Here is a 104,655-nt window from a genome sequence, read left to right as displayed (position 1 = left end):
TCCCGAAGCGGGTCAGGAAGGTCGCTTCCTCCATGGCGGAGTCCCCGCCGCCGACGACGATGATGTCCTGGTCGCGGAAGAAGAATCCGTCGCAGGTGGCGCACCAGGAGACGCCGTGGCCGCTGAACTTCTTCTCCTCAGCCAGGCCCAGTTCCTTGTAGGCGGAACCGGTGGCGAGAATGACGGCGGGTGCCTCGTAAATGTCGCCGGCACCGGTGACCACGCGCTTGAGGTGACCGGTGAGCGTGACGTCAGTGACGTCGTCGAACACCACCTGCGCACCGAATCGTTCAGCCTGCTGCTGCAGGCCGTCCATGAGCTCGGGCCCCTGGATACCGCCGGGGAAGCCGGGGAAGTTTTCGACCTCGGTGGTGTTCATCAGCGCGCCGCCGGCAGTGACCGACCCGGCCAGGACCAGGGGCCTCAGTCCGGCGCGGGCGGCATAGATCGCCGCGGTGTAGCCTGCGGGGCCGGACCCGATGATGATCAGCTGCTCGGTGCTCATGGAAGGCTCCTATGGGTGGAAGTCAGTGGCGAACGGGCGAGGGCTGTCCATGGCAACCTTCTCATCGCTGTGCGGAGTGCCTCCACAGAGGGCGTCCGTCGCGGTAGTTCAGGCGTGCCGGACTGCCCTACAAGACAAGATTGGCCCACTGGAACTGCAGGCACAAGGGGCGCCTGCCGTTCGGCTGGCATGCGTGCAACACCGCCATTGGACCCTTGTACACCCCTCCGGGGCGGAATAACGTTGAGGCATAGGGAGAGGTGGTCCGCGGTGGAAATCTACATGTGGTGGCTTGATCTGGATCTGGACAGCAAGGAATGGCTGCGCGAGAACCTTCGCACGGAGGAATTGCCGTTGCCCGTGCTCCAGGGAATTGCCGAGGCTGGCGGCCCGCACCCCGACACCCCCTCACGAGTCCTCACGGACGCGGACTGGGACTTTATCGAGACGCAGTCCGAATTCGTGGACTGACCTCCAGGGACGCACTTTGCCGCGCCGAAACCATTGCGGCCCCCGGGCTGGAGTGGTTGCATGGGGTGCATGGCCAGCGAAGAGAGTTATGTCCTAGCGATCGGAACGAAAAAAGGGCTGTGGCTGGCGACCAGCCCGGACCGGCGCGAATGGTCCATGTCCGGCCCGCACTTCCTGATGAGCGAGGTCCCCAGCATTGCCATCGATACCCGCAACGGCCGGACCCGCATCATGGTGGGTGTCCGCTCCGAGCACTGGGGCCCCACCGTTGCGCATTCTGATGACCTGGGTGCGACCTGGACCGAACCGGAACAGGGTGCCATCAAGTTCCCGGAGGGCACCGACGCCGCCGTGGAACGCATCTGGCAGATCTATCCCGACGCCGAATCCCGCCCGGGTGTGGTCTGGGCCGGCGCTGAGCCCATCTCTGTGTGGAAATCCACCGACGGCGGCGAACACTTCGAGCTGAACCGCGGCCTCTGGGACCATCCGCACCGCAGCGAATGGGGTGCCGGCTACGGCGGGGCGGCCGCGCACTCAATCGTGGTGGATCCGACCGGAGACAAGGTGCACGTCGCCATGAGCACCGGCGGCGTGTACAGGTCGCTCGACGGCGGGACCTCCTGGGAGCCGCGGAACAAGGGGATATCGGCCTACTTCATGCCGGATCCCAACCCCGAATTCGGCCAGTGCGTCCACAAGATCGCGGCGGACGCCGCCGTCGACGGCCGCCTCTACGCGCAGAACCACCACGGCGTGTACCGCACGGACGACAACGGCGAGAACTGGGAGTCGATTGCCGAAGGCCTCCCGGCTGATTTTGGTTTTGTGATGCTGACGCATCCCCGGCGGGCGGGAACCGCCTGGGTGGTCCCGCTGAAGGCCGACGGCGAACGCATCCCGCCGGACGGCAAGCTGGCCGCGCACAGGACGGATGACGCCGGCAAGACCTGGAAGCGCCTTGACTCCGGGCTGCCGCAGAGTGAATACAATGCCGTGCTCCGTGACGCTGCCTCGGTGGATTCCGCGGAACCGGCCGGGGTGTACTTCGGAACACGCGGCGGCTCCGTCTACGCCAGCCCGGACGAGGGCGAGCACTTCACCGAAGTGGCCTCACATCTGCCGGACGTTTTGTGTATCCGCGCCGCTGTGGTGTCCGCGTCCCTGCTGCCTGGCGCTCCGGTACCCGCTTAAGGGTCCGTTATGGCTGACATCAGCGTGGTGCTGCCCAGTGTCCTCCAGCCGCTCGCCGGCGGGCAGTCCATCCTGACTGCGCCCGCCGACGGGGCGGTGACTGTGGGGTTCCTGCTGGACTCGCTGGCCGGTGACTACCCGGTGCTTGCGAGGCGGCTGAGGGATGAAACCGGTGCCCTCCGCCGCTACGTGAATATTTACGTGAACGGCGACGAGGTCCGGCGCTTGCGGGGGCTGGAAACTGAAGTGGCCGGCGGCCAGGAAGTGGTGATCATCCAGTCCGTGGCCGGGGGCTGAGGGGCTCAGGCTACTCGCCAAACGCTGCATTCGTCCGCATTGATCGCCTTGCGCATTCCGGTCTGGCGGTCCATGATCCAGACGACGCCGATTCCCGGCGCAGTATCCTGCACCCTGCCCCGGCGGATCACTACGTCGTCATAGCTGGGACCAACCGACAGGCGGGCTTCGATCTCGTCGCCGCGGTGCAACTGGTCCAGGGCGCGAACACGGGTTACATGGGCTTTGGCTTCCTTCAACATGGCGTGGCCTCCTGAGCTGGAGCTTGGGCTTCTGCCTGCAATTGCCGGCATATCCAGTGTCCTGCGCCATTGTTGCCGCCGCGTTTCATGCCGGTAATGGGCGCGTTAGTTTTCCGCGCCCCCACTGTTTCGCGCCATGTGCCGCACGTCACTAAATACTATTGACAAGGGTTAGAATAAGCAATAGCGTAAGCGCCGTTCGGGCTCGCCGCGACCGGCTGAACCCGCTCACATCTTCGGGTACACCGCGTCCGGCAATGAGCGCCGGCCAATGAAGGGAATGCAATGAAGCTTCTTGAAACCAATGTCTCGCGCCGCAGCCTGCTGGCCGGTTTCGGTGCGACGGCGGTCGGCATCATCACGCTCACGGCCTGCGGCTCCGGCTCGGGATCCGCCTCCTCCGGCGCCAAGGACTTTGTGATGACGGTCTGGGGCGGGGATCCGGACAAGGCCGCCTACCAGGCCCGGCTTGACCTGGCGAAGAGCAAGTTCCCGGACTACAACATCACGCTCCAGATCATTCCGAACAAGGACTACGCGCAGAAGGTCCAGACAATGATCTCGGGAGGCACGGGGCCGGACATCATGCAGGTGGCCGAGGACGCCAACGCCTACAGCTCAAAGAACCAGCTGTTGCCGCTGGATGACTACATCTCCAAGGCTTCCTTGGACCTCTCCGGGACCTTCGGGCCGGTGGCCGAAAACTGGAAGTACAAGGACAAAACCTACGCCGTACCCGACCGCGCAGGCGCCATGATCCTGTACTACAACACGGCCGAGTTCGAAAAGAAGGGCCTCAAGGCGCCCACCGCGGACTGGACCTGGGACGAGCTGCTGTCCACTGCCAAGGAACTGACCGGAAACGGTGTCTTCGGATTCGGCGGCACTGAATGGTGGCCCATCTGGATGTCCTTCGCCTACCAGAACGGCGGCCAGATCATCGACCCGTCCAGCGGCAAGCCCACGGTCAACACCCCTGAAGTCATCGAGGCCCTCCAGTTCTGCCAGGACCTGGTCTACAAGCACAAAGTGGCACCCTCCAAGGTGGACTACGCCAACATGGGTGCCGGAGTCGGCGGCGACGCGGCCTTTGCCTCGGGCAAGGTCATGATGAACAGCACCGGGTTCTGGAACATCGGGAACCTTGCCAAGCAGGAAAAGATCAGCTGGGACGTTGCTCCCATCTGGCGCGGCAAGGAAAAGGCCATTTCAGCCTTCGGCTCCGGCCTGGCCGTGTCCCGCAGCAGCAAGAACCCGGCCGATGCCTTCAAGATCATTGAGTTCATGACCTCGGCCGAGGGCCAGCAGCCCATCCTGAAGCTGGGCCAGGACGTTCCGGCGCGCCAGGACCTGCAAAAAAGCCAGGAGTTCCTCAAGCCGTCCTGGCTGAAGGGGGATGTGGACATGCAGGTGTTCCCGGACTCGACGCCGTCGATCTTCAAGCCGCCGTTCATCCCTGAATGGAACGAAATGCAGAAGGCCATCACGGACGCCATGGCAGACTTCTGGCTCAACAAGTCCGACGCGAAGACCACCGCCGCCGATCTTCAGAAGCGCCTCGACTCGATTGTCAAGGCCTAGGAAGCCCCGACCAATGACAACTGTTCAGCAGAAAGCCCCCGCTCCGGTCCCCGCTCCGGCCGCGGCGCCGGAACGGGGGGCCGCCCCGCCCCAACAAAAAGCACGCCCCAGCTCCATGCGGCGCAAGGAGGCCAGGTTCTTCTGGCTCTTCATTTCGCCGTGGGTCTTCGGCTTCGCGGTTTTCCTCCTCGGCCCCATGCTTGCGTCGGTGTACCTGTCCTTCACCGACTGGGACTCCTTCACGGACCCCAACTGGGTGGGCGTGGCCAACTATGCACGCCTCATCACCGAGGACACGGTGTTCCACAAGACACTCTGGAACACCTTCTACTTCGCGTTCTTCTCCGTCCCGCTGGGCATGGGGATCGCGCTGTGGCTGGCGGCGCTGCTGAACAAGAAAATGCGGGCCAGGAAGATCTTCCGCACCTTGGTGTACCTGCCGCACCTGGTGCCGATCGTGGCGGTGGCCCTGATTTTCCAGATGCTCCTGGCCCCCGACTCGGGCCCCATCAACAAGGTCCTGGCACTATTCGGCATCGACGGACCGGCCTGGCTATTCGACTCCGACTGGGTGAAGCCGGCCATCATCCTGCTCTCCCTGTGGCAGGCAGGCGGAGCAACTGTCCTTCTCCTCGCGGGCATGAAGGGCATTCCGCAGGAGTTCTACGAGGCCGCGGAAATCGACGGCGCGTCCTCGGTGCGGCAGTTCTGGAGCATCACGTTCCCGCAGCTGACCCCCATTATCTTCTTCAACCTGATCATGGGCATCATCGGCGCCTTCCAGGTCTTCGCTCAGGTGTACATCCTGACCCAGGGCGGTCCGGACAACGCCAGCCAGATGGTAGTTCCGCTGCTCTTCAACGAGGCCTTCCGGAACTACCACATGGGCTATGCCTCGGCGATTTCCTGGCTCCTGTTCCTGATCGTCATGGCGCTGACCGTCCTGGCTTTCGTCACATCACGCAAATGGGTCTTCTACGAAACAGAGGTCAAGAACTAATGGCCGCACTCAAGGTCTACAAGAGCACGGGCTTCACCTACGCGTGGCTCCTGATCGCCTCCGCAGTCTTCTTCGCACCCCTTGTTTTTGTGGTGTCCATCGCGCTGAGCAGCGACCAGACGGTCAGCACGGGTAGCTTCTCGCTGTTCCCCACGGAGTTCCGCTGGGACAATTTTGTGCGGATCTTCCAGACTCAGCAGCCCGTGGGAAACTTCGTCATGAACTCGGTGATCATATCCGTGTTCTCCACTGTGGGGCAGGTTTTTTCCTCCGCACTGGTGGGCTACGCGTTCGCCCGATTGCGCGCCAAGGGCAAGAACATCACCTTCATGGTTGTCCTGGCCACCATGATGATCCCCGCGCAGATCACCATGATTCCGCAGTTCATCCTGTTCAAGGAACTGGGCTGGATCAACACCTTTCTGCCGCTGATCATCCCCAACTTCTTTGGCAACGCCTACAACGTCTTCCTGATCCGGCAGTTCGTCACCCGTCTCCCGGTGGAAATGGACGAGGCCGCCATGGTTGACGGCCTGGGGTACTTCGGGATCTTCCGCAGGATCGTCCTGCCCATGATGACCCCTGTGCTGATCGCCATCGCCATCTTCACCCTGACCTATACGTGGGGCGACTTCATGGGTCCGCTGATCTACCTCAACGAGGACACCAAGATGCCGCTCGCCCTGGGCGTCCAGCTCCTGACAAGCACCAGCCAGGAACTGCAGACACCGCCCTGGAACCTGGTGATGGTGGGCACCCTGTTCCTCTCGCTGCCCATGATCATCATTTACTACTTCGGCCAGAAGTACATGTACGAGATGAACATCTCCACCGGAAGCGCGGGGGTTAAGTAGCCATGAACTCCTCTTCAGGCGGTCCTGTTTCGCTCGAGGGCGGCAGGCTGATGATCGACGGCGAACCGCAGCTCCTGCTGTGCTCCTCGCTGTTCTACTTCCGGCTGCCGCCGGAGCAATGGCAGGACCGCCTGAAGCTGGTCCGTGAATCGGGCTACCGCGCCGTGGACGTGTACATTCCGTGGAACTTCCATGAGACGGCGCCGGGCGTGTTCGACTTCTCCGGGGGCCGGGACGTTGCCCGGTTCCTGGACCTCGCAGCGGCTGAAGGCCTGTACGTTATGGCCCGCCCCGGCCCGTACATCTGCTCCGAAGTGGACGGCGGCGGGCTCCCGGCCTGGCTCGGCCTGGACCCGGAGCTGAAGGTCCGGCAAAACGAACCGAAGTTCCTCGCCCACGCCCTTGGGTGGTACCGGCGGGTGCTGCCGCTCCTCGCCGAACGCCAGCACGGACGGGACGGGAGCATCATCCTGCTGCAGGTCGAGAACGAACTCGACTTCTTCGACTGCCTGGACCGGCCGGGCTACATGCAGGCACTGAACGAGGCGGCCGTCGCGGCCGGCATCACCGTGCCGGTCATCGCCTGCGCCGGGCAGGGCGACCTGTCAGCGGCAACGGGCGGAGCGCCGGGCGTGGTGCCCGCGGCCAACTTCTATCCGGACGATTCGTCACCGGACATCGAGGCCGAGGTCCTGGCGTACCAGCGCGAGCTGGAGGCCCGCGGCCTGCCGCTGCTGGTGACCGAGACCAACCGGCTGCACCTCACGCTGCGGCGCGAACTGCTCGCCGGCGCCCGGCTTATTGCCCCCTATCTGCAAAGCTCCGGCTGGAACTTCGGGCTCAACCCCTCCGCAGGAAACTGGGGAAACCCCGGAAACTTCATGACCCACAGCTACGACTTCGGCGGCTCCGTGTCAGCCGACGGTGCCAGGCGTCCGGAATTCTTCGAAGGACAGAAACTCGCCGGCGTGATCGAAGCACTGGGCACCCGACTCGCAGCTTCCGTCCCGGTGCTGGATGCCCCTGTGGAACTGGTGCCGGACTTCCCAACGTCAAGCATCCGTCCGGCGTTGGCCCTGGCCGGCGGCGGCCACCTGGCAGGCCTGCCCAACCTCTCCGACTGCACCGGCACCCTCCAGATCAAAACCGACGCCGGCGCCTTCGCCTCCGTGGCGGTGCGGCCGGGACAGTGCCCGCTGCTGCCCGTGAACCTCCCGCTGGGGGAGTGGGGCGTGCCCGCAACCCTGGAACTGGCGACGGCGGAACTGGTCGCCGTCGAGCCGACCGCAAGCGGGCTCGAACTCACTTTCACCGCGACACCGGGCGCCGTGCTGCTGCTGGCGCCCGACGGCGGACTGGAAACCGAATCAGGGCAGGCCGAGATCCGCGACGGCCGCCTGGTAGCGGACCTGTCAGCCGGTTCCGGCTCGGTGGTGTTCGACGGCGGGCCCCGACTTGTGTGGAGGACGGCGGATGCCACCGTTGGGACCCCGGGGATGAATGACGAGCCAGCGAACCTGGCCGGCGTCGTGCTTTCCACGGCCGCCACAGCAACGGCGGAGCTCTTCGCGGACGTGCCGTCAGCCGGGCATTCCACCGCACCGCCGCTCGAGGCCCTCGGCGTCCACGCCGGCCGCGGCCGATACCGGGCCGCGGTGCCGGCCGGCTGCACGCAGCTTCTGGTCGACGGAGCCGCGGACATCCTGTCGCTGACCTTCGCTGCGGACGCCGCCTCGGCGCCCCAAGCACTGGGAAGTCTGACCCCGTTCGGTGCTGCCGCCGTCGTCGACCTTCCGTCCGGCAACGGCGGCGAGCTCACCGCCGACGTCGAAATCTGGGGTCATTCGAACTTCGATGACGCACGGCTGCCGGCGCTGGCCCTGGGCTCCCTGCGCGGGCCCGGAACGGTCATGGCTGTTTCCCGGCGTGCCGACGTTTCCGGCCTCTGGCACGTCCACGGCGGCGGCCAGTGGGCGGAACCCGGCCGGGCCCTTCGCCGCTTTGGCGGCTGGAGCAGCACGCGGCTTGGCGTGGGCATCGAGTACCGGAAGACCATCCCCGCGGGGCCGGAGGACCGGAACTACCTGCATTTCGCCGGCCTGCCGTGCCCCGTGTCGGTTTCGGTGGGGAGCCCGTTAAAGGTGACGGTGACGCCGGAGAATCCGTACCTTCTCCTGCCATCCGGCCTCCTGCCATCCGGCCTCCTGCCATCCGGTGCTGCCGGATGGGACGTGGCAGTCTCCTTCCCCCACGATCCTTCCCATGGCCCGGGCCCCGTCACCCTCCTGTCCGGTTCCAGACTGCAGGACTGGTCGGTCCAGCCCCTGCCGCAGGATGAGCTCGATGAGCTCGCTGACCGTGCCGTGCCGGGTTCGGCGCCGGGCCGAGCGGTACCGCTCGACGTTCCTGCCGGTGCGGCCCGATGGCTGTGGCCGGACCTGGCGGAACTGCCCGCCGACCGGGGGTATTTCCTGAAGGCTGCCGGCTCCGGGCTGATGCTCAGCGCCTGGCTGGACGGCACCCGGCTTGGCCGGCTCCTGCTGGATCCGCCGGGCACGGACGGAACGCCGCCAATGCGGGGCGGCGACCCCGGTGTGATCTGGCTCCCGGCGCCTATGATGAAACCGCAGGCCAGACTCACCCTTTTGCTGGAAAGCCGCGGCACCTCCGCGGGCCGGCTCGAATCCCTGCTGTGCCAACCGGCGCACAGCTGACAATCCGACCGAAGCGAACGTAGAAGCAGACCATGACGAAGAGAACGTCCAAGGACATCCGCAACGAAAGCCGCTTTGCCCTGCTGCGCGGGCTCTACTCCCTGCGCACCGCGACCCGGCAGGAACTTGCAGCTTCAACCGGACTGAGTTTTGCCACCATTTCCAACATTGTCGGCGAACTGATCGACGTCGGCGTGCTCGTGGAAGCCGGCCGGGAGGACTCCGGCGGCGGCCGGCCCGTGACGCGGCTGAAGATCTCGCCGGACCGCGGCGCCCTGGTCGGGGTGGACATCGCGGAGACCTACATCCACGTGGACATCTACGACCTCGCCCTCGGGGTGATCGGCCAGGCCGAAAGCGAGCTGGCCATCGAAGAAAACGAACCCGCCGCGCTGGTGCGCCGCGTGGCCGGCGTCATTGACGAGGCCATGGCCGACGCCGGCATCTCCCGGGACCGCCTGCTGCGTGCCGGCGTCAGCCTTCCCGGCCAGGTGGACCCGCAACGCGGGGTTTCCGTGTTCGCCCCCAACTGGGACTGGCACGAAGTGCGGATCCAGTCGATGCTGGCCGAGGCCATCGGGCTTCCCGTCGACGTCGACAACCCGCTGCGGGCCATCGCCATTTCGGAACTGTGGTTCGGCGCGGGGCGCCTGGTCAACAACGTGGCCACCATCAACCTGGGCACCGGCGTGGGCGCCGGCCTGGCCATTGACGGAGACCTTGTCCGCGGCACCAGCAACACCGCCGGTGAATGGGGACACACCACACTGGTCTTCGGCGGCCGCCTCTGCCGCTGCGGGCGTCATGGCTGCGTGGAAGCGTACCTCGGTGTCCCCGGGCTGCAGATGACCATGGCGGAGATCAACGCCGCCCATGACCTCCTGACCGGCGACCGCCAGCGCGAGTTCGTGTCCGACGTCGCCAAGGGACTGGCCGACGGCGATCCTGACTGCATCGAGCTGATTGAAGTCACGGGCCGCTACTTCGCCGCCGCCCTGGGCAACCTGATCAACTTCATCAACCCGGATCACGTCAGCATCCTGGGCTGGACGGCCGGGAGCATCGGCGCTGAACTCCTCCAGGTCACCGAAAAGTACCTGCCCAACGAAATGTTGCCCAGCGCCGGCGCTGCCGTCCGCGTGGGCCTGTCCACGGTGGCCGGCAATTCGGTGACCCTGGGCATGGCCACCTTTGCCCTCGAAGGATTCCTGGAGCAGGTGGGGCTGCCGAGCCGCGGTTCCGCCAACCGGACCGCGGTGCGCAAGGCCACATCGCCGGCAGCGGGCGCATGAACCGGCCCCGCCTGGACCTGCCGGAACCGGACTACACGCTCTCCCCCTACACGGGACTGACCCGCGGACACTGGACCGGCTACGCCGACCATCTGCTGCGTGCCGTCCATGTCTACGGCACCGAAAGCCACGCGAACATCCACCTGCCGGGTGCCGTGAGCGCCTACGGCCGCAGCAGCGACTCCCTCGAAGCCTTCGCCAGGACTTTCCTGCTGGCGTCCTTCCGCATAGCCGGCGATCCCGAAGGGACAGGCTGGCTGGCCGACTGGTACGCCAAAGGACTGGATGCGGGGACCGACCCGTACTCGGCGGAGAGGTGGCCCCGGCCCGACGAACTGGGACAGGCCAAGGTGGAAGCCGCGTCCTTGGCCGTCGGCCTGGCCCTGACCCGCGAACACCTGTGGGACCGGCTTCCGCAGCGCGTCCAGGAACAGCTCATCGCCTGGTTCGAGACAGTCATCGGGGAGGAATACCCGCCCATCAACTGGGTCTGGTTCCAGATTGTGGTGGAGCAGTTCCTCGCCTCAGTGGGCGGACGCTACTCCGACGCGGATATAGAAGCCGGCCTGGCTGTTCATGATTCCCTCTACCAGGGCGGCGGCTGGTTCGCCGACGGCCCGGAGCGTTCCTACGACCACTACGTCGGCTGGGCTTTCCAGGTCTATCCGCAGCTCTGGGCACTGATGGCTCCGCAGGATCCCAGGGTGCAGGCCCGGGCAGCCACGGACGGCGCTCGGCTGGCGGACTTCCTGGACGATGCCGCCCACCTGGTGGGTGCTAACGGCGCCCCGCTGGTCCAGGGCCGCAGCCTGATTTACCGTTTCGCCGCGGCGGCGCCGTTCTGGGCCGGCGAACTCGCCGGCCACACGCGGCTGTCGCCGGGCCTGAGCCGCCGCGCGGCCTCCGGGATGCTGAACTACTTCGCCGGCCACGGCGCCATGGGCCAGGACGGCCTGCTGTCCATCGGCTGGCACGGCGAATTCCCCGGCATGAAGCAGTCTTATTCGGGAGCCGGATCCCCCTATTGGGCCGCCAAGGGAATGATGGGGCTGGCCCTGCCGGCCGATCACCGGGTGTGGACTGCCGTGGAGGAACCGTTGCCGGTGGAGACCGGCGACACCACCCGGCTGATCGCGGCCCCCGGCTGGCAGGTCAGCGGCACGGCCCGGGACGGCGTGGTCCGCATCCACAATCACGGAACCGACCACGCCAACAAGGGGGACATCACCGCCGATTCGCCCCTGTACGCTCGCTTGGGATACTCGACGCACAGCTTCCCGGACCTGGAACCGGAGTCGCTGGACAACGCCGTGACCCTGGTTGACGGCACCGGCCGACACACGCACCGGACCGGCTTCGAAGTATTGGGCCAGGCGGATGCTGACGGTGTGCTCCTCGGTGCCTCGCGCTGGTCCGCGAACTGGATCGACGCGGACCCCGACGGCGGACCGGACCACGGCAGCGGTGCACGCGGGCAATCGACCGCCGGCCCCGAACTTACCGTGCTGTCCATCAGCTGCGGCAACGCGGAGGTGCGGATCGTGCGGTTGGCGGGCGCGGACAAGTTTCCTCCGGTCCGGCTCCTGATCGGAGGCTGGCCCGTTACTCCGGATTCCGGCATGCTTCACGGTTCCGGGCTCCACAGCTCCGTAGTGCCTCTGGCTGGCTTTGGTAGGGAGCTCGACGACGGCGGCCACCATGTTGACCAGCGCCCCTCGCCTGTCGGCACCGGGCACGACATCCCGTGGGCGGGAACGTCCGGACCGGCGGCCGACGGCATATATGCCGCAGTGGTTATATTCGGATCTGAGGCTGCGCCGTCTTTGACAGTCCGGTACGTGGAGGATGCGGCTGGCGCCAGGTTCGAATTCTGCGGCGCCGGGTTCACCGGCAGCGAGTCTGTTGGCGAGTCAGCCGGAGCGGCGGAGCAGGCGCGGTCGGTAGGGCTCGGTAGGCTGCGCGCAGAATTTCCGGCGCAGAATCTCTGACCGCCCGTGTGGTCCCGCGGGTGATCCCTCCACGGTTGGAGGCGGCGGTGGGTCTTCCCAACCGCAGTCCTGCGAGTTATTCTAATGGCTGAAATAAGAGTTGAATTATGTCGGCGCCTACGTGGCTCGACGTCGAAGGAGACACCAAGATGGGACCCTTTGCCATAGGTGAGGAAGACTTCCTGCTTCGGGGCGAGCCGTTCCGCGTGCTGTCCGGCGCCGTCCACTACTTCCGCGTCCACCCGGACCTGTGGCAGGACCGGATCCGCAAGGCCCGCCTGATGGGCCTCAACACCATCGAAACGTACGTCCCGTGGAACGAACACGTCCCCCACCCCGGCGCCTTCACCGCCGAGGGCCAGCTGGACCTGGGCCGCTTCCTTGACCTGGTTGCGGCCGAGGGGATGCAGGCCATCGTCCGGCCGGGGCCCTTCATCTGTGCCGAATGGGACAACGGCGGGCTGCCGGCCTGGCTTTTCAGCGACCCGACAGTGGGGATCCGCAGCAGCGAACCCGGCTACCTTGCCGCCGTCGACTCCTTCTTTGCAGCGATCCTGCCCACGGTAGCGGAGCGCCAGATCGGCCGCGGCGGGCCCGTGATCATGGTCCAGATCGAAAACGAGTACGGCGCCTACGGCAACGACAAGCATTACCTGCAGCACCTCGTGGACCTGGTCAAACGCGAGGGGATCGACGTTCCGCTCTTCACGTGCGACCAGCCATTCGGCACCATGATCGAGGACGGGTCCCTTCCGGAGCTGCACAAAACAGGCACTTTCGGTTCACGCGCCACTGAGCGGCTCGAGGTTTTGCGCCGCCACCAGCCGAGCGGGCCGCTCATGTGTGCCGAGTTCTGGAACGGCTGGTTCGACAACTGGGGAACGCATCACCACACCACCAACGCCGCCGCTTCCGCAGCCGAGCTCGATGCCCTGCTGGCTGCCGGGGCGTCCGTGAATGTGTACATGTTCCACGGGGGCACCAACTTCGGCTTCACCAACGGCGCCAACGACAAGGGCATTTATGAACCCACCATCACCTCCTACGATTACGACGCCCCGCTCACCGAGGACGGCTACCCCACGGAGAAGTACTTCGCCTTCCGCGAGGTGATCTCGAAGTACTTCCCGGTTCCGGACGAGCTGCCGGAACGCCGTCCGCAGGCCGTCGCCTCAACGGTAATGGTCCACGCTTCAGTCCCGGTCCTGGACGTCCTGCCGGCACTGGGTGCCGCCCTGGACGCGCCCGGTCCGGCGCCCACCACCGAAGACGCCGCCCACTACCGGGGCTTCACGCTCTACAGCACCGTGCTGGAGCGCGGCGGGGTTCTGACGGTCGGAGAAGTCCGCGACCGCGCCCAGTTCTTCCTGGCAGGCGTCCCTGTGGGCGTGCTCAGCCGCGACCTCGGTGAGCGTGCCATTGCGCTGCCGTCCGGGGGTCTGCTGCAGGTCCTGGTGGAAGATCAGGGACGGGTGAACTACGGGCAGCGGATCGGCGAGGTCAAGGGCCTGATTGCCCCGGTAAAGCTCGACGGCGAGGAACTCCTCGGGTGGGAAATCCGCCCGTTGGACTTCGCGGCACTTCAGGAGCTTCGCGGGGCCGCCGGCGCCCTCGGGCCCGGCGGTGGCGGGGTGGCCGGACCGTCCGTTTCGTTCGCCGATTTTGAAGCCGACGGCCCGGAAGACAGGTACCTCCGGCTGGACGGCTGGACCAAGGGCAACGCCTTCATCAACGGCTTCAACCTGGGGCGGTACTGGAGCCGCGGCCCCCAGCGCACCCTGTACATTCCGGCACCGCTGATCCGCGCCGGCCGGAATGAACTCGCCGTCCTGGAACTCCACGGCAGCGTCACGCGGGAGGTCCGCTTCGTGGACAGCCCGGACCTGGGCCCGGACGAGAAGTAGGCCGGCCGGGGCGTTAGTCCGCGGTGATGCCGCCGGCCAGCCAGGCGATGCCGCGCCGAAGCAGCTCCCGGTGCTCCGGGGACTCGAAAGAGGCCGCATCATGGCCCAGCGCGTCGTAGAACGTCCTGGCCTCGCCGCGGACGTGGGACCAGGCCACGGGATGCAGTGCGCCGTCGTGCCGGTGCCGGGCGTGAACCGACACGGACGGGTTGACGCGCAGCCAGCTGTAGCGTTCGTCGGAGAGTTCGAAGTCCGGAATTCCGGCTGTCACCGCGCCGGATCCGGGGTCCACCAGAATGTGCGCGGTGCCGTACTCGGGGTGCATGGATGTTCCGCGGACCCACCGGCCGCCCAGCGCGTCCTCCCAGGCCGGGGAGTCCACGAAACTCGTTGAGCTGACGTGGCTGGCCAGGATCGGCCGGCCGCCGGACACCCAGGCCTCCAGTCCCCGCGCCGCGGCCGCCGTGCCGGGGGATGTTCCGCCGTCGCGGGGCAGGCCGACATTGACGGCGAGCAGATCCGGCCAGGCCGCGTGGGTGCCCAGCCCCGCCAGGGCGGCATCGACGTCGTCCGCTGCCTCCACTTCGAAGCCCCCTTCCTGCAGCAGCGCCGCCAGTGCGGCGGACGTGTCGGCGAACGGATGCCACGGGTCCGCGTAGCGGCCGGTGCCGCTCAGGAGCAGGGCCCTGGCAGTCGTCAACTTGCCCGCCGTCACAGGGAATCCTGGAGGGCGTTTCCGGACTGCTGACGGGGCGCACCCAACGACGAGTCGCGCACAATCAGTTCCGGGTTGAGGTCGATGCGGTGCACGGGCCGCATCCGGCCCTCGGCCAGTCGTGCCGCCATGAGCTGCACGGCCACCTTGCCGACGTAGCGTTTGGGCGGCCTGACGGCGGAAATGGCCGGTTCCGCCAAGTAGGCCACCTCGTCGTCGTAGCCCACGATCGCCATGCTTCCCGGCACGTCCACCCCCCGGTCCACGCAGTGCTGGACGAACGCCACGGCCTGGGTGTCCGAATGCACCAGCATGGCGGTTGTTTCCGTCTCCCGGCAGCGCCGCAGGACGTGGTCGAAATGCTTGGCGCGGTGGTCGTTGTCCAGCTTGGCGGAGTCTTCGTGGACGGATTTTTCGACCGGGATTTTCAGGGCGGCCATCGCCTGCTGCCAGCCGCGGACCACGTGCGGGCTGGTGGGGCTCGTGGAGTCCGTGAGGCATCCGATCATGCGGTGGCCTTCCTGCCACAGATGGCGGACGGCCATGCCCGCCCCGAACGCGTGGTCGGTTGCCACCCATTCCAGCCGGTGTGCCGGGACCTCCGACGGCGACCGGCGTTCGGTAAGGACCACCGGAATGGGCAGGGCGTTGAGCCAGCGCAGCAGCTCCTGGCCGTGTTCGCCCGACATGTCCGGTGCCACGATCAGCCCGTCGATGTTCTGGGTGTCCAGAAGGGCCTGGACGTGCCGGCGGTTGTCGGCGGCGTCATAGGCGGAGCCGCGGACCAGGATCCGGAGGTTCTGCTCCTCGGCTTCCTCCCGCGCACCGCCGATGACCTGCGGCCAGTAGTAGTCCAGCGACGGCACCACCATGCCGATGGAGTAGCCGTGCGATGCGGGCTTCCCGGCAACCGCGGAACGGTCCAGCGGGCTCCGCAGTGTGGCGCCGCCGTGCACGCGGGACACCAATCCCTCATCGGCGAGGATGTTGACGTCGCGGCGGATGGTCAGTTCGCTGACGCCAAGCTTGGCGGCGATGTCGCGGACGGTGATGGCGCCGTGCGCGCGCAGCTCCTCCATGAGCCGCTCACGGCGCTGGAGGGAGAACAGCGACTTGCCGCCCGCTTCCGGGCTGGATTCAGAACTCATTCGTTGCCTCCACGGTCAGGGTGAATGCGCCGGAGGCGCGGGTTTCGGCGGGCATGCGGAACCGCAGGCGAGTCAGTTTTTGGCCCCAAACATCGCGCAGCAGCGGATCGTCGAGGTGCCATTCGTCCACGAGGACGACGGCGGTGGCCGGTTTCCAGCGCAGGCGCACGCCCTTGCCTCCGTCCACAGTCGGGATGCCGTCCGGCATGACGGTCGCCGTGGCGTCATTACCAATGCTCAAGGTGCCGGCGACGAGGAAGGTGATGTCGACGTCGTCCGTCCCGCCGGAAGCTATCCCCCCGGGCGGGGACGACGGCAGGTTCCATCGGTCATCGATCACCACAGTCCCGAGTTCCCGGTTCAGTAGCGCCGTGCGGATCCATTGCTCAGCGTGGCCGAGTCCGTAGGCGCCACCGAGTCCGAGCGCGAGCGTCGGTTCCTCCGGCGTCGGCTCCTGGATGACCGTGGCGGCGAACCCTTTACCGGTTCCCTGTTCCAAGCCGAAGGGCGCAGGAACGCTGTGCCAGGCGCTCTGCATGGCCCGGATGTCGTAGCGATCGGGTCCAAACGTCTTGGCGGTGTAGGTGGGTTGCCCGGCATCCACCAGCAGGGGCACGCCGTCCACGGCGACCACGACCGACCCGACGTCGCGGTGGTTGTGGTGCTCGCCGTTGTGCCCGCCCTTCGCAGCCAGGGTGAGGCCCTCCGTGGTGCCCGGGGTTTGCCGCGCCACCATGATCTGCACTGACGGGAGGTACGTTCCCCAACTGGGTAGCAATTGTTGTCGTTCTGAGCCCTCAAAACGACCACTATTGCTACCTAGTTGGGAGGGGGAGAGCAGAGAGTGAAGCACCCGGCCGAGTCCCGCCGTCGAATCCGTTTCCGCGCTGGCGAAGGCGGCGGCGTGCCGGGCGGCTTCCGCGTCACCCAGCCGGACGGCCCAGCGGTGCAGCATGTCCCACGGGAGCCCTTCGGCGGCGCGTGCCGGGCCGTCGGCCACGTTGAGGAACCACCGGTGGCCCAGGTGCATGCGGTGCGGGAAGGCGACCAGCGCGCGGATGGCCGGGAGGTCGGCGTCGAGCATCCCGCCGGTGGCTTGTTCCAGGACGGCGAGTCCTTCGAGTGCCCGGCCGGCGCCGTTCCACCAGTAGGCGAAGCCTTCATCGATGGCGCCGTCGGCCGGGATCGAGGCCAGAAAGCGGTCAAGGCCCTCGATGCAGCGGGCGATGGTGCGGGCCTGCAGACCGGGATCGTCCACCAGCAGCAGTGCGGCGGCGATGATGTTCGAGTGGATCCAGGGGTTCCAGTTGTGGACATCCCCGTCGAGTCCGAGCCAGTGCCAGTCGAGCCGGTCCAGGAAGGGCCGGATCACGCGGTGCTGTGTCTCGTCCCGCAGGCGCCTCCGCAGCCCGGGTGCCCGCTCGTCCAGCTGCTCGCCGAGGACCAGGTCCAGCCAGGCAAGCTGGGCTACGACCTCGCCGGCACCGAGATCCAGGTATGGCCGCGTGCGGTCCGGGACCACGTCGCCGGCACGGGTGAAGACGTCGTCGTGCGCGGCCCAACTCCAGGAGCTCTGCTCGCACAGGAGGTACGCGCCGTCGATCACTTCATCGAGCCAGGCGTCCGCCTCGCCGTCCGCCCCGTGCGGCAATGCAGCCATCACGACGGCGCGCGTCAGCCGCTGCTGCCGTGCCGCCACGAGTCCCTCGTACGCTGTGCGGTTTCCGTCGCGGAAGTACCGCGCGTAGTGGGACACCAGCGGCTGCGGCCAAGGGCTCCCCTTCTCCTCGGCAGCTTGGGCGATCAGCTGCCCCAGCGGGCTTGCAGCGGCGCGCTGCCACGCGCCGTCGGACGCTGGACGCACGGTGAGGCGGTCCCTGGAGCCCTGCAGGGCACTGGTCAGCGCGGGGCCGGAAGCGTTGCTGCCCCAACCGGCGCGAAGCGGATGCGCACGGGACTGAGGCGGCGCTTCCACGGCGGCGGTGACGGTGGGTTTTGCCATGCGGATTCTTCCCTCGTGTGTTCGAATCTGAATGTTTTAGATCGAGTTCGACTGAATTGAATGAACCGTCTTGTTTATGAGTATGTACCGATTATTAGATGTGATGCAACACATAAATAACCGGTCGAACACGCCGGTCGAGAACCCGAAGGGAGGATCCCCTCAATGTCGCTCAAGCCCCAGGCACTGCTGGTCATGAATAGCGGAACCTTTGCCGACCAGTTCGATTCCGCGCGACTGGAGCGGCTGGCAGGACTGGTCGACCTCGGTGGACAGCAATGGACGGATTCCCTGGACGCGCCGGAACTTGCCGGGTGCCTGGAAGAGGTGGAGATCCTGCTCACCAGTTGGGGAGTTCCCCGGCTCACTGCTGAGCGGTTGGAGCGCATGCCCAAGCTGCGGGCCGTCTTCCACTGTGCAGGAACAGTCCGGAGCTTCGTCAGCGACGAGCTGTGGGAGCGCGGCATCCTGGTGACGAACGGAGCGGACGCCAACGCGATCCCGGTGGCCGAATTCACCTTCGCCTCGATCGTCCTCGCAGGCAAGAAGGCCCACGTCCTGGCCAACGATGCCCGCACTTTCCGTACTGACTGGAGCTACACCACGGCCCGCGGCGAGCTTGGCAACATCGGCCGCACGGTGGGCGTCATCGGCTTCTCCCGCATCGGCCGCAGGGTGGTCCAGCTGGTCCGGCAACTCCAGGACGTGACCTGCCTGGTCAGCGATCCCCACGCGGATCCGTTTGAGGTGGCGGCAGCCGGCGGCACGCTGGTGACGCTTGAGCAACTCCTGCCGGTTTCCGACGTCGTCACCATTCACGCACCGGCACTGCCGGAAACCCGCCACATGATCAGCACACGGGAGCTTCGCGCCATGAAGGACCACGCGACGCTGATCAACACCGCCCGCGGCTCGCTGGTTGACACGAAAGCTCTCGAAGCCGAGTGCGCCACCGGACGCATCGTTGCGCTGCTGGACGTCACGGAGCCCGAGCCCCTGCCCGCGGACTCTGCGCTGTACAACCTCCCGAATGTGATTATCACGCCCCACATCGCCGGCTCCCTCGGAACCGAAACCCGGAGGATGTCCGATGCCGCCCTGGATGACCTCGAGCGGTACCTCGCCGGCAAGGACCTCCTGGCCCAGGTAGTACACGAGGACCTCGGACTCAGCGCCTAGGCCCCGCCCCACCCAGCCGCACGTGCGGCAGACCCAACCCCCTCAAAAGGAGAACGCAATGAAGCGCACAACCCTCGCCGCGATCGCCCTGGCGGTGACTGCAGGGCTTGGCCTTACCGGCTGCGCCGGTCCCGCCGAACCCCAGGCCGCCGAAGGCAAGACCCGGCTGACCGTCTCGGTCTGGAACTACGAGGGCACCCCGGAGTTCAAAGCCCTCTTCGACGGCTACGAAGCTGCCAACCCCAACATCGACATCGAACCGGTCGACATCCTGGCAGACGACTACCCGCAGAAGGTCACCACCATGCTTGCCGGCGGCGACACCACCGACGTGCTCACCATGAAAAACGTGATCGATTACTCCCGCTATGCCAGCAACGGCCAGCTGCAGGAGATCAACAGCGTGGTAGACACGGTGGGCAAGGACAAACTCGCGGGCCTGGACGCGTTCGACATCGACGGCAAGTACTTCGCCGCACCGTACCGGCAGGACTTCTGGCTGCTGTACTACAACAAGGACATGTTCAAGGCTGCCGGACTTGAGGACCCGAAGGACCTGACCTGGGAGAAGTACTCGGAGATCGCCAACAAGCTGACCACCACTGCTGACGGCAAGAAGGTGTATGGCACCTATCACCACATCTGGCGTTCGGTGGTCCAGGCCATCGCGGCAGCGCAGAACGGCGGGGACCAGGTCAGCGGAGACTACGGCTTCCTTGAGGAGCAGTACAACACTGCCCTGGACCTGCAGAATAGCGGCGCCACCCTGGACTTCGGTACGGCGAAGAGCCAGAAGACCAGCTACCGCACCATGTTCGAGACCGGGCAGGCTGCCATGATGCCCATGGGCACCTGGTACATCGCCGGCATCCTGCAGGCCAAGAAGGACGGCAAGACCAACGTCAACTGGGGCCTGGCGCCGCTGCCGCAGAAGGACTCCGACGGCAAGGTCACCACGTTCGGGTCTCCCACCGCGTTCGCAGTGAACAGGAACGCCGCACACACGGATGAGGCCAAGAAGTTCATCGAGTGGGCGGCCGGCGAGCAAGGCGCCAAGGCCATCTCCAAGATCGGCGTTGTGCCGGCCCTGCAGAACGAGTCCGTCACGGCGGAGTACTTCAAGCTGGACGGGCTGCCCACCGACGAGCTCTCCAAGAAAGCCTTCGCCCCGGACGAGACCGCCCTTGAAATGCCGGTCAGCGACAAGTCCGCTGCCACGGACAAGATCCTCAACCAGGAGCATGACCTGGTCATGGTGGGCGAACGCTCGGTTGCCGACGGCATCACTGAAATGGGCAAGCGCGTCAAGGACGAAGTCCTGAAGTAATCATGACTACAGAAACAATCACCCAGGCTCCTGCCCCCGTGCACAGCCGCGGCAACAGGAAGCAGGCCAGGCGCAACACGCTGATCGGCTGGACGTTCATCCTTCCGAACTTCCTGGGCTTCCTGGCCTTCACGCTCATCCCCGTCCTGGCCGCTTTCGCCCTCTCCTTCATGGAATGGACCTCGTTCAGTGCTCCCCGCTGGGTGGGCCTGGCCAACTTCCAACGCATGATCGCCAGCGACTCGTTCTGGGTGGCCCTGCGCAACACCGTGGTCTACGCCCTGGGCCACGTGCCGCTGACCATGGCGCTGGCACTTATCCTGGCCATGCTGCTGAACCGCAAGCTCAAGGGCATCGGCTTCTTCCGGGTGGCCATCTTCTTCCCGTACATCACCTCACTGGTAGCGGTCGCGGTGGTCTGGAACATGCTGTTCAGCCCGGACAGCGGCCCCATCAACCAGTTCCTGCACGGGATCGGCATCGCAGAGGCACCCGGCTGGACCTCCAGCTCCGACTGGGCCCTGCCCGCCGTCATCATCACCAGCGTGTGGCGCGACATGGGCTACTACATGGTCCTGTATCTGGCCGGCCTGCAAGCCATCCCCGCCGAGCTTTATGAGGCCGCCGAAGTTGACGGCGCCAGCGCCTGGCAGCGCTTCTGGAACGTCACCATTCCGTCGTTGCGGCCCACCACCTTCTTCGTGGTGGTCATGCTGACGGTGTCCAGCTTCAAGGTGTTCGACCTGATCGTGGTCATGACCAACGGCGGACCCGGACGTTCCACCACGGTGCTGTCACAGCTGATCTACCAGGAGGGCATCGGGGAAGGGAAATTCGGCTACTCATCGGCCATTTCGCTGGTCCTGTTCCTTATCGTCCTGACGGTCACCGTCCTGCAGTTCAAGATCCAACAGCGGAGGGAACGCTGATGACCCACATGGCCGAAGACCTCAAAGCCGATGAGCTCAGGGCCGGGGCGCCGTTCATCGGGCCCGGCCCGGCACAGACTCCGGAAGACCGCCGTCGTACCCAGCGCAAGCGCTCCACGCGCGAACAGAAGAAGCGGACCGCCAACGTCATCATCTACGGCGTCCTGGCGGTGCTGGTCCTGGCGCTCCTGGTGCCGTTCATCTGGATGCTCTCCTCCTCCCTGAAGGAGAACAACCAGGTCCTCACGGTCCCCATCCAGTGGATCCCGGCCGAGTTCGTCTGGAGCAACTACACGGATATCTGGACCCGCATACCGATGATGGGCTACCTGCAGAACTCGCTGTACCTCGCGGTGATCATCACCTGCCTGCAGGTCCTCACCGGGTCCCTCGCGGCCTACGGATTCTCCAAGGTCCGCTTCCCGGGCCGCGACGTGCTCTTCCTCTGCTACATCGGCACCATCGCCGTGCCGTGGCAGGCCTACATGGTGCCGCAGTACATCATGATGCAGCAGCTGGGACTGACCAACAGCTTCAACTCGCTCATCCTGCTGCAGGCGTTCGGCGCCTTCGGTGTGTTCCTGATGCGCCAGTACTACATGACCATTCCCGATGAACTATGCGAGGCCGCACGCATCGACGGACTCAGCGAATACGGCATCTGGGCCCGGGTGATCCTGCCCCTGTCCAAGCCGGCCCTCGCCAGCCTGGCGCTGCTGACCTTCGTCAACACGTGGAACGACTACATGGGTCCGTTCATCTACCTCACCAGCAACCGCCTCTGGACCGTCCAGCTGGGCCTGCGCTCCTTCGTGGGCCAGTTCGATGCCGAGTACGCCATGATCATGACCGGCTCCGTGATCTCCGTGATCCCGATCCTCATCATCTTCCTGATCGGCCAGCGCTACTTCATCCAGGGCATCGCCACGAGCGGGATGAAGGGGTGACCTCCTTGGCAGGGCAGAAGCCGCTCCGGCGGAGCCGGACCGGACGTTTTTCCGGGCCGGGATTCGAAACCTTCGGAAGCATCTTCGGGTTCATCTACACGTTCCTGGCCGGGAACGTCCTGCTGGCCATGGCCAACACACCGTTGGTGCTTTGCCTCGCCCTCGTGGCCGACCCCGCAGCCGCCTGGCCGTTCTTCCTGGCGCTCTCGGTCACGGTGGCGCCGTCGCTCGCCGGCATCTTCGCCGCCTTCCGTGCACTGAACGACGACGGCGGCGCGGTCAAGCCGGTTGCCGCCTTCCTCCGGGGATACCAGCGCAGTTTCCGGCGGGCCGCACCCCTTGGATTGGCAGCGCTGGGTGCCCTTGTTTTCCTCGGCGTGGACCTGGCGGTTGTCCAGGCCATGCCGGCCGCGGCGGTCCTCGTGCCTCTGATCGTCGTAGCGGCCGCCGTCACGGTCAGCCTTACCGTGACGGCGATCGCCGGCGTCGTACTCCTGCCGGAGGCGACGCTGAAAAGCATCCTCAAGGCATCCCTGTATCTGGCCGTCCAGCGCTGGTACCTGAGCCTGGCCATGCTGGTCCTGCTGGGCATCATCGTTTCAGCTGCTGTCCTCCAGCCCGTGATGGGCGTCGCGCTGGCACCGGCGCCGCTGCTCTTCGTGGTCTGGAGCAACGCCGCGTACGCCTACCACGCGGCCATCGGGAAGTAGGCTTCGCGGTCAGCCCGGCCTGCGGAAGGGAAGCGGAAGCCCAAGGGGCCGACGATCCCAATACACACGCATGTACTCGTTGTTGTGAAGGGCGTAACTTGTGAATCACAAGCGATGGCACCATCACGAGCGGAGGTCGTCAACAAGTGCGCACGCCGACGTCCTATGTAGCTTTCCTGGCTCTTGGATTTAGCCTGTGCAGCTGCTCGTATGAAAATCCTGCCCCGCATGAGACTTTACGGACCGGTGGATCATCATCCACTACGGCCGCTCCGACACCCACATCCTTCACAATGGACCCCGGATACGTTCCTGGCCTGTGGGGAGACCTGGATGGCGAAGGCGGAGTCAGGCTTCTGGAAGAACGGGGCCTAAAGTACCGTGTGCTGGAGTCCCTTGGCCCCGGTAGCGGTTATGGCAGCGGAAAAGAAGTGGACATCAGCGCGGGCCTTCAAGGGTGGAAGATCCAAGGGACCCTGCCTACCCCCGGAAAGAGCGTTGATGTGAAGGCTGGTGAACCGGTCCTAATCTACGTCGAGCGAACGACACCTTCGGCTTCCGTCTCTCCTTGAGGTTCAGCTGTGGTCGACCACCATCGAGAATTCGTCCTGCCGCGCCTCATGCCAGCCATGTTCGTAGTCGTCGGACGTCCGCCCGTCAGTCCTCCAGAAGGACTGACGGGCGGCCGCTCCTGGTTCAGTTCTTGACCACCATGATCCAGCTCAACTGGACGTCGTTGGCGGTGGTCGGCGCCAGATTGACGTTGAGCTTTCCCGCCGCGTCCGGGGACTGGCCGGCATAGGTCACCGTGGTGTCCGTTCCGCCGATCCGCTGGCTGGCGGACACCACCGTGCCGTTGATGCTGATCCTGGCCGCACGCGTCGGTGCCGACGAGGCCCACGGGTCAAAGAGGCCCACGTACACCGTGTACTGGCCGGGATCCAGCGCTCCGAACACGTAGGACAGGTCCTTTCGGGTGGCCGTCCTGGTGACGTAGCGCAGGGTGGAGAACATCGAATTTCCCGACGTCGTGGCGGTGCCGGGGTTGTCATAGCCCCACCACTTGCCCGTGGCCGGATCGGCGCCCAGCGGCTGGTCCTTCACCGAGTTGGACAGCGGGCCGAGGGCGGACACGGCGTCCCGCAGTTCGGCGTAGTCAGCGGTGTCGGCGCCGCCGGGATCGGCCAGGTAGACCGTGCCGGCCGGCACCACCAGGACACTGTAGTTGGTGCTCCTGCCGTTGGAGGCGAAGGTCGCCGTGACAGTGGCTGTGCCCGGCGTGCTGAACGCCGCGCCGCTCCAAGTGACTGCCGTCGTCGTCGTTGTTCCGTTCTGGGTGATGGCGGCGGTGGCGGGCAGCGCCGCGGGGCCGGCCCCGAGTGCCACCTGCCGCGGGACGTCCATCTGGACGCTGAATTTTCCGCGGTTCTCGAGGTCGGACAGCTTCCAGGTGTCGTGCCAGTCGAAGGTGAGTCCGCCGTTGGCGTCGAACGTCATGGGCAGCCACACCTGGGGTGCATTGGCAAGGTCCGACGGCGTCCAGCGGTCGCCCATGTAGATGAACTTTCCGGCGGCCGCGTCCACCGGGATGACGGCGGTGCTCTGCGAGGAGAACGTGGTGTTGGCGTTCGGACCCGCGGCCGGGTTGCCGTGCTGCGTCCAGGGCCCGATGGGGGACGCCGCCGTGGCGTAGCGGGCCGGATTGGCTGTCCAGCCCGTGGCTCCGGACGTGATCATGTAGTACGTGCCGTCGTACTTGAACATGGCAGGGGCCTCACGCTGCTGGCCCTGGAAGCTGCGGCTGAAGTCCACCCCGTTCACGGACCGCGACGGCGGCACATTCAGGTACATGTAGCTGGCGTTGAGCCGCGAAACGTACATGGTGCGGTTCTCCTCGCTTGAGTAGACGATGTACCCGGTCTGGGCTGCGTCGTCATCCTGGAAGAGGTTCATGTCCCGGGCCATGCCCAGCTGGGACGGGTGCTGGTTGTCCGGATCGTCCGCAGGGATCTGGTCCAGGCGGTAGCTGTCCACGTAGCGGAACGGCCCGAACGGAGAGTCGGACACCGCGACGCCGGCCTGGGCCTTGGCATACTGCGCGTTGGAGGTGGCGGATGGCCCGTCGGCGTGGACCCACAGGACCCACTTGCTGGTGGCCTTGTTGTAGATGACCTTGGGGCGTTCCAGGACCACTGCCCGGCCTTCGGAGTTGCCGGAGCCGTTGCTGTCCAGATCGCGGAACACGGCGTCCTTCTCGTGCTCCGTGTAGTCGGCGTACAGGGCCGTGAAGTACGGGTCATTGTCCAACTGCGCGCGGGAAGTCAGGGCCTTCAGGGCCAGCCCTTCGTCCTTCCAGTTGTAGAGGTCGTAGGAGGAGTAGGCGTGCACTCCGGGCATGGGCTGGTAGCCGTTGGACCGGTCTTCGCCGTACCAGTAGTAGACGGTCCTGCCGTTGGCGTCCTTGGTCGGGATGACGTGGCCGCCATGGGCCTGGATGGCCTTGGCGTTGTTGTCCAGCCAGGGCTGCCCCGGCCGGAAGGAATCGTAGTTGACCAGTTTGCGCAGGCCTTTGGTGGCGGCGTCGATCGCCTCGTAGGACGCCTTGACGGCGGCCGCATCCGTGGACGCAGCGTCCACCAGCGACTGCGCCGCAGCGGTCTTCTGCTTGAGTGCATCAACGCTGTCGGCCGCGTACAGGGACGCCTGTTCGGGGCTCAGGCTGGCCTGGCGGATCTTTTCGGCGAGCAGTTCCGTGGTGTAGTCCAGGGGTTTGCGGACCAGGACGAAGTTGAGGGCCGGGTCATGGAAGGTGTTGGTGCGGCCTGCCTGGCTGTGGGCCTGCAGGTTCAGGGTGCCGTCCGTAACCTGCACTGTGACCGTCTTTTCCAGCGCGGTGTTGCTTGCGGCGGCGGTTCCCACGATTGCGCCTTCGGCTATGAGGTCCATCGTTCGGCCGCCCCAGCCGCCGGGCAGCTTGAAGCCGAACGTGACGTCGTAGCTGCCGTTGGGCAGGTCGAAGTTGTACTTCACCGCGCGCTGGTCCAGCACGGAACCGGCAGGCGGGGCGTCGTACAGGATGGAGTCGTACTTTCCCGTGCTGCTGTTGGTATTGGCCTTCGGGTTGGAAAACGCGTCGGAGACGTAGCCCCAGCTGCCGCCGGTCTTCGCGTCAGTTCCCAGCGGCTGGTCTGAGCGGGACTGGAAGATGCCCTGCGTGTCCCCATCGGCCACGGTCTCCGTCACTGCTGCGCCGCTGTTGGCGAAATAGAGCACGCCGTTGGTGGCGACCAGCTGCGCGAGGGTCGGTTCCGGGAATCCCGCCGGAGCCTCTTCGGCCGCCACCGCGGGGGCTACCGGGAGCAGGAGGGAAGCGCCGACGGCGGCAGCCAGTGTTGCTCCTGCTGCGCGCCGGGCACCGGCCCGGCTCGGGATCCAGGCTGCTGTGCCGCGCAGGCGCGAGGAGCGGAAGGCGGCGAAGCCGGCTGCCCCGAGCAGTGCCACTCCGAGCAGTGCCACCCCGAGCAGTGCCAGCCCGAGGACTCCGGCGGCGGGCAGGGCTGCCCCGGAGGCAGCCGTTGACAGGAACGAAGCCGCGGTCAGCTGCGGCGGAAGGGCTGCTGCCGGGCCGGACATCGGAGCGGCGGCAGCGCCGCCGTCGTCGGGCCGGGTGAACAACACGCTGTGCGCCTCGCCGGCAGCCAGCGCCACCACCTTGGTGCCCAGGCCGGCGGGGAGCGTGCTTTGGCCCGCATTGTTCTCGCCCCAGGCGAAGACCTTGCCGGACGCCGTGGCCGCCAGGCTGTGGAAGCCGCCGGCCGCAATCGCCGTGACTTTCTCGGAACCGAGTTCCGCCGGCACGTTGAGCTGGCCGTACGTGTTGTCGCCCCAGGCCAGGACCTTGCCGTCGGCGCTGAGGGCGAGCGAATGCTTCACGCCTGCGGAGATCGCACCGATGGTGGCGGTTTTCACGGCCTCCGGAAGCTCGAGCTGCCCGAAATCGCTCCGGCCCCAGGCCGTGACTTTGCCGTCCGAGGTGAGGGCCAGGTTGAAACCGGCGCCGGTTGCGGTCTGTTTGACCTGCTTGCCCGCCAGTTCAGGGGGGACGTGGTTCTGGGCAAAGGCGTTGTCTCCCCACGCGACAAGGGTCCCGTCGGTTTTGCGGGCGAGGGAATTGCTGCCGCCGGCGGAGATTCCCTGGACGCCGGCCTGGGCGCCGGCGGGAACGGTTGCCTGTCCGGCGGAGTTGCCGCCCCAGGCGGCCACGCGGCCGTCGTCGGACAGGGCGAGGGAATGGGTGGCGCCGGCGGCAACGGCCTTGAATCGTGTCTTGCCGGTGTCCGGGAGCGTGGTCTGCCCGGCGGTGTTGGAGCCCCAGGCGAGGAGCCGGCCGGGCTGCGTCAGGGCAACTGTGTGGGCGTTGCCCGCCGCCAGCTGCACGACGGGGTCGTTCTTGTAAGCGGCGGGGAGGGTGGTTTGCCCTGCCGTGTTGGCGCCGAAGGCAAACAAGTACGTGGGTTCGGATGTGGGGGAAGGCGCTGGCGCCGGCATGTCGCCGGCAGTCGCGGCGCCGGCGCCTATGTGGCTCGTGGCAGCGATGACCAGGGCTGCCAGGGCAGCCTTGAGTCTCGGGCGAAGCATCATCGGTTCTCCAAGGGTGAGGTGAAGTTGGGTGTGATTCCACTAGCGTCCCGGGCTGGGGAACCGGGCTGGAATCCAAACTATTCGGACAACCCGCACTTTTCAATAGCTCTTATTAAATGGTTTGAAATAAGTGCGCGGAGGCTGCCCGGGGTTTGCAGCCGTCAAAGAAACCGCCGCTCAGCAGGCTGGCCAGAGCCGGCTGTCGGGTGTCAGATCCGGCGGTCCGTTGGCCGCTGGATCCGGAACCAGCGGTAACCGTAGCGTTCCAGCTCCAGCTCGAATCCGCCGTCGTCCGCCAACGCGATGTTTTCGCCGTCGAGCAGGTCCAGCAGGATGGCTGCGCCGAACGTCTCCTCCGGATCTTCCGGCGACGAAACCCGTGCGGTGACGGAGGCCGGCTGTGCGGCCATGTTGTGGGCCAGGACCAGAGTTGAACCGGCGCGGGTGCAGCTGTGCAGGAGCACGCCCGGATTGGGCTGCTTGATGAGTTCGAAGTCGCCCCAGCTGAGCTCGGGACTTTCCCGGTAGCTTCGGATGAGCGCGGCGATGAAATTCCACAGCGAGTCCGGGTCACGTTTGGCCCGGGCGGCGTTGATGTTCTTCGGCCCGAAGTAGCCGTCGACCACCTGGGCCACCAGCTGGTCCGCCGGCGCCGTGGAGAATCCGCCGGTTTCCGTGTCATTCCACTGCATCGGGGAGCGTACGGCGGAGCGGCCCTTGGCCCGCAGGTCCTCTCCCATCCCGATTTCCTCGCCGTAGAAAAGGACCGGGGTTCCGGGGAGGGAGAACATCAGCGAATACACCATGCGGATCCGGGCGGGATCGCCGTCGAGCATCGGGGGCAGGCGGCGCCGGAGCCCCCGTCCGTACATCTGCATGTCCGGGTCCGGGCCGAAGGCGGCAAAGACTTCCGCCCGTTCCTCGTCGCTGAGCTTGTCCAGCGTCAGCTCATCGTGGTTGCGGACGAACATGGCCCACTGGTTGTCCGGGTGGATGGCCGGCCTGCCGGCCAGGGTCTTGGCCAGCGGCCGCGCATCCTCCCTGGCCAGCGAGAGGTAGATGTTCTGCATTGAGAGGAAGTCGAACTGCATATTGAGTTCGTTTCCGTCCGGCCCGCCGAAGTACTTCAGCTGGTCCTTGTACGGCAGGTTGACCTCGCCCAGCAGGATGGCGCTGCCGTTCCGCCTGTTGATGAAGCTGCGCAGCGCTGCCAGATAGTCGTGCGGGTCGATCTTTCCCGCATCCTTCCTGGACACGCCCTGCAGCTCCAGGAAGAACGGCACGGCATCCAGCCGGAAGCCGTCCAGCCCCATCTGGAGCCAGAATCCCATGGACTTGGCGATCTCGTCCCGGACCTTCGGGTTGGCGACATTCAGGTCCGGCTGGTGCTTGGCGAACATGTGCAGGTACCACTCGCCGGTGGCCTTGTCCTGGGTCCAGATGGATGTTTCCTCACCGGGGAACACCACCTGTTCCGAGGTGTCCGGGGGAGTGTCCTTCCGCCAGACGTAGTAATCGCGGTAGGGGTTGTCCACCGACTTCCGGGATTCCTTGAACCAGGGGTGCCTGTCCGAGGTGTGGTTGATGACGAAGTCCGCGATGACGCGCATTCCCCGGTCCTTGGCCGTCCTGATGAACTCCACCACGTCGCCCAGGGTGCCGAGCCTGGGATCGACGCCGTACATGTCGGTCACGTCGTAGCCGTCGTCCCGGTCCGGTGACGGGTAGAACGGCATGAGCCAGATGCACGTGACACCCAGGGCCGCCAGGTAATCCACGCGCTGGATCAGGCCGCCGAAGTCCCCGGTGCCGTCGCCGTCGTCGTCGAAAAAGGTTTCCGGATCCAGGCAGTAGATCACAGCGTTCTTCCACCACAGGTCGGAGGTCTCCGCAATCCTCACGCTGTCACCTCGCGGGAAGACTTCTCCCGCAGCCGGGGGAGAACGTGTTCAGCGAACGCCCCGATGAAAGGCTTCTGCTCCTGCCCCACGAAGTGCAGGTACAGTTCGTCGAAGCCCAGCTCCGCGTATTCCTGGAGCCAGATGGCGTGCTGCTCGAAGCTGGACGAGATGTTGACTGCCTTGCGCACCTGGTCCTCGCCGACGTCGGTGCTGACGCCGTCAAAGTGGGCGGCGGTGGGCAGGTCCCAGGGGATGGGCGGGGCGAAGACGTTGGAGCGCCACTGGTCCATGGCAATGGAAATCGCATCCTGCTCCCGCGGCGCCCAGGACAGGTGGATCTGGAGCACTGCCTTGCCCCGGCCGCCGTTGTCCCGGTAGGCGGCGAGCATTTCCGTCAGCTTCGCGTGCGGCTGGTTTACCGTGACCAGCCCGTCTGCCCATGTCGCGGCGCGCCGGGCGGTCTCCACGCTGATCGCCGGTGCGATCAGCGGCGGCTTGGTCTCCGGAACGTCCCAGATGCGGGCCTGTTCAACGGTGACCAGGCCGTGGTGGGTCACCTCCTCGCCGTTGTGCAGGCGGCGGATGACGTCAACGCACTCCTCCAGGCGCTGCTGGCGGGTCTCCTTGGCCGGCCACGCGTCGCCCGTGATGTGCTCATTCATGTTCTCCCCGCTGCCCGGCGCCATCCAGAACCTGCCTGGAAACATGTCCGCCAGGGTGGCCGAGGCGTGCGCGATGATGGCCGGGTGGTAGCGCTGGCCGGGAGCCGTGACCACGCCGAAGCGGAGGGACGTAGTGGCCAGTGCCGCGCCCAGCCAGGACCAAGCGAAGCCGGAATGGCCCTGCCGGGCGGACCAGGGCTCGATGTGGTCCGAACACATGGCCGCGTCGAAGCCTGCCTGCTCCGCCAGTTGGACGTCGTGGAGCAGTTGGCCAGGGCTGATCTGTTCATGCGATGCGTGAAAACCGATAGTAGCCATCGTTAATGTCTACCGTCGGCGTGGGGGAGTGTCGAGGAAAACTGGGGGGCGGCTTGAAACTATCCACGCCCGGAACCGGCTTGTGCGGGGGATCGTGCCGCGGCACTCCGGCGGAGCCGGATCTTTCTGCATAGACTCTAGCCAGTACCGACTCGGGACAGCGATGGCCCGGGACAGCGATGACGCTGGAAAGGGAGTGGCGGGTGAAGTTAGGCATAGTGCGGGAACGCCGCGATGGCGAGCGGCGGGTGGCCGCGACGCCGGAGACGGTGCAGCAACTGATCGGCCTCGGGCTCGAGGTCCTGGTCGAATCCCGGGCCGGAACCGCGGCAGGCCACAGTGACGACTCGTACGTCCGGGCAGGCGCGCGGATCGTCCCCGAGCTGGATCCGGGATCACTCGACGCCCTCGCCCACGTGCGGCCGCTGGAACCGGCGACGGCGGCGGCTTTGCGCCGCGGGGCCATCACCGCCGGCCTTGCGTCGCCGTCGACCGAACTGCCCACCGTGCAGGCGCTGGCCGCCGCCGGGGTGACTTCTTTCGCGCTGGAACTGGTGCCGCGGATTTCCCGGGCACAGTCGATGGACGCCCTGTCCTCGCAGGCCCTCGTGGCGGGTTACCGCTGTGTGCTGGAAGCGGCCATGCGCCTGCCCCGGTTCTTCCCGCTGTTCATGACGGCCGCCGGGACCATCCCGCCGGCCCGCGTGCTGGTCCTCGGCGTCGGCGTGGCGGGCCTTCAGGCCATCGGCACGGCAAAACGGCTGGGCGCCCGGGTTTCCGCGAACGACATCCGGCCGGCCTCGGCGGACGAAGTCACCTCGATGGGGGGAACCTTCATCAAGCTCGACCTGGAGACGGCGGAAGCCTCGGGCGGTTACGCGCGGGAGCTCAGCGCGGACCGAGGTGCCCTGCAGCGCCGGCTCCTGGCGCCGCACGTGGCCCAGGCCGACGTACTGATCACGACGGCGGCCGTCCCCGGGCGGCGCGCCCCGCTGCTCGTCAGCCGTGAGATGGTGCAGGGCATGCGGCCCGGCTCGGTGGTGGTGGACCTGGCCGCGGAGTCCGGCGGAAACGTGGAGGGATCAGTTCCCGGCCAGGACATCCTGGTGGATACCGCCGACGGCCAGGGCACCGTCACCCTGGTGGGGATGAAGGACGCGGCCTCGGCCATGCCCGCGGACGCCTCCCGGCTCTACGCCAAGAACGTGGCCAACCTGCTCGCCCTGATGGTCCGGGACGGAACCCTGGCCCTGGACTTCAGCGACGAGGTGGTGGCCGGCACGTGCCTGACGCACGACGGCGAGGTGCGCCACGCGCCGACGGCGGAGGCCCTCGCGCTGTCCGATGAACCCGGGAACCGCGAGTCCGAAAACGAGGGGGTGGTCTGATGGACGGCATCAGCCTGGTCACGATTACCGTGCTGGCGGTCTTTGTGGGCTTTGAAGTGGTCTCGAAAGTGTCCAGCACCCTGCACACGCCGCTCATGTCCGGCGCCAACGCCATCCACGGCATCATCCTGGTGGGTGCCATCATCGTGGCCGGCCAGGCTGCGGACCCGTGGGTCCTCGCCGTGGCGCTGCTCGCCGTCGTGCTGGCCACCGCGAACCTGGTGGGCGGATTCGTGGTGACTGACCGCATGCTGGAGATGTTCCGCGGCCGCAGGGACCGGGAGGGTCCGCAATGAGCTTCCTTGATCCGACCTGGACGGGGCTGCTCTACCTCGTGGCCGCCGCGCTCTTCATCCTTGCCCTGATGGGCCTCAACTCGCCGCGCACCGCACGACGCGGCAACCTCGTTGGCGCCGCCGGCGCCGCGCTTGGCGTCGTCACGGTGTTCCTGTCGGCGCGACTGGACAACATTCCCTGGATCCTGGGCGCGATCGCCGTGGGTTCGGCCGTGGCCGCCCCCGTGGCCCGACGGGTCAAAATGACCCAGATGCCGCAGCTCGTGGCGGCTTTCAACGGCGTGGGCGGCGGTGCCGCCGCACTGGTAGCGCTGCTTGAACTGGCGCACACGGGGGACGCCTGGGTCCGCCTGGCGATTGCGTTCACGTTGCTCGTGGGCGCGGTGTCGTTCGCGGGCTCCGCCATCACGTTCGCAAAGCTGCAGGAACTCATGACCACCCGGCCGGTGGTTTTCCGCGGGCTGCCCGTGATCATGGCGGCGGTGCTGCTGGCCGCGGTGGGTGCCGCGGTCGCCGTTGTGCTGACCGGTTCGCTGCCGCTGGCCCTGGCGCTGCTGGTGCTGGGCCTCGCCGCCGGTGTCCTCCTGGTGCTTCCGGTGGGCGGCGCGGACGTGCCGATCGTCATTTCGCTGCTGAACGCCTTCACCGGCCTGGCGGTTGCGGCGTCAGGCCTGGTGCTGGGCAACGTGCTGCTGCTGGTGGCCGGCACCCTGGTGGGCGCCTCCGGTACCATCCTGACCCGTGCCATGGCTGCCGCCATGGGCCGCAGCGTGGCGGGAATCCTGTTCGGCGCCTTCAGGGGAGGTTCGACGGCGGGCTCCACCGCGGTCAGTGAGCGGCCGGTGCGCTCCTCCAGCGCGGAGGACGTCGCCGTGCTGCTGGGCTACGCACAGCGGGTGATCATCGTTCCCGGCTACGGCCTGGCCGTGGCACAGGGCCAGCACACCGCCGCGGAACTGGCCAAGGCCCTGCAGCTCCGCGGCATCCAGGTGGACTTCGCCATCCACCCCGTGGCCGGCCGCATGCCCGGGCACATGAACGTGCTCCTCGCGGAAGCCAACGTGCCGTACGAGGAACTCAAGGAAATGACCGAGATCAACTCGGAATTCAAGACCGCCGACGTCGCACTCGTGGTGGGCGCCAACGACGTGGTCAATCCCGCCGCGAAGACGTCCTCGGGGTCGCCCATCTTCGGGATGCCCATCCTGGAAGTGGCCGACGCCCGGCAGGTGGTGTTCCTGAAGCGCTCCATGCGGCCAGGCTTCGCAGGCATCGAGAACGAACTGCTCTACGAGCCGCAGACCACGCTGCTGTTCGGCGACGCCAAGGACTCGCTGACGAAGGTGCTCGGCGCGGTCAAGGCCCTGTAGGCGGGAGGCCAGCCGGGTTGGCTCAGCAGGGCCGTTCGGGGCCATTCCCTTCCGGGGGTGGTGCGAAGTTGACCGCCGGGCAAGAATGGGCGGTATGCAACTGCCGGTGATGCCCCCGATTGCGCCGATGCTCGCCAAAGCCGTCAGCGCCCTGCCCGACCCGCCGGACTCCGGCCCGAAGTGGAGCTTTGAACCCAAGTGGGACGGCTTCCGGTCCATCATCTTCCGGGACGGCGACGAGGTGGAGATCGGCAGCCGCAACGGCAAGCCCATGACCCGCTACTTCCCCGAGCTCGTGGAGTCCCTGAAGGCAAACCTGCCGCCGCGATGCGTGCTGGACGGCGAGATTGTCCTGGTGGGCGGTTCCGGTGACCGGCTGGACTTCGACGCGCTCCAGCAGCGGATCCACCCTGCGGCCAGCCGGGTGAAGCTGCTGGCAGCCCAGACACCCGCAAGCTTCGTGGCGTTCGACCTGCTGGCCCTCGACGACGAGGACCTCACCGGGCGGCCGTTCTCCGAGCGGCGGAGCATGCTGGAACGGGCCCTCGCCGGCAGCGCGGCGCCCATCCACCTGACCGCCACCACACGGGACAACGGCACCGCCGAGAAGTGGTTCCGCCAGTTCGAGGGAGCGGGCCTCGACGGGATCGTGGCCAAATCCCTGGACGGCACCTACCAGCCGGACAAACGCGTGATGCTCAAGTTCAAGCATGAACGCACGGCGGACTGCGTCCTGGCCGGTTACCGCGTGCACACCAGCGGACCGGACCGGGTCGGGTCCCTGCTGCTGGGGCTTTACGACGGCGACGGCGGGCTGGCCAGTGTGGGGGTGGTGGGCGCCTTCCCGATGCAGCGCCGCAAGGAACTGTTTGAAGAACTCCAGCCGCTGGTGACGGACTTCGACAACCACCCTTGGGCCTGGGCCAAGCAGGAGGAAGGCAAACGGACACCGCGGAATGCCGAGGGCAGCCGCTGGAGCGCGGGCAAGGACCTGTCCTTCACCCCGCTCCGCCCCGAGCGCGTGCTGGAAGTGAAGTACGACCACATGGAAGGCGACCGGTTCCGCCACACCGCCCAGTTCGTCCGCTGGCGGCCGGACCGGGACCCGGAATCCTGCACCTACGGGCAGCTGGAAGAGCCGGTCAGCTTCGACCTCGCCGAAGTGCTGGCCACAGGAAAACCTGCAACCTGACCCGCGTACTTAAACCCGGGCGGCCCGCCCCCAAGAGGGGACGGGCCGCCGTCGTACTTTTACCGGGCAGCGGCTACTTCAGGCCGAGCTCCCGGGTGGGGGTCTTGAAGGATTCCTTGGCAGTGAGGGCCGATACTGCGGCGACACCGCAGATGACGGCAGTGAAGATGCTGATCTGGACCCAGCCGCCGGGCTTGATGCCGCCCATCGCCGCCACGATCGCCGGGGCGAAGCCGGCCATCAGGAAGCCCAGCTGGGTGCCGATCGCCAGGCCGGAGAACCGGACCTTGGTGCTGAACATCTCGGCGTAGAAGGACGGCCAGACGGCGTTGGAGGCGGCGTAACCGAAGGAGAAGAACCCGATGGCCGCGAGGAACATCAGCGGAACACTGCCGGATTCGAGGCTCAGCAGGAACACCGGAGTCAGGACCGCGCTGGCCACTGCACCGTAGATGAAGACAGGTTTGCGGCCGATCCTGTCTGACAGCATGCCGAACAGGGGCTGGGTGCCGAGGGCCACGAAGTTGGCGCCGACCACCAGCCACAGGGTGGTGGTGCCGTCCACCCCTGCGACGGTCTTGGCGTAGCTGATGGCGAGGGTTCCGAACACTGTGGACACGGCGGCGATGAAGGCGCAGGCGACCACGCGGAGGACGTCGCGCCAGTGGTGCTTCAGCAGATCGGCCACCGGCAGCTTGGAGATTGCAGCGGACTTCTGGGCTTCGGCGAATGCCGGCGGCTCGTGCAGCGTGCGGCGGATGAAGAACGCCACCAGGACAACCACGGCGCTGAGCCAGAACGGGATGCGCCAGCCGATGCCGTACTTGACCTCGTCAGGGAGGGCGAGCACGGGGATAAAGACGAGGGCCGCGAGGATCTGGCCGCCCTGGGTGCCGGTGAGGGTCCAGGAGGTGAAGAAGGAGCGCCGGTTGTCCGGGGCGTGTTCCAGGGTCATGGAGGAGGCGCCGGCCTGCTCGCCCGCAGCGGAGAGGCCCTGGCAGAGGCGTGCCAGCACCAGCAGGGCGGGAGCCCACCAGCCCACCGTATTGAAGTCGGGGAGGCAGCCGATGACGAAGGTTGACGCGCCCATCAGCACCAGGGTGAACATGAGGACCTTCTGCCGGCCCACGCGGTCGCCGAAGTGGCCGAGGATGACGGCGCCGACCGGGCGTGCCACATAGGCGAAACCGAACGTGGCGAAGGACATGATGGCGGCGTTGGCATCAGCATTGGGGAAAAACACGTGCGGGAAGATCAGCGCGGCGGCGGAACCGAAGATGAAGAAGTCGTAGTACTCGACGGCGCTTCCCAGGAAGCTGGCGAGGGCCGCCTTCTTCGGGGTCCCGGCCGGTGCAACGGTGCCCGGCGTCGTGGACGGGAGTGTCTGGCTCATGGTGTTCCTTTGTGTGACGACATTGTCGCGGATGGATCAGGATGTTCGCAGCTGCCGCCCTTCATTTCTGGAGACCCAGCTGGAGGCCCAATGGAGGCTCAGCTGGCGGCGGCTGGAGGTCCTTGTGAAGACCCCGGGGTAGTAGCCACATGGTGGGAGCTGCTTTTGCGATACAGCAATGATGACTGTGAGGACTATCACCTGTCAAGAAAAATAATCACCATCTAGAAATAGCTCTCACGATGTGGCAATATCGGGTTATGAGTGTGAATCAAGACACAGAACCGGCCGCGGCTGAAGATGCAGTAGCCGCAACGAAGGCAACGAAGGCGCCCAAGGCTCCCAAGGAGGACTCCCGGACGGACATGGTGGGCAAGGCCCTGGGCCTGCTCGTGCTGCTGGGCGATGAGCCCCGGGGCGCCAGCGCGGCAGAGCTGTCGCGCCGCGCGGAACTGCCGTTCAGCACCACGTACAGGCTGCTGGGCTCGCTCACGCGGGACGGTTTTGTGGACTATGAACCCGACGGCCGCCGCTACCACCTGGGGCTCCGCGTCTTCCAGCTCGGCCAGCGCGTATCCAACCACCACGGCTTTGCCGGCACCGCCCTGCCCATCCTCCGGCGCGTCACCGAGAAGACCGGGGAGGCCACCATCCTCTCCGTGCGCGACGGGCACCACCACCTCACCGTCAACAAGGTGGACGGCCCCCAGACGTTCCGCGTCACCAGCGATCCGGGGCACCTCGGCGCCCTCCACACCACGTCCGTGGGCAAGGCGCTCGTGGCCTTTGCCGAGGATGCCGAACGCCAGCGCCTCGTGGAGGAGCTGGAGCTGGAGCCGCTCACGGAATTCTCGATCACAGACCGGGGGGCCTTCCGGGCCGAGATCGAGCAGGTCCGCCGCCAGGGCTATGCCGTCATGGATGAGGAAAACGAGCTGGGCATGCGCGCCGTTGCGGTGCCTGTCTTCAATGCCCAGGGCTTCGCGTTTGCTTCCCTGGCCACGGCGGTTCCGGTCTTCCGGCTCAGCCTGGAGAACCTGGTGGCGCTTGTCCCGGCACTCCAGGAGGCCGCCGCCGAACTCTCCGCCAGGCTGCCGCAGCGATGAGCCGTGCTGCCTCGGCCGCTGCCCGCCGTCGTCATTATTTGTTCGCAATAAGAACATCAGTGCAAGATGTGAACATTTCCTGTACTGTAAGCCATATCACCCGGCACGCAGCCGCCGGCGCCCAGGGCGCCCCGGCAAGCCGGATGCCGTTGTCAAAGGAGCTATACGGATGAGCAATCGAGCAGAGTCCTTTCTGGTGGGCCTCGTAGGTGATGGCGTCATGCCGTCGCTCACGCCCCACATGCACGAGCGCGAAGGCGACGTGCAGGGCCTGCGGTACCTCTACCGCCCCATCGACCTCCTGGAGCTGGGCCTGCCTGGCGCCTCCGTGGGAGAGCTCCTGCAGAGCGCGCACCGCCTCGGCTTCAACGGACTGAACATCACTCACCCGTGCAAGCAGCTGGTCCTGGACCACCTCGATGAAATCTCGCCGGACGCCCGCCGCCTCGGAGCCGTCAACACCGTCACCATCCGGGACGGCCGCTTCATCGGCCACAACACCGACTTCTCCGGCTTCGCGGCCGCCCTCGCCTCAGGCCTTCCCGGCGCAAAACTTGACCGAGTGGTCCAGCTGGGTGCCGGCGGCGCCGGCTCCGCCGTCGCCTACGCCCTGCTCACCGCGGGCGTCCGCCACCTGGACCTCGTGGACACGGACGCTGCCCGCTGCGCCGCGCGCGCCGCCGAACTGGCCGGGTTCTTCCCGGACAGCACCGTCACGGCCCGGACGACGGCGGAGCTGCCGCAGCTGATGCCCTTTGCCGACGGTCTGGTGCACTGCACCCCCGTGGGCATGGCCGCGCACCCCGGCGTCCCGCTGGACCTGTCCCTACTGGAATCCCGGCACTGGGTGGCGGACATTGTCTACCGCCCGATCGAAACCGAGCTGGTCCGCGAAGCCCGCGCCAGGGGCTGCGAGGTGCTGGACGGCGGCCGCATGGCCGTGGGCCAGGCGGCGGACGCCTTCAGGATCTTCACCGGCCTGGAAGCCGACGCGGACCGCATGCGCTCCCACTTCCTGGAACTCGTGGCCGCGGAAGAGGTGGCCGCCTGATGCGTACCGGGATCGCCACGGTGTGCCTGTCCGGGACGCTGAAGGAAAAAATGCAGGCGTGCGCCATCGCCGGCTTCGACGGCATTGAAATTTTCGAGCAGGACCTTGTGACGTCGTCCCTGAGCCCGGAGGACGTCCGGAAAATGGCCGCGGACCTGGGCCTGACCCTGGACCTCTACCAGCCGTTCCGCGACTTCGACAGCGTTCCCGAGGACCTCCTCGCCGCCAATCTCCGCCGGGCCGAGGCCAAGTTCAAGCTGATGTCCCGCCTGGGCATGGACACCATCCTGGTCTGCTCCAACGTGGGTACCGCCACCGTTGACGACGACTCCCTGCGCGCCGAGCAGCTGTCCCGGCTGGCCGGTCTCGCCGGTGACCACGGCGTCAAGGTGGCCTACGAGGCACTGGCCTGGGGCAAGTACGTCAACGACTACGAGCACGCCCACCGTTTGGTGGAAACCGTGGACCACCCGAACCTCGGCACCTGCCTCGACTCCTTCCATATCCTGTCCCGCGACTGGGACACCGCGCCCATCGAGTCCTTCAACGCGGACAAGATCTTCTTCGTCCAGGTGGCCGACGCCCCCAAGCTCTCCATGGATGTTCTGTCCTGGAGCCGGCACTACCGGGTCTTCCCGGGCGAGGGCCAGTTCGAGCTCGCCAAATTCATGGGCCACGTGGTCCGCGCCGGGTACGCCGGGCCGGTTTCGCTGGAGGTCTTCAACGACGTCTTCCGCCAGTCCGACGTCGAACGCACCGCCGTGGACGCCATGCGGTCGCTGATCTGGCTCGAGGAACAGAGCGCCAAATGGCTGGACGCCAACGCCCCTGCGGGTGCAGGTGGCGCGGGCGCTGTTGTTAGCGGGCCTGCGGCCCCTGCCCGCCGTCGTTATCCGATGGAACTGGCCACCCTCCCGCAGGTTGCCGAACCGGCAGGCTTCAACTTCGCCGAGGTGAAGGCCGCGGACACTGCAGGCCTGGAGAAGCTGCTGGGCCAGCTGGGATTCGAATTCAACGGCAGACACCGCACCAAGGACGTGCAACTGTGGACCATGGGCCACGCACGCGTGATCATCAACGAGCAGGATCCGGCCGGGCCGGACGCGGCAGCACTTGCCGGGGTGCCTGCCGGTTCCGCGCCCGCCATCGCCGCCCTCGGCTTCGACGTCGATTCGCCGGTGATTGCCGCAGCCCGCGCCCAGCAGCTCAAGGCACCCGCCGTGCCCCGCAAGAGCCAGGCCAATGAGGAAGTGTTCCAGGGCTTCGCCGCACCGGATTCCACCGAGATCTTCCTCTGCCAGGGCAGCCCGGACGGCACCGCCGCCTGGACCCACGAGTTCGGCGCAGGGCACGAAGTCCCTGCCGGCGCCCGCAGGGCCGTGATTGACCACGTGAACCTCGCGCAGCCGTGGCAGCACTTTGACGAAGCCGTGCTGTTCTACAGCAGCGCCCTTGCCCTGGAGCCGCAGCCGTTCGCGGAGGTGCCCAGCCCCAGCGGCCTGGTCCGCTCCCAGGTGATGCTTACCGCCGACCGCGCCGTGCGCCTGGTGCTGAACCTGGCTCCCGTCATCCAGCAGGACGGCGCGGACACCGGCACCGCCCACCGGAAGACGTACCAGGAGCACATCGCCTTTGCCGTGGACGACCTCGTGGCCACCGCCCGCGAGGCCCGCGACCGCGGCCTGGACTTCCTGCAGATCCCCGCGAACTACTACGAGGACCTGGAGGCCCGCTTCGACCTGGACCCTGCGTTCCTGGCCACCCTCCGGGAGCTGAACCTCCTGTACGACCGCGACGCCGACGGCGAATTCCTGCACTTCTACACCGCCACCGTTGGCAGCGTGTTCTTCGAAATGGTGGAACGCCGCGGCGGTTACGACGGCTATGGCGCCCCCAACGCCCCGGTGCGGCACGCCGTCCAGTACGACCACCTGCACCAGCTGAAACGCACCACCTGAACCTAAGTCCAACCCTCAACACCATCAACCGAAAGGAGGCTGCCGTGCCTGAAGAAATCAACCTTGAAACATTCAATGCCGATCCAATCACCGAAGACGTGTCGGACGTGGCACCCCAGGCTGCAACCGGAGCCGCAACCGGAGCCGCCCCGCAGGCCGGGTGGGAGGCCGCGCCCCAGAACCAGCCCAAGGCCGTGGAAACCCAGCAGGACCTCAGCGCGGAGATCAAGGCAATCGGGGACGCGTACGCCGCAGCCCTGAAAACCGGGAAGGCTCCGGAAATCCAGCCGCGGCTGGACTACGCGCCGTACCGCAGCAGCATTCTCCGCCACCCCACCAAGAGCCTGCACCACGCCGATCCGGAAACCATCGAGCTGTACTCGCCTGCCTTCGGCCACCAGGACGTGCACGCACTGGAATCGGACCTGACTATCCAGCACAGCGGTGAGCCCCAGGGCGAACGCATCATCGTCGCCGGCCGCGTGCTCGACGGTGACGGCCGGCCCGTCGCCGGCCAGCTGGTGGAGATCTGGCAGGCCAACTCCTCCGGCCGCTACATCCACAAGCGGGACCAGCACCCGGCACCGCTCGACCCCAACTTCACGGGCGTGGGCCGCTGCATCACCGGGGCCGACGGCTCCTACAGCTTCACCACCATCAAGCCCGGCGCCTACCCGTGGAAGAACCACCTCAACGCTTGGCGGCCGGCACACATCCACTTCTCCCTGTTCGGGCAGGAGTTCACCCAGCGCATCGTTACCCAGATGTACTTCCCCGGTGACCAGCTGTTCCCGCTCGACCCCATCTACCAGTCCATCGTGGACCAGGATGCCCGGAACCGCCTGGTGGCGAGCTACGACCACGATCTCACCCAGCCCGAATGGGCACTGGGCTACAAGTGGGACATTGTCCTGACGGGGTCCAAGCGGACCTGGACCGAAAACGAAGCATTCGGCGCAGAAGGAGACGAGGAATAGCGTGAGCTCAACCACCAAGCTGACCCCCACACCCGGCCAGACCGTAGGCCCCTTCTACGGCTACGCCCTGCCGTACGAGAAGGACCGCGAACTGCTGGCCCCGGGATCGCCCGGCTCCATCCGCCTGCAGGGCACCGTGTACGACGGCGCCGGCCACCCCATCCCGGACGCGATCCTGGAGATCTGGCAGCCGGATTCCGAAGGCAACATCGTGCACCGGACCGGCTCGCTGGTCCGCGACGGCTACACGTTCACCGGCTTCGGCCGGAGCTCCGTGGGCAACAGCGGCGTGTACACCTTCACCACGGTGAACCCCGGTGCCACCAAGCCCGGCGCGGCGGCGTTCATCTCCGTGGCCGTGTTTGCCCGCGGCCTGATGAACCGCCTCTTCACCCGCGTCTACCCGCCCGAGAACGCCGAAGCGCTGGCGGCCGACCCGCTGCTGTCCTCCCTGGATCCGGAACGCCGCTCCACGCTGATCGCCCGCCGTGATGCTGACGGCGGACTCACCTGGGACATCCGGCTGCAGGGCGAGGGCGAAACCGTGTTCCTCGACTTTGAGGGAGCATCTGTCGAGGGAGCGGCTGCCGGGGGCGCCGCACAGTGAACACCTCCGGAGCAGCCAGCGCGGACAGCTCAGCCAGCGCCACCAGCGAATATGCCGCGGGCGGCATGGACGGCGACGTCGGGCTCCTGAGCCCCGTATCGGCGTCGCCTGCCGTGGCAGCGCTGACAGGGGACCGGGCGGTGCTCGCGGCAATCCTCGCCGTCGAGTCCGGCTGGGCTTCGGTGCTGGAGAAGGCCGGCCTCGCGCCGGCCGGCTCAGCCGCCGTCGTGGCTTCAGCCGCGGACGTCGACCGCTACGACGTGGCCGGCATTGCCGTCCGCGCGCAGGGCGGCGCGAACCCGGTCATCCCGCTGCTGGCTGACCTCCGGACGGAGGTCAATGCCCTGGACACGGAGCACGTGGGTGCTGGGCGTGCCGTGCACACCTCGCTGACCAGCCAGGACGTGCTGGACTCGGCCCTGATGCTGCTTGCCCGCGACGCCGTTGCTGCCCTCCTGGCAGAAGTGCAGGGGGTCACGACGGCGCTGGCTTCCTTGGCGGAACACCATGCGGACACACTCTGCGTGGGCAGGAGCCTGACGCAGCATTCCCTGCCGTTCACCTTCGGCCTGAAGGCGGCGCAGTGGTTCCACGGGCTCGCTGCCGCCGCACGCCGCCTTGAAGCCGTCGAACTGCCGCTGCAGACCGGCGGCGCCGCGGGAACACTCGCCGCCGGAACCGTCCTGACCAGGGATTCGGTGGACACGCCCTTCGACCTCTCGGGCAACCTGGCGGCGCACCTTGGCTTGGCGGCCACGCCGGGACCGTGGCACACCAACCGGCTGGCCGTCACCGCGCTGGGCGACGCCCTGGCCGGCGTGACGGATGCACTGGGCAAGATCGCCTCCGATGTGCTGTTCCTCAGCCGCCCGGAGGTGGCTGAGCTCGCCGAACCGCGGGCCGCCGGGCGCGGAGTTTCCTCGGCCATGCCGCAGAAGCAGAACCCCGTGCTGTCGGTCCTGGTCCGCAGCGCGGCGCTGCAGGCCCCCTACCTGGCCGCGCAGCTGCATCTGGCGGCGGCCAACTTCAACGACGAACGGCCCGACGGCGCGTGGCACAGTGAATGGCCGGCCTTCCGGCAGCTGCTGCGCCTGGCACTCGGCTCCGCCGGCCAGCTCAGGGAGCTCGCCGAAGGCCTGCGGGTCTTCCCGGATGCCATGCGCCGCAACCTGGACCTGTCCGGGCCGCTGCTGCTCAGCGAAGGAGTGTCCGCCGCCGTGGCGCCGCTGCTCGATGCGCTGCCGGCAGAGCAGAACGCTGGTGCCGCCGGCCGGACCGGCAAGCAGCAGCTCCAGTCCGTGGTGGACCGGACGCTCGAGGTTCCGGCCGCGGAGCAGTCCGGAACCTACCGCCGCCTGCTGCGCGACGTTGTACCGGCCAGTGCCCTTTCGGACGAACGGCTGGAAGAACTCCTGGACCCGGCCAGCTACCTGGGTCAGGCCACCGAAATCTCCCGCCGCATCCTGGCCGCCTTCCCCGAGTTTGCCGGAAGCAGCGGCCCGACACCGGCGGATCCAACCGAAGATACCCCCATCCAAACAGACCTGAACGGAGTTTCCCGTGGCTAGACCAACAGTCAAGGCTGTACTGCTCTCCCCCCAGCGCCCGCTGGGGGACAAGCCCCTGCTGGTGGTGGGGCCTTCACTGGGGACGTCCTCAGTGCTGTGGACCCAGGCCGGCGCCCTGCTCGGGGACGACTTCGACGTCGTCGCCTGGGACCTGCCCGGCCACGGCGTCTCGCCGGCCGCGACGGAAACGTTCGACGTCGCGGAACTGGCTGACGCCGTCGTCGAACTGGTTGATTCGATCGCCCCGGGCGAGAGGTTCCACTACGCCGGAGTGTCCCTTGGCGGGGCCACCGGACTGCAGCTGGGCATCAAGCACGGCGAACGCCTTAAGAGCCTCTCCGTGCAGTGCTCCGGGGCCAAGCTGGGCACTCCCGAAGGCTGGCTGGAGCGGGCCGAAGCCGTTCGCAGCCAGGGCACCCCGGTGATGATCCAGGGTTCCGCGCAACGTTGGTTCGCGCCCGGATTCATGGAACGCGAGCCCGAGCTCAGCAGCCGGCTGCTGCACTCCCTGCGCGACGCCGACCGCTTCAGCTACGCATTCTGCTGCGAAGCCCTGGCCGGCTTCGACGTCCGCGAGGAGCTCGGCAGCATCCGCGTCCCCACCCAGGCCGTGGCAGGTGCGGAGGACGCTGTCGCGCCGCCGTCGTTCGCCGAAGAAGTGGCGAAGGGCATCACAGCCGGCGGCGGCACCGCAAGTGCCGTAACGCTGGAGGGGGTGGCGCACCTCGCTCCGGCCGAAGCGCCCGCGCACGTTGCCGAACTGCTCAAGGGCCTCATCGCCTGGAGCGAAACCCGCGGAGCAGCCAAATGACCGGCCCCGAAGCATCCGGCGCCGAACGTCATGGCGTGGTCCAGCCGGACGCCACCAGCCAGGAGATTTACGACGGCGGGATGGTGGTCCGCCGCGAAGTGCTCGGCGCCGCGCATGTGGACCGGGCCAACGCAAACAAGGATTCCTTCACCGAGGACTTCCAGGACATGATCACCCGCATCGCCTGGGGCGGCATCTGGACCCGCCCGGGCCTGACGCGGCAGATGCGCTCGGCCGTCACCATCACCGCCATGGTGGCCCACGGGCACTGGGAAGAACTGGCGATGCACATCCGCGCCGCCATCACCAACGGCCTGAGCAGGGACGAAATCAAGGAAATCCTGCTGCAGACCGCCATTTACTGCGGAGTTCCCTCCGCCAACACCGCATTCAAAACCGCGCAGCAGGTCTTCCATGAAATGGACAAAGCAGCAATGGATAACACCGCAGCGGACGCAGCCACCCCGCCCAACTAGGTAGCACTAGATGTCGTTTTGAGCCCTCATAACGACACCTGCTGCTACCTAGTTGGGACCCACAGAATTAGAGGAGCATTTTGAACCAAGCATTTGTTTACGACGCTGTACGCACGCCGTTCGGGAAGTTCGGCTCCGGCCTCGCCGGTGTCCGCCCGGATGACCTCGCCGCGCACGTGATCGGCGAGATCGTGAAGCGCGCCCCGAAGCTCGACGCCGAGCGGATCGACGAAGTGGTCTTCGGAAACGCCAACGGCGCCGGCGAGGAGAACCGCAACATCGCCCGGATGGGCACCCTGCTGGCAGGCTTGCCGGTCTCGATCCCCGGCACCACGGTGAACCGGCTCTGCGGATCGTCCCTGGACGCGGCCATCATCGCGTCCCGCCAGGTCAACGCCGGTGACGCCGAGCTGATGCTGATCGGCGGGGCGGAGTCGATGTCCCGTGCCCCCTGGGTGCTGCCCAAGACCGAGAAGCCCTACCCGGCCGGGGACATGACGCTGGCGTCCACCACGCTGGGCTGGCGTCTGGTGAACAAGGCCATGCCGAAGGACTGGACGATTTCCTTGGGCGAGGCCACCGAACGGCTGCGCGAGAAGTACGGCGTGACCCGCGAACAGCAGGATGAGTTCTCCGCGAACTCGCACAACCTCGCTGCCGCGGCGTGGGACGAAGGGTTCTACGACAACCTGGTGACCCCGGTTCCCGGCACCGACCTGGTCCGCGACGAAGGCATCCGCGCCGGATCCTCGGCCGAGAAGCTCGCCGGCCTGAAGACAGTGTTCCGCACCGAGAACGGCACCGTCACCGCCGGCAACGCCTCCCCGCTGTCCGACGGCGCCTCCGCGGCCTGGATCGGATCCGAGAACGCCGCCGGGCTGCTCAGCATGGAACCGCTGGCCCGGATCGCCGGGCGCGGCGCGCACGCCAACGACCCGCAGTTCTTCGGCTACGCCCCGGTGGAGGCCGCGAGCAAGGCCCTCGCGAAGGCGGGCATCGGCTGGGACCAGGTGGGCGCCGTCGAACTTAACGAAGCGTTCGCCGCGCAGTCCCTGGCGTGCATCAACGCCTGGGGCATCGATGCCTCCATCGTGAACCGGCACGGCGGCGCGATCGCGATGGGCCACCCGCTGGGCGCCTCCGGCGGCCGCATCCTCGGCACCCTGGCCCGCAGCCTGCAGGCCTCCGGGGAGCGCTGGGGCGTCGCCGCGATCTGCATCGGCGTCGGGCAGGGCCTGGCCGTGGTGCTCGAAAACGTTACTGTTTCTGTGAAGGGCTAGGATCATGCTGAATTTCATTGACACTGTTGGCGAGGCTGTCGCCGGCATCAAGGACGGCTCCACCGTGATGATCGGTGGCTTCGGCAACGCCGGCCAGCCGTTCGAACTGATCGATGCGCTGATGGACTGCGGAGCCCGCGAGCTCACCGTGGTGAACAACAACGCCGGCCAGGGCGACCAGGGGCTGGCCCTGCTCATCAAGGAAGGCCGGGTGAAGAAGATGATCTGCTCCTTCCCGCGGCAGTCCGACTCCTGGCACTTCGACGCCAAATACAAGGCCGGTGAGATCGAGCTGGAACTCGTCCCGCAGGGCAACCTGGCCGAACGCATCCGTGCCGCCGGCGCCGGAATCGGCGGCTTCTTCACGCCCACCGGCTACGGCACCATGCTGGCCGAGGGCAAGGAAACCCGCATCCTGGACGGCCGGGGCCAGGTCTTCGAGACCCCTATCCACGCCGACGTTGCCCTGATCAAGGCGCTCAAGGCCGACGGCGTCGGGAACCTCGTGTACCGCAAGACGGCCCGGAACTTCGGCCCGATCATGGCCGCCGCGGCCAAGCACACCGTGGTCCAGGTTTCGGAAATCGTCCCGACCGGTGGGCTGGACCCGGAGGTCATCGTGACCCCCGGCATCTACGTGAACAGCATTGTGAAGGTGGCCTGACATGAGCATCCAGACAGCATCCATCCAGACCAGCGAGACGCCCCTGGGCCGCGACGACCTGGCCCGGCTCGTGGCGAAGGACATCAAGCCAGGTTCGTTCGTGAACCTGGGCATCGGCCAGCCCACCCTGGTGTCCAACTACCTCGAGCCGGAGCAGAACATCACGCTCCACACCGAGAACGGCATGCTCGGCATGGGCCCGGAAGCCACCGGCGAGCAGATCGACGGCGACCTCATCAATGCCGGCAAGATCCCTGTCACCGAGCTCCCGGGGGCGTCCTACTTCCACCACGCCGACTCGTTCGCGATCATGCGCGGCGGGCACCTGGACATCTGCGTGCTCGGCGCGTTCCAGGTCTCCGCCACCGGTGACCTCGCCAACTGGCACACCGGCGCACCGGACGCCATCCCTGCCGTGGGCGGTGCGATGGACCTGGCCACCGGCGCCAAGGACGTATTTGTGATGATGACGCTCCTGGCCCGTGACGGCGCCTCGAAGATCGTGGACGCCTGCACCTACCCGCTCACCGGCGTGGGCTGCGTGACCCGCGTGTACACGGACAAGGCCGTGTTCCTCACGGGTCCGGACGGCGTCCAGGTGCGCGAAACCTTCGGCTGCACCCTCGAGGAGCTCCAGGAATTGGTGCCCGTCCCCCTCACAGCAGCCCCCGCCGTCGAACGCTAACCCCACCTACGGCGCGAACTGGCAGCAGATGACCCCAAATCCCCGATCTGGGGTCATTAGCTGCCAGTTCGCGCTTCAGGGGACCGGGCGGCAAATAGGATTGGTATCCATGACCGACGCAGCAGCAGCGAATGCGCCCAGGCCGTCCTCTGCGCCCCCGGCCAGCGACCAGTATGTCCAATCCCTGGCCCGCGGGTTGGCCGTAATCCGCGCCTTCGATACCGACCACCCGGTGATGACCCTCACCGAGGTGGCAGCCCGGACTGACCTCACCCGCGCCACGGCCCGCCGCTTCCTGCATACTCTGGTGGAGCTGGGCTACGTCCGCACCGACGGCAAAACGTTCGGCCTCACGGCGCAGGTACTGCAGCTCGGGTACGCGTACCTGTCCGGGCTGTCCCTGCCGCAGCTCGCGCAGCCGCACCTGGAGGAGCTCTCGCTCCGGCTGGGTGAGTCGACGTCGGCCGCGGTTCTGGACGGGCAGGACATCGCCTACATCGCGCGCGTCACGACGCGCCGGATCATGAACGTCGGCATCACCGTGGGCACGCGTTTCCCGGCGTACGCCACGTCCATGGGCCGCGTGCTGCTCGCCACGCTGCCGCCGGCCAAGCTCCAGGAGTACCTCGCGGAGGCCGAGATCAAGCCCCTCACGCCCCGGGCCATCGGCACGAAGAAGGACCTCGTGCCGGTGCTGGACACGGTCCGGGCGCAGGGCTGGTGCCTGCTGGACCAGGAACTCGAACTGGGGCTGATGTCCATTGCCGCGCCGGTTTACCACGGCCCCACGAAGGTGGTTGCGGCCATCAACGTCTCCCTGCAGGCCCAGTCGGTGGCCGCAAAGCCGGACCCCAAGGGCTACCTGGACATGGTGCGGACGGCGACGGTGGAGACAGCCCGGCTGATCTCCGCGGATCTCTCAGCCAAGCACTAGCCGGCGGGCCCGCCACCGAAAGCTCAGCATGCTGACCAAAACAGGCCGATCACGGTTACGATTCACCATGGGAATACCCCCGAACATTCCGCCCGTGAAGGACGCCATGACCCAGCAAACCACTGCGCCGGAGAACGCCAGCGCTCCCGAAAGCACCCCGGCACCCGAGGCCGGCGACAGCACCCGGCGCGCCGCCGTCGTCGTCAATCCTGCCAAGGCCGTGGGCCCCGATCTCCGCGCCGCCCTGGTCCGGCTCTGCGAAACGCAGGGCTGGGCCGAGCCGCTGTGGCTCGAGACCACCGTTGAAGACCCGGGCGAAGGGCAGGCGCGCGAAGCACTGGAGGCGGGGGTCGACGTCGTCATCGCCGCCGGCGGCGACGGCACCGTGCGCTGCGTGGCCGAAGCGCTCGCCGGAACCGGAGTTCCGTTGGGCCTCGTCCCGCTGGGCACGGGCAATCTGCTGGCCCGCAATCTGGGCGTCGACATCACGGACCCCGTGGCAGCGGCGTTCGACGTCCTGAACGGCACCGAGATCACCGTGGACGTGGTCAAGGCGAAGCTGGACCATTCGGACGACGAACAGGTTTTCCTGGTGATGGCCGGCGTGGGCTACGACGCCGCCATCATGGCGGACACGGTGGACGTCCTCAAGGATCGGATGGGCTGGCTGGCCTACGTCGAGGCAGGCATCCGCAAACTGCCGGGCAAGCCCGTGAAGGCAAAGATCAGCGTTGACGGGCAGCGCCCCATCGGACGGCGGATCCGCAGCGTGATGTTCGGCAATTGCGGCCGGATCATGGGTGGCGTGGAAATCTTTCCTGACGCAGAGATCGACGACGGCGTGCTGGACGTCCTGATCATGTCCCCGAGGGGACGGCTGGGGTGGCTGGGAGTGGTGGCGGGCATCTTTGGCAGGCGAAAGGATGAGATGGAATCCGTGGAGTATTTCCAGGGCAAGACCGCAGAGATCACGTTGGAGCACGAACAGGAATTCCAGCTGGACGGCGACCACGTGGGCACGGGCAAGCATCTTGTCATCAGCGTGGAGCCCGGCGCCCTTAAGATCAGGATGACCGCTCCGCCGGCCGCCTGAACGGCGGCTGGGCACCGGGAATTAAGGTTCGACGGCGGCACGCTCCCGGGGGCGCGCCGCCGTCGGTTCTTGACTGGACTGCTTGGCGTTTAGCCGGCCAGCAGCCTGCCCCACCTTGGTGCGAGCAAGGGGGACCCGGCAAGTTTGAGGCAGTGCCACAGCGTCACGGCCACGGAGTCCAGCACCGGAACGCCGGTTTCTGCCTCCACTTCCGCTGCGATGTCGGCACCGTACAGGTTGGTGCACAGGTAGATCAGGGCGTCCGGGCGGGCTGCTGCAAGCTCCAGGGACCCGGGCCGCATCTCGTCGTCCGTGACCCGGGCGAACGACTCGTTGTCACGCAACCCCAGGGCACGGTGGCCGATGGTCTTGATACCGTGTCTCTCGTAGGAGGCCATGATGGCGCCGTTCACGTCCTCCGTGTACGGCGTGAAAAGCCCTATCCGCTCCGTGCCGAAGGACTCAAAGGCCTCCAGGTAGGCCAGCGTGGACGTGGTGGCCGGGATGCCCGTCGCGTCCACGATTTTGCCGACCAGCTCACGATCGTGGTCCGCGCCGAGCCAGGAGCCGGACGTGCCGTTCCAGGCGATGACGTCCACATCGGCCGTCGCCAGCAGCTCGGCGGCGGCGCGCATGACAGCCGGATCGAACTGCTTGTCCGAGGAGTCATCCAGGGCGATCCGGGTGACGGGGATCCGGGTGAAATGGATGGTGACGTCGTCCCGGTCGCCCAGGATGCGGTAGCTCTGGGGCTCAAGGCAGGTGTTGGAAGACGGCACGATCATGCCGATGCGGGTCTTGCGTGCGGGGGATGGCATGGCTGCTCCTAGTTTGCTGCGGAGAGGGTCGTGGTGGCGGCGGAACCCGCGGCGGACGAGTGGTGTTCGCGGAAGCCGTTGCGGGCCACAAAACGCCCCACGGCGCCGGGATCGTGGAAGCCGCCGCCGTCGACCACCACCCGCCCGGCGGAGACCACGACGGCGGGCCAGCCGGTGAGCGTGCGGCCGTCGAACGGCGAGAAATCAGTGCCCATGTGCAGCGCACCGCCGTCCACCGTCCGTTCCTCGGCGGGATCGAAGACCACCAGGTCGGCGTCGAAGCCCTCGGCGATGGTCCCCTTGCCGGGGACCGCGTTGATGCGGGCCGGGCCGGCGGAGAAGACCTCCACGAAGGCCTCCACCGAGCTGCCGGCGGAAGCCATGGCCGTGAAGGTGACGGGCATCCGGGTTTCGACCCCGGGCAGGCCGTGCGGCATGGCGCGGACGTCGTCCGTGCGCTCGCGTTTCTGTGACAGGTCGTAGCAGGAATGGTCCGAAGCGACGGTGTGGATGGCGCCGCCGGCCAGCCGATCCTTGAGTGCGGCCACGGTTTCGGGGCTGCGCATGGGCGGGCAGCAGGCGTACCACTCGGGGAACGTGGACCCGTACACCGTGTCATCGAGGGTGAGGTAGTGCGGGCACGTCTCGGAATAGGCCTCCTGGCCGCGGGCACGTGCCTCGGTGACCAAGTCGACGGCGCCCGGGGTGGACTGGTGCACGAAGTACACGGGGGCCTTGGTGTACTCGGCCATGGCCAGGGTTTCCTTGACCGAGATTTCCTCGGCAAGCTCCGGGCGGGTCCGGTGCAGGTGCTCGATCCCGATCCTGCCGTCGTCGGCGTGCTGCTGCGTGCAGTCGCTGATGATGGCGTCGTGTTCGGCGTGGATGTAGGTTAGGCCGTCCAGCCGGACCATTTCGCGCATGACCTTCAGGATGGTGTCCCCGTCCGCCATGGTGCTGCCGCGGTTGGTGGTGTACATCTTCACCGAACGCACTCCCTCGGCTGCCAGCTGCTCCAGCTGCCAGGGCACGGTCTCGTCCCAGCTGACGACGGAGCCGTGCAGGGCGACGTCGCAGCGGGACTCCTGCGCGAGTTCCTTCTTGTGCAGGACAGCGGCCAGCGGGGTTTCCTGGGCGTCACGGGGAATGCCGAAGTCGATGATGGTGGTGGTGCCGCCCCACAGCGCTGCGGTGGAGGTGGTGCGGTAATCGTCAGGGGTGCGGAAGCGTCCAGTCACCTGCGCCACGTGGCAGTGTCCGTCCACGCCGCCGGGGATCACCAGCAGGCCGGTGGCGTCGACCGTGCGTGCGGCCTCGGGGACGGGTTCCGCGGCGTCGATGAGCTGTTCAATGCGGCCGTCGCGGACCACCACGTGGGCGTTCCGGCGGCCGAAGCTGTTCACCACGGTGCCATTGGCGATGACGAGGTCTGGAATGCGGGACATCATTGTCCTCCTAGTTCTTTGATGCGGTTTGTGCAGACTGGGCGGCGGCCAGGGCGGCGTCGAGGTTTTCTGAGAGGCCCCTGCGGGCCTTGAGCGGCGGCGGCGCGAAGGCACCGGCCCGGTGCGGGCCGGACTGGAGCCCCACCACGGCCTCCGCCATGCGGATGCCGGCGGAGATGCCGTCCACCACCGGAACCGGGATCTGGCCCCGAAGTTCGCGGGCCAGCCCGGCGAGGGGCGCCCCGGCGAGGATCACGACGTCGGCCCCGTCCTCCGTGACGGCCTGCCGGCTGAGTGCCAGCAGCGTTTCCTTGAAGTCGTGCTGCACGGAACCGATGCCGTTGAGGCTTTCGTTGATGGAGCGGATGGATGCCAGCCGGCCGCCGAGGCCGAAGCGTTCCACGCAGTCCAGGTACCAGGGCCGGATCCGGTCCGAGATGGCGATGATGGAGAAGCGGTGGCCCTGCAGGGCGGCGGCGCACAGTGCGGCCTCAGTGATGCCGATGACGGGCACGTCCGTGAGTTCCTTCAGGGCAGGCATACCCGGATCCCCGAAGGCCGCCACCACGACGCCGTCGACGGGTGCCGCGTCGATGCGGTCCGCGCGGGAGGCGCCATCAGCGCCGCCGTCAGACGTTTCCGCGGTGTATTCGGCGATGACCTCTGCCACGGCGCCGGCGGCGATCAGGGACTCAAAGCGGGTTTCGATGTATTCAACGCCGTGCCCGGCAGTGCGGACCACCAGTTCGGTGCCCGGCGAGGCCGAGCGCAGGGCTTCCGATTCGATCAGCGCCGTGACGTCGTCGCTGATGTTGGGGTTGATGACAAGGAGTTTCATTTCTTCTTCCGGTGAAGAGCGGGTTCTGTTTTCTGGAAATCGTCGGGGAACTGTTCGCGGTATTTGCCGATGTGCGACGCCGACTGGGCGGCGGCGCGGTCGGGATCGCCGCTGGCGATGGCGCCGTAGAGTTCCCGGTGTTCCTGGATCAGTTCGGGCAGGTCGCTCACGTGGCGGAACAGCCAGTGCATGCGGCCCTGCAGCGGTTCCAGGGCGGACCTGAGGAAGCCGTTGTCCGCGATCCGGGTGATGGCGTCGTGGAATTCGCTGTTGGCCCGGTGGGCTTCCATAACGGCCCCCTTGGCGAGGCAGCGTTCGGCCTCGTCCAGGAGCCCGTCAAGGTACTCAAGGTCCCCGGGCGTGGCCCGGACGGCGGCAAGGCGGCAGGCGAGCACCTCCAGCGACTGGCGGACATCGAAGAGATCCTCCACGTCCTTGGGACTGAGTGAGCTGACCTCCGCGCCGCGGGCTCCCCGGTCGCTGAGGAGGCCCTCCTGGCGCAGCATCCGCAGCGCCTCGCGGACTGGCAGCCGGGAGACATTGAACTCGGCTGCCAGGTCGCGTTCCACCAGCCGTGTGCCGGGCGCGTAATGCCCTTCGAAGATCCTGGTGCGGAGCGCGTCCCGGACAGTCTCGCGGAGGGGGCGTTCCTTGTCCTGGGTTTCTTCTGCGGCAAGCATGGTGCTCCATTCGGGTTTCTTGATCGGTATTGCGCTCCCGGCACGGGAGGATGTGCTGCGGTGCCCAGCTTAGGGCGCCAGCCTAGACAGGGAGGCGCTTGTTGTAGTCCAGCATCAGGACGGACACGCCCATGATGATGGCGGATCCCACGAAGTACAGCAGCGCCCAGGTGTAGGAGCCCGTGGCGCCGACGATCAGGCCGACGGCAATAGGGGTGACGAAGCCCGAGATATTGCCGCTGAAGTTCATCGCGCCGCCCAGGACACCGGCATTGGTCCGGCCGCCCAGGATGGACGGGATGCTCCAGAAGAGTCCCACCCAGCGGAGGAAGAACATCACCACGGAAAGGAGGACGACGGCGGTGGTCGGGTCCGCCACGACGGTCACCCCGATGAGGCCGCCCACCACCACGACGCTGGAGGTTCCCAGCAGCGTGCGCATGACGCGGTTGGCCGAGGCTCCGGCTGCCCGCCACTTGTCAGCGATGGCGCCGCCCAGGATCTCGCCGACGAAGCCGGCGCCGAAGATCACGAACGTGGACCACCCGATGGTTTTCAGGTCGAAGCCCTTGGCCTGGGCGAGGTAGAGCGGGCCCCAGGTGAGGAGGCCGTAAAACACGCCGTTGAAGCCCAGCCAGCCGAAGCACATGGCCCAGAAGGAGCGGAACTTCAGGTAGGGGAGCAGGGCGCGCTTGCCCTTGCTGCCGTCCAGCTCGGCCTCGGCGTCCTCCGCCGCGTGGGAGGCCTCGATGTATTCGGCCTCGGCGGCGTTGACGCCGCGGTGCTGGCGCGGGTTGTCCCGGACGTACCACCAGACGGCCAGGCCCATGAGCACGGTGGCCGCACCGGCGATGACGAACGAACTGCGCCAGCTGCCGGTGGCGGCGATCAATCCTGCGATGAGGATGCCGCCCAGTCCTGCGCCGAGGGGAGCTCCGGCGTCCAGGATGGTGGCACCGCGGCCGCGCTCGGACTTGTGCATCCAGATGGCATTCAGCTTGCCGCCGGCGGGCATGACGCCGGCTTCGGTGACGCCGATGCCAAGCCGGGCGATGAACATGCTCAGGAAGCCGCCGGCCATGCCTGAGGCGGCCGTTGCGGCGCCCCAGCCAACGCACGAGGCTGTCATGACCTTGCGCGGGCCGAACTTGTCGATGAGCAGGCCCACCGGGATCTGCATGATGGCGTAGGTCCAGAAGAAGGCGGAGAGCAGCAGGCCCACCAGCTCCGGGGCCATGTTGAATTCCTTCTGGATGATCGGGAGCGCCACCGAGATGGAGCCCCGGTCGATGTAGTTGACGGCGACCAGGACGAGGAGCAGCAGGAAGAGCTTCCAGCGGACGTTGGTGCGCCGTTGCACGCCGTCCTTGCCGGTCTGGCCCTCGAGTGCGGTTTGGGTTTCTGCTTGGTCGGTTTCGGTATTGGAGGATTCGGAACTTGACGTTTCGGTACTTGGAAGAGACACAGCTTCTCCTTCACGGGGAAGATTTGCGGGCAGGGGAAAGACTCTGAGCTGTGGCTGGCCGGCGGCCGGATTCGGCGGCGGCCATGCTTTCCCGGACTGAATCTGGGTGCGCCTTGCTGGTGCAGGCGGTCCGGGAGGTGATCACTTTTGGGATCCCGATTTGGGATCCCAAAATTAAAGATAGAAGTGACCCCCGCCACTGTCAAGGGTTTTTCCGGCAATGCCGGTCGGGCCGCTTATTTACCGATTGTGACTGCCCCAGCTGCCCAAGCTGCCGCCAGTGCAGCCTGACGCCGGTTCGTCAGTCCGTCGCCGGTTCGGCAGCCTGGCGGCCCCGGTTACCGGCTGTCGGTGTGCGCCAGGATCTCGGCGAGCTCGGCCAGCCGGTGCGCGCGCGCCGATTCGGCGGGAGTAAACGGTTCGCCGGGCCGGTAGAAGGTGATGGGGCCGTGCCAGGCCGTGGGGATCTTCAGTACCGTCCCGGCGTCGGCTGAGGCCGGAGGTTCCTGGCCGCCCTCCACGGAAACGGGCACGATCCTGGCGGAAAGCAGCTCGGCCACGGCCAGCGGAAGCTCATTCGGATTGCCGGCGATCCGGGCGGCCAGGCTCAGGGCCCTGGTCTGGCCGTCGGCCATCGCCAGGGCGGTGGTGGGCCAGACATGGGCATGCCGGCCGCCGCCGTCGCGCAGTGCCTCGAGCAGCCCGCGCTCGCGGAGGTGCCCCGGGGCGGACAGGACGAACTCGTCCAAGACACCGCCCGCCACCGGATGGATGTGGATGCTGAGGATGTTGGTGTCCAGCCGTGCCAGGGCCTGCGTAATCTTCTGAAGGGACCCGGGTTCATCGCGCAGCACTGTGCGGGCACGCCACAGGGCCGGTGCCGTATTCAGCCGTTTGCGGTGCCGCAGGGCAGGAGCATGCAGCCAGCTCCTCAGCATCCGGGCCGCCGACGGTTCGGCCACCCAGATGACCAGCACTGTGGCGGTCAGGGTAAGCACCAGGACCTTGGCCACATACGGGAGATGCGTCTCCACCACGGCGGCATGCACCAGGAGCTCAATGGGCAGCATCACCGCTATATTCGCCAGGGTCAGCCGGGCTTTTGGCGGTTCCGGCATCTGGCCGCAAACTTCGCAGCTCAAGTCGGCCGATTCGGGGGACTGTGTCTTGCGCTTCATACTCACATCATGTCCGGGCCCTGTTTCAGGGGGATTGCCGCTGCGTCACGAACGCCCACATCCCTGAATTGGCGCGGTTTTGAGCCGCTCCGAAGCTGGCGGCTGCCAACCCGGGCGCGCCTTCGAAAGGCCGTCGCCGGGTCCCGAATTCGCGTAGGCCCGGGTGTCCCTGGCTGCCGTGGGTCCACGTAATACCCGGCACCCCGACCTAAGGGTCCACGACCTGTCCGAGTACCACACGCATAAAGCTCCAACGGCATGCATAGAAAGCCGGGTAGGTGCCGCTCGTGACGCGGGGACCGGCCCACGGCTTTCATTGGGGAAGGCATCAACCGGTGCCGCCTACCAATGTTCGGGGGGATAGGCAATGGCGACATGGTCTGCCTGCGCGTGGCGCCCCTCCGCCTCTAATGTTTGGGGGCTGCAGTGAGCCAGCTGGGTAAAACAAGCCCGTTCGTGCTGAGGTTCCTGAATCCCGGAGGGACCTCCGGGACCGTCGCCGCACCGCCGCTTGGCGCCGTCGGGGGTTCCCCCGGCAGCCCGGAACGGCAGCCGTCCGCACGCAAGCTGTCCGGCCGTGAGTGGGCCCGCTTCCTGGCCCGATTCCTCCGGCTGACCGACTCCCTCTTGGTGGTTGTCTCGGTGCTCGCCGGATACGTGATCCGGTTCGACGGCGGGCACTCCTTTGCCGAAAGCCGCGACAATGCGCTCGGCGCCCTCCTGGCCGCCGGCCTTGCGGTGTTATGGATCGGCGCGCTCCATTTATACCGGACCCGGGATCCGAAGGTCCTGGGCGTCGGTTCCAGCGAATACAAACGCGTTGCCGTCTCCACCACCCGGGTCTTTGGCCTCCTGGCGGTGTTCCTGGTGGTATTCCGCCTGGAACCGGCCTGGGCGTTCTATGTCGCGTCGTTCCCGCTGGGCCTGTTGGCACTGGTGGGAAACCGGTGGTTCGCCCGCCGCTGGTACAACCGGAAACAGGCCGAGGGCCAGTTCCTGGTGAAGGCGATAGTCATTGGCGAGCCGAACGATGTCCGCTACGTCCTCGGGCGGATCGCCAAGAAGACCGGCGCGGCATACGAAATTCTGGGGGTGTCGCTGCCAGGCGCCCGCCGGGGAATGATGCTCGACGTCGATGGCCGCCGGATTCCGGTGCTGTCCTCCACCGACGACGTTGTCCGCACCGTGGGAAACCACGGTGCCGAGGCAGTCATCGTGGCGGGGCCGGTACCGGGAGGCAACCAGTACATCCGGGAGCTGGGATGGCGGCTGGAAGAGCATCGCGCGGAACTGGTCCTGGCGTCCACGCTGACGAACGTAGCGGGGCCGCGGATCCACTGGCGGCCGGTGGAGGGACTGCCGCTGATGCATGTGGATGTGCCGCAATACAGCGGCGGCAAGCACGTGCTCAAGCGGCTCCTGGACATCGCGGGCGCCACCGTGGCCCTCGTCCTGCTGTCGCCGCTGTTCCTGGCCCTCGCGGTCATCGTCAAACGGGACGGGCCGGGGCCGGTGTTCTTCAAACAGGAGCGTGTCGGCAAAGCCGGCCGTCCGTTCCGGATGATCAAGTTCCGGTCCATGGTCACCGACGCGGAAGCGTCACTCGCTGCACTGATGGCGCGCAACGAGGGTGCAGGCGTGCTGTTCAAAATGCAGAACGATCCGCGGGTGACCAGCTGCGGGCGCTGGATGCGCCGCTACTCGCTGGATGAACTGCCGCAGTTCTGGAACGTGCTCACCGGCGAGATGAGCCTGGTGGGTCCACGGCCGCCGCTGCAGCGCGAGGTGGAAGCCTACGAACGGCACACCCACCGCCGGCTGCTCATCAAACCGGGAATCACCGGCCTCTGGCAGGTCAACGGCCGCTCGGACCTGCCCTGGGACGAGGCCGTGCGCCTCGATCTCTACTACGTCGAAAACTGGTCGATCATGGGGGACGTCATCATCATGTGGCGGACTTTCAAAGCAATGTGCATGCCTTCGGGCGCGTATTAACTAGAGGGGACAGACATGGACGCTTCACAAGAGTCCTACCGCCGGGAGCTTGACCTGATGGCTTCCGCCGCACCCTTGCGGGCCGCCGTCATCGGCGCCGGCTACTGGGGGCCCAACCTTGCCCGCAACTTCAAGGCCAGCCCCGACTGGAAACTGTCCGCGATCGTGGACATGGACCGGGACCGCGCCGTCAAGCTCGCCGCAGCGAACGGGGGCGTTCCGGTCTGCGAATCCATCGACGAACTGCTGGACACCGTCGACGTCGACGCGGTGGCCATCGCCACCCCGGCCCACACCCACCACGGGATCGCCCTGACGGCCTTGCGGGCAGGCAAACACGTGCTGGTGGAAAAACCCCTGGCCGACAGCAGGGCCAAAGGCGTGGAGATGGTCGAAGAAGCCGAGAAGCGGGGCCTGGTCCTGATGGCGGACCATACGTACTGCTACACGCCCGCTGTCCTTAAAATCCGGGAACTCATCGCGGACGGGTCCCTGGGCGAGATCCTGTTCATTGACTCGGTGCGGATCAACCTGGGGCTCGTCCAGCCGGACGTGGACGTGTTCTGGGACCTCGCACCGCACGATCTGTCCATCATCGACTTCATCCTGCCCGGCGGCCTCCGGCCGGTGGAAGTGGCGGCCCACGGCGCTGATCCCCTGGGGACCGGACGGGACTGCGTGGGGCACCTGACCTTTGCGCTGCCCAACGACGCCATGGCGCACGTGCACGTGAACTGGCTCAGTCCCACCAAGATCCGCCAGATGGTGGTGGGCGGCTCCCAGCGGACCCTGGTCTGGGACGACCTGAACCCGCAGCAGCGGCTCAGTGTCTACGACCGCGGCGTCAGTCTGGACCGGAAATACCGGTCACCGGCGGAGAAGAAGGCATTCGCCATTTCGTACCGGCTGGGTGATACCTGGTCTCCGGCGCTGCCGGAACATGAGGCCCTCGGCCAGATGGTGGCGGAATTTGCCAGCAGCATCTGGCATCACCGGCCTGCACGGACCAGCGGCGCATCCGGCCTGAGGGTGCTGTCCGTGCTGGAAGCGGTCAGCCGCAGCCTCAGCGGCGACGGACAGTCGGTCGCCGTCACGGGCAACGAAGCCCAGATGGAGGGACGGCGATGAGCATGCTCCAGGGCGCGCGGGTCCTGGTCACCGGCGGCGCCGGCACCATCGGATCCACGATCGTGGACCACCTGATCACCGCCGGGGTCGAGCAGGTGGCCGTCCTGGACAACCTGGTCCGCGGCCGCCGCGCCAATCTCGACGGTGCGGTTGCCACCGGCAGGGTGGAACTTGTCGAAGGCGATCTCCGCGACCGGGACCTGGTCCACGACCTCACCCGCGGCAAGGATATCGTCTTCCACCAGGCGGCCATCAGGATCACGCAGTGCGCCGAGGAGCCGCGGCTGGCCCTGGAAGTGTTGGTGGACGGCACGTTCAACGTGTTCGAGGCCGCCGCCGATCACGGCGTGGGCAAGCTGGTGGCGGCATCCAGCGCCTCGGTGTACGGCATGGCGGAGGATTTCCCCACCACGGAACGCCACCACCACCACAACAACGACACGTTTTATGGCGCGGCGAAGTCCTTCAACGAGGGGATGGCCCGCAGCTTCCGGGCCATGACCGGACTGGACTACGTCCTGCTGCGCTACTTCAACGTCTACGGACCACGGATGGACGTACACGGTCTCTACACGGAGGTGCTGGTGCGCTGGATGGAGCGCATCGCGGACGGACTGCCGCCGCTGATTTTCGGTGACGGACGGCAGACCATGGATTTCATCTACACCCGGGACGTTGCCCGCGCCAATATCCTGGCCGCCGGCAGCGGTGTCCGCGAAGGCGTCTATAACGTAGCCAGCGGTGAAGAAACCAGCCTCCTGGAACTGGCCGAGGCCCTGTTGCGGGCCATGGATTCCGACCTGCAGGTGGAGCACGGTCCCGACCGCGCCATCAACGGCGTTGTCCGCCGCCTCGCGGACATCTCGGCCGCCCGGCTGGACCTTGGCTTCGCGGCGGAAACCGGGCTCGAGGACGGCCTTCGGGAACTCGTGGACTGGTGGCGTCCGCTGCGAAGCGAGATCGCGGCCACCCGGGTCGGAGGCGTGCGGTGACCATTAGCCAGGATCGGGCGCTGAGCCGCATCAATGTCATGAAACCGTGGCTCGGGGTCGAAGAAGCGGAGGCCGTCGCCGAGGTGATCGCGTCCGGCTGGGTGGCGCAGGGCCCCCGCGTGGCGCGGTTCGAGGAAGCCTTCGCCGCCGCCCAAAAGGCGATGCACGCCGTCGCGGTTTCCAACTGCACCACCGCACTGCACCTGGCGCTGAAGGTGGCGGGCATCGGGCCGGGCGACGACGTGGTGGTGCCGTCCTTCTCCTTTATCGCCACCGCCAATGCCGCAGGCTACGTCGGGGCACGGACGGTGTTTTGCGACGTTGAAGCGGAAGCCGGCAACGTCTCGGCGCAGACCGTCGCCGCCGCGCTGACCCCGGCCACCAAGGCTGTGATCGCAGTGGACCAGGGTGGAATGCCGGTGGACCTGGACCCCATCCGGGCCCTGTGCGACCCCCTGGGCATTACGGTGATCGAGGATTCCGCGTGCGGGGCGGGCTCCACGTACCGAGGTCGTCCCGTCGGGGCCGGTGCGGACTTGGCTGCGTGGTCCTTCCACCCGCGCAAGATCCTGACAACCGGCGAGGGCGGCATGCTGACCACGCTGAACCCGGAGTGGGCCAGCCGGGCGCGGAGGCTGCGCGAACACGCCATGAGCGTTTCGGCCAACGACCGCCATGCCGCCCTCCTGGCCCCGGCAGAGGAATACCTCGAAGCCGGGTTCAACTTCCGGATGACGGACATGCAGGCGGCAGTGGGGCTGGTCCAGCTGGGGCGGCTGGGCGAGGCCGTGGCCCGCCGCCGGGAGATCGTGGCCGGCTACCACTTGGCCCTGAACCGGGTTGGGGGGCTGCGGTTTGTCCGCGATCCCGACTATGGCACGAGCAACTTCCAGTCATTCTGGGTTGAGGTCCTGCCGTCGTTCCCCCTGAGCCGTGAAGAGCTCCTGGAGCGGCTGGCACGCGACGGCATCTCCGCCCGCCGCGGGATCATGGCCGCGCACAGGCAGCCAGCGTACGCCAGCCGGGATACCGGCCCCGCCGACCTGTCCGTCACCGAGCGGCTGACCGACAACACCCTCATCCTGCCCGTGTACCACCAGCTGACCGCCGGCGAGCAGTCCCGGGTGCTGCGGTCCATCCGACTGGCAAGCGGGGAGGGGAACCGTGGCTGACCTCATTCTGATCGCTGCCAGCGGGCTCGCCCGCGAAGTCCTCGCCACAGTGCGCGACAGCGGCCAGTTCGACGTCGTCGGGATCCTCGACGACGATCCGGGCAGGGCGGGCACCACGGTGGACGGCTCGCACGTCCTGGGGCCGGTCAGCCACGCGCTCAATTATCCGGATGCGAAGGTGGTGGTCTGTGTCGGCGCAGGCAGCGGGCGGGCCGTAATAGTGGCCAGGCTTGCCGCGCTCGGGTTCCCGGACCGGCGCTACGCCACTGTGGTTGATGCCTCGGTGCGGCTCCCGGAGGGATGCCTGATCGGCCGCGGCAACATCCTGCTGGGCCACGTCACGCTCACAGCCGGCGTGACCATTGGCAACCATGTGGTGGTGATGCCCGGGGTGACCCTTACGCACGACGACGCGGTGGAGGACTTTGCCACGTTTGCGGCCGGCGTTTCGCTGGGCGGCGGCGTCCGCGTGGGGCAGGCGGCCTACCTGGGCATGAACTCCAGCGTGCGCGAACGGACCGTCATAGGCGCCGGCGCCACCGTAGGGATGGGGGCCGTAGTGCTGGCCGATGTTCCGGCCGGCGAGACCTGGGCCGGCGTACCGGCGCGGGCCATCAAGCATGCCATGCAAACGGCTGCAGTTTCAGGAGGCGGACAATGACTCTTTCACCCACTTTCCCCTTGTCCGTACCCCTCGTTGACCTCGGCGCGCAACAGCAGGAAATCGCCGAGGAAGTGGAGAGCGGCATCAGGCAGGTCTTCGCACGGACCTCCTTCATCGGCGGCCCCGAGGTTGCCGAATTCGAGCAGGCTTACGCCCGTTTCGTGGGGGCCCGGCACTGCGTCGGCGTCGCCAACGGCACCGATGCGCTGGAGCTGGGACTCCGCGCGGCCGGGGTCATGCCCGGCGGGGAGGTCATCCTGCCGGCCAACACGTTCATCGCCACCGCCGAGGCCGTGAGCCGGATCGGGGCGGTCCCGGTGCCTGTCGATGTGGACCCCGACTACCTGCTCATCGATCCCAGGCGGGTCAGTGAGGCCGTGACTGAGGCGACACAGGCGATCGTGGCGGTGCACCTCTTCGGGCAGGCAGCGTTCGTTGAGAGGCTCAAGGCCGCTGCCTATGGCTGCGGCGCCGTCATCGTCGAGGATGCCGCGCAGGCCCAGGGCGCATCCCGGCACGGGCGCTTCGCCGGCACGCTGGGCAGCGTGGCCGGAACCAGTTTCTATCCGGGCAAGAACCTCGGCGCTGCCGGTGACGCCGGAGCAGTCCTGACGGACGACGACGGGATAGCCGCCCGTGTCCGCCTTCTCGGCGCCCACGGCAGCTCCGTCAAGTACGAGCACGACGCGATTGGCATGAACTCCCGTCTGGACACCATCCAGGCAGTGGTGCTGAACTCCAAACTGCGCCGCCTTGCGGCCTGGAACGAACGACGGCGGGAGGCGGCCGCCCGCTATTCGGAGATGCTCCGGGACGTCCCCGGCATTGTGCTGCCACGCACGGCCGAAGGCAACGTCGACGTCTGGCACCTCTACGTCATCCGGATCCTGGAACGGGACCGTGTGCTCGCCGCCCTCAACGGTGCCGGGATCGGCGCCGGCATCCACTACCCCGTTCCGATGCACCTTAGCCGCGCCTACCGGCACCTCGGATTCTGCCGCGGATCCTTCCCGGTGGCAGAAGAAGCCGCCGCAACCATGCTCTCCCTGCCGATCTACCCGCATATCACCGCCCGGCAGCAGGAGTACGTCATCGGCCAACTGCTCGCGGCCATGGAACGGCCATGACACAAGGAACCAGCGCCCCCGGCGCCTCGAACGCCTTCGCGTGGAGCCTCCTGAACACCATGGTGTCGAAGGTGGGCACGCTCGCGATTGGCATCGTCCTGGCCAGGATGTTGGGCCCGGACTCCTTCGGAACCTATGCGGTGGCACTGGTGGCGCTGATGGCCGTGCTCAGCTTCAACGAGCTTGGCGTTTCGCTGGCGATCGTCCGGTGGCCCGGCGACCCGGCAAAAATAGTGCCCACCGTCAACAGCATCTCCGTGGCGGGCAGCGGCCTGTTCTGCGCCGGTGCAGTCCTTGCTGCTCCCGCGTTCGCGGCCGCCATGGGCGACCCCGAGGCCACGGACGTGGTTCGGGTCCTCATTCTCAGCGTCTTCATCAACGGCGTGGTGGCATCTCCGGCGGCCCTTCTCCAGCGCGACTTCAAGGAAAAGACCCGGCTGGGGATCGACCAGGTCAACGTCTGGACGGGAGCTGTGCTGTCCATTGTCCTGGCGCTCACGGGAATGGGCGCCATGGCGCTGGCGGTGGGCAGGGTGGCCGGAAGCCTCGTGTCAGCTGCCATGTTCCTGGCGGCGTCGCCCATGCCGTATCGCTTCGGACTGGACCGCAACCAGCTCGGACCCCTGCTTCGGTTCGGCCTGCCGCTGGCCGGCACGAGCATCATTTTCTTCGCGGTCGGCTACGCGGACCAGCTGACGGCCGGATCCCTGCTGGGACCGGCGGCACTTGCCTTCTACGTCCTCGCGTTCAACCTTGCCAACTGGCCCGTCAGCATCCTGGCCCAGCCCCTCCGCAGGGTAGCGCCTGCCGCGTTTTCGGCACTCCAGCAGGACAAAGCAGCCATGAACTCGGCGCTGGTCTCGGTGGTGACGGTCCTCGCTGCGGCGACGCTGCCGCCCGTGATGTTCCTGGCCGGAAGCGCAGTGCCGCTGGTGGATCTTGTCTACGGCAAGGATTGGCTGCCGGCGGCTGCCGCGCTCTCCTGGCTGGTGGCGGCCGCAGTCAGCCGGATCTTCTCGGACCTGGCCTATGACTTCATGGTGGTCCTGGGCAGGTCGGGCACGGTGTTCGCCATCCAGGCCGGCAGCCTGGTTGTGCTGGTGCCCGCACTCGCTGCCGGTGCAGCCCTGGGCGGACTGCAGGGACTGGCTTTTGCGCAGGCACTGGTCTGCGGCTGCATCCTGCTGCCGTTGTGTTTATGGCAGCTCGCCAACGCGGGCATCTCCGTGCGGGCCGTCTCGTCAGTGGTGTTGGTCCCCGCGCTGGCTTCCCTTGCCGTCGGTGCCTTGTCGCTTGGCCTGGTCAGCTGGCTGCCGGTGCCCTGGCTGGAACTTCCTGCGGGCGCACTGCTGGCTGCGTCCACGGCCGCGGCGTTGCTGTACTGGCGCCGGGATGACGTGAAGCTGCTGAAGGAAGTGGGCCGCGAAGCCCGCTCGGAAGTTGGAGAGCTTGTCCCATGAGAATCCTTGTCTACCCCCACGACCTCGGCATCGGCGGCAGCCAGATCAACGCGATCGAGCTCGCCGGAGCCGTAGACAGGCTGGGCCACGAGACCATCGTGTTCGGGCGCCCCGGGCCGCTCGTGGACAGTATCCGGCGGCTGGGGCTGGAATTCGTGGCCGCGCCGGAAGCGGGCAGGCGGCCGTCGGTGGCGGTTAGCCGGGCGCTGGCCGGGCTGGTCGAACGCCGGCGGATAGACATCCTGCACGGCTATGAGTGGCCGCCCTCGCTGGAATGCTATCTGGCCGCACGGCGGATGCCCCGTACGGCGGCAGTGTCCACTGTTATGTCCATGGCTGTCGCCCCGTTCATCCCGAAGCACGTCCCGTTGACTGTCGGCACCCACCAGATCGCGGAGGTGGAGGCCGGATTCGGCCGCTCAGCCATTACGGTGCTGGAGCCGCCTGTCGACGTTGACGCGAACCGCCCCGGCCTTGACCTTGCCCAGGGAGACCTCAGGAAGACGTGGGGCGTCCCGGAGGGCGCGTATGTTGTGGCCATCGTGTCCCGCCTGGCCAGGGAGCTCAAGCTGGAGGGCATCCTCAGCGCCATGGACGCGGTGGCTTCCCTCCCGGCCACGATGCGGGTTTGCCTGCTCATTGCCGGCGACGGCCCGGCGCGTACGGAAGTCGCCGCGCGTGCGGCGCAGGTCAACATCCGGACCGGCCGGCAGACGGTTGTCCTCACCGGCGAACTTGCCGACCCCCGGGCGGCCTACGATGTGGCCGACGTTTGCCTTGGCATGGGCGGATCCGCGCTGCGGGCGCTGGCCTTCGGCAAGCCGCTGGTGGTCCAGGGCGAAGCAGGCTTCTGGGAGCTCCTGACGCCTTCCTCACTTGATACCTTTCTATGGCAGGGATGGTACGGCGTGGGCAGCGGGCAGGCCGGCGGCGCTTCCGCGCTCCGCCACGTACTGTTCGAGATCCTCCCGGCCGAGCGGCTCCGCGCCGATCTCGGGGCCTTCGGCAGGCGCGTCGTGGTGCACCGCTACTCGCTGGCACATGCCGCGGAGGCCCAGCTGGACGTTTACGGTGCTGCCCTGGAAACGGCGTCCGCCAGCCGCATGGCGTACGCCCGCGAACTCGAGGCCGCCGGCCATTTCCTCCGCTACAAGCGCCGCCGGCTGCAGGCGCGCCTGACCGGCCGGGATACGGCTGACGATTTCAACGCCCGCCCCGTCGCGGCGGCGCCTTCGCTGCAGGCATTCTCCGCGGGAGGTGCCACATGAGCGCCGGTGGCCCCATTATCTGGATGGCCGGCACCAACTGGGATGCAGTTGCCGGGACGGACAAGTGCCTGGTCACGGCGCTTGCCATGACCCGGCCGGTGATGTGGGTGGACCCGCCCGTCCCGGTTCGCCTGCCTCTGCGAACGGCAATCCGGATCCTTGGGACTGCAGGCAAGGTGGCAGGCAGTGCACCGCAGCTGGAACAGGTAGGCGAGTCCGTGCTGCGGCTTAAGGTGATGGCACCGCCTGGCGTGACACGGCCGTTCATCCGGCGGATCACGGCATGGTGGCTGGAGCGCGCCATCAGGTCTGCGGTGGCCCACACCGGTTGGGAACCCGCGGCCGTTGTCACCGCCATGCCACTGGCCCGCTTCCCCCGCAGAACTACGGGACTCAAAATTGTCTACCTGACTGACGACTGGCTCGAAGGCTCCCGCTTGATGGGGTTGTCCCGCACGGCCATCCGTCACGTGCTGGAATCCAACCTGTCGAAGGCAGACGGCGTCGCCGCGGTTTCTGAGGAACTGATGTTCCGGCTCGGCGGCTTCCGCCCGGCCGATGCCGCCACCCGGACTGCCACGGCGCAGGGGCCTGTTCACGCTGTGATTCCCAATGGCTGCCCGGAGCCTGCGGCTGGCATGCCTTCCGCGCCACGCGAGCCCGCCGCCTGCGTCGTCGGTCAACTCAACGAGCGGCTGGACCTTGATGTGCTTGAAGCCGTCCACGCTGCCGGAATCGCCATGACGGTCATCGGCCCCCGTACGGACCGCAACCCCTCATTTGGGCTCCGGCTGGATGCCCTCCTCGCTGCTGAGAACGTCCATTGGATGGGGCAGCTCGCCGCGGACGAACTGCGTGGCCAGTTGTCAAGGTTCGGAGTCGGCCTGACTCCGTATGCAGACTCGTCCTTCAACCGTGCAAGCTTTCCGCTGAAAACCCTCGAATATCTGTCGGCCGGGCTAGCTGTGGTTTCAACGGACATGCCTTCTGCGCGCTGGCTAAACACTGGCCTGATCTCGCTGCATTCAGACCCCGAGGAATTCGCGCTCGCCGTCAAGGCTGCCCTGGCGGAACGGAACGACCGGGAGCAGGAGCGGCTGAGGAGGCAATTCGCCACCGGACACACCTGGGCCGCACGGGCCGTTGACTTTCAGCGATTGCTTGACCGCGCCGACCACCACCGTGCCCGCCATCGCGCGGGCCCCTTGGCCGCCGTTACTGCCGGGAAACCGGGGGAGGAGCAAACATGAACACCATCGCGGTCCTGACGCCGTCGTTCCGGCCGGACTACAAGAGGTTGCTCAGCCTGCACCAGTCCGTTCTGGAATTCACTGATGACTCTGTTGTCCACCATGTGATCGTGCCTCGCCGGGACCTGTCGCTGTTTAGGCCCCACGAGTCGTCCCGGCTCAGAGTCTGGAGTGAAGCGGACTTCCTGCCGGCAGGCTTTGTCGCCACGGACGCATTCGCCGCCGCCGTTAAGAAAATACCGTTCCTACCTGCCATGGTGCGGTTCAGCGCGATGAATGTCCGCCGGCCGTGGCCCCCGGTGCGTGGATGGGTTCTGCAGCAATTGTTGAAGCTGTCAGCCGGCACCAAGCTGGGTGCGGACTCAGTGGTGATTATTGACTCCGACGTGGTGCTTCTCCGCCCCATGCCTGCGGATCTTTTTTTCCGGGCCGGCGCCGTCCGCCTATATGAAAAGCCTGAGGCCATCACGGCTGGTATGGATCGGCACCGGTTGTGGACGCAGACGGCACATCGGCTGCTGGGCCTGCAGGCTCCGGATTCGACAGCCTACCCGGACTACGTCGCAGGCATTGTCACCTGGGACCCGGAACTCTTGTCTGAGTGCCTCGCCAGGATCGAGTTGGTGACAGGAACGCCATGGGCCTGTGCAGTAGGTGCCCAGCTGCACTTTAGCGAGTTCATTCTGTACGGCACCTTCGTGAGGCATTTCGCCTCGGACCAGCAGCGTTCCTTCACCGAACCGACCACGCTGTGCCACAGCTACTGGGACCCTGCCCCCTTAACGGAGGCGCGGGCCGGGGAGTTCATCGCTGATTTCGGCCCCGGCGACATCGCCGTCCACATCCAGTCGAACTCCGTCACAAGCGAAGAAGTCACGCGGCAGGTGCTGGATGCGCTCCGGACGGAGGCCAAGCGATGAGGGCCGCCGCCAGGCGCAGCACCGTTCTGTTGCTGCTTGTGCTGTACCTGGTGGCCTTAGCGGGCGTTGGCTTCTGGCCCACACCGGTGGAGCGCCCCGTGGCCGGGCTCCTTCGCAGCGTCCTGCTGACCCTGCAGGACCAGCCGCTGACAGCAGGGATCCGAGCAGGTCACGTGGAAGTGGCCGCCAATGTGGCGCTCTTCGTGCCGCTTGGATTGCTGACCGTCCGGATGGTCCCAGCGCGCCGATGGTGGCTTGCCGCCGTCGCCGGCATGGCCGCCTCCTGCGCGATCGAGGCAGTCCAGTTCCTAGCCCTCGACCAGCGGCAGGCCAGCCTGCGGGACATCGCCAGCAACACGCTGGGCGCCCTGCTCGGTGCACTCGCGGTCGTATGGGTGCGCCGGCGGCACAGCCAAATACCAAAACCGCCGGTGTCCGGCGACAGCATCCCTGGGAGGAACGACATGATTACCATCGCAGCCACGGCCGACGTGGCAGAGTCCGCCAGCATCGGAGAAGGATCGCGGATCTGGCATTTGGCGCAGATCAGGGAAGACGCCGCCTTGGGCAGCAACTGCAACATCGGGCGCGGAGCCTACGTTGGGCCGGCCGTCCTGCTGGGCAACAACTGCAAAGTCCAAAACTACGCCCTGGTCTACGAACCGGCCCGGTTGTCCGACGGCGTCTTCATTGGCCCAGCGGCGGTGCTCACCAACGACCTCCATCCGCGAGCCATCACCCCTGACGGAACACTCAAGGGTTCCGAAGACTGGGTGGCCGTGGGCGTGACCGTCGGGAAGGGCGCCTCCGTCGGTGCACGGGCGGTGTGCATCGCGCCCGTCACCATCGGCGAGTGGGCCACGGTGGCGGCCGGCGCCGTCGTGACCCGGGATGTCCCGGCCTATGCCGTGGTGGCCGGCGTGCCGGCACGGCAAATGGGCTGGGTGGGTGAGGCTGGCCATCCGCTCAAGCAGGACGACGGCGGCAGCTGGCTCTGCCCCGTCACGGGGCGCCGTTACTTCGAAACCAAGGGCCAGCTCGCGCCCGCCGAAAAATACTGAGGACGCGACGTGGAAAACCTGGACGCCGACAAAGTCATCCTGGGGGGCACCCCCGTTGATCTGATGGATCCCGGGCCGGCCCTGGAGCTCATCCTGGCCCGGGCCGGACGGCCGGGCCTGAAGCCCCTCGGCGTTGCCTCCGTCAATCTGGACCACCTGCACCACTTCGGTGCCGGCGGCCGATGGGAAGGCACACTGCACGCAGACCCTGCCAGCACGGTTGAGTGGCTCTATCTGCTCGACGGTGCGCCGCTGGTGTCGCAATCCCAACGGCTCACCGGGCATCGCTGGCCGCGGCTGGCGGGAAGCGACCTCGCCTCGCCACTGCTGGACCGCGCCGAGCAGTTGGGACTCCGGGTGGGTTTCCTAGGCGGTTCACCGGAGAACCAGCAGCTTCTGGCCCAAAAAATTGCCGTTGAGCATCCGCGCCTCCAGGTCGCCGGAATGTGGTCACCGGACCGGGAAGAACTGGCCTCCGCCCGCGACTCGGAGCGGATCGCGGCAGACATTGCGGCCGCGGGCACCCAGATCCTCTACGTAGGACTTGGCAAGCCACGGCAGGAGCTCTGGATCGACCACTACGCCGCCCTGACCGGCGCCGCCGTGCTGCTCGCCTTCGGTGCAGCGGTGGACTTCCTGGCCGGTAGGGTGCACCGCGCACCGCAATGGGCCAGCGACCACGGGCTGGAATGGGGCTACCGCCTGGCCCTGGAACCCAAACGGCTCGCCAGCCGCTACCTGATTGACGGCCCGCCGGCGTACCTGAAGCTGCGGACCGCGTCGTGCACCATACCTCACCCCCGGCTGGAGTCCGTGCCGTCGGCCGATCCCGCACCGCGGACTCCGGGCCGCTTCACCGGACCCGACGGCGCCGCGGATGCCGCCGTCGTCGTTGTCACCTACAACAGTGCCCACGGTGTGGGGCCACTGCTGGAGAGCCTGCGGGAGGAGACAGCGGACCTCACCCTGCGCGTGCTGGTGGCGGACAATTCCTCCACCGACGGCACCCTGGCCAAGGTGCGCAGCGCCCACCCGGACGTCATCGCCTTCGCCACCGGGGGCAACCTGGGATACTCCGGCGGCATCAATGCCGCCATGCGACGGGCCGGCGACACCGCCACCGTGGTGGTGCTCAACCCGGACGTCACGGTGGAACGCGGAAGCCTGAAAACCATGATGCACCGCCTGCGTTCCTCCCGTGCCGGGGCAGTCGTTCCCCGGCTCCTGGATGAAAGCGGCACAACGAGTCCGTCCCTGTACCGCGAGCCGAGCCTTGCCAATGCAGTGGGAGACGCGCTGGTGGGACGTCGTTTCCCCAACCGGTCCGGCTGGCTGGCCGGCACCGACTACAACCCGGAGAGCTACGCCCACCCGCACACCGTGCACTGGGCAACCGGCGCGGCGCTGATGGTCCGACGCAGCCTGGCCGACGCCTTGGCGTGGGACGAGTCCTACTTCCTCTACTCAGAGGAGGTGGACTTCTTCCGCGGCCTGCGGACGATGGGTGAGACCATCTGGTACGAACCTGCCGCCGTCATGATTCACGCGGGTGCCGGTTCGGGCACCTCACCACAGCTCAACGCCCTCCTGGCCGTGAACCGTGTGCGGTACTTCCGCAAATACCATTCATCGGTCTACGCCAAGGTTTTCCACGGCGCGGTGGTCCTGTCCGAGGTGCTGCGCTGCTGGAAGCCGGACCGCAGGGGAGTGCTGCGGACAGTCCTGGACGAAGGCAGCTGGACCGCCCTGCCGGGGGCCACCAGGGACCCCGATCCTGCTTTCTTCCCGGCCGGTTCGGTGATCGTCCCGGCGCACAACGAGGCCAGCGTGATCGCCCGGACGCTCGCCCCCCTTGCTCCGCTCGCCGCGGCCGGGCAGATCGAAGTGATTGTGGTCTGCAACGGTTGCGCGGACGACACCGCCGCGATCGCCCGCGGCTTTGAAGGAGTGACGGTCCTGGAAATCGGGCGGCCCTCCAAATCGGCCGCCCTCAACGCCGGCGATGCGGCTGCCACGAAGTGGCCCAGGCTTTATCTGGACGCCGACGTGCAGATCAGCCCGCATGCGGTGCGGGACGTGTTGACCGCGCTCGGAACCGGCGGACCGCTGGCCGCGCGCCCGGCCGTGCAGTTCGACCTTCAGGACGCCCATCCGCTGATCCACTCCTACTACCGCACACGGCTGCGCCTGCCCTCTGCACGGAACCGGCTGTGGGCCGGGGGCGTCTATGGCCTGTCGGAGCAGGGGCGCAAGCGGTTCAAGGAGTTCCCGAACCTCACAGCGGATGACCTGTTCGTGGACCGGCTTTTCGAGCCGGCGGAAAAAGCCGTCCTCGACGTCGATCCCGTGGTGATCCGCCCGCCCCGGACGCCCAGGGACCAGCTGGCAGTACTGCACCGCGTGTACCGAGGCAATGCCGAGCAGAACGGCGATGCCGGCCAGCACAGCACCGCCCGTCAGACCTTCGGCGAAGTGCTGCGCTCTGTTCGTGGGCCGCTCTCCGCTGTCCATGCCGCGGTCTATTTGGGATTCGCGGTTGCCGGCCGGCAGGGGGCGGCGGGATCGGGGACGTGGGAACGGGATGACAGCAGCCGTGCGCCGGCACGGGAAGGAACAGCGGGCTGATGAACAACACCGGCCTCGCTGTGGCAGAGGGGATGACGAACAACGGGCCACCGTGGCTGCTCAAGGCAACCATGTTCTCGGTCATGTTCTTCCCGCCGTATATGGTGCTGGCACCGGTCGGGGCCAGCGGCAGCCTGCCGCAGATACTGGCGTTGGGCCTTTTCGGGCTCTGGGCCGCCTCGTCGGTGCTCGCGCTGCACGATCCGGTGATATTCCGGCATCCTGGACGGGCCGCCGTCCTGCTGCTGCTCCTGGCGTCCTGCCTCAGCTATGCACACCTCTTTGCCGGCCTCAGCGGGGCCAGCACCATCGAGGGCCGTGCCGCGGCGGACCGCTGGATGCTCCTGATATTCGCAGCCGCCGGAATTGCCTTCGTGACCACCGAATCCGTCCGAAACCTCAAGGACGCCATGGCCGTTGTCCGGTGCGTCCTTGCGGGCGGCGCGGCATGCTGCATCATTGCCATCATTCAATTCACCACACACACGAACCCGATGGAGTGGTTCAAAGTGCTCATGGTCGGATTCGCCGAAAATGGAGACTTCGATGCCTTCCAGGCGCGCGGAGCACTGTTGAGGGTTGCCGGGACCACGCTGCACCCCATCGAACTCGGCGTGGTCACAGCCATGCTGCTCCCGCTATCCATCTGGCGGGCGCTGTACGACCCAACGGGCCGCAAAAAGCTCCACTGGGTGGTGGTGGGCCTGTTCGTGCTGGCCAACACCATGACCGTTTCCCGGTCGGGGTTGTTGGGCCTCGTCATCGCCATCGTGATCACGGTGCCCTTCCTGCCCAGGCTCGCCAAACAATGGGCCGCCGTGATTGTGCCAGTGGGTACGGCCGGACTGTTCGTTGGCGTGCCGGGCCTGATCTCCACACTGTTTAATTCCGCCACAGCGGGCAGCTCGGACGCATCCATTACATACCGCACGGAGGACTACCCCCTGGCCTTGCGCCTGGTCGCCGACCGCCCGTGGTTCGGCACCGGACCCGGAACGTGGATACCCACCCAGGCATTGGACATCTTCGATAACGAGTACCTGCTGGTGTCCGTGACCATGGGGGTCATCGGGCTGATCGCCATGATCGCGTACCTGGCCGTTCCTGCCCTTGCAGCGTTGGCCGCGGCTAGGCATGCCAAGGACAACGAGCTGCGTCTGCTGGCGGCGTCCGCAGCCGCTGCCGGCCTGATCGCCACCGTGTCGTCGGGAACCTTCGACTCTATGTCGTTCCCGGTTTTTGCATTGATCTATCCATTTTTCATAGGTCTGTCAGGTGCCACCTGGCTGATGGTTAAGAATCAACTGGACCCCGCCCGGAATGCCCCTTCGCGGGCAGAAGCCGGCAAGGTCCCCTGGGGGTAGGAAGAAGCCATGGATCCGATATCTGTTATTAAGACGCTCTGGCGGCACAAGTGGGTGGCGATGCCTGTGGTTGTGCTGACAATCGCTGCCTGCGTCTACGTCATGTTCTTTGCCGGGCGGAGCTATCAGGCGAGCATGACCTATGCCCTGATCACTCCCAAGGTGCCCACGGCCATGGAGCTGGAGACCAGCCCTCAGCTGGCCAAGGTCAACGGTGACAACCCGTACCTCCGGAGCCCGGACAACACCCTGTTATCCCAAGTGCTGATCACCAAGCTGGGGGCCCAGGAAACGGCGGAGGCCCTTCAGGAACAGGGCCTGGGCGCCGAATACACGGTGGCCCAGGCGAGTACCTTCGGCTCGGGCATGCTCCTGGAGATATCGGCGTCGGGAGCGTCTCCCCAGCAGGCTGTGGACACGGCCGTGGCTCTGGGAAAGCGGCTCACCACCACCCTGCACGACGTGCAGAAAATCAACGGCGCTGACGAAAGCTATCTCTATTCCGCGCTCGCTGTGGACGGGCCGGGCCAGGCGGAGGAGATGTTCTCGAGCCGGCTGAGGACGTTGATCATTGTGGCCGTTGGCGGTGTGGTGCTGGTCTTCGGAGCAGTCTCCATCGCCCGTTCCCTCGAGCTGGCCAGGGCCGGCCGGCGGGCGAAGGAAAAGCCCGCAAGGCACGCCGGAAATCCCGAAACGGAGGCGCGTCAACTGCCTGAAGTCCAGGCAGGCCAGACCCGCCGACGGGAACGGGCGGATAGCGGGGGGGCGGACGTCGACCTTGGGCTGCTGGGCAGGTCCCACCGGATCCCTGTACCGGACAGGGAGTACCGGACCTGATCCGCGCACGCCGGCAATCTTTTCCGGGCATGTCGGCCTGATCCGCGCATGCCCGGCCCGCCCCGGCCCCGTGCAGGTAATGCAGGGGTGTTCCGCGGCGAGCAATCCGAGTACCGCCGCGGTGCCCGGGCAGGATCACGATTCCCAAGCGGGTATTCCGTGCCTCAACAGCGGTGTCCTGCGGGGAAAATGCGCGTACAAAACTCTCGTGACGGGGCAGAAGGACGGCGCGTTGAATGGAAGGTGCATAACTAATGCCGTTTTGAGGAGCGGGAGGTTCCAGTGACCATCAGCGAAGACCATACGGTCAGTCACATCGGCGTCATGAGGCCGTGGCTCGGACCGGAGGAGGCGGATGCCGTTGTTCAGGTGCTCGCTTCCGGCCGGATGGCGCAAGGGCCACGCGTCGGGCAGTTCGAGGAGGCCTTCGGCTCCGCGCAGCAGGCATCCTACGCCGTCGCAGTGTCCAGCGGCACCGCGGCGCTCCTTCTGGCGCTGAGGGTCGCCGGGGTTGCACCGCAGGACGACGTCGTCCTGCCCTCGTTCTCCTCCGTGGCGACTGCCAACGCCGTCAGCCATCTGGGGGCCAGGACCGTCTTTGCCGACGTCGAGGCGGGCACCGGCAATGTGTCCGGCAGGACAATCGAGGCTGCCCTGACACCGGCCACCCGGGCTGTGATCGTTGTGGACCAGGGCGGCGTGCCGGTCGACCTTGAGCCGATCCGGGACCTGTGCGACCCGCTGGGCGTCACGGTCATCGAGGATGCTGCCTGCGGCGTGGGTTCCACGTACCAGGGCCGTCCGGTGGGAGCCGGCGCCGAACTGACCGCATGGTCCTTCGACTCATATGAGGTCCTGACCACCGGGGAAGGCGGCATGCTGACCACCGGAAGCGACACCTGGGCAAGCCGTGCCCGGCAGCTGCGTGATGGCGCCGCGACCGAGCCCGGATTCGAATACCGCATGACCGAGCTGCAGGCCGCCATCGGCCAGGTTCAGCTGGGCCGGCTGCAGGAAGCCGTTGCCCACCGCAGGGAAATCGTCGCCAGCTACCAGATGGCCCTCGGCCGGATTGAGGGGCTGCGCTTCATCAAGGACCCCGCCTACGGCACCAGCAACTTCCAGTCCTTCTGGCTTGAAGTGCTGCCGTCGTTCGCCCTGCCTCGGAACGAGCTGTTGGAACGGCTGTCGCGCGACGGTATCTCGGCCGGCGCCGGGATCATGGCGGTCCACCGGCAGCCGGAATATCGGGGCCGGGATTACGGCTCGGCGGATCTGTCGGTGACCGAACGCCTGGCGGACAAAACAGTGGTCCTGCCGGTCTACCACCAGCTGACTCCGGGCGAACAGTCCCGGGTGCTGCGCTCCGTCAGGCTCGCGGCAGCAGGGATCCCAGTGACCGTGCGGCGCGGCAAATGGAACGGCGGGTTCCGGCGGGGGGAGGCGGCCAGCGCCTGACCCGCCGGGACGTCAGCCCCCGCCTGGACGTCAGCGTGAGCGCTCGGATCCGTTCGCGGCGGTGCCGGTTCCGGCGGCCGTTCCGGTCGAGGCACGGCTGACGCCGGCGGTGATGAGTTCCTTGTCGCTGCTCGCGACCTGGGTCAGCAGGTCCCGGATCTCGGCCAGGAGTGCGGTGTCCGCGGGGATGGGCTCTTCCTCCGGTTCCGCCGTTGCCAACCGGCTCTTCACCAGCGAGTTGATCTTGTTCATGGGCGCCACGAAGATGAAATACACCACTGCCGCGGTAATGAGGAATGTCACGAAGGCTGTGAGGACCCCGCCGATGTTCACGAAGGTCTTATCATTACCGGGCCAGATGGGGAACCCGAGACCTTCGGTCTGGACACCGCCGGCCGCGGCGATGATCGGGTTCACTATGTTGGTGGTGAAGGCGCCAACCAGCGCCGTAAACGCGGTGCCGACGACGACGGCGATGGATAGTTCGATCACGTTGCCGCGAAGGATGAAATCCTTGAATCCTTTAAGCATGGGGTCCTCCGGTAGTGCGTTTCGGTCTGTGATTTAACCGATAGACAATACCAGTCCGCCGGCCTGCAGTGCGTTCTGCTGAGTAGGTGGCTGCCCCTTTGGCGCCGGTGCCGTCCGGCCGCGGGCGTAGGATTTGGAATGGACGCCAACGCTGCCGCCGTCAGACTGGCACCGTTGGAAAGGCGTGACCCACGTGAAGCTGTTCGCCGAGATGTTCACGATTGCCCCCGGCAACAAGGACCATCACGTCGCGATCCGGTGCGCCGTGGGCGTCTTCATTCCGCTGATCATCCTGGTCCTGATTGACCGGATGGACCTGGCGATCTTTGCTTCCTTTGGGGCCTTCACCGGAATCTACGGGCGCGGGGAGCTGCACCGCAAGCGGCTCTTCATCCAGGTGCGGGCCGGGTCCCTCATGCTGCTGGTGATCCTGCTGGCCACGTTGTCGGCCCGGGCGGGGCAGGCGCTTGGCCTGTCGGACACCGCGGGCACCTGGACGCAGGTGGCGGCCACCACCGTGGTCGCCGGGGCGTGTTCGCTCGTGATCGCCTGGTGGCGGCACCGCCCTGCCGGTTCGTTGTTCCATATCTTCGCCTTCGCGGCCATCGCCTCGATTCCGCACCAGCCGCCGCTATGGCAGTGCATGCTTGCCTCGGTCGTGACCACGGTGTTCTGCCTGCTGATCGGAATTTCGTCCCGCGTGGTTCGGAGCCGGCGCACGCCGTGGGCCATGCCTGAGCCTGCCCGGCTGACGCCCGATGAAAAGCGGGCAGCGCGGCTCGAGGCCGTGGGCTACCTGGTGGCTGCGGGACTGGCCGGGACGCTGGCCACCGTGGTGGGCCAGTGGCTGGGGTTCGGCCACAATTACTGGGCCATGGTGGCCGCCGTCGTTCCGTTGGTCGGCCGCACCACCCGTCACCGCGTGGCCCGCGGCATCCAGAGAATCATCGGAACCGTCCTGGGCCTGATCCTGCTGGCGGGAGTCCTCCTGCTGAACCCTGCCCCGTGGCAGACGGTCCTGGTGATTGCCGTCTGCCAGTTCGGCGCCGAAATGTTCATCGCGCGGCAATACGTGCTGGCACAGGTGTTCGTCACGCCGCTGGCGCTGAGTTCCACGCTGTTGGCGGCGCCCGCCGTCCCGGAAGTGCTGCTGCGGGACAGGATCGTCGAGACGGTCATTGGCGCCGCCGTCGGCATCGCCGTTGTGGTCACCCCCGCCGTCTGGCGGCGCCTACGGGCCGGGAGCCGCGCGCAGCGCGTGGCCGCCTGAGAGATTCCACGGCGGGCGCTAGGAAGGCCCGACGGCGGTCCGCTTGCCGGCCGCTGCGGTGACCGCCTGCGGCACCAGGACGAGGGCCGCCACCGCGAGGACGGCTGCCGCCGCGAACACGTAGAAACCCCAGGGGTAGGCGATTCCGGCGGCCACCAGCGTACCCGTCACTGCCGGGCCCAGGATGGCGCCGAGACGCCCGACGCCGGCCGCGAAGCCCAGTGCGGTGCCGCGCAGCCTTGCCGGGAACAGTTGGCTCACCCAGGCGTAGACCAGCACCTGGGAGCTGAACACGAACACCCCGGTCACGAAGACGGCAGCGTTCAGGAGCAGTTCGTTCTGAATCTTCACGCTGAGCGCGGCGAGGAAGACGGCGGAGAGCGCGAACCAGAGAAGCACAATCTTCTTGGTTCCGTGCTTGTCTGCCAGGATGCCGGCCACCACCAGGCCAGCGACTGCGCCCACGTTCAGGACGAGCAAGAGGGAAAGGCCTGCGTTCAGCGTGTAGCCGGCGGACGACATGAGCTGCGGCAGCCAGGTGTTCAGCCCGTAGACCAGCAGCAGGCCCATGAACGAGGCGACGGCAACACCGGCAGCCACGAGGGGGTAGGGCTTCCTGCCGAGGTCCCGAAAGCTGGCACGCTCTTCCACGGCGGGCGCAGCTTCCTTCGCCGCTTGCCCGGCGGTGGGCTTCGTCGCGTCCGGCTTGGAGGCGGCCGGCAAGGTAATGACCGCGGGCAGCGTCTCCGGCAGCTTGAACCAAAGGAACGGAACCAGGACGAAGCCGGCAATGCCGCCAACGACGAACATGATGCGCCAGTCCGGAATGACCATCAGTGCCAGGAACGCGGTGGCCACGGCGCCGGCGTGATAGCCGGTCATGGTCCGGGTGGTCGACTTGCCGGCTGATCCTGCAGGGGCGTAGTCGTTCATGTAGGCCAACGCGGCGGGCAGGCAGGCGCCAAGTCCAAGGCCGGCCAGCAGCCTGAAGATGCTGAAGACAGCCACGTTGGGCGCAAAGACCACGGCAATTGTGAAAATGGAGAACCAGGTAACGCAGGCAACCAGCAGGTTCCGCCGGCCGAAGCGGTCAGAGAGCGGCGCAATGAACAGGGCCCCAAGTCCTACGCCCACCAGCGAGATCGTTGCGGCGAAGGTGGCACCGACGGCGTCGAAGCCAAGGTCCTGCGTTTTGATGAGGGTGGGAATGACGGTTCCAAGCACCACCAGGTCGAATCCGTCCAGGACCATGGCTAACCAGCAAAGCCAGACAGGCCAGCGTGATTTGTCTTCCAACGACGTCGTTGACATTTGCTACCTCAGCGTTGATTGCTTACCGGTTGATTCTCCGTGGCACCGGCCGGGACCGAAGGTTCCCTACCCTGAGATTTGTACCACTGCGCGGTGTTATGTGGGACACTTCAAACCATTCAATGGAAGGGGAAGTGTGGCCAACTCGGGCTCCGGCGACTCAGTGGTGGACCGCGTGGTCCGCGTTATTGCCGCGTTTCCGGAGGGCGTCAACGTCCTGCCGCTGTCGGAACTTGCCGCCCGCGCCGGGCTGCCGCTCACCACTGCCCACCGGCTGGTCCGGCAGCTGGCCGGGCACGGCCTGCTGGATGTCGGCTCCGCCGGCTCGGTGCAGCTGGGGCTTCGCCTGTGGGAGCTGGTCAACCGTAATTCCCCCACCCTGGAACTCCGCCAGGCCGCCATGCCATTCATGGAGGACATCCAGCAGGTCCTGAACCAGAATGTGAACCTTGCGGTGCTGGACGGCTGGGAGGCGCTCTTTGTGGAGCGGCTGTCCCGGCGCGGATCGGTGGCCAACCGTGCGCAGGTTGCCGGACGCATGCCGGTGCATGTTTCCTCCGCCGGGCTGGTTCTGATGGCCAACCAGGCACACGCCGTCCAAGCGGAATACCTGGACGGTTTCACGGATCCCGCCGGCCGCCTGACGGTTGCTGAACTGCGTGTCCAGCTCGGGGAAGCAGCCCACCAGGGCTATGCCCAGCTGGCCGGCGTGGTGGATCCGGACACCTGGGGCATCGCCGTCCCCGTGATGGACCGCAGGAAGCGGACGGTGGCCGCCCTCGGCGTCGTGGTTCCCCTGCGGGAGGTGCGCCTGCAGGCGCTGGTGCCCGCGTTGCAGACCGCCGCCCGGGGGATCGGGCGCCGCCTGGGCGAATCCCAAAACGCTGCCGAGGGGCGGGACTAAACCGCTAATTCCATTCAACGGAATCCCTGTAACGCGGATCACGTACCGGGGCGCACACTGTTAGCCAGACGATCCAACAGGCCCCCGGACCCTACCGCCGGGGCCGCGCAACGAAGCGAGGAACACCATGGCAGCACGCACCATCATCACCACCCAGGTGGCCATTCTGGGCGCCGGCCCGGCCGGGCTGATGCTCTCGCACCTGCTGGCCAAGGCCGGCATCGAATCTTCCGTGATCGAAATCCGCAGCCGCCAGGACATCCAGGAGACAGTCCGTGCCGGCATCCTGGAGCACGGCACCGTGAACATGCTGGTGGACAGCGGCGTCTCGGACCGGGTGCTGCGGGAAGGCGACCGGCACGACGGCATTGAGCTGCGCTTCAACGGCGAAAGCCACCGGATCGACTTCAAGGACCTGGTGGGGGAGTCCGTCTGGCTGTACCCGCAGACCGACGTGTTCATGGACCTCGCCGCACGCCGCGAGGCCGACGGCGGGGACGTCCGCTACAGCGTCACGGACACCACCATCCACGACATCGAAGGCAAGCCCAAAGTCTGGTTCACGGATGCCGACGGCGTGGAGTACGAACTGCAGGCCGATTTCATCACCGGCGCGGACGGTTCCCGCAGCCACTGCCGCTTCCAGATCCCCGAGGCGGACCGCAAGTGGTACTTCCACGAATACCCCTTCGCCTGGTTCGGCATCCTGGCTGAAGCGCCGCGCAGCTCCGACGAACTGATCTACGCCAACTCGGACAACGGTTTTGCCCTGATCAGCCAGCGGACCGAGACGGTCCAGCGTATGTACTTCCAGTGCGATCCCAACGAGGACGTGAACAACTGGAGCGAGGACCGCATCTGGGACGCCTTCCGCAGCCGCGTCAACGGCAACGGCTTCGAGCTCAAGGAAGGGCCGGTCATCGACAAGATGGTGCTGAAGTTCCGCAGCTTCGTCCACGCCCCCATGCGCCACGGGAAGCTCTTCCTGGCCGGCGACGCCGCCCACACCGTGCCGCCCACCGGCGCCAAGGGCCTGAACCTGGCAATCCACGACGTGAAGGTCCTGTTCGAGGGGCTGGAAAGCTACTACAGGAGCGGCTCCCCGGCGCTGCTGGACGCCTACAGCGACCGCGCCCTGGAGCGCGTCTGGAAGGCCCAGCAGTTCTCCTACTGGATGACGTCCATGCTCCACACGCCGGCGGACGCCGACGACTTTTCCCGCGCACGCCAGCTGGGCGAGCTTAACTCGGTAGTGTCGTCCCACCACGGCAAGGCCTACCTGGCCGAGGCCTACACCGGCTGGCCTTCCGCCTAAGCCGCACAACACGACTGCCGCCGTCGGGCATAACATCGGTCCATGGAAGCCATAACCATCGTTGGCGGCGGCATCGCCGGCCTGGCCCTTGCCGCGACGCTTGATCCGGATCGCTTCGACGTGGCCCTGCACGAGCAGCGGGACACCTTGCCAGCGGTGGAAACGTCCCTGGCCATGTGGCCGGAGGCCCAGCGGGCCCTCGGCTCCGTGGGGATCCTGCCGGCAATCCGGGCGGCGGGATCCGGATTCGAAGCCATGGCATTGCGGGACGCATCCGGGAAAGCACTGTTGCGTGCCGAGGTTTCCGGCGTGATCGGTGTTTCACGCGCGGACCTGCTGCGGCACCTGGACGCCGCTGTGCCGGAGCCGGTAGCCCGCGTGTTTGGGGCGGTAACATCGCTCCCCGAAACCGGGTTGCTGGTCGGAGCAGATGGCGTTCACAGCGTGGTCCGCCGGGCACGGTGGGGCCCTCGGTCCATGGCGCGGCTCAGCCCTTACCTCGCTTTGCGCGGCGTCATCGGCGGACCTGTTCCTGCGGACGCCGGCGGGGAATACTGGGGCCGCGGCGAATTGTTCGGCATTGCTCCGGCCTCCCGGTATCGGACGTACTGGTATGCCTCGTACCGGTCAGACCTGGGCCCGGGCGGCATCGACGTCGCGGCGGCGCTGGACCTCACCCGCCGGCGCTTTTCGGGGAAAGCCGCCGGAATCGGCCGCGTCCTGGTTGCGGCCACGCCGGAGGGGACCCTCGCCCAGCGCATCTGGACCGTGCCAGCCCTCGGACGCTACGCGCGGGAGGGTTCCGTGCTGGTGGGAGATGCCGCGCACGGCATGACACCCAACCTCGGGCGTGGTGCCTGCGAGGCCCTGGTTGACGCCGTTACCCTCGCGGAACTGCTCAACTCCCGTCCGCTTCCGGAAGCCCTGAAGGCGTACAACAAGCGGCGCGTCCTGCGCAGCCAGGCCCTGCGCGTGGCTTCTTCCGCCATGACCCGGCTCGTGCTCACCGAATCCGCCCAGCCGCTCCGGGACGGGATTCTCAGCCTCGCCGGACGGCTCAGCCGGTCCGCGCAGGGCTAGGTGAAACAGCGGCGGCCACTGTGCCCGGCGCGGCTACGGGCTTTCTGCCCTTGGAGCGGCGCCGTCCGCCGGATCTCCCGTACACGAGGTACATCGTCAGCCCGGTGATGACCATCAGCAGCACGGTGTAAACGAACGTGTTGGAAACTCCGTCCACGCCTTCTGCGCCGTCCGTGTTGGCTTTGATGACCAGTCCCAGCGGTTGGACCAGCGGGTGTGCCAGGAAAATGGCGGTGTCGTAGTCGTCCAGCATGCTGTTGAAGTTCAAGGCCGCGATGGCCGCGGCGGCGGGAAGGACCAGCGGCAGCAGAATGCGCCGGAACACGTAAAGCGTCTTGGCCCCCATGATGGCGGCCGCCTCCTCCAGTGATGAGTTCACCGACGCAAACGAAGCCTTGAGCATCCTGAGCGTGAAGGGGATCTTCACCGTGACGAAGGCGATGAGGAGAATGACGGTGGTGCCGGTGAGGACCGCGCCGCCCACCAGGGGGTTTGGGTGGTCGTAGCTGATGATCAGGCCGAGGGCCAGCAAAGCCGACGGCAGGATCCAGGGGATGTGCAGCAGGTACTCAAACATGGCAGTCACCCAGTTCTTGTGCTTCTGCAGGATCCGCGCCACAAACAGCAGGCCACCGACGGCAATGACCGCAGCAACTGCGCTGTACACAACGCTGATGACAAAGGGCCGCAGGCCTGAGGGCTGCGTCAGCACGCGCACGTAGTTATCCATGGTGAGGCTGTCCAGTGAGAGATGCCCCGTCTGGATGGCCGCGCCGTCCGCGAAGGAAAACAACACAATCAGCACCACGGGTAGCGTGTAAACCGCGAACAGCAGGTAAGCGGCCGCGTGCACGGCAACGTTGGCTGCCGGGTTGGCGATTTTCTGCTTCTGCAGCGCAGAGGAAACCTTGGACACCGAAAAGTACGTTCCGCCTTTTTCCAGGCGTGACATCACGGCGAGCATCAGGATGGTAGCCACGCCCAGGATGACGGCGAGCAGGGCGGCCAGATCCCGGGACGTGGGGCTGTTCGTGAACGTGAGGATCATTGGGGTGATGGTTTGGAAGTCGCGTCCGCCGAGGACCTGCGGGGCGCTGAGTGCCCCCAGCCCGGTGAGGAAGGACAGGATGGTCACGGCAAAGAGAGTGGGTTTCAGCGTGGGCAGCACAATGCGGCGAAGGATGGTCCACGTTGAAGCGCCGAGGTTCCTGGCCGCTTCGATTGTCTGGTAGTCGACGCCTTTGAGGGCGTTCGCGACGAAGAGCATGTGGTTGGTGGTGGTGGCGAACGTCATGACCGCCAACACTGCGAAGAATCCCGAAAACCAGCCGGGTTCCATGCCGGGAAAGACATTCAGCAGGAAAGCTGTGACGATCCCTTTGTCGCCGTAGATGAACTTGTAGCCCGCCGCCAGCACGATGCCGCCGTAGATGAATGTGGTGGCGTAGCCGAGGAACAGAATCCTGGAACCGCGGATCCGGAAGTAGTGGGTGACCAGGACGATGAAGATTCCCACTACGTTCACCGTGATGGAAAGCGCCACCGCCAGCAGGAAGCTGTTGCCCAGGGATTTCATGGCGCGCTGGGAGGAAAACAGCTTCTCCGCCGCCCGGCCCGAAAAGTTCCCGCCAGGGAAGAACGTCTCGATCAGCACGTTGGCGTTGGGCCAGACGAGGAAGGCTGCGATGAACCACGTCAGGACCGTTCCCACAATGATGACGAACGGGGAGCGGAGCATGCTTTTGGCTGAGGTGCCACTCATCGGATAGCTGCCGCCTGATTCTGCCTGGCCAGGGCGGCTCCGGTATCGAGGTGGTACTGCAGCACGTGGTCCGGCTGGACATACACGGTGGTCCGCGTCCCTGCTTCCGGATGCGCGCTGCCGTCCTCCTTGACCAGCAGCCGGATTTCGGCGCCGTGGCTCCGCACTACGTAGCGGGTGTGGAGGCCGTGGTAGGTGCGTGACACCACCTCTCCGGCAAGCCCGACGGACGTGCCGCCGTGTGCTGTACCGCCGGCTGCGGGAAGCGTCAGGGACGCCTTTTCCACCCGCAGGTAGGAATTGGCCGCCGTGCTGAGGCCGGCGCCGGAAAGGCGGTTCAGTTCAGCGACGAACTCCGCGGTCAGGGCGGAACTGTCGCCGATGAATTTGCACACGAACTCGGTGGCGGACTGGTCGTAGATAGCCTGCGGGGTGCCCACCTGCTCCACCGCGCCCTTGTTGAAGACGGCCAGGCGGTCACTCATGGCCAGCGCCTCGTCCTGGTCGTGGGTCACATAAACAGTGGTGATCCCGAACTCGCTCTGCAGGTCCTTGAGCTGCTGCCTCAGCTGGTGCCGCAGTTTGGCATCGAGATTGGAGAGCGGCTCGTCGAGCAGCAGGATCTTGGGCCGCAGCACCAGGGCGCGGGCAACTGCAACGCGCTGCTGCTGGCCCCCCGACAGTTCCGCCACGTTCTTGTCGAGCTGCTCGTCGCTGAGCTCCACGCGGCGTGCGATATCGCGCACCAGGCGGTCACTCTCGGCGGACTTCTCCTTCCGGACGCGGAGGCCGAAGGCGATGTTTTCCCGGACGCTCATGCTGGGGAACAAGGCGTAATTCTGGAACACCATCCCCACTTGGCGTTTGTCACTGGGCAGGCGCGTGACGTTCCTGCCGTCGACATGGACGGTTCCGGCGGACGGCTCGATGAAGCCGGCCAGGGTGCGCAGCGCTGTCGTTTTGCCGCAGCCCGACGGACCCAACAGGGTGAAGAATTCCCCCGGCCGGACGTGGAGGTCCAGGCGCGGGATGGCAATGAAATCACCGAAGGAAACTTCGATGTTGTCCAAGCGGATCATGGGAAACCTGTCTGTGGGCTGTTGAGGGGAGGGCTACGTCATGTACTCGAGCTCGATTTTCTCCACCCAGGCGCCCATGTTCTCCTGGACGAAGTTCCAGTCGATGTCCTGCTGTTTGAGCCCGTCGAAGAACTCAACCACCTCGGGCTTGGCCTTGGCAGCTGCGCCCTTGTTCACAGGCATGGAATTGAACTGCTGCGCCCATTCGCCCTGCACGTCCGCGCTCCCGAACCAGTCGATAAACTTCTGCGCCTGTTCCTTCTTGTCCGTGCCCTTCACGAGGGCCACCTGTTCCACCGCGAGCGGGACTCCGACGGACGGCACCACGGTTTCCACGCTCACCTTGAACGACTTTTCGCGTTCCGCCACGATCGAGGATGGCATCTGGCCCATATCCACTTCCCCTGACGCGATGCGGGCGAAGAGGTCGGTCTTCGCCACGGCCGGGCTGCCGTTCTGGAAGTACTGCTCCACCTGCTTCCAGCCTTCATCCGAGATGCCCAGATCGCCGGAATCGTCCCTGTAGCGGGAAAGAATGCCGGCGAACACAAGCTGCGCCGTGGCCGTACCCAGCCCCGTGACCCGCTCATAGCGCGTCTTGAACTCGTCCTTGGACCACAGGTCCGTCCAGTCCTTCGGCGCCTGCTCCGAGGTGATCTTGTCCGAGTTGTAGCCGAGCATGATTGCCTGCTTCACCAGCGGCCAGTAGGCCTTTTCGTCGTCGCTGTCGGCGAGCGAGGCGTCCACCTCGTCTGCCCAGGCCGGCTTATAGGCCTCGATGGCATCGGCTGCTTTGACCTGCGCGAAGTACATGTTGTTGAGGCCGAAGGCGACGTCGGCAATAGGGTTGTTCTTCTCGGCGATCAGCTTGTTGGTCGCGTCGGCGCCGCCGGCGCCCACGATCTCAATCTTGAAGCCGGCCTCCGCAGCCTTCTTCGTCAGCCACTCTCCGCGGCCCTCGCCGTTGGAGTTGGTGTACACAACCAGCGTGTCGCCGGATGCCCCTCCTGCGGAGGAGCTACCGGAGGTTTCGGGGGCGGCGGAGACGGCACCGCAGCCGGCCAGAAGGGTGACGGCGACGGCGGCGGCGACCATTGTTTGGAATTTGTGCACGATTGAGACCCATTTCTGAACTGGAACCGGAGCATTGTCCGGCAAGCCTATAGCGGCCCATGCCGATTAGTGCCGTTTATAGCTATCGATTCGATAAACTACTCGGCCTCGGTGTTCGAGTCTGGTGCAACTGCCGCAACAACGTGCACCCGTGGGTTTAACGCACGGTGAACTTCCGGGCCGCCCCGGGGGTTGAATCAGTCCTGTTCCAGGGTCTCCGTCAGGTGGTGCGTGGGGATACGGTCGCGGTCGTAGGTGATCGCGGTATAGCCGTGGGGTTCGGGCTTGCCGTGCGGGCTGAGGTTCACGAACACGATCTCCTCGATGGTGAGGATGCTTTGCCGGGTGATCATGTTCCGCACTTCGGCGCGCATGGTCAGTGATGTCCGGCCGAAGCGCGTGGCGGTCAGTCCCATTTCGATCAGGTCGCCCTGCACCGCGGAGCTCACGAAGTTGATCTCGGAAATGTACTTGGTGACGGCCCGGCCGTTGCCGAGCTGCAGGATAGCGTAGATGGCCGCTTCCTCGTCGATCCACTTCAGCAGGCTCCCGCCGAACAGGGTGCCGTTGGCGTTGAGGTCTTCGGGGCGCACCCATTTACGCGTGCGGAAGGTAATGTCTGCCGATTCCATAATGCGAGATTAGCCGACGGCGGCCGGGCGGCCGCAGTGTGACGGCGGCAGCCGCCTGCCGCCGTCGTCAGGCCATGGCCGTGTGGGCGGCGCTGTGTGAATCGATCTTCTTCGCGTAGCAGTAGGAGTGCTCCACTCCGATGTAGGGGCCGAAGTTGGGCACTTCGTCGAACCCGCAGCTCTGGTAGAAGTTCCTGCCGTCCGGCTGGGCCGAGCCCGCCTCGGCGGTGATCGAGGTGACGCCCATTCCGTAGGCGTGCGCCTCCAGTGCGGCGAGAATGGAGCTGGCAACGCCCGAACCCCGCGTGTACGGCAGGACGTACAGCCGCTTGATCTCCGCCGTGGTGGAGTCCAGCATCCTCAGGCCGCCGCATCCCACCGGCTGTCCCGAGCTCTTCTCATAGGCCACCAGGAATATGGCAGTATCCGCTTCCGACGGCGGCGGCCCGGGTTCGTGGTCCTTCGTACCGAAGCGCGCGTCCAGTTCCGCCTGCTGGGCGGCACGCAGGTCGGCGCCTACGGGGTTTGCCCAGGTGACCTGCCTGATGTTGAGTCGGGGATTGGTCTGCATCACTGCCTCGCTTCGCCGAAGGGTTATGCAAAATAAGCCTAAGAGGGTGCCATTTCCGCGGTGTTTCCTGCGCGTAAGCGTCCGGAGAACTATGGAGTCGGAGCTCCGCGACGGGCCTCGCGACGGCTGGGCCTAGCGCCGCACCAGCGTCCGCAGCAGCTTGAGGGCCACTGAGATCGAGTGGATGTCAGTCTGTCCGGGCCTGGTGGCTTCCGCGAACGTGTCCTTGATCCGCACCAGCTGTTCCTGGTGGCCGCGTTCCCAGGCCACGATCCGCTCGATTGAATCAGCGCTTTCGGCGTCAGCGCCCTTCGTCATCTCCATCACCGAAATAGTCATGTCGGCGACGGCTGAATAGACATCGTCCCGCAGTGCTGCCCGGGCGAGTGCCTCCCACCGGTTCTCCCGGGGAAGAGCCGTGATGCGCAGCAGCAGCCTGAGTGCGCCGATCCGCGCAAACACGGTCCAGTACAGGTCCATGATCCGTTCGATGGGTTCATCGATCTGTTCCGAAATCAGGGAAATGTCCAGCAGCCCGAAGCTTTCGAGGAGGGCGCCGGCGCGGCGTACCAAGTCATGGGGCAGCCCCACTCCGTCCCAATGTGCCTGCCGTTCCTCGACGAGGTCGATGCTGTCACCGCGCAGGAAGTCCCGGGTCCTGTTCCGCAGCAGCTCCAGCGTGGGCATGATCCGCGCGAGGGCCTCGGCAACGGGCTGGTCGCGATGGTCGTGGGTGACATACCAGCGGATGGCCCGGTCGAGGATCCGGCGCATGTGCAGGGTCAGCTCTGCGGCGTGTTCGCTGGGGAACGCGGGTGGCAGCTCGGCCACCCGGTCCACGAACCGCTGCAGGTCGTAGGCTTCGCGGGTTGCAACGAATGCCCTGGCAACAGCCGCGGCGGTGGCGGTGGTTTCCTCGATGGTCCGGAAGGCGAAGGTGATTCCGCCGAGGTTGATCATGTCGTTGGCCAGGACTGTGCAGATGATCTGCCGGCGCAGCGGGTGGGCATTGAGTTCCGCGCCAAAACGGTCCGCGAGCTGATGTGGAAAGTAGCTGCGGAGCACCCGTTCGAACCAGGGATCCTCGGCGACGTCGCTTTCGCTCAGTTCCTTGGCAAGTTCGATCTTCGCATACGCCGCCAGCACGGACAGTTCGGGTGCCGTGAGGCCTTTGCCGGTCAGCAGCCGCGCATGGAGCTGTTCTGTGCTCGGCAGTCCTCCCAGCCGCCGGTCAAGGTCGGAGGCGTTCTCCAGCCAGTCCATGGTTCGCTCGAACCCGGGGCTCCAATCCAGGACCAGGGCCCGGTCGTTGTGCAGCAGGGTGTTCTGGTCGCGGTTGTTTTTCAGCACAAGTCGTGCCACTTCGTCCGTGAGCGAGTGCAGGAACCCCGTGCGTTCGGACGCTGCCATCCTGCCTGTGGCGATCATACGGTCGATGAAGATCTTGATGTTAACCTCATGGTCCGAGCAGTCCACCCCGGCCGAATTGTCGATCGCATCGGTGTTGAGCAGGACGCCGCCCAAGGCGGCTTCAATCCGGCCGAGCTGAGTGACGCCGAGATTGCCGCCCTCGGCAATGATCTTGGCCCGGACCTCATTGCCGTTGATCCTGATGGGGTCGTTTGCCTTGTCGCCCACGTCGCCGTGCGTTTCGGAGGACGCCTTGATGTACGTCCCGATGCCGCCGTTGTAGATAAGGTCCACCGGCGCGCGCAGGATGGCCTGCAGCAGCTCGGGCGGAGTCATCATCGACGTCGTGCCCGGGAGCCCGAGCGCCGAAATTACCGGGGCAGTGATGGGGATGGACTTTGCGTGGCGCGAATACACGCCGCCGCCCAGGCTGATCAGCGAGGGGTCGTAATCCGCCCAGGACGATCGTGGCAGCAGAAACAGGCGGCGGCGTTCCGCCAGCGAGCCGGCCGCGTCCGGGGTCGGGTCCAGGAAGATGTGCCGGTGGTCGAAGGCTGCCACGAGCCGGATGTGGTTTGACAGGAGCATCCCGTTGCCGAACACATCGCCGCTCATGTCGCCGATGCCGGCGACCGTGAAGTCTTCCCGCTGCGAGTCGATGCCGATTTCGCTGAAGTGGTGCTTGACGGACTCCCAGGCGCCGCGGGCCGTGATGCCCATCTGCTTGTGGTCGTAGCCTGCGGAACCGCCTGAGGCGAAGGCATCGCCCAGCCAGAAGCCGTACTCGAATGCCACGGCGTTGGCCGTATCGGAGAATGCGGCGGTTCCTTTGTCGGCCGCCACCACGAGGTAGTAATCGTCGTCGTCGTGTTTCACTACATTCTCCGGTGAAATGACCCGCCCGGGAGTACCGCGCGATGGCACCGTTCCGACGTCGGACGGGTCCAGGTTGTCCGTGACGTCCAGCAGCCCGCGGACAAAGTCCTTGTAGCTTTCCTCCCCTTCCGTGAGCCAGGCGGTACGGTCAGAGACCGGACTGGGCAGCCTTTTGGGATAGAAACCGCCCTTGGCGCCGGTGGGGACAATCACCGAATTTTTGACGGTCTGGGCTTTGACGAGGCCAAGGATCTCGGTGCGGAAATCCTCACGCCGGTCCGACCATCTCAGCCCGCCGCGCGCCACGGGTCCGAACCGTAGGTGCACGCCTTCCACACGGGGTGAATAGACCCAGATCTCAAATTTCGGCCGGGGGTAGGGTGCTCCGGGAATGTCGGAAGGCCGGAGCTTGAAGCTCAGGTAGGGCCGGTGGCGGAAGAAGTTAGTGCGCGTTGTCGCCTCTATCAGGTTCAGGAAGGTCCGCAACAATCGGTCCGCTTCCAAGGACGGGACGGCGTCGATCGCGTCGGCCACTGCGGCGCGGGCGGCAGCCGTATCCTGGAGCCGCCGGGAGTGGCTGAGTTCGGGATCGAACCGGGCACGGAAAAGGCTGAGTAGTGCGTGGGTGGCGGGCACGTTGGCCAGCAGGGTGTCCGCGATGAAGCCGTAGGTGTAGATGGTTCCCAGCTGCCTCAAGTACTTGGCGTAGCTGCGCAGGATGACCACCTTGCGCCACGTGAGCTCCTCCCGGAGCACCAGGGCGTCGAAGCGGTCAGATTCTTCGTCCCCCTGGACGGCGGCGCTGAAGGCTTCCGCCAGCAGCGCGCTGGTCCCGGCCGGGTCAACGCCGGCGGGATACCTGACGCCGAGGTCGTACAGGAACAACTGCCGGTCATTTCCGCGGATCACATCGAAGGGCCGTTGGTTCAGCACCTCCAGGCCGAGGTTGTGGAAGAACGGCAGGATCTGCGTCAGGCTCTGGGCGCTGGTGAGGTAGAGCCGGATCCGGGCGTCTTCGGCCAACGTTGGGGACGCATCGGTGCGGAAGTAGACGGCCAGCTGCGGATCGTTCAGCGGCCGACCGCCCGTGCCGTCCAGATCGAACTGCTCAAACCGCCTGATGTCTTCCACTGCGTCCTCGACGTCGAAGTCGGCCCGGTAGCTGGCGGGGAAGGCCGCGGACCACAGCGCCGACAGCCGCGTGGCCTCGGCGTGCGGCAGCCTGTCACGAAGCGTTTCGTCCAGGCCTTCAGCCCAGGTCCGCGTCGCGCCGACGAGGCTCCGCTCCAGCGCAGCGGGATCGACGTCGGGGATCCCGCCGCCAGGCAACAGTATCCGGAAGAAAACGCGGGCCATGGGCGATTCACTCAGCCGGACTTCGAATTCGAGCGAGGAGGACCTGAAGGCCTGCTTGAGCTCCTGTTCGATCCGGAGCCGGACGGTGGTGCTGTACCTGTGCCGGGGGAGGAACACCAGGGCGGTCATAAAGCGGCCGTAGCTGTCAGCCCGCAGGAACACCCGCGTCTGGTGGTGGGCCTGCAGGAGCAGGATCTCGCGGGAGAGCCGGGTCAGTTCGTCCAGGCTCAGATGGAACAGCTCATCCAGGGGGAAGGACTCGAGGACGGCCAGCAGCTGTTTGCCGGGATGGGAGACCTCGGTGAAGCCGAAGCGTTCCTGGACTGCGCGCACCTTGTCCCGGATGACCGGGATGCGCCGCACGGACCGGCCGGTGGCCCCCGGAGCGAACAGTCCCACGAACCGGATCTCACCCGGTGGCTGCCCTGCGCTGCCGAAGGTCCGAACGAGGATTTCATCCAGGTACGCCGGGCGGGGGACGGACGATCTCACGTCCGCCGTGGCGAGCGTGAGAACCTGCGAATGCGGAAGCCCGGTGACCGGCTGGCGGGCTTCCGGCCGGCCGTCCCTGAGCAGGCCAAGCCCCGAGCCTGGCCGTAGTTTTACGCTCTCCGGGCCGCCCGCCGTCGGGTATTCATACTCGCTGTACCCCAAAAACATGAAGTTTCCGCGGTCCAGCCAGCCCAGGAGCTCACCGAGCTGCTCCGGAGCCGGAGCCGAGCCGGCGGGCAACCGGTCCATAGAGCCGATCGCACGCGCGAGGCGGGAGTGGATGGCGGGGGTGTCATCGGCGACCACCTGGACGTCAGCCAGCACCCGCCTCACATTGTTCATGAGCTCCGCGATGGCCCGCGACCCAGGCAAGCGGCCGATCTCTGCCGCCACCCAGGTTTCCGACATCCACCCCGGAAGGTCCTGGGCGGTTCCGGCAGCACCGGCCTCACCTGCCGTGACCGCCCCACCCACGATTCTGCCCGCCGCACCGGATGGCGAGGACCAATGCCGCACCTCCAGCAGCCGGTGCGTCTGTGGGTCCCGGCGCACCAGGAAGGTGGGGTGGACCAGCAAACGGATGGCTTCGTTTTGGCGGGTCAGCTCGGCAGTGAGCGAATGGAGCAGGTGCGGCATGGCGTCTGCAACCACCAGCAGGACGCTGGCGTCGTTTTCATTCAGGAAGTCGACGGCCGCCGTTCCTGCCGGGCGGCCGCCTGCCAGTTCCGCATGCTGCCTGGCCCTCTGCTCCAGGTTTTCGGGACTATATCCCTGGAGGTCCTCCGGCGCTACGTGCTCGTAGTAGGCCGAGAGGAATTGTTCTTCGAAGCCGTGGAGGCTGGCGGGTGCATGCTCCGTGTGTACCGATCTGTGTGACATGCCACTGCGCCTCCACCGTGCGGGGAGCAACCGCGTGCCGCGGCCGACCATCCTGTCCCCACGCCTGCTTTCATCATGGCCGGGTTCAGGGGAGCAGTCCAGTGCCGGTTAGTGGCGTGGATTGCCGCCGCTAGGCCGGGCTGCCAGTCGGATCTTCAGCGGTGGGGTCTGCCAGCGCCAGGCCGCCCACGGGGCTGTCGTCCCAGTGGATGAGCTCCCAGCCGTTTTCGGGATCGCCGTCCAGTGCCACGATTCCGGTATTGTCCAGCGCGTGCCTGACCGCAAAGCCGGGTTCGATGTTACCGGCCCGGAGGCCGGCCCACACGCGGATCGCAGCGCCGTGGCTGACCACGGCTACGGATCCGGAGTTGCCCGCTCCGTTTGCCCGTGCCGCTATTTTGGCGATCGCGGCGTCGTAGCGCCCGAAGAAGTCCCGGCCGCTGGGCCCGGCAGGCATGCGGCGGTCCAGCTCGCCGTCGGCCCAGGAAAAAATAGTGCCCAGGTAGCGCTTGTGCGATTCGTGGTCGGTCAGCTTCTCCAGCGCCCCGGCTTCGATCTCGTGAATTCCCTGGAGCACTTCAGTTTCCAGCCCGTGCACCCGGGCCAGGGGTGCGGCTGTGATCTGCGTCCGGATCAGGGTGGAAGCGTAGAGGGCGTGGATCCGCTCTTTCGCCAAGGCGCGGGACAGCGCCTCAGCCTGTCGCTCGCCGAGTTCCGTCAGCCCGGGCCCCGGGTGCGCGGTGTCCAGCTGGCCCAGGACGTTGCCGGGCGTCTGGCCGTGCCGGATGAGCAGGAGCCTCATTTGAGGTGGTCCACCAGCTGGTCCGCTATGCCGGTGTACTTGCCCGGGGTCAGGGCCAGCAGCCGTGCTTCGGCGTCCGCGGAGAGGCCCAGGCCCTGCACGAATTCCTGCATCCGGGCGGCGTCCACGCGCTGCCCGCGGGTCAGGTCCTTGAGCCGTTCGTAAGGGTTTTCCATGCCTTCGACGCCGGCAATCGCCTCTGCCCGCATCACCATCTGGATGGCCTCGCCCAGCACCTCCCAGTTGGTGTCGAGGTCGCCGGCCAGGACGTCCTCGGCCACATCCAGGCGCTCCAGGCCCTTGACGACGTTGGAGATGGCGAGCAGGGAGTGCCCGAACGCCACGCCGATGTTGCGCTGCGAGGACGAGTCGGTGAGGTCGCGCTGCCAGCGCGACGTGACCAGGGTGGACCCCAGGACGTCCAGCAGCCCAGAGGAGATTTCCAGGTTGGCCTCGGCGTTTTCGAAGCGGATCGGGTTGACCTTGTGCGGCATGGTGGAGGACCCGGTGGCGCCTGCTACCGGGATCTGCGCGAAGTAGCCGATGGAGATGTAGCTCCAGATGTCCGTGCACACGTTGTGCAGGATCCGGTTGAAGCGCGCGACGTCGGCGTACAGCTCGGCCTGCCAGTCGTGGCTTTCGATCTGGGTGGTCAGCGGGTTCCAGGTCAGGCCCAGTCCCTCGACGAACGACTTCGCGACCTGCTGCCAGTCGGCGCCCGGCACGGAGGCCACGTGGGCGGCATAGGTGCCGGTGGCACCGTTGATCTTGCCCAGGTATTCGGTCTTCGCGATCCGGTCCAGCTGGCGGGTCAGGCGGTGCGCGATAACGGCCAGTTCCTTGCCCAGTGTGGTGGGCGTGGCGGGCTGGCCGTGCGTGCGAGACAGCATGGGAACACCGCGGTTGTCGTCGGCCATCTTGCTGATCTGGGCCACCAGCGCCTTGGCGGCGGGCAGCCACACGTCCTCCACAGCACCCTTGACGCCCAGGGCGTACGAGAGGTTGTTGATGTCTTCCGACGTGCACCCGAAGTGCACCATGGCCGTCAGCCGTTCAATGCCAATCGCCGGCAGCCTGCGGCCGATGTAGTACTCCACGGCCTTGACGTCGTGCACCGTCACGGCCTCGATTTCGGCCAGCTCGGAGACCGACGCGGAGTCGAACTCAGTCACGATGGCGCGAAGCTGATCCTGCTGCTCCGCTGTCAGCGGGCCTGCGCCCGGCAGCACGTTGTTGCTGGTCAGGTGAATGAGCCATTCAACTTCCACGGCCACACGGTCCCGGTTGAGGGCCGCCTCGGACAGGTAGTCCACCAGGGGCGCGACGGCGGACTGGTACCGTCCGTCCAGCGGGCCCAGGGCAATCTGGTCCGGAGAGGCGGCAAGGGCCAGGCGTCCGGAAGGCGTACGGGTGTCAGCTGTGGCGGCAGTTTCAGGCATGTCCTGATTCTTTCACGAAGTCGCGCCGCCCCTTAAGCGCAGTGTCCGTGTGACTTCCCCTCCCCCGGCACTGCCGGTGCGCCGAGACGTCCGGATTATCCACATGGCCGACGCCGGCGGTTCCGGGCCGCTTCAGCGTTCTGTAGCGTCGGGATCACCGAAAATTCCGGAGCGGACAGCTAGGCCAACGGAAAGGACCAGGGGGAATGGAAATGAGCGGCAGCATCACCGCAGCAGATGCCAATGCGTGTGGCTCACGGAGCTTCGAAGTGCAGCAACTGGCCTGGCGGGTTGCTGACTTAGCGAACAGCCTCGACGCCTCGATGCTCAGGTTCCGGCGCGTGCAGATGGCGGAGTGGCAGTCGCCGGCCGGGCAGGCGTACCGCACCGCCGTCTCGTTGCAGGCGGCCGCGCTGGGTCGCGCAAGGGAGCGGCTGATGGCGGCCTCCGACGCCGTACTCCGCCACTCACAGCAGGTCCCGGTCTCCTCCCAACGGACGCCCGGAGGCGGTTTCTGATGGCCGAGGCCACACCCTCCGGAAGCAGTGGACCGCTGGCTCCGCTGGAGCCGGCAACGGACGGGGACATGCGGATCCGCGGCGGCGTCGGCGGCATCCGTTTCCAGCTGGAGGAGCTCATCGCAGGTGCGGCTGAACTGGAGGGCCTGGCCGACGAACTCGCCGCGGTTGAGATCGGTGTCCGGCGGATCTGGGAAGAGCTTTGTCCCTACCAGTACGAACCGCGGCCCAGCGGCACCGCGGCACTCATCGCCGTCGGTGAAGGCGGCCAGTCGGTCCGCGCCGTCAGGGAAGAGCTGCAGCACCTCAGCAGCCAGGTCCGGGCGAGCCGCCGCGACTACGAGGAAGCGGAGGCGCGTGCGGCAACAGGAGTCCCCCAGCCGCAGGACGGCTGGGCCTTCCTGCCCCTGCTGTTCGTGGATCTGACCCAATCCAACTTCCTGAGCCGGGACGCGGCCGAGGCTTTGGCGCCTCCCTTGTCACTCGGATTGGCGTTGGGCATTGCCCCCAAGGAACTATCACTTGCCTTGGCAGCCGAAATGGCCGCAGGCCGCGAATTTTCCGCCATCGGTCCGTTGATCCGCCGGCTTGCGGAGGGCTCCTTTCCTATGCTGAAACCCCGGCAGGTCACCGCCGTCGAGGAACTCACGCGCGACGTCGCCGTGGACACCTCGCCCGCCGGCCTCCTCGCCAGGCTCCGTGAGCTGGACGCCGACGGCCACGGAAGGATTGAGGTCGTCCAGGTTGAGAACGGCGGCCGCAGGGCGTTCGTTGTCATCATTCCAGGCACCCAGCCCGGCGAGCCGCCCGGGGGCAGCAACCCGCTGGATGAGGCGGGGATTGCAGAGGCGCTGGGGTACGGCTCGGAACACGTGAATGCGGCCGTGCTGTCGGCGTTGCACCAGGCCGGTGCCGTTAAGGGGGACCAGGTTGTGGCTGTGGGCTACAGCCAGGGCGGGGCGCATGCCATGAACCTCAGCAGCGACAGGGCGTTCCTGGCCGAATTCGACCTCAACTACGTTCTGACGGCAGGATCACCGGTCGGCGGAATCACGCCGCAGCCCGGAATCCCGTCGCTCCATCTGGAACACCGCCAGGACTGGGTCCCCGGCAGCGACGGGACTCTCAATCCGGACACCCGGGACAGGGTCACGGTCACGTTGACCGGCAGGGAGGTTACTCCGCCGGGTGAAGACCCCGGGCTCGGACCCGGCCACAAACTTGCCAACTACGAGGCAGGCGCCAAGGCAGTTTCCGCGAGTGAAAATTCCTCCCTGGCAGCAAGCACGGCGGTCCTGGCCGGTGTCCTGGGTGCGGGTGGTACAGGCACTGCCACCCGCTTCGCGCTCAACCGTGAGCCCCTGGCTACGCCCGCCAGCAAGCCGGGTCCGCCGCCTTCGGGCGCGGCCAAATGGGTTGCACGCTAGCCGGTTTAGCGCCGGACTCCGGTGATCCTGCCTGCCACGAGGGAAACCACAGTGATGATGATGGCTGCCAGCACAGCAGTCCAGAAGAACGAGTCGATGGTGAAGTGGACAGGGGTGTAACTACTCAGCCAGGACGTCAGGTACAGCATGGCTGCGTTGATAACGATGGTGAAAAGCCCCAGCGTCAGGATGGTGATCGGCAGGGACAGCAGGCTCACGACGGGCCGTACAAGTGCGTTGACCAAGCCAAAGATCAGGCCGATAAAGAGGTAGGCAAGGACCACTCCCAGCGGGTCGGTTCCCTGCGTGACGCCGCCCTGGGCCACTGCTTCCGTCGTCGCGGTGGTGGAGATGTCCAAGCCGGGCAGGATCCAGCTCGCAATCCAGAGAGCCAGGCCGTTAATGAGAACACGCACGATGAAAGAAAACATGGCCCCATGCTTTCATACAGCGGAGGAAACCGGCAGGGACGGAGAAGTAGGCTAGTTGGCATGACTTCACCAGAGAACACCGCGGGGGGAATCAGGGCCCGCCCGGTGGTGGACAGGCTTCCCCGTTACGCCGCCGGCAAGCCTCCCGCCGCCGTGGAGGGCCTCGAGAGCTACAAACTCTCCTCCAACGAGAACCCGCTTCCGCCCATCCCTGCAGTGTTGCAGGCCATCGCGGACCAGAGGGACTTCAACCGCTACCCGGATCCCCTCAGCAGCAAGCTCCGCGGCGCGCTTGCGGACTTCCTGAACGTCCCGGCCGAGGACATCGTCACCGGCGCAGGAAGCCTCGGCGCCCTCAACCAGCTGTTGGTGACCTTCGCCGGCCAGAACGACGACGGCAAAGCCGACGAAGTCATCTACGCCTGGCGGTCCTTTGAGGCGTACCCCATCTGCGTCGGGCTTGCCGGGGCAGAGAGCGTCAGGATCCCGCTGACCGCCGACGGCCGCCACGATCTGGATGCCATGGCAACCGCCGTGACGGCGCGAACCAAAGTCATCCTTCTGTGCACACCCAACAACCCCACCGGTCCCATCCTGGAAAAGGGCGAAACCGAACGGTTCATTCGCCAGGTCCCGTCGGACGTCGTCATTGTCATCGACGAGGCCTACCAGGAGTTCGTGCGGGCCCAGGATGCCGTGGACGGCATCGAGATGTACCGCAAATACCCCAATGTGGTGGTCCTGCGGACCTTCTCCAAGGCGCACGGGCTGGCTGGCCTGCGCGTGGGGTACAGCGTCTCCAACCCGGACCTCACGCAGCATCTCCGCGTGTCCGCCACGCCGTTCGCCGTATCCCAGATCGCCGAGCGGGCAGCCATCACATCGCTGCAGAACTTCAGCCAGGTTGTAGAAAGGGTACAAAGCCTGGTGGACGAACGCGACCGTGTCACGGCCGGACTGCGCAGCCTGGGCTGGTTCGTACCGGACGCCCAGGGAAACTTCGTATGGCTCGATCTGGGTGAAAACAGTGCGGAGTTCGCAGCACTGGCGGGAGAGCAGGCGTTGTCCGTGCGGGCTTTCGGCAACGAGGGCGTCCGGGTGAGTATCGGCGAGGTGGAAGCGAACACCCGCTTCCTCGAACTCTGTGCGAACTATACAAAGCCGCCACGGCGTTCCTAGCGCTTAACATAACGCCCGGGCTCCGCCTACTGCGGATAAAGTAAGGGACAGTAAGCCAAAATATATGCCGGACCAGGAATGTATTCCCGGTCCGGCATATATCCCAGCGATATTGCGATGCACTTAGTGCGGCAAGCGAGGAGACGGTATGGGCGCCACACATCTGCCCGCTACCGAGTTCGACGGAACCGGGGTAGACGACCAGCTCGAGGCGGAAGCCGAGGCCGTTCTGGGTGAGCCTGCAGCACCCATGGTCCAGCTCCTGGGGCCCGACGGCATTTTGGGCGAGGACTCGGTGTTTTCCGAATACGCCAACCGCCTCGACGCCGAAAAGCTGCGGGGATTCTACGCGGACATGGCAGCCATCCGGCGCTTCGACCAGGAAGCCACCGCTCTGCAGCGGCAGGGCCAGCTGGCGCTCTGGGTGCCGCTCACCGGCCAGGAAGCCGCCCAGATCGGTTCAGGCCGGGCCAGTCAGCCGCAGGACTATATTTTCCCCACCTACCGTGAACACGGCGTAGCCCTCACCCGCAACGTTGACCTGGCCGAGCTGCTCCGCCAGTTCCGCGGAGTGTCCAACGGGGGCTGGAACCCCAAGGACACGAACTTCCACCTGTACACCCTGGTCCTGGCCGCCCAGACCCTCCACGCGGTGGGCTACGCCATGGGCATCCAGCGGGACCAACAACTCGCGGCGTCATCGGATCCCGCGGGCACGGAACCTCCCGCCGCAGTCATCGCGTACTACGGGGACGGTGCCAGCTCAGAGGGCGACGTGCACGAATCCATGGTTTTCGCGTCCTCCTACAAGGCTCCGGTGGTTTTCTTCTGCCAGAACAACCACTGGGCCATCTCGGTGCCCAGCACCGTGCAGACCCGCATTCCGTTGTCCAACCGTGCCAAGGGCTACGGCTTCCCGGGCATCCGCGTGGACGGCAACGACGTCATCGCCGTGCACGCCGTGACGGAGTGGGCGCTGGACCATGCCCGGCAGGGGAACGGTCCGGTGCTCATCGAGGCCTTCACCTACCGTGTGGGTGCACACACCACGGCGGACGATCCCACGAAGTACCGCCAGTCCGCCGAGGAGGATGCCTGGCGGGCCAAGGATCCGCTGGCCAGGCTGGAAAAGTACCTGCGCTCGGCGGGGCTTGCCGACGACGACTACTTTGCCAAGGTCAAGGCCGACGGCGACGAACTTGCCGCGTATGTCAGGCGCACCACGCACGACCTCGAAACGCCGGATATCCGGTCCGCGTTTGCCAACACGTACGTGGAGCCGCACCCGCTCGTGGCGGAGGAACTGGCCTGGTTCGAGCAGTACAGCGCGGGATTTGAAGACGGTGCCGGTTCCGACGCGGCAGCAGGAGAGGCGGCCAACTGATGACCACCATGACCATTGCCAAGGCCATCAACGAAGGCCTCCGCGCCGCCCTGACCAACAACCCCAAGTCGCTGCTGATGGGCGAGGACATCGGCCCGCTCGGCGGCGTGTACCGCGTCACCGACGGGCTGATCGCTGAGTTCGGGCCCGACCGCGTTGTGGACACCCCGCTGGCTGAATCCGGCATCATCGGCACAGCGATCGGACTGGCCCTGCGTGGCTACAGCCCCGTTTGCGAAATCCAGTTCGACGGCTTCGTTTTTCCCGGGTTCAACCAGATCACCACACAGCTGGCCAAGATGCATGCCCGCAGCAACGGCAACCTCACGGTTCCCGTTGTCATCCGCATTCCGTACGGCGGCGGAATCGGTTCGGTGGAGCACCACTCCGAATCCCCCGAGGCGCTGTTCGCGCACACCGCGGGGCTGCGCATCATCACCCCGTCCAACCCGCACGACGCTTACTGGATGATCCAGCAGGCCGTCGAATGCCAGGACCCGATCATCGTCTTCGAACCCAAGCGACGCTACTGGCTCAAGGGCGACGTGGACACCGAGGCGCCGGGGCGCGCGGAGGATCCTTTTAAGGCACACGTGCTGCGGGACGGTACAGACGCCACGGTGGTCGCCTACGGTCCGCTTGTTCCGGTGGCGCTGGCAGCTGCCAATGCCGCGGCTGACGACGGCCACAGCGTGGAAGTCATCGATCTGCGGTCCATCTCGCCGATCGACTTCGACACCGTCACCCAGTCCGTCCAGAAGACCGGCCGCCTGATTGTTGCCCACGAGGCACCCACCTTCGGCGGCATCGGCGGGGAAATCGCGGCCCGAATCAGCGAGCGGGCGTTCCTGTCCCTCGAGGCCCCGGTGATCCGCGTGGGGGGCTTCCACATGCCCTACCCCGTGGCCAAGGTGGAAGAGGACTACCTGCCGGACATCGACCGCATCCTGGAGGCGCTGGACCGCGCCCTGGCCTACTGACGACTGCCTACTGATGACGCCTTCCAAACCGAGGACCCCATGACTGTGAACAAGTTCAACCTCCCCGACGTGGGCGAGGGACTCACCGAGGCCGAGATCGTTTCCTGGAACGTCAAGCCCGGTGACACCGTCGCGATCAACGACATCCTGTGCGAGATCGAAACGGCCAAGTCCCTCGTGGAGCTGCCGTCGCCGTTTGCCGGCACGGTCACGGAGCTTCTCGTGCCGGTGGGCGTAACTGTCGACGTCGGCACGCCGATCATCAGCGTGAGCGACGCCGTTTCCGGCGACCCCACGCCGGCGGATGTCCCTGCTCCTGCAGTGCTGGCGGCTCCGGTCGCTGACGCACCCCCCGCTGACGCACCCCCCGCTGGCGCACCCCCCGCTGACGCACCAATGTACGGAAACCTTCCAGAGGACGGAGTCGAGCCGCCGGCAGCTGCCGGCAGTGCCGCCGGCCCCCTGGTGGGCTCCGGTCCCAAGGCCGACGCCGTCAAGCGTCGCCCGCGCAAGGCCTCGCCGGCCGCCGTCGTAACACCCGTGCCGGCCGCAGCGCCGTCGCCGCCGGCAGCGCCCGTATCCGTGGCCGAACCGGTCGAGGCCCAGGGCATCTGGATCAACGCCGGTGCGCCGTCCGCCCCCGATGCTGCGTCAGCCACCGAAGAAGGCGCTGCGCGCCCGACCCTTGGCGGCACCATCAGCGGCCTCGTGAACCGGGTCCTCGCGAAGCCTCCTGTTCGCAAAATCGCCCGGGACCTCGGGATCGATCTGGCCGACGTCGTGGCCACCGGCGCACGGGGCGAGGTCACCCGCGAGGACCTGGTGAGCTACCAGGCCCAGCGCGACGCCGAAGTGGACAAGGCGGACACCTTCTGGGGCAAGTCCGGACGGCCGCAGGACCAGCGCATCGAGCGGATTCCCGTCAAGGGCGTCCGCAAAGCCACGGCCAAGGCCATGGTGGAGTCCGCGTTCGCCGCCCCGCACGTCAGCATCTTCGTGGACGTCGACGCCAGCCGCACCATGGAGTTCGTCAAGCGGCTCAAGGTGTCGCGCGACTTCGAGGGCATCAAGGTTTCCCCGCTGCTGATCCTGGCCAAAGCCGTGATCTGGGCGGCCGCCCGCAACCCCAGCGTCAACGCCACGTGGGTGGACAACGCCGACGGCACCGATAGCGCGGAGATCCATGTCAAGCACTTCATGAACCTGGGCATCGCGGCGGCCACCCCCCGCGGTCTGATGGTTCCGAATATCAAGAACGCCCAGGACCTTTCCCTCAAGGAACTGGCCCTGGCACTCAATGACCTTGCCACGACGGCGCGGGCCGGGAAGACGCAGCCTGCCCAGATGCAGGGCGGCACCCTCACCGTCACCAATATCGGAGCACTGGGCATCGACACCGGTACTCCGATCATCAACCCCGGCGAAGTGGCCATCGTGGCCTTCGGCACCATCAAGCAGAAGCCCTGGGTCCTGGACGGCGAAGTCATCCCCCGCTGGATCACTACCCTGGGCGGCTCGTTCGACCACCGTGTGGTGGACGGTGACCTCTCGGCACGCTTTATGGCCGACGTCGCCGCCATCCTCGAGGAGCCTGCCCTCCTGCTGGATTAGCGCCACCTGGGTAAGGACCTCCCGGATTGGGACGGCCAAGCAAAAAAGGAACCCAGCCGCTGGAATTCAGCGGCTGGGTTCCTTTTGCGTTGGTTGCAGGAGGCTTGTCTGCGGGAGCGGCCTAGTAGGCAGGGTACGTCGCGAGCAACTGTGCCAGTGCAGGGTCGGATGACATGCCGCTGAGGCCCACAGCCGCTGCGATCATCGCACCGGAAAAGCCGGTCAGGCAGGCCGTAACCACTGCGAAGAACTTCCAGTCATCGCGCATGACGCTCCGGACGGTCTCCGGCAGGTTCAGGCCGGGCGTGATGAGGTTGGGGGCGCTGTCCGTGGACCCGTCGTCGAGGAACGCGATCACCCTGTCATTGGCGCGGTCCACGCGCATGGTGCTGATGTGGTTGCCGTGGCGGGCAAGAAGGATGTCGTGGCCTACGAGCTGGCGCCGCTGAAGCGTAAGCATAATGTTCCCCTGAAGTCGTCGGTACTCGGATGTCCGCTTCATCGAGTACCCCTCAATTTTACCGGCGAAAACCGCGCCATTCCGCCGAAAACGGGGTGAGGCTGCTTACCCGGGGGCGTGATGCCGGTCAAGCCGGGGGCGCCAAATGCTTGACATGCCGAACTAGAGTTGCACCAGCTGCCGCTGTCAATTGCCGCCAGCTGCTGGAGCGGATCAAAGGAGATGTTGCGTGTTTTCGAGCCCCTTCCCGGACGTGGTCATCCCGGACCAAAGCATTTACCAGTACCTTTTTGACGGCCTCACCGAAGCGGACCTGGACCGGACCGCCGTCGTGGACGGGGTCAGCGGGGCGGAGACCACCTACCGCCAGTTGGTTGCGCAGATCGACGCCGTGGCGGGTGCGGTGTCAGCGCTCGGACTGGGGCCGCACGGGGTTGCCGCGATGCTCTGCCCCAACATTCCCGCGTTCGCTGCGGTCTTCCACGGACTGCTCCGGGCCGGCGCCGCCATCACCACCGTCAACTCGCTCTACACCGCCGATGAGCTGACACTTCAGCTCCAGGACGCCGGGGCCACCTGGCTGTTCACCGTCTCGGCACTGCTCCCGGGCGCCGAGGAAGCCGCCGACCGTGCCGGAATCCCGGCAGACCGGCTGGTGGTGCTCGACGGCGCCGCGGGGCACCCGTCGCTCAAGGACCTGCTCACCGCCGGCGCGCCGGCCCCGAGCGTTTCCTTTGACCCGGCAACCCACGTGGCGGTGCTGCCGTACTCGTCCGGGACCACAGGGCGGCCGAAAGGCGTGAAGCTGAGCCACCGGAACCTCGTGGCCAATGTGGAACAGTCCCGCGGGCTGCTGAACGTGCGGCACCAGGACCGGCTGCTCGCCCTGCTACCGTTTTTTCACATCTACGGGCTGACCGTCCTGCTGAATATTGCCCTGCGGGAACGGGCCTGCCTGGTCACCATGCCCAGGTTCGAGCTCGCCGAGTTCCTGCGGATGATCCAAGACCACAAGTGCACCTACCTGTTCATCGCCCCGCCGGTGGCCGTGGCATTGACCAAGCACCCGCTCGTTGCCGAGTACGATCTCAGCTCGGTCCACACCACACTGTCCGGCGCTGCGCCCCTGGATGGTGAACTCGGTGCTGCCCTCGCCGAACGGCTGCAATGCCGTGTGCTGCAGGGGTACGGAATGACGGAGATGAGCCCGGTGTCGCACCTGATCCCGGCGGAGGCCACGGACGTTCCGGTGAGCTCGGTGGGCTTCACGGTGCCCAACATGGAATGCCGCCTGGTGGACCCTGCCACCGGCGAGGACCTCGAAATTCCGGCGGAGGGCACCAGCGCGCCCGGCCATCTGCTGTGCCGGGGACCGAACGTCATGCTTGGCTACCTCAACCGCCCTGAGGAAACGGCGGACACACTGGATGCAGAGGGCTTCCTGCACACGGGCGACATTGCGACGGTCCGGGCCGACGGTGTGGTGACGATTGTGGACCGGCTCAAGGAACTCATCAAATACAAGGGCTACCAGATCGCCCCGGCGGAACTCGAAGCACTGCTGCTGACGCACCCCGGCATTGCGGACGCCGCGGTGATCGGAACGCCCGACGCCGACGGCCAGGAAGTGCCTCTGGCGTTCGTTGTGCGGCAACCGGGAGAGCATGGGCAGGCGCTCGATGAAGCGGCCGTGATCGACTTTGTGGCCGCCAAAGTGGCGCCCTTCAAGAAGGTCCGCCGGGTGGAGTTCATCGAGGCCGTGCCCAAGTCCTCCTCCGGGAAGATCCTGCGCAGGCTTCTAAGGAACGGCTAGGGCGTGTCCCCTCTAGGCTCTGCGTCAGCCCGGGGTGAGGACGCAGAACTCGTTGCCCTCCGGGTCGGCGAGGCACGCCCATGGCACATCGCCCTGGCCGACGTCTGCGTAAGTGGCGCCCAGAGCCCGCAGCCGGGCCACCTCTGCCGCCTGATCATCACCGGGGTACGGCATCAGGTCGAGATGGACACGGTTCCACACGGTCTCCTCGCCGGACGTGCGAAGTAATTCCAGATACGGTCCGACGCCCTTGCCCGAACGCAGCCTCGCATGATCGTCGTTCACCTCGTGCAGGGTCCAGTCCGTAGCCTCGCTCCAGAACCGGGCCATGGCCCGCGGATCCGCGCAGTTGACCACCACCGTGGCGATCGGCCCGGTGTCCCGATAGATCTCCCGAGGCTCCAGTACACAGAACACATTGCCCTCCGGGTCGGCCAGGACTGTCCACGGCACATCACCCTGGCCCACATCCGCGGGCGTCGCACCGAGCTCCAACAGGCGCGCCACCAGCTCCGCCTGATGGGCCGCAGAACTGGTGGCGAGGTCGAGGTGCGTGCGGTACCTCACCGTCTCGGGGTCCGGGACGGTGACGACGTCGACGCACACGGCGGTGGGGTCCGGCCAGGCGAAGCCCAAAGGTTCAACATTGGTCACCCCGGGTCCCTCGCTGGACACACCCCAGCCGAGCGCCTCCGCCCAAAACCGGCCGAGGGCCGAGTCATCCCGAGCCTTGAAATTCACCTGAACAAGTCGCAGCGCCATACCGCCCGACCCTATACCCGGGTCAAACCCGGGTATAGGAGGCACGCCCTAGGAGACTGCTGAATTAGTGGGCTTCTTGGCTGCTGGCCATTGGTTTTCTTCTTATGGCAGCGGTGTGAGTCTGACCGTACGGGATCTGATGGGGCCGCCGCG

Annotated in this window: 86 protein-coding genes and 1 pseudogene; 59 read left to right on the top strand and 28 right to left on the bottom strand. The window is 66.6% G+C overall.

Annotation, left to right across the window (positions count from 1 at the left end):
* Positions 1-505 (bottom strand): NAD(P)/FAD-dependent oxidoreductase (locus J7I79_RS17335; RefSeq protein ID WP_214955307.1); only part of this gene is annotated, 505 nt, incomplete at its 3' end.
* Between the two features lie 270 nt (positions 506-775).
* Here J7I79_RS17335 and J7I79_RS17330 point away from each other — a divergent pair.
* The 3 genes from J7I79_RS17330 to J7I79_RS17320 are packed head-to-tail and all read left to right on the top strand — an operon-like array spanning position 776 to position 2,467.
* A complete protein-coding gene (locus J7I79_RS17330) occupies positions 776-976 on the top strand; it encodes a hypothetical protein (RefSeq protein ID WP_214955305.1) in 201 nt (66 codons plus the stop codon).
* Between the two features lie 60 nt (positions 977-1,036).
* Entirely contained in the window at positions 1,037-2,170 is a 1,134-nt protein-coding gene (locus J7I79_RS17325) for an exo-alpha-sialidase (RefSeq protein WP_214955303.1), read from the top strand.
* Positions 2,171-2,179: 9 nt separating this feature from the next.
* Positions 2,180-2,467 carry a MoaD/ThiS family protein gene (locus J7I79_RS17320; RefSeq protein ID WP_104175209.1) on the top strand — a complete coding sequence of 96 codons (288 nt, stop codon included), beginning with the start codon at positions 2,180-2,182 and terminating at the stop codon, positions 2,465-2,467.
* Between the two features lie 5 nt (positions 2,468-2,472).
* Here J7I79_RS17320 and J7I79_RS17315 read toward each other — a convergent pair whose 3' ends face one another.
* The gene (locus tag J7I79_RS17315) at positions 2,473-2,709 is read right to left on the bottom strand and encodes a hypothetical protein (protein WP_214955301.1); all 237 of its coding nucleotides are present in this window, start codon (positions 2,707-2,709) and stop codon (positions 2,473-2,475) included.
* Between the two features lie 285 nt (positions 2,710-2,994).
* On the opposite strand from J7I79_RS17315, the gene J7I79_RS17310 reads away from it, so the two are divergent.
* From J7I79_RS17310 to J7I79_RS17280, 7 genes are all read left to right on the top strand, one after another.
* Complete coding sequence (locus J7I79_RS17310; protein ID WP_214955299.1) at positions 2,995-4,290, top strand: sugar ABC transporter substrate-binding protein; 1,296 nt, start codon at positions 2,995-2,997, stop codon at positions 4,288-4,290.
* A 13-nt stretch (positions 4,291-4,303) separates the two neighbouring features.
* Positions 4,304-5,290 carry a carbohydrate ABC transporter permease gene (locus J7I79_RS17305; protein ID WP_214955297.1) on the top strand — a complete coding sequence of 329 codons (987 nt, stop codon included), beginning with the start codon at positions 4,304-4,306 and terminating at the stop codon, positions 5,288-5,290.
* The gene (locus tag J7I79_RS17300; protein ID WP_251042931.1) at positions 5,290-6,144 is read left to right on the top strand and encodes a carbohydrate ABC transporter permease; all 855 of its coding nucleotides are present in this window, start codon (positions 5,290-5,292) and stop codon (positions 6,142-6,144) included. The genes J7I79_RS17305 and J7I79_RS17300 overlap by 1 nt, the downstream gene beginning before the upstream one ends.
* A 2-nt stretch (positions 6,145-6,146) precedes the next feature.
* Complete coding sequence (locus J7I79_RS17295) at positions 6,147-8,858, top strand: beta-galactosidase (RefSeq protein WP_214955293.1); 2,712 nt, start codon at positions 6,147-6,149, stop codon at positions 8,856-8,858.
* Between the two features lie 32 nt (positions 8,859-8,890).
* A complete protein-coding gene (locus J7I79_RS17290; protein ID WP_214955291.1) occupies positions 8,891-10,150 on the top strand; it encodes an ROK family protein in 1,260 nt (419 codons plus the stop codon).
* Entirely contained in the window at positions 10,147-12,138 is a 1,992-nt protein-coding gene (locus J7I79_RS17285) for a DUF2264 domain-containing protein (protein ID WP_214955289.1), read from the top strand. The genes J7I79_RS17290 and J7I79_RS17285 overlap by 4 nt, the downstream gene beginning before the upstream one ends.
* Before the next feature lie 149 nt (positions 12,139-12,287).
* On the top strand, positions 12,288-14,042 hold the full coding sequence (locus J7I79_RS17280; RefSeq protein ID WP_214955318.1) for a beta-galactosidase family protein: 1,755 nt from the start codon (positions 12,288-12,290) through the stop codon (positions 14,040-14,042).
* 13 nt (positions 14,043-14,055) lie between these two features.
* On the opposite strand, the gene J7I79_RS17275 is transcribed toward J7I79_RS17280, so the two are convergent.
* The 3 genes from J7I79_RS17275 to J7I79_RS17265 are packed head-to-tail and all read right to left on the bottom strand — an operon-like array spanning position 14,056 to position 17,907.
* Positions 14,056-14,757 (bottom strand): ThuA domain-containing protein, encoded by a 702-nt coding sequence (locus tag J7I79_RS17275; protein ID WP_311380601.1) that lies wholly within the window; start codon positions 14,755-14,757, stop codon positions 14,056-14,058.
* Positions 14,754-15,905 (bottom strand): LacI family DNA-binding transcriptional regulator, encoded by a 1,152-nt coding sequence (locus J7I79_RS17270; RefSeq protein ID WP_214955287.1) that lies wholly within the window; start codon positions 15,903-15,905, stop codon positions 14,754-14,756. The genes J7I79_RS17275 and J7I79_RS17270 overlap by 4 nt, the downstream gene beginning before the upstream one ends.
* Positions 15,895-17,907, bottom strand: coding sequence for a heparinase II/III family protein (locus J7I79_RS17265; protein WP_214955285.1), 2,013 nt, complete (start codon positions 17,905-17,907; stop codon positions 15,895-15,897). The genes J7I79_RS17270 and J7I79_RS17265 overlap by 11 nt, the downstream gene beginning before the upstream one ends.
* A 165-nt stretch (positions 17,908-18,072) precedes the next feature.
* Here J7I79_RS17265 and J7I79_RS17260 point away from each other — a divergent pair, with 165 nt between their 5' ends.
* The 5 genes from J7I79_RS17260 to J7I79_RS17240 are packed head-to-tail and all read left to right on the top strand — an operon-like array spanning position 18,073 to position 22,999.
* Positions 18,073-19,086: a hydroxyacid dehydrogenase gene (locus J7I79_RS17260; protein WP_214955283.1), complete on the top strand. Its 1,014-nt coding sequence runs from the start codon at positions 18,073-18,075 to the stop codon at positions 19,084-19,086.
* 58 nt (positions 19,087-19,144) lie between these two features.
* Positions 19,145-20,413 carry an ABC transporter substrate-binding protein gene (locus J7I79_RS17255; protein ID WP_214955281.1) on the top strand — a complete coding sequence of 423 codons (1,269 nt, stop codon included), beginning with the start codon at positions 19,145-19,147 and terminating at the stop codon, positions 20,411-20,413.
* A 2-nt stretch (positions 20,414-20,415) separates the two neighbouring features.
* Positions 20,416-21,342, top strand: coding sequence for a carbohydrate ABC transporter permease (locus J7I79_RS17250; protein WP_214955279.1), 927 nt, complete (start codon positions 20,416-20,418; stop codon positions 21,340-21,342).
* Positions 21,342-22,289: a carbohydrate ABC transporter permease gene (locus J7I79_RS17245; RefSeq protein WP_214955271.1), complete on the top strand. Its 948-nt coding sequence runs from the start codon at positions 21,342-21,344 to the stop codon at positions 22,287-22,289. Before J7I79_RS17250 ends, J7I79_RS17245 begins: the two co-directional genes overlap by 1 nt.
* A 5-nt stretch (positions 22,290-22,294) precedes the next feature.
* Positions 22,295-22,999, top strand: a complete 705-nt coding sequence (locus J7I79_RS17240; protein ID WP_251042930.1) for a hypothetical protein — start codon at positions 22,295-22,297, stop codon at positions 22,997-22,999.
* Between the two features lie 696 nt (positions 23,000-23,695).
* On the opposite strand, the gene J7I79_RS17235 is transcribed toward J7I79_RS17240, so the two are convergent.
* The 3 genes from J7I79_RS17235 to J7I79_RS17225 all read right to left on the bottom strand — a co-directional run bounded on the left by J7I79_RS17235 (position 23,696) and on the right by J7I79_RS17225 (position 30,521).
* A complete protein-coding gene (locus J7I79_RS17235; protein WP_214955269.1) occupies positions 23,696-27,640 on the bottom strand; it encodes a family 43 glycosylhydrolase in 3,945 nt (1,314 codons plus the stop codon).
* Positions 27,641-27,849: 209 nt separating this feature from the next.
* The gene (locus J7I79_RS17230) at positions 27,850-29,541 is read right to left on the bottom strand and encodes an alpha-amylase family protein (protein ID WP_214955267.1); all 1,692 of its coding nucleotides are present in this window, start codon (positions 29,539-29,541) and stop codon (positions 27,850-27,852) included.
* Entirely contained in the window at positions 29,538-30,521 is a 984-nt protein-coding gene (locus J7I79_RS17225; RefSeq protein ID WP_214955266.1) for a TIGR03885 family FMN-dependent LLM class oxidoreductase, read from the bottom strand. The genes J7I79_RS17230 and J7I79_RS17225 overlap by 4 nt, the downstream gene beginning before the upstream one ends.
* Positions 30,522-30,724: 203 nt before the next feature.
* Between J7I79_RS17225 and J7I79_RS17220 the strand changes: the two genes are divergently transcribed.
* From J7I79_RS17220 to J7I79_RS17205, 4 genes are all read left to right on the top strand, one after another.
* Positions 30,725-31,909, top strand: coding sequence for a Re/Si-specific NAD(P)(+) transhydrogenase subunit alpha (locus J7I79_RS17220; RefSeq protein ID WP_214955264.1), 1,185 nt, complete (start codon positions 30,725-30,727; stop codon positions 31,907-31,909).
* Positions 31,909-32,205: an NAD(P) transhydrogenase subunit alpha gene (locus J7I79_RS17215; protein ID WP_214955262.1), complete on the top strand. Its 297-nt coding sequence runs from the start codon at positions 31,909-31,911 to the stop codon at positions 32,203-32,205. The genes J7I79_RS17220 and J7I79_RS17215 overlap by 1 nt, the downstream gene beginning before the upstream one ends.
* On the top strand, positions 32,202-33,575 hold the full coding sequence (locus J7I79_RS17210) for an NAD(P)(+) transhydrogenase (Re/Si-specific) subunit beta (RefSeq protein WP_214955260.1): 1,374 nt from the start codon (positions 32,202-32,204) through the stop codon (positions 33,573-33,575). The genes J7I79_RS17215 and J7I79_RS17210 overlap by 4 nt, the downstream gene beginning before the upstream one ends.
* 94 nt (positions 33,576-33,669) lie before the next feature.
* Positions 33,670-34,767: an ATP-dependent DNA ligase gene (locus J7I79_RS17205; RefSeq protein WP_214955258.1), complete on the top strand. Its 1,098-nt coding sequence runs from the start codon at positions 33,670-33,672 to the stop codon at positions 34,765-34,767.
* A 73-nt stretch (positions 34,768-34,840) separates the two neighbouring features.
* On the opposite strand, the gene J7I79_RS17200 is transcribed toward J7I79_RS17205, so the two are convergent.
* Positions 34,841-36,160, bottom strand: a complete 1,320-nt coding sequence (locus tag J7I79_RS17200) for an MFS transporter (RefSeq protein ID WP_214955256.1) — start codon at positions 36,158-36,160, stop codon at positions 34,841-34,843.
* A gap of 260 nt (positions 36,161-36,420) precedes the next feature.
* On the opposite strand from J7I79_RS17200, the gene J7I79_RS17195 reads away from it, so the two are divergent.
* The 13 genes from J7I79_RS17195 to J7I79_RS17135 all read left to right on the top strand — a co-directional run bounded on the left by J7I79_RS17195 (position 36,421) and on the right by J7I79_RS17135 (position 49,370).
* Positions 36,421-37,266 (top strand): IclR family transcriptional regulator, encoded by an 846-nt coding sequence (locus tag J7I79_RS17195; protein WP_214955254.1) that lies wholly within the window; start codon positions 36,421-36,423, stop codon positions 37,264-37,266.
* 169 nt (positions 37,267-37,435) lie between these two features.
* On the top strand, positions 37,436-38,317 hold the full coding sequence (locus tag J7I79_RS17190; RefSeq protein ID WP_214955252.1) for a shikimate dehydrogenase: 882 nt from the start codon (positions 37,436-37,438) through the stop codon (positions 38,315-38,317).
* Positions 38,317-40,275, top strand: a complete 1,959-nt coding sequence (locus J7I79_RS17185) for a bifunctional sugar phosphate isomerase/epimerase/4-hydroxyphenylpyruvate dioxygenase family protein (protein ID WP_214955250.1) — start codon at positions 38,317-38,319, stop codon at positions 40,273-40,275. The genes J7I79_RS17190 and J7I79_RS17185 overlap by 1 nt, the downstream gene beginning before the upstream one ends.
* A 44-nt stretch (positions 40,276-40,319) precedes the next feature.
* A complete protein-coding gene (gene pcaH / locus J7I79_RS17180; protein WP_214955248.1) occupies positions 40,320-41,252 on the top strand; it encodes a protocatechuate 3,4-dioxygenase subunit beta in 933 nt (310 codons plus the stop codon).
* Position 41,253: 1 nt separating this feature from the next.
* Complete coding sequence (gene pcaG, locus J7I79_RS17175; protein ID WP_214955246.1) at positions 41,254-41,859, top strand: protocatechuate 3,4-dioxygenase subunit alpha; 606 nt, start codon at positions 41,254-41,256, stop codon at positions 41,857-41,859.
* A gap of 65 nt (positions 41,860-41,924) precedes the next feature.
* On the top strand, positions 41,925-43,427 hold the full coding sequence (locus J7I79_RS17170) for a lyase family protein (RefSeq protein WP_214955314.1): 1,503 nt from the start codon (positions 41,925-41,927) through the stop codon (positions 43,425-43,427).
* Positions 43,420-44,238: an alpha/beta fold hydrolase gene (locus J7I79_RS17165; protein ID WP_214955244.1), complete on the top strand. Its 819-nt coding sequence runs from the start codon at positions 43,420-43,422 to the stop codon at positions 44,236-44,238. The genes J7I79_RS17170 and J7I79_RS17165 overlap by 8 nt, the downstream gene beginning before the upstream one ends.
* A complete protein-coding gene (gene pcaC, locus J7I79_RS17160) occupies positions 44,235-44,714 on the top strand; it encodes a 4-carboxymuconolactone decarboxylase (protein WP_214955242.1) in 480 nt (159 codons plus the stop codon). Before J7I79_RS17165 ends, pcaC begins: the two co-directional genes overlap by 4 nt.
* 80 nt (positions 44,715-44,794) lie before the next feature.
* Positions 44,795-45,994, top strand: coding sequence for a thiolase family protein (locus J7I79_RS17155; protein WP_214955240.1), 1,200 nt, complete (start codon positions 44,795-44,797; stop codon positions 45,992-45,994).
* 4 nt (positions 45,995-45,998) lie between these two features.
* Positions 45,999-46,658 carry a 3-oxoacid CoA-transferase subunit A gene (locus J7I79_RS17150; RefSeq protein WP_214955238.1) on the top strand — a complete coding sequence of 220 codons (660 nt, stop codon included), beginning with the start codon at positions 45,999-46,001 and terminating at the stop codon, positions 46,656-46,658.
* 1 nt (position 46,659) lies between these two features.
* Entirely contained in the window at positions 46,660-47,343 is a 684-nt protein-coding gene (locus J7I79_RS17145) for a 3-oxoacid CoA-transferase subunit B (RefSeq protein ID WP_214955236.1), read from the top strand.
* Between the two features lie 109 nt (positions 47,344-47,452).
* A complete protein-coding gene (locus tag J7I79_RS17140) occupies positions 47,453-48,277 on the top strand; it encodes an IclR family transcriptional regulator C-terminal domain-containing protein (RefSeq protein ID WP_214955234.1) in 825 nt (274 codons plus the stop codon).
* Between the two features lie 106 nt (positions 48,278-48,383).
* A complete protein-coding gene (locus J7I79_RS17135) occupies positions 48,384-49,370 on the top strand; it encodes a diacylglycerol kinase family protein (protein ID WP_214955232.1) in 987 nt (328 codons plus the stop codon).
* Positions 49,371-49,459: 89 nt separating this feature from the next.
* Here the strand turns inward: J7I79_RS17135 and J7I79_RS17130 are convergent, their stop codons facing one another.
* From J7I79_RS17130 to J7I79_RS17105, 6 genes are all read right to left on the bottom strand, one after another.
* Complete coding sequence (locus tag J7I79_RS17130) at positions 49,460-50,188, bottom strand: aspartate/glutamate racemase family protein (RefSeq protein ID WP_214955230.1); 729 nt, start codon at positions 50,186-50,188, stop codon at positions 49,460-49,462.
* An 8-nt stretch (positions 50,189-50,196) separates the two neighbouring features.
* Positions 50,197-51,633 (bottom strand): amidohydrolase family protein, encoded by a 1,437-nt coding sequence (locus J7I79_RS17125; protein ID WP_214955228.1) that lies wholly within the window; start codon positions 51,631-51,633, stop codon positions 50,197-50,199.
* Positions 51,634-51,643: 10 nt separating this feature from the next.
* On the bottom strand, positions 51,644-52,471 hold the full coding sequence (locus J7I79_RS17120; protein WP_214955226.1) for an aspartate/glutamate racemase family protein: 828 nt from the start codon (positions 52,469-52,471) through the stop codon (positions 51,644-51,646).
* Complete coding sequence (locus J7I79_RS17115) at positions 52,468-53,151, bottom strand: GntR family transcriptional regulator (RefSeq protein ID WP_214955224.1); 684 nt, start codon at positions 53,149-53,151, stop codon at positions 52,468-52,470. The genes J7I79_RS17120 and J7I79_RS17115 overlap by 4 nt, the downstream gene beginning before the upstream one ends.
* An 82-nt stretch (positions 53,152-53,233) precedes the next feature.
* Entirely contained in the window at positions 53,234-54,616 is a 1,383-nt protein-coding gene (locus J7I79_RS17110; protein ID WP_214955222.1) for an MFS transporter, read from the bottom strand.
* 338 nt (positions 54,617-54,954) lie between these two features.
* The gene (locus tag J7I79_RS17105) at positions 54,955-55,794 is read right to left on the bottom strand and encodes an ACT domain-containing protein (protein WP_214955220.1); all 840 of its coding nucleotides are present in this window, start codon (positions 55,792-55,794) and stop codon (positions 54,955-54,957) included.
* Between the two features lie 426 nt (positions 55,795-56,220).
* Here J7I79_RS17105 and J7I79_RS17100 point away from each other — a divergent pair, with 426 nt between their 5' ends.
* The 16 genes and pseudogenes from J7I79_RS17100 to J7I79_RS17030 all read left to right on the top strand — a co-directional run bounded on the left by J7I79_RS17100 (position 56,221) and on the right by J7I79_RS17030 (position 75,115).
* On the top strand, positions 56,221-57,789 hold the full coding sequence (locus J7I79_RS17100) for a sugar transferase (RefSeq protein WP_214955219.1): 1,569 nt from the start codon (positions 56,221-56,223) through the stop codon (positions 57,787-57,789).
* 15 nt (positions 57,790-57,804) lie between these two features.
* Positions 57,805-58,917: a Gfo/Idh/MocA family protein gene (locus J7I79_RS17095; RefSeq protein WP_214955217.1), complete on the top strand. Its 1,113-nt coding sequence runs from the start codon at positions 57,805-57,807 to the stop codon at positions 58,915-58,917.
* Positions 58,914-59,909 (top strand): NAD-dependent epimerase/dehydratase family protein, encoded by a 996-nt coding sequence (locus J7I79_RS17090; RefSeq protein WP_214955215.1) that lies wholly within the window; start codon positions 58,914-58,916, stop codon positions 59,907-59,909. Before J7I79_RS17095 ends, J7I79_RS17090 begins: the two co-directional genes overlap by 4 nt.
* Complete coding sequence (locus J7I79_RS17085) at positions 59,906-61,081, top strand: DegT/DnrJ/EryC1/StrS aminotransferase family protein (RefSeq protein WP_214955213.1); 1,176 nt, start codon at positions 59,906-59,908, stop codon at positions 61,079-61,081. Before J7I79_RS17090 ends, J7I79_RS17085 begins: the two co-directional genes overlap by 4 nt.
* Positions 61,074-61,742 carry a NeuD/PglB/VioB family sugar acetyltransferase gene (locus J7I79_RS17080; RefSeq protein WP_214955211.1) on the top strand — a complete coding sequence of 223 codons (669 nt, stop codon included), beginning with the start codon at positions 61,074-61,076 and terminating at the stop codon, positions 61,740-61,742. The genes J7I79_RS17085 and J7I79_RS17080 overlap by 8 nt, the downstream gene beginning before the upstream one ends.
* Positions 61,739-62,872 carry a DegT/DnrJ/EryC1/StrS aminotransferase family protein gene (locus J7I79_RS17075; RefSeq protein ID WP_214955204.1) on the top strand — a complete coding sequence of 378 codons (1,134 nt, stop codon included), beginning with the start codon at positions 61,739-61,741 and terminating at the stop codon, positions 62,870-62,872. Before J7I79_RS17080 ends, J7I79_RS17075 begins: the two co-directional genes overlap by 4 nt.
* On the top strand, positions 62,869-64,332 hold the full coding sequence (locus J7I79_RS17070) for an oligosaccharide flippase family protein (RefSeq protein WP_251042928.1): 1,464 nt from the start codon (positions 62,869-62,871) through the stop codon (positions 64,330-64,332). Before J7I79_RS17075 ends, J7I79_RS17070 begins: the two co-directional genes overlap by 4 nt.
* Positions 64,329-65,600, top strand: coding sequence for a glycosyltransferase (locus tag J7I79_RS17065; RefSeq protein ID WP_214955202.1), 1,272 nt, complete (start codon positions 64,329-64,331; stop codon positions 65,598-65,600). Before J7I79_RS17070 ends, J7I79_RS17065 begins: the two co-directional genes overlap by 4 nt.
* Entirely contained in the window at positions 65,597-66,850 is a 1,254-nt protein-coding gene (locus J7I79_RS17060) for a glycosyltransferase (RefSeq protein WP_214955200.1), read from the top strand. The genes J7I79_RS17065 and J7I79_RS17060 overlap by 4 nt, the downstream gene beginning before the upstream one ends.
* The gene (locus J7I79_RS17055; protein ID WP_214955198.1) at positions 66,847-67,770 is read left to right on the top strand and encodes a DUF6492 family protein; all 924 of its coding nucleotides are present in this window, start codon (positions 66,847-66,849) and stop codon (positions 67,768-67,770) included. Before J7I79_RS17060 ends, J7I79_RS17055 begins: the two co-directional genes overlap by 4 nt.
* Positions 67,767-68,153, top strand: a pseudogene (locus J7I79_RS24285) (VanZ family protein); the annotation flags it as partial. The gene J7I79_RS17055 and the pseudogene J7I79_RS24285, both read left to right, overlap by 4 nt.
* Before the next feature lie 81 nt (positions 68,154-68,234).
* The gene (locus J7I79_RS24280; protein ID WP_251042934.1) at positions 68,235-68,831 is read left to right on the top strand and encodes an acyltransferase; all 597 of its coding nucleotides are present in this window, start codon (positions 68,235-68,237) and stop codon (positions 68,829-68,831) included.
* A 9-nt stretch (positions 68,832-68,840) separates the two neighbouring features.
* Complete coding sequence (locus tag J7I79_RS17045; RefSeq protein WP_214955194.1) at positions 68,841-71,456, top strand: WecB/TagA/CpsF family glycosyltransferase; 2,616 nt, start codon at positions 68,841-68,843, stop codon at positions 71,454-71,456.
* Positions 71,456-72,820, top strand: coding sequence for an O-antigen ligase (locus J7I79_RS17040; protein WP_214955192.1), 1,365 nt, complete (start codon positions 71,456-71,458; stop codon positions 72,818-72,820). The genes J7I79_RS17045 and J7I79_RS17040 overlap by 1 nt, the downstream gene beginning before the upstream one ends.
* Positions 72,821-72,829: 9 nt before the next feature.
* Positions 72,830-73,657 carry a Wzz/FepE/Etk N-terminal domain-containing protein gene (locus J7I79_RS17035; RefSeq protein WP_214955190.1) on the top strand — a complete coding sequence of 276 codons (828 nt, stop codon included), beginning with the start codon at positions 72,830-72,832 and terminating at the stop codon, positions 73,655-73,657.
* A 282-nt stretch (positions 73,658-73,939) separates the two neighbouring features.
* A complete protein-coding gene (locus J7I79_RS17030) occupies positions 73,940-75,115 on the top strand; it encodes a DegT/DnrJ/EryC1/StrS family aminotransferase (RefSeq protein WP_311380600.1) in 1,176 nt (391 codons plus the stop codon).
* Between the two features lie 30 nt (positions 75,116-75,145).
* Here J7I79_RS17030 and mscL read toward each other — a convergent pair whose 3' ends face one another.
* On the bottom strand, positions 75,146-75,646 hold the full coding sequence (gene mscL, locus J7I79_RS17025; protein WP_251042927.1) for a large conductance mechanosensitive channel protein MscL: 501 nt from the start codon (positions 75,644-75,646) through the stop codon (positions 75,146-75,148).
* Between the two features lie 193 nt (positions 75,647-75,839).
* Between mscL and J7I79_RS17020 the strand changes: the two genes are divergently transcribed.
* Positions 75,840-76,916, top strand: a complete 1,077-nt coding sequence (locus J7I79_RS17020; protein WP_214955308.1) for an FUSC family protein — start codon at positions 75,840-75,842, stop codon at positions 76,914-76,916.
* 18 nt (positions 76,917-76,934) lie between these two features.
* Here J7I79_RS17020 and J7I79_RS17015 read toward each other — a convergent pair whose 3' ends face one another.
* Positions 76,935-78,167, bottom strand: coding sequence for an aromatic acid/H+ symport family MFS transporter (locus tag J7I79_RS17015; protein WP_251042926.1), 1,233 nt, complete (start codon positions 78,165-78,167; stop codon positions 76,935-76,937).
* Between the two features lie 196 nt (positions 78,168-78,363).
* Between J7I79_RS17015 and J7I79_RS17010 the strand changes: the two genes are divergently transcribed.
* The 3 genes from J7I79_RS17010 to J7I79_RS17000 all read left to right on the top strand — a co-directional run bounded on the left by J7I79_RS17010 (position 78,364) and on the right by J7I79_RS17000 (position 81,526).
* Positions 78,364-79,131, top strand: coding sequence for an IclR family transcriptional regulator (locus J7I79_RS17010; RefSeq protein WP_214955186.1), 768 nt, complete (start codon positions 78,364-78,366; stop codon positions 79,129-79,131).
* Positions 79,132-79,258: 127 nt separating this feature from the next.
* Entirely contained in the window at positions 79,259-80,446 is a 1,188-nt protein-coding gene (locus tag J7I79_RS17005) for a 4-hydroxybenzoate 3-monooxygenase (RefSeq protein WP_214955184.1), read from the top strand.
* Positions 80,447-80,488: 42 nt separating this feature from the next.
* On the top strand, positions 80,489-81,526 hold the full coding sequence (locus tag J7I79_RS17000; RefSeq protein ID WP_214955182.1) for an FAD-dependent monooxygenase: 1,038 nt from the start codon (positions 80,489-80,491) through the stop codon (positions 81,524-81,526).
* Here J7I79_RS17000 and J7I79_RS16995 read toward each other — a convergent pair.
* From J7I79_RS16995 to purB, 8 genes are all read right to left on the bottom strand, one after another.
* Positions 81,504-83,288: an iron ABC transporter permease gene (locus tag J7I79_RS16995; protein WP_214955174.1), complete on the bottom strand. Its 1,785-nt coding sequence runs from the start codon at positions 83,286-83,288 to the stop codon at positions 81,504-81,506. The genes J7I79_RS17000 and J7I79_RS16995 overlap by 23 nt on opposite strands.
* Complete coding sequence (locus J7I79_RS16990; protein ID WP_214955171.1) at positions 83,285-84,367, bottom strand: ABC transporter ATP-binding protein; 1,083 nt, start codon at positions 84,365-84,367, stop codon at positions 83,285-83,287. The genes J7I79_RS16995 and J7I79_RS16990 overlap by 4 nt, the downstream gene beginning before the upstream one ends.
* A 33-nt stretch (positions 84,368-84,400) precedes the next feature.
* A complete protein-coding gene (locus J7I79_RS16985; RefSeq protein WP_251042925.1) occupies positions 84,401-85,462 on the bottom strand; it encodes an extracellular solute-binding protein in 1,062 nt (353 codons plus the stop codon).
* A gap of 215 nt (positions 85,463-85,677) precedes the next feature.
* The gene (locus tag J7I79_RS16980) at positions 85,678-86,112 is read right to left on the bottom strand and encodes an acyl-CoA thioesterase (protein WP_214955167.1); all 435 of its coding nucleotides are present in this window, start codon (positions 86,110-86,112) and stop codon (positions 85,678-85,680) included.
* A gap of 67 nt (positions 86,113-86,179) precedes the next feature.
* Entirely contained in the window at positions 86,180-86,683 is a 504-nt protein-coding gene (locus J7I79_RS16975; protein WP_104175166.1) for a GNAT family N-acetyltransferase, read from the bottom strand.
* A 132-nt stretch (positions 86,684-86,815) separates the two neighbouring features.
* On the bottom strand, positions 86,816-91,696 hold the full coding sequence (locus J7I79_RS16970) for an NAD-glutamate dehydrogenase (protein WP_214955165.1): 4,881 nt from the start codon (positions 91,694-91,696) through the stop codon (positions 86,816-86,818).
* Between the two features lie 130 nt (positions 91,697-91,826).
* Complete coding sequence (locus tag J7I79_RS16965) at positions 91,827-92,498, bottom strand: histidine phosphatase family protein (protein ID WP_214955164.1); 672 nt, start codon at positions 92,496-92,498, stop codon at positions 91,827-91,829.
* The gene (purB, locus tag J7I79_RS16960) at positions 92,495-93,937 is read right to left on the bottom strand and encodes an adenylosuccinate lyase (protein ID WP_214955162.1); all 1,443 of its coding nucleotides are present in this window, start codon (positions 93,935-93,937) and stop codon (positions 92,495-92,497) included. The genes J7I79_RS16965 and purB overlap by 4 nt, the downstream gene beginning before the upstream one ends.
* 212 nt (positions 93,938-94,149) lie before the next feature.
* Here purB and J7I79_RS16955 point away from each other — a divergent pair, with 212 nt between their 5' ends.
* Together J7I79_RS16955 and J7I79_RS16950 are read left to right on the top strand one after the other, a co-directional pair.
* Positions 94,150-94,455: a hypothetical protein gene (locus tag J7I79_RS16955; protein WP_251042924.1), complete on the top strand. Its 306-nt coding sequence runs from the start codon at positions 94,150-94,152 to the stop codon at positions 94,453-94,455.
* A complete protein-coding gene (locus J7I79_RS16950) occupies positions 94,455-95,882 on the top strand; it encodes a PE-PPE domain-containing protein (RefSeq protein ID WP_214955159.1) in 1,428 nt (475 codons plus the stop codon). Before J7I79_RS16955 ends, J7I79_RS16950 begins: the two co-directional genes overlap by 1 nt.
* Before the next feature lie 5 nt (positions 95,883-95,887).
* Here J7I79_RS16950 and J7I79_RS16945 read toward each other — a convergent pair whose 3' ends face one another.
* Positions 95,888-96,313: a phage holin family protein gene (locus J7I79_RS16945; protein WP_214955157.1), complete on the bottom strand. Its 426-nt coding sequence runs from the start codon at positions 96,311-96,313 to the stop codon at positions 95,888-95,890.
* Between the two features lie 60 nt (positions 96,314-96,373).
* Here J7I79_RS16945 and J7I79_RS16940 point away from each other — a divergent pair, with 60 nt between their 5' ends.
* The 4 genes from J7I79_RS16940 to J7I79_RS16925 all read left to right on the top strand — a co-directional run bounded on the left by J7I79_RS16940 (position 96,374) and on the right by J7I79_RS16925 (position 101,467).
* Positions 96,374-97,492: a histidinol-phosphate transaminase gene (locus J7I79_RS16940; protein WP_214955155.1), complete on the top strand. Its 1,119-nt coding sequence runs from the start codon at positions 96,374-96,376 to the stop codon at positions 97,490-97,492.
* Between the two features lie 148 nt (positions 97,493-97,640).
* Positions 97,641-98,876 (top strand): pyruvate dehydrogenase (acetyl-transferring) E1 component subunit alpha, encoded by a 1,236-nt coding sequence (gene pdhA / locus J7I79_RS16935; RefSeq protein ID WP_214955153.1) that lies wholly within the window; start codon positions 97,641-97,643, stop codon positions 98,874-98,876.
* Complete coding sequence (locus J7I79_RS16930; protein WP_214955152.1) at positions 98,876-99,856, top strand: alpha-ketoacid dehydrogenase subunit beta; 981 nt, start codon at positions 98,876-98,878, stop codon at positions 99,854-99,856. Before pdhA ends, J7I79_RS16930 begins: the two co-directional genes overlap by 1 nt.
* A gap of 39 nt (positions 99,857-99,895) precedes the next feature.
* Positions 99,896-101,467 carry a dihydrolipoamide acetyltransferase family protein gene (locus J7I79_RS16925; protein ID WP_214955150.1) on the top strand — a complete coding sequence of 524 codons (1,572 nt, stop codon included), beginning with the start codon at positions 99,896-99,898 and terminating at the stop codon, positions 101,465-101,467.
* Positions 101,468-101,588: 121 nt separating this feature from the next.
* Here the strand turns inward: J7I79_RS16925 and J7I79_RS16920 are convergent, their stop codons facing one another.
* The gene (locus J7I79_RS16920; RefSeq protein ID WP_104175155.1) at positions 101,589-101,927 is read right to left on the bottom strand and encodes a hypothetical protein; all 339 of its coding nucleotides are present in this window, start codon (positions 101,925-101,927) and stop codon (positions 101,589-101,591) included.
* A 229-nt stretch (positions 101,928-102,156) separates the two neighbouring features.
* Here J7I79_RS16920 and J7I79_RS16915 point away from each other — a divergent pair, with 229 nt between their 5' ends.
* On the top strand, positions 102,157-103,740 hold the full coding sequence (locus tag J7I79_RS16915; protein ID WP_214955148.1) for an AMP-binding protein: 1,584 nt from the start codon (positions 102,157-102,159) through the stop codon (positions 103,738-103,740).
* 24 nt (positions 103,741-103,764) lie between these two features.
* Here the strand turns inward: J7I79_RS16915 and J7I79_RS16910 are convergent, their stop codons facing one another.
* A complete protein-coding gene (locus J7I79_RS16910) occupies positions 103,765-104,502 on the bottom strand; it encodes a VOC family protein (protein WP_214955146.1) in 738 nt (245 codons plus the stop codon).
* Between the last annotated feature and the right edge of the window lie 153 nt (positions 104,503-104,655).

This window comes from Arthrobacter sp. ISL-69 (assembly GCF_018613775.1).
GTDB lineage: Bacteria > Actinomycetota > Actinomycetes > Actinomycetales > Micrococcaceae > Arthrobacter.
Note: the sequence above shows the minus strand (reverse complement) of the source record. Positions and strands in the feature narration are given on the sequence as shown.

Coding starts and splice junctions, on each gene's coding strand:
- mscL (WP_251042927.1), bottom strand. CDS start 75,646: ATGCTTAAAGGATTCAAGGATTTCATCCTTCGCGGCAACGTGATCGAA.
- J7I79_RS17095 (WP_214955217.1), top strand. CDS start 57,805: ATGGACGCTTCACAAGAGTCCTACCGCCGGGAGCTTGACCTGATGGCT.
- J7I79_RS17310 (WP_214955299.1), top strand. CDS start 2,995: ATGAAGCTTCTTGAAACCAATGTCTCGCGCCGCAGCCTGCTGGCCGGT.
- pcaC (WP_214955242.1), top strand. CDS start 44,235: ATGACCGGCCCCGAAGCATCCGGCGCCGAACGTCATGGCGTGGTCCAG.
- J7I79_RS17250 (WP_214955279.1), top strand. CDS start 20,416: ATGACTACAGAAACAATCACCCAGGCTCCTGCCCCCGTGCACAGCCGC.
- J7I79_RS16925 (WP_214955150.1), top strand. CDS start 99,896: ATGACTGTGAACAAGTTCAACCTCCCCGACGTGGGCGAGGGACTCACC.
- J7I79_RS17320 (WP_104175209.1), top strand. CDS start 2,180: ATGGCTGACATCAGCGTGGTGCTGCCCAGTGTCCTCCAGCCGCTCGCC.
- J7I79_RS17235 (WP_214955269.1), bottom strand. CDS start 27,640: ATGATGCTTCGCCCGAGACTCAAGGCTGCCCTGGCAGCCCTGGTCATC.
- J7I79_RS16940 (WP_214955155.1), top strand. CDS start 96,374: ATGACTTCACCAGAGAACACCGCGGGGGGAATCAGGGCCCGCCCGGTG.
- J7I79_RS16955 (WP_251042924.1), top strand. CDS start 94,150: ATGAGCGGCAGCATCACCGCAGCAGATGCCAATGCGTGTGGCTCACGG.
- J7I79_RS17200 (WP_214955256.1), bottom strand. CDS start 36,160: ATGAGCCAGACACTCCCGTCCACGACGCCGGGCACCGTTGCACCGGCC.
- J7I79_RS16970 (WP_214955165.1), bottom strand. CDS start 91,696: ATGTCACACAGATCGGTACACACGGAGCATGCACCCGCCAGCCTCCAC.
- J7I79_RS17215 (WP_214955262.1), top strand. CDS start 31,909: ATGGACGGCATCAGCCTGGTCACGATTACCGTGCTGGCGGTCTTTGTG.
- J7I79_RS17130 (WP_214955230.1), bottom strand. CDS start 50,188: ATGCCATCCCCCGCACGCAAGACCCGCATCGGCATGATCGTGCCGTCT.
- J7I79_RS17190 (WP_214955252.1), top strand. CDS start 37,436: ATGAGCAATCGAGCAGAGTCCTTTCTGGTGGGCCTCGTAGGTGATGGC.
- J7I79_RS17305 (WP_214955297.1), top strand. CDS start 4,304: ATGACAACTGTTCAGCAGAAAGCCCCCGCTCCGGTCCCCGCTCCGGCC.
- J7I79_RS16980 (WP_214955167.1), bottom strand. CDS start 86,112: ATGGAATCGGCAGACATTACCTTCCGCACGCGTAAATGGGTGCGCCCC.
- J7I79_RS17245 (WP_214955271.1), top strand. CDS start 21,342: ATGACCCACATGGCCGAAGACCTCAAAGCCGATGAGCTCAGGGCCGGG.
- J7I79_RS16920 (WP_104175155.1), bottom strand. CDS start 101,927: ATGCTTACGCTTCAGCGGCGCCAGCTCGTAGGCCACGACATCCTTCTT.
- J7I79_RS16975 (WP_104175166.1), bottom strand. CDS start 86,683: ATGCAGACCAATCCCCGACTCAACATCAGGCAGGTCACCTGGGCAAAC.
- J7I79_RS17295 (WP_214955293.1), top strand. CDS start 6,147: ATGAACTCCTCTTCAGGCGGTCCTGTTTCGCTCGAGGGCGGCAGGCTG.
- J7I79_RS17315 (WP_214955301.1), bottom strand. CDS start 2,709: ATGTTGAAGGAAGCCAAAGCCCATGTAACCCGTGTTCGCGCCCTGGAC.
- J7I79_RS17290 (WP_214955291.1), top strand. CDS start 8,891: ATGACGAAGAGAACGTCCAAGGACATCCGCAACGAAAGCCGCTTTGCC.
- J7I79_RS17280 (WP_214955318.1), top strand. CDS start 12,288: ATGGGACCCTTTGCCATAGGTGAGGAAGACTTCCTGCTTCGGGGCGAG.
- J7I79_RS17185 (WP_214955250.1), top strand. CDS start 38,317: ATGCGTACCGGGATCGCCACGGTGTGCCTGTCCGGGACGCTGAAGGAA.
- J7I79_RS17125 (WP_214955228.1), bottom strand. CDS start 51,633: ATGTCCCGCATTCCAGACCTCGTCATCGCCAATGGCACCGTGGTGAAC.
- J7I79_RS17195 (WP_214955254.1), top strand. CDS start 36,421: ATGAGTGTGAATCAAGACACAGAACCGGCCGCGGCTGAAGATGCAGTA.
- J7I79_RS17285 (WP_214955289.1), top strand. CDS start 10,147: ATGAACCGGCCCCGCCTGGACCTGCCGGAACCGGACTACACGCTCTCC.
- J7I79_RS17115 (WP_214955224.1), bottom strand. CDS start 53,151: ATGCTTGCCGCAGAAGAAACCCAGGACAAGGAACGCCCCCTCCGCGAG.
- J7I79_RS17150 (WP_214955238.1), top strand. CDS start 45,999: ATGCTGAATTTCATTGACACTGTTGGCGAGGCTGTCGCCGGCATCAAG.
- J7I79_RS17065 (WP_214955202.1), top strand. CDS start 64,329: ATGAGAATCCTTGTCTACCCCCACGACCTCGGCATCGGCGGCAGCCAG.
- J7I79_RS17105 (WP_214955220.1), bottom strand. CDS start 55,794: ATGAAGCGCAAGACACAGTCCCCCGAATCGGCCGACTTGAGCTGCGAA.
- J7I79_RS17075 (WP_214955204.1), top strand. CDS start 61,739: ATGACTCTTTCACCCACTTTCCCCTTGTCCGTACCCCTCGTTGACCTC.
- J7I79_RS16965 (WP_214955164.1), bottom strand. CDS start 92,498: ATGAGGCTCCTGCTCATCCGGCACGGCCAGACGCCCGGCAACGTCCTG.
- purB (WP_214955162.1), bottom strand. CDS start 93,937: ATGCCTGAAACTGCCGCCACAGCTGACACCCGTACGCCTTCCGGACGC.
- J7I79_RS16930 (WP_214955152.1), top strand. CDS start 98,876: ATGACCACCATGACCATTGCCAAGGCCATCAACGAAGGCCTCCGCGCC.
- J7I79_RS17255 (WP_214955281.1), top strand. CDS start 19,145: ATGAAGCGCACAACCCTCGCCGCGATCGCCCTGGCGGTGACTGCAGGG.
- pdhA (WP_214955153.1), top strand. CDS start 97,641: ATGGGCGCCACACATCTGCCCGCTACCGAGTTCGACGGAACCGGGGTA.
- J7I79_RS17070 (WP_251042928.1), top strand. CDS start 62,869: ATGACACAAGGAACCAGCGCCCCCGGCGCCTCGAACGCCTTCGCGTGG.
- J7I79_RS17325 (WP_214955303.1), top strand. CDS start 1,037: ATGGGGTGCATGGCCAGCGAAGAGAGTTATGTCCTAGCGATCGGAACG.
- J7I79_RS16990 (WP_214955171.1), bottom strand. CDS start 84,367: ATGATCCGCTTGGACAACATCGAAGTTTCCTTCGGTGATTTCATTGCC.
- J7I79_RS17090 (WP_214955215.1), top strand. CDS start 58,914: ATGAGCATGCTCCAGGGCGCGCGGGTCCTGGTCACCGGCGGCGCCGGC.
- J7I79_RS17015 (WP_251042926.1), bottom strand. CDS start 78,167: ATGGTCCTGGACGGATTCGACCTGGTGGTGCTTGGAACCGTCATTCCC.
- J7I79_RS17145 (WP_214955236.1), top strand. CDS start 46,660: ATGAGCATCCAGACAGCATCCATCCAGACCAGCGAGACGCCCCTGGGC.
- J7I79_RS17270 (WP_214955287.1), bottom strand. CDS start 15,905: ATGAGTTCTGAATCCAGCCCGGAAGCGGGCGGCAAGTCGCTGTTCTCC.
- J7I79_RS17055 (WP_214955198.1), top strand. CDS start 66,847: ATGAACACCATCGCGGTCCTGACGCCGTCGTTCCGGCCGGACTACAAG.
- J7I79_RS17120 (WP_214955226.1), bottom strand. CDS start 52,471: ATGAAACTCCTTGTCATCAACCCCAACATCAGCGACGACGTCACGGCG.
- J7I79_RS17135 (WP_214955232.1), top strand. CDS start 48,384: ATGACCCAGCAAACCACTGCGCCGGAGAACGCCAGCGCTCCCGAAAGC.
- J7I79_RS16910 (WP_214955146.1), bottom strand. CDS start 104,502: ATGGCGCTGCGACTTGTTCAGGTGAATTTCAAGGCTCGGGATGACTCG.
- J7I79_RS17170 (WP_214955314.1), top strand. CDS start 41,925: ATGGACGGCGACGTCGGGCTCCTGAGCCCCGTATCGGCGTCGCCTGCC.
- J7I79_RS17210 (WP_214955260.1), top strand. CDS start 32,202: ATGAGCTTCCTTGATCCGACCTGGACGGGGCTGCTCTACCTCGTGGCC.
- J7I79_RS17300 (WP_251042931.1), top strand. CDS start 5,290: ATGGCCGCACTCAAGGTCTACAAGAGCACGGGCTTCACCTACGCGTGG.
- J7I79_RS17265 (WP_214955285.1), bottom strand. CDS start 17,907: ATGGCAAAACCCACCGTCACCGCCGCCGTGGAAGCGCCGCCTCAGTCC.
- J7I79_RS17040 (WP_214955192.1), top strand. CDS start 71,456: ATGAACAACACCGGCCTCGCTGTGGCAGAGGGGATGACGAACAACGGG.
- J7I79_RS24280 (WP_251042934.1), top strand. CDS start 68,235: ATGATTACCATCGCAGCCACGGCCGACGTGGCAGAGTCCGCCAGCATC.
- J7I79_RS16950 (WP_214955159.1), top strand. CDS start 94,455: ATGGCCGAGGCCACACCCTCCGGAAGCAGTGGACCGCTGGCTCCGCTG.
- J7I79_RS17035 (WP_214955190.1), top strand. CDS start 72,830: ATGGATCCGATATCTGTTATTAAGACGCTCTGGCGGCACAAGTGGGTG.
- J7I79_RS17140 (WP_214955234.1), top strand. CDS start 47,453: ATGACCGACGCAGCAGCAGCGAATGCGCCCAGGCCGTCCTCTGCGCCC.
- J7I79_RS17005 (WP_214955184.1), top strand. CDS start 79,259: ATGGCAGCACGCACCATCATCACCACCCAGGTGGCCATTCTGGGCGCC.
- J7I79_RS16995 (WP_214955174.1), bottom strand. CDS start 83,288: ATGAGTGGCACCTCAGCCAAAAGCATGCTCCGCTCCCCGTTCGTCATC.
- J7I79_RS17000 (WP_214955182.1), top strand. CDS start 80,489: ATGGAAGCCATAACCATCGTTGGCGGCGGCATCGCCGGCCTGGCCCTT.
- J7I79_RS17205 (WP_214955258.1), top strand. CDS start 33,670: ATGCAACTGCCGGTGATGCCCCCGATTGCGCCGATGCTCGCCAAAGCC.
- J7I79_RS17060 (WP_214955200.1), top strand. CDS start 65,597: ATGAGCGCCGGTGGCCCCATTATCTGGATGGCCGGCACCAACTGGGAT.
- J7I79_RS17225 (WP_214955266.1), bottom strand. CDS start 30,521: ATGGCTACTATCGGTTTTCACGCATCGCATGAACAGATCAGCCCTGGC.
- J7I79_RS17260 (WP_214955283.1), top strand. CDS start 18,073: ATGTCGCTCAAGCCCCAGGCACTGCTGGTCATGAATAGCGGAACCTTT.
- J7I79_RS16985 (WP_251042925.1), bottom strand. CDS start 85,462: ATGGTCGCCGCCGCCGTCGCCGTCACCCTTCTGGCCGGCTGCGGTGCC.
- J7I79_RS16945 (WP_214955157.1), bottom strand. CDS start 96,313: ATGTTTTCTTTCATCGTGCGTGTTCTCATTAACGGCCTGGCTCTCTGG.